Consider the following 115,343-nt stretch of genomic DNA (forward strand, 5'->3'; position numbering starts at 1 on the left):
TCAATCAGGCCGACTCTCCCCTTGATTTGGCGCAAACCCTCATTTTGGTTCCCAATCACCGCGCCATCCTTGGTCTAAAAAATGCTTTCCTGCAAAAAGCTCCTCAGGATAACCTGCTGCTTCCCAAAATTCTTTCCCTCAATGATCTGGGCGATCATAATCCGTTGGGAATTCCACTTATTGATGCCCTGCCCAAAAAGGTGGACAGCTGCAAACGGTTGGGCATCCTCAGTCAACTGATCCTTAAATTTCCTGGCTACACATCAACACCCCAGGCTTTAAAAGCAGCCCGATTGTTGGGAACCGTTTTGGATGAAATGCAGAGGTGGGGATTAGATTCCCGTAAGATTGAGACGATCGTCAGCACCGACTACGCCGAACACTGGCAGCTCAGCCTGGATTTTTTGAAAATTGTCACCCATCAGTGGCCACAGATTCTGCAGGAATTGGGCGCGATCGACGACCAAGCTCGGACCCATCAGGCCTTAAAGGCTGTGGCTACCTTTTGGAAGCATCACCCTCCGGTTCATCGGGTCGTTATTGCCGGGTCAACGGGGGCCACACCGGGCATTGCGTCCTTGATGAAAACAGTATTGACGTTACCAAAGGGCCAGGTTTTTCTGTATGGCCTTGATTCCCCTGAGGTGACTTATCCGCTTCCCCACCCTCAGCATGCCATCCAAAAGCTATTATCCGTTCTGGAGGTGCCTTCGGCGCAAATTTATTTCACCCGACCAACCTACCCTTTGGCCACCGATCGTCATCAGCTTGTGCAAAGGTCGACTTCATCAACACTGACAAAGGCCGATGGTAAGATCAAGCCCCCTCACCTGATTCCCTGCAGTAATCTGCAACAAGAAGCCAAAGTCATTGCGCTGATCATGCGCCAATCCATTGATACCACAACGGGCCCGATAGTTTTGGTGACCCCCAACCAGAATTTGGGCGATTGGGTTGAACAAGAATTGGCCCGTTGGGATTTAACGGCCAATCGATCGGATGCCTTGAAACTGGCCGAAACACCGCCAGCGCGATTCATGATCAGTGTGGCCAATTACCTGCAGAATCCAACTGTGGGCGGATTGCTTTGCATTCTGAAACACCCCTTTTGTGCCAAGGCCAGTGATCGAAAAACACACCTGGAAACCATACGGTCGTTAGAGATCACCATTATACGCCGGCCAAATTTTGAGTTTGAGGATTTGAGATCAGCCTTTGCGCAGTATCTTGACATTCTGTCTCTGCCAGACGCGCTGTCGACTTTAAACGATTTTTTGGATCATCACAGGGCCATCTGTGGAAAATTAACCGGCGACACCACGCCAACCTGCCCGCTTTGGCAACAAAACGATGGAGCCGCCTTAAAGGAATTTCTGGATAACCTTAACAATCAGGCGCCTTACTTTTCCGGGATTTCGAACCAAACTTATGCGGGGGTTTTCAAAACCCTGCTTGATCAAGCACCAGGGCTGCATAATACAAAAGGTATCGGATCGCGACTGCACATTCTAGGGACATTTGAATCACGCCTAAGCGATGCGGAGGTTATGATTCTGGGTGGTTTGAATGAAGACAGCTGGCCCCAGGCCCCCCAAGAAAATCCCTGGTTGAATCGGGCCATGCGCCAACAACTGGGTTTACCCTTACCGGAATGGTACATCGGGTTGTCGGCCCATGATTTTTGGGCTTGCTTTTACGCCCCCCAGCTTTACTTAACCCGAAGCTTGGAAGAGAACGGCGCGCCAACCCTGGCCAGTCGGTGGTGGCAACGTTTAGAGGCGGTTTATTTAAAGAATCAAACTTCTACCCCTCCAGACCCCTGGCAGGAATGGGCCGACCAATTGGTGCCCATTGCCCCCTCGATTGAATTAATGCCACCTGCCCCCTGCCCTCCAATAGAAGCGCGCCCAAAATGCCTGTACGTGACCGAGGTTGAACGCCTGATGCGTGACCCCTATGCCGTGTATGCAAAACATTGTTTGGGTCTGAAACCCCTGCCGTCTTTGACGCAGGATTCCCAGGCTTTAAAAAGAGGGCAGTTGATTCACACCGTTCTAGACCAGTATATACGGGCCAACGGGGGTCTGAGTCCTACCCTGGATCACCTGTTGAACTTTGCTTATCCTTATTTTCAAAAGGACCATACCAGTCGGACGTTTTGGTGGCAGCGCTTTCAAAAAATTGCAGCATGGGTGGTTCAAGAATGGCAGAGTGCTCCGGCCCTGAAACGCCTTAGCGAACATAAGGGGCATGTTTCCTTTGTCGTTGGAAACCATACAGTTGAAATCAAGGCCATCGCCGATCGGCTTGATCTGATGGAAACTCACGTCGCAGTTATTGACTATAAAACGGGTGCTGTGCCCAGTTTAAAAGAGATGAAGCAAGGACTTTCCCCCCAGCTGGGATTGGAGGCTTGGATGCTTTATCGACACGGATTCTCCGTGCCCCATGCCAAACACATTAAAGCAGCGTTGTGGCATTTGACGGGACAAAATCCCGCGGGAAGAGTCATTAATTTAGACATTACGGAAGAGTTTTTGGCAGATACAGAAACAGGTCTATATAACCTGTTCCTTACCTTTTTAAACGACCAAACCTCTTATTTCGCCTGCCCCAACCCTGATCACGCCCCCCATTACAACGACTACAGCCATCTGGAACGCCTTAAAGAGTGGCAGGGGTAGGCGCCGTGGTCTGTCGTCTTTCCTACAAAGTTTTTCTATTGAACATCCGAATCAAATTCAATTAGCATGAATGGTGAAGTTGTAAAATAGAAAGTAAACATGCGTAAAGATTATAAAAGGCTTAGTTTTTGGTTAACAAGTCTTTCAGTCATGTTCCTTTGTGTTCTTAGCATGCATGGCTTAACAAATCGGTCTTATGGGTGTGAAATTGGAAGTGAATCAGACAATTCAACACGTAAAATCAGACAAATTGAAGTTTCTCCTTATGATCCGGAAAATCCTCCTATAAGCATCGAAGAGAAACTTGTAAGAGGGAAGAAATTCAACAGAATACTTTTTTTAAATCAATTTCTCATAACAGCTCTCACGGGGGCAGCTTTTTTGAAACCAGCACTGTTCTATGAAGCCATAACCGGATCGGCTCTTTCTTTATTTTTAACAACCTATATCCCGTCTCAGGAAGAAGATGATGAATTAAGCGCTGAAATTAAAAAAGCCCGACCATGTTTACAGGAAAAGCTTGATAGGCTGAATCGTTCCTATCAACGTGAAAAATATAGATTTTGCCTCATTTATGCTATGGAATTATCCTTGGTCTTTTGTGTTGCAGTTTTCAGACCGGACTAGCGTCGATGTACCAACGCTTTACAAGAAATTGATCACATCAAATACATAAACCTGCTTATTTTAAAATAATCCCCCTAGAATATAGAGAAGATCAAGTCGTCATGCGTAAAAATTTTAACCCCCCCCTCAATCTTTTATTAACAAAAATGACAGCAATATTTTTTTGTATCTTCGTTCAAGATAGCCTAACAAATCAGATTCAATCTGCTGATTTTGAAGGCGACGGACACCATCAAAAATGCAGAATCAGGAATCGTAAAGTATCTGAGGCACCTTCAGAAAGTTCATTCAAACAACTTGAACACGACATTAAGTCTACCTCTAGATTAGCCATGGTTCTTGGCTTCTTCCAACCTTTACTGACATGGCGGGCGGGATGTTACATGTGGAATTATGACCAATTTCCAAAAATTCCGCCTCATTCCATAGCGGCTATGGGACCAATGGCTGTGGTTTTTACCTATGGTGTTCTTAAGTATATTCACGACAAAAATACTGCATTTGATCAACAAATTTCAAAGGTTTCAGCCCATCAGCGCGGCAACATTGATAAGTTGAAGCATCGTTTTTCAATTGAAAAAAATATAATTCTTACCGTAATTGCGTTAGAGTTTTGCTTGCTGACTTATGGAATAATTTTTGAACCTGATATCATGTCAAATATCTTTCCTGGCCCTAAAAAGTAGGCTGACAAAGACAAGATGAATCAACATACAGGAAACTGGTGACCGCATTAACCGCACAAAAACAAGCAGCTGACCCTGGGGCAAGCTGTTGGGTCGCCGCCTCGGCCGGCACGGGGAAAACCAAGGTCTTGATTGATCGCCTGGCGAGATTGCTGTTGCTGGGGTTTCAAGCCGAAAGCATTTTGTGCATTACCTTCACCAAAGCGGCTGCCACCGAAATGCAGCAACGCCTTTTGCAGAAATTGCAAAGCTGGGCCGTGTTCGAGCCTGATGCGTTAAAAGAGGACTTATCTAGTCTTTTGGGCCATCCCCCTGATGCGTCTGTGATTCAGCGCGCCCAACACCTTTTCTTTCAGACTTTGGATGCGCCCGGGGGTTTAAAAATACAAACCATCCACAGTTTTTGCCAGGGGTTGCTGCAGCGTTTTCCGCTGGAGGCTGGCATTGACCCCTGCTTTCAACTGATTGAAGAAACCACCGCCAATGAATTGTTAGGGCGGGCTCAGCAGCACGTTCTTGAAAATCCGTCCCCCAATCTGCAATCGGCCTTGAATTACTTAACAGGGGAACTTTCAGAAAATCGTTTTGAAGAGATGTTGGAAAGTTTGCAGGGTCAACGCGCCCAGTTTCACGAATTTTTAAACCAACACCCAAGCTTAGAAGCCTATCAACAGGTCCTGGAACAGTCTTTCTTAAATGAACCGGCGCCGCCTGCCCCTGTGGATTGGGATTTGTTGTGCGCGACGATGATGGATCATGGGACTGACGCTGATCAGAAGATGGCGGCACGGCTCCATCAACCCCACGACAACACCATCTTCTTGACCCAAGAGGGGCAAGTTCGGCAGAAATTAGCTAGTAAGCAGTTTGAAAGATCCTTCCCCGATCTTTTTGAGACTTTATGTCAGTTTGCAAAGTCGGTTTATCAGGTTGACCAATATGCCAAAACACAACACACCATTGAAATAACCCTGGCGTTTTGCCAAGTTGCCCAAGCCATTTTTGAAGCTTACCAGGCGGATAAACACCGCCAAGGCCTGCTTGATTTCGAGGACCTTATTGCCCTGACGCTTCGCCTTTTACAAAAACCAGGTATCTCTGACTGGGTTTTTTATAAATTAGACGGTGGATTTGATCACATCTTGGTGGACGAGGCTCAAGATACAAGCCCAACCCAATGGCAAATTTTGCAACAGCTGATATTGGCACTGCTGACCCCTGATGTCCTGCAACGAACGTTATTCGTGGTGGGTGATATCAAACAATCGATTTACAGCTTTCAAGGCGCCAAGCCATCCATTTTTAATAAGTTGCGACCGGAATTCAAAGCTTATTTGACCAGCCAGGAAAGGCGCTGGCACGATATATCTTTGGATGTTTCGTTTCGAACCACGCCCGCTGTCTTAGCCATCATTGATGAAATTTTCAAAAAAAATCCCGATGGGGTTCAATTCTTAAAAGAAGAAATCAGGCATGTTAGTCATCGACGGGATGCCCCAGGTCTGGTGGAGCTTTGGCCCCTTATTCAGGTGGATGATGATGTTGAAGAGACGATCTGGCCCCTGCCTCTTGACCAAAGACCTATGATTTCTGGCGGCGCCCAATTGGCCGATCAAATCGCCACTAAAATTGACACCCTGTTGAAAAGCCAGATTATTTTACCCAGCACTCAAAAGCCTGTGCAACCTGAGGATATTCTGATTTTGTCCAGACGGAGGGGACCTTGGATTCCGTTGCTGTTACAGCAGCTTAAAAAACGCCATATACCCGTGGCTGGCGTCGATCGCCTTCGTCTAAAGGATCACATTGCGGTTCTGGATTTATTGGCGTTGGGGCGATTTTTATGCCTTCCTCAGGATGATTACAGCCTGGCCTGCGTTCTAAAAAGTCCGCTAATCAATAACGGCTATGGCCTTTCGGAAGATCAGCTGTTCATCTGGTGCCACACCCGCGATGGTAGCCTGTGGCAGTCTTTATTGAATCATCAAGGGGACGACCCAGCATATCAACAAGCCGTTTCTTTTTTGAAAAAGCACCTCGGGCGCGTTGATTTTGATGACCCGTTCGTTTTATTCCACGACATTCTAAGAGAAACAGAGGGCGCCTTTACAGCCCGCTTAGGCCCCGAATGCCAGGAAATTCTGTCAGAATTTTTGCAACAAGCCCTTGATTACCAACACAGTCACGCCGCGAGTGTGCAAGATTTTATTGATTTTATGGATGCCCAAGAAACCGACATTAAACGCAGCATCTCGTCAGAGGCGAATCAAGTCCGGCTTATGACCATTCATGGGGCCAAAGGATTGCAGGCGCCCGTGGTTATTTTGGCCGACAGCGGAGACCACCCCACCCTTCAAAAAGATCTGTTTATTTGGGACGAAGACGAAGTGCCTTTGTTCCTTGTGAAGCCAACCCAAAAACAGCAATCAGAAATCATCGCGCATCTTAAAAGCAAAAGCCTGGATCAGGCCATGCAGGAACAACGGCGTCTTTTGTATGTGGCCATGACGCGGTCTCAAGATCAGCTGTATATTGCTGGTATGGCAAAGAAGGCAAAGGCTGGTGAATGGTATGACCTGCTCAACGAAGTGTTGGAGGATGTGGGTCAGAAAACGTCTGAAGACGGTTGGATTTTCCAACCGACGCCTTTTCAAAAAGCAATGGCCCTATTTCCTTCACAAGGTAAAATTGAGGCGCCCGCATGGTTTCGCGAACAACCTGATCAAGCTTTATGGTTGAATAAAACCAAAGAATCACCAAAAGAGATGGCCTCTGATCAACAAACCCGGGGCATTTTAATGCATCGTTTGTTAGAGGTCGGAACGCCCACGACCGATATCACGGATTGGTGCCAGCGCCATGATCCGATGGGTCTGATCACACCGCAAGATCAAGAAAACCTTCTGAAAATTTTAACACATCCCGACTATCACCTGTTTTTCGGACCCCAATCAGTGGCCGAGGTTGACGTGAAGTCGGGCAGTTTTATGGGTCGCATCGATCGTCTTGTAGTCACCGACACCACGGTTTTTATTTTGGATTATAAGACAGGGGCGATTTCATCCACCATGCCCCCGGCTTACAAACAACAACTCGGCGACTATGCTAATGCGATGCAGAAACTGTACCCCCATCATGCTGTGCGCACCTTTTTACTGTGGACAGATGGGCCAGAACTTGTGGAGATTCTATAGTTTCAACAGACCACGGAATTTTCTGTTAAATCTTGTCCTTTCTTGAGTTTCTTCTTCACTTGGTTCGTAGATGTCACTACCATACTCTTCATCCTCGTCACTGTTATAGTCATAGCTGAGGTCCGAAAGCCGTTTTAGATGATTTAAATCAGAAAGCTTAATCAAGTGCAAAATAGTGGGACTTAGCCATAGGGCTTCGATTGAAGCAGGGAAACTACCTACCATACCCTTAACAACTGTTGCTGACGTTTTGGTAAAGTGACTGACAGTATATTCTGCGTTGTTCTGGGAACTGCTTGATGACGAATTTAAAATTGGACTGATTTCTTTCAAGTACTGAAGGTCAAGTGTTTGAAGAACCGTAAGATGCGAAAAGCTTACAGGCGGCTGCCCAAGTCTAGCGTTTCGAATTTTTAAATATTTAATTCCCGTTGGCAAATAAGGGACGTATTTGTTCAATTGAAGTGCAGAATTATTATTCGATGGGGAAAAATCTAGTATCTTTAGATTCACAAGGCGTTGTAGATCATTTGGGTCAATATCGTCCCCATCCACTTTTTCCATAGTAATTTCCACAATACTGATGGGGAGATTTTTAAATATGTTTCCTACACCTTTGGTTTGGTCATGAAAACACAATTTTGTAAGCTGTGCGCAGCTGTTAAAAATAATTGAGCAACCACCCATATAGCAATTAAAATCTAGGGTTTTAATTGTAGGGGCGACATAACACAAAATCTCATTAATAATGTGGGTTGGGGTTTTTTCCGGCAGAATAAGCTCTTCACATCCTGGAAATCGTTGGAACACAGAACAGGATAAATCTTCAGGTTGTGCTACTAAGCATAAATTTATATTTCTAATTATACGGAGACTAACCTTTGGATCTACGTGTTTCCAAAAATTATTAAAACAATCTGTATTACCACTTTCAAAAAAATCAAAATATTGAAGTGCTGAGAAGCGTCCCAACAAAGTCCAGTCTTTAAGTACCAATTGAGCAAGAATATTCCCGGGAAAAATAAAAGATGTGAGTTTTTTATCGGGGATGTAAGTCAAGATCGCCTTCGCCACTTCATAATGAATTTGAAATATTCTAAGCGTTTCAATATTCTTAAAACGTGAGAAGAGAACCCCATCTTCTTCCCTAATATTAGCAATTGTTATATTTAAATCGGTAATTGTATCTGGCAGCATCCACAGATTATCCTGTGTTATCGCTACGTCTAAAAGATTCGCTACTTTCAAACGATGAAAAAAAGGTAACGAGATTTCTATAGGAGGTACTATGCTCCCCGAACTGAGAGAACCTATCGAAAGCTTCTCTAAATCCTTGCTCAAATATCTCAGACCCAAGCTTAGCGTTTTCGGATCTAAAACATTAATATCAATCTTTGTAAGATTTGAAAAATTACCCAGCAAGGAAAAATACTCAAGAATATGTAAGGTAAGCGCACATGAAGTGTCTAAATACCATTCTGCATTCCATCTAATACGCTTCACCCCAGTAAGAAAAGGGGATTGGGTTTTCAGGGATTGATTAATCAGATACTGAAAATCTTGTAGAATTGAGTTGTTAATCACAAAATCTAAGTTCTCAAATGATGGACTTTGTAACAAACACCCACGGAATCGCTTGTCAGTGGCCAACCAATTCAAAAAGCTCGTTTTATCTAGAAAGTCTGCTATGTCACAAAGAAAGACATCTCTAAGCCTTGATAAGGGAGACACCGCAGAAGATGATGATGAAGAAGACGAACTCTCGAAACATTGGCGCTTGTCTACATCAGTGACATCAGAGGAATTTGAAGATGGAGATTCTTCGATCAAAGGGCGCTTCTTCCCAGAGATCGAGACAGTCGATTTTGCCTGGGGTTCCTGCTCTATCGCCATATTATTCGATGCAGCCTGCAGATTGCCTGCAAAGAAATAAATTAAAACTGTCCCCAGCACCAAAAATCTTTTACTCATACCCTATAAAATTCTTATTAATCGTTATAAGGTTTTATTCATACAGAGGTTAAATTGTGTGCGCCAGCTTTTTATACAGAATCTAAATCTTTTATAACCAAAGCCACATCCAGCATGCGATTCGAAAAGCCCCATTCATTATCATACCATGACAGAACACGGCAGAACTTATCACCCACCACCTGGGTTTGATCCAGATCAACAATAGAACTATGTGAGTCATGGTTGAAATCGCATGATACCAATGGCACGTCAACCACTGCCAAAATGCCTTTCAAAGGTCCCTGGGCAGCTTGTTTTAAAGCGTCGTTAATCGCCGTGGCAGTGGTTGGTTTAAGACTGTTAAATGTAAAATCAACTACAGATACATTAGCCGTGGGCACGCGAATGGATGTGCCATCCAGTTTCCCTTTTAAGTCAGGCAAAACCAACCCAACGGCTTTGGCAGCCCCTGTTGAGGTGGGGATCATAGACAAACCAGCTGCACGTGCGCGGCGCGGATCACTATGCAGGGTGTCAACGATGCGCTGGTCGCCGGTATAGGAATGAATGGTCGTCATATAGCCGCACTCAATCCCAACAGCCTGATGTAAGACAGACGCCAGCGGAGCCAGACAGTTGGTTGTGCAGGAGGCATTGGATAAAATCAGATGCTCTTTTTGAATCTGTTGGTGATTAACGCCGTAGACAACAGTGATATCGGCGCCTTCAGCCGGGGCTGAGATCAAGACCCGTTTGGCCCCTGCTGTTAAGTGTTTGGCCGCATCGTCGCGTTTTGTGAACCGGCCGGAACATTCAAAGACCAGGTCAATGTTGTGCTGTGCCCAGGGCAGTTTTTCAGGGTTCGGTTCAGCCAACAAGTGTATGGGCCCAAAGCCTATATCCAGGGTCTGATCAGTAAGATGAATGGGTCTTGGAAAACGACCATGGACGGAGTCATATTGCAACAGGTGTGCATTGGCAGCCGCCGACCCCAAATCATTAATCGCAACAATCTGAATATCTTGGCGGTTTGATTCTGCTAACGCCCGTAAAACCATGCGCCCAATGCGCCCAAACCCGTTAATTGCAACTCTTATTGTCATTTTTTTTCCTTTTCTAAAAGCTTCTCGTTAATCTTCTTTATCACTTGATCTACGGTTATGCCGAATTGTTCATACAGAACGCTGGCGGGGGCGGAGGCACCAAAACCATTCATGCCTATAAAAATATCATCGGATCTTAAATAGCTGGACCATCCAAAAGCGCTGGCGGCTTCTATACCGACGCGCAGGCCTTTCCCCAGAACTTGTTGGCGGTATTCCTTTGGCTGTTGGTCAAACAAACGCCAGCACGGCAGGGAAACGACATGACTTTGAATCCCTTGCGCTTCTAATTGTTGGTGAGCGTCAAGGGCGATCCCAAGCTCTGACCCTGTGGCAATTAAAGTCACCTGGGATGCTGACGCATTCCCCCGAACCACGTACCCGCCTTTGGCGCATAAATTTTCAGAAGTATGGCTTAAGCGCGCCGGCGTAATTGCCTGACGACTCAGGGCCAAAACGGACGGGGTTTGCCGCTGTTCCAGGGCCAATTGCCAGCATTCAGCCACTTCTACCCCATCTGCCGGCCTGAAAACATTCACATTTGGAATGGCGCGCAAACTGGCCAGGTGTTCAATGGGTTGATGGGTCGGACCATCTTCACCCAAACCGATCGAATCATGGGTCAACACATAGATAACGCCTTGCTGCATCAATGCCGACAGACGAAGGGCTGGGCGCAGATAATCACTGAACACCAAAAACGTTCCGCCATAGGGAATGAACCCGCAATACAGGGATAACCCGTTCATGGCGGCAGCCATACCATGTTCGCGAATACCGTAATTGACATAATTGCCACTGAAATCTTCGGCTGTAACTGCGTGGTGAGTTTTGGTCTTGGTATTGTTCGACCCGCTTAAATCCGCTGATCCGCCCACCAGGTTGGGAAGCTGTGGCACCAAGGTTTCCAAAACTGTTTGCGACAATTGTCGGGTGGCCTGTTTTGGCTGCTCGTTTGCAAATTTCTCTTTTAGGGCATTAAGGGGTTGGTGCCAATCAGCACTTATCGCCTTCTTAAGCTTAGTTATTTGTTCAGGCGTCACCTGTTGATAACGATCTTGCCATTGCTGATAGGTTTGCTGATGACGCTGACCAATAGCCCGCCACTCAGCCAAAATATCCGCAGGGATTTCAAACGGAGGATTCGGCCAATTTAAAGCTTTTCGTGTAGCCTCGACTTCTGCCGCACCCAACGGACTGCCATGACTGGACGAGGTGCCGGCCTTAGTAGGCGCCCCCTTGGCGATGGTCGTTTTGCACGCAATCAGGGTTGGGCGATCATGGGTTTGAGCTTGGCTGATGGCATCTTGAATTTGTGCCGGATCATGGCCATCAATGCGCATGGCCTTCCACCCACTGGCCTGGAAACGTTGCAGGGCATCGTCTGAGGTTGACAAGCTGGTTCTGCCATCGATGGTAATATCGTTATCGTCAAACAGTACAATCAACTTATGAAGCCGCAAATGCCCTGCCAACGAGATGGCTTCTTGACTGACGCCCTCCATCAAGTCCCCATCACTGGCAATGACATAGGTAAAGTGGTTGATCAAATCGTCCCCAACGCGAGCGTTCATCAATCGTTCACCCACTGCCAACCCCACAGCCGTTGCCAGCCCCTGACCCAGCGGACCGGTCGTGGTTTCAATGCCTGGCATATGGCCATATTCAGGGTGCCCAGCCGTTAAACTGCCCCACTGGCGAAAAGACCTGATCTGATCCAATGTGCATTCAGGATGCCCTGTCAAATAAAGCAAACTGTACAACAGCATTGACCCATGACCCGCTGACAAGACAAATCGATCACGATTCGGCCAGTCCGCATCGGTTGGATTGAATCTCAGAAAGTCCTTAAACAAGACTGTGGCCACATCAGCCATGCCCATGGGCATACCTGGATGGCCCGACGCTGCCTTTTCAACAGCATCAAGGCTCAAGATACGAATGGCATTGGCTAAAGCGTTGTGAGAAATTGTCATGGTGATTAAATCGCCGAATCGATCCACTCAACAAGCTTGTTCTTGGGCATGACGCCTGTTTTTTGGGCAACAACTTGACCATCTTTAAAGATAAGCAGAGTTGGAATACTGCGTACACCAAACGCGGCAGGCGTTGCAGAATTTTGATCAATATTTAATTTCACAATCTTTATTTTATCAACCAACCCCGGAGCAGCGTCTTCCAAAATGGGTAACATCATTTTACAAGGGCCGCACCATTCTGCCCAAAAATCAACCAAAACAGGGATGGATGATTGCAAGACGTCGTTTTGAAAGGTTGCGTCGGTTGTTTGTCCTAAAGCCATAAAAAAAGTCCTTTTTAAATTTCTGTTGTACCTTCCCATTTTTCATTTCAAACGGTCAACGATATTTCTAACGGATTTGAATTGGGTACATACCCCATTCAAACCATTTCCCAGCTTTTTCTATTTGATCTTTTTCCCATAAAAGGCGGCTCAAAAGCCTTAAATAGAATAGCTATTCGCAGCTTTCTCACCTTGTTTCTGGAAAAAACCTCTGCCATAAAATTCCCGAAAAATGATTTGAATTGGGTAGAGCAAAAACCTCTGCTATAAAATTTCAAGAGATTATCTGAAAACGATGCACGTTAAAAACAAAGTATGACGCCCTTACCCCCTTCCAACCCTTCCAAGAAACTTTCCATCGACTGTTTGTTCGTTGCATTCATATGCTTCGTGCTGTTCAGCCTTCAATTAGGCAATCGTCCGTTTGCGACCCCTGACGAAGGACGGTATGTAGAGATTCCCCGTGAAATGGTGGCAACCGGCGACTGGGTTACGCCCCGATTGAATGGCGTGAAATATTTTGAAAAACCCCCTTTTCTTTATTGGTTACAAGCCTGCAGTTTTAAAGTCTTTGGTCTCAACGAATTTGGCATGCGCCTGTGGATTGTATTATTTGCCACCCTGGGATGCGTTGCAACCTACGCCTTTGGCCGATCCATTTTTGACCGCACCACGGGCTTAATGGCCGCAGGTATTTTGGCAACGACAGCTCTTTATTTCAGCCTGGCCCGGTTAATTATTCTTGATATGGTAGTCAGCACTTGGGTCACGCTGGCCCTTTTTTGTTTTTATCAGGCTTTATCGAAACCAGCATCCCAGAACCGTCGCCTTTGGTTTTATGGGTTTAGTGCAGCTTGCGCGTTCGGAGTTTTGACCAAAGGGATTATGGCCCTGGCTGTACCAGGCCCCTTAATTGTTTTGTGGCTGACTTATACACGCCAATGGCGTCTTGTGCTGCCCCTTTACTTCGTTGGGTCCTGTGTCGTGTTCCTAGCTATAACGGCTCCTTGGCACATTCTGGTTAGTTTAAAGAATCCAGAGTTTGCCTATAAGTATTTTATTGTGGAGCACTTCCTGCGGTATACCACCTCCATTCACGCTCGCTACAAGCCTGTCTGGTTTTTCCTTCCCATTACGTTGGTTGGTCTGTTGCCTTGGACAACTTTTTTGTATGACGCCTGGAAAACGTTTTGGGGTCGAAGGACCTCCCCTTTGTACAGCTACTTATGGATGTGGATCGGCTGGGTTTTGTTATTCTTTTCCGTTTCCAATTCCAAACTCATCCCTTATATTTTGCCCATTTTTCCACCCCTGGCCCTTTTGGTAGCTCACAGTCTGCGTGAAGCCTGTCAAAATCGCTCACACATGGTTTTTTATCGGCACAGTTTTGTGATGATCATTCTGGGGATGTTAGGCTTCATAGTGCCTAATGCTTTGCCTGAGGTTCTAGACGAAAAAATAGGCCTGATACCGTATATTTATGGCTTAAGCGGCCTGTTTCTGGCCCATGGCTTTTCGGTTGTTATTTGCTTAAAACGCGACTCAATCACAAGCGCCTTGTCAAGCATTGGTGTAACGGCCGTGATTATGACAGTTATTTTAGGGGCTGCAGCCCCCCATGTGCAAAGGCCGTCTCTTAAAGGGCTTGTAAATATCATTTTAAAAGAACAAAAACCAGGCGAACCGATCGTTAGTTTTCTAACCTATTACCAAGATTTACCTTTATACAGCCAACAACGGGTCATGGTTGTGGGGGCAAAAGGCGAGTTGGATTTTGGAACGACTGTTGAAGACACAACGGAATGGATCGTCACCGAAGAAGCCTTTTTACAAAAATGGCAAGCGGCCCAAAGGGGAGGCCATAAGATTTGGGCGGTAGGTCGCCTGCATGATGTGGAAGTATTTCAACGAAAAAACACCGGCTTTCATTTCGGCATTACTAGCATTGACGGACCAAATGTTTTATTTCATAATTAATACACTGGTCAGAAAGAAATAAGAGTAAAAGTGTGAAGAAAGCCGCGTTAATAATTTCGTTATCGATGATTGCAATAAATACCCCTGTCTTAGGAATGGACGCCGCTGAGATAGATACAAAATCCCCAGAAGAGATATGTTTTGCGGCTATCAACAAAATAAGAAGCTTCATAGAGGCTGATAACACACAAAAGACCCTAGACTCGCTTGATGGGGAAACTGTGGCGCCTATAATTGAAAAAAATCAGGACGCGAAAGAACTTCTACAAGCATTTCCTGAAAAATATTTAGATGACTTACCTAAAATACTTGGCATGCCTCACCACAAAGGCCACTTTACTGAGGATTTCGTACCAAAATACACCAAAATTTGCAAAATCTTAAAAGAAGCAAAACATGCACTAAGTTTAAAAGAAGGCGATCTCAAAGCACTCGCAGAGAAATTTACAGTTAAGGTTAATGAAGACGCCGTTGCTTCAAACGCCCCTAACAGCAGCCTTTCTTCCGCAATAGCCGTACCCACGCTTACCCAAAAAAGACATTGTTGTTTTGCTTGGTAAGGACAATTTTGGGGAAATAGAAGTTAAATTACGCTTGACATTTTTTTGACGCTTTTATAGATATTAGACTATGATCCAAAGTTCTTATTCTTCAAATCTCTGTTTTCTTTACAAACATTAGGGTTTGCATCATGGCGATTGCACTGAAAATTAGTTTAGTATTCTAAAAATTATTTCCTAATTTTTTATTCGGCTTTTCTGCTGTTCTATCCGTTGTTATTATTCTTTTTTCTCAATAAAGAAAAAGGAAACAGGGATGCAGTTATCAGATACTTTCCTCAAACATTTTGAACCTCTTGCCGATCCTCGTATTGATAACCACAACAAGCTTCACAAATTGCACGATATCTTGGTAATAACAATATTGGCCACAATTTGTGGCGCTGATAACTGGGTTGATATTAGTGAATTTGGCAAAGCCAAATACGATTGGTTATCAACATTTCTCGAGCTGCCTAATGGTGTGCCATCTCATGATACTTTTGGCCGTGTGTTTTCCATACTTGACCCAGAGCAATTTGAATCCTGCTTTTATGCATGGATCAAGTCACTCTCTATCGATGTTAATTCTGAGATTATTGCTATTGATGGAAAAACGCTACGGGGTTCTGGCAACAGAAGAAAAGAGAAAAAAGCCCTACACATTGTAAGTGCCTGGGCAAGCAATCAAAGTCTTCTTTTAGGGCAAGTTAAAACGGATGAAAAATCCAATGAAATTACAGCCATTCCAAAATTACTCAAGATGATTGATGTTACTGGTAGTACAGTCACCATTGACGCCATGGGTTGTCAGCAGTCAATTGCTGAAGAGATCTTAATTCAAGGTGCAGACTACGTATTAGCTCTAAAAGATAATCAACCGAAGCTTCATGAAATGGTCAAGGCAATTTTCCATATAGGAGAATCACGTCAGTACAAGAAGATGCTTAATCGACGGAAAGTAGAGAAGATCCATGATCATGGTCGCATAGAAACACGTCGCTATACATTAGTATCAGCACGCGATCCGGCAGTATTTCAACTTCGTTGGCCTGGGTTAAAGGGTGTTGGCATGCTTGAAACAACACGCACAACTAATAATCAGGTTGAGCGTAGTACCCGCTACTTTCTAACAAGTTTAGCCTATGAAAATATTGATCAGTTTATGGTTGCTGTCAGAAAACACTGGAACATAGAAATTAACCTGCACTGGTCTTTGGATGTAGGTTTTAGGGAAGACCATAACCAGGTGCATGTTGGCCACGCGGCCAAGAATTTGGCTGTCATGAGACGTATTGCTTTGAATCTACTCAAGCAAGAAAAAACGAATAAACGAGGGGTGAGCTGTCGACGGAAGGTAGCAGGCTGGGACAACAAATACTTATTGAAAATTCTAACCGCTGACCACAATTTAAAGCGCGTTTGAGCGGATTGACTGATATAAACGGTAAGTCTTTTAAAGGGGAGGATAGTGTCTAAAAATAAAAAAAACAGGAAGTAGATCTCTCAAAACCTACAAAATCAAATCAATCTACAAAAGTTTGAGAAATAGCAGAAACCGTAATTTTAAAAACTAGGCTGAGGAGATGTCAGTGCAATCGCCATGGGGCTTGCATGCCTATTTTTTATTAAATGAAAATTTAGAATATATCCTTAACTTTTTAAGAGTTTAAGGAAGAAAATAAACCTTTATCCAAAGAGAATAAGATGATTATAAAATATGAAGATTTCGAACAAGTTGATTTACGCTCTGGAACGATTATCAAAGCGGAAGAATTTCCAAGAGCAAAAAAACCCGCCTATAAAGTTTGGGCAGATTTTGGCCCTGAAATTGGTATTAAGCAAACATCAGCTCAAATTACTGTTCACTATTCCCTTTCTTCTTTAATAGGCAAGCAAATTATTGGTTGCGTTAATTTAGAGCCAAAAAATATTGCTGGATTTTTATCCGAATTTTTACTGGTTGGTATTTCAGATGAACAACAAGCAGTCTGCCTAGCAACAGTCGACCCTAAAGTTCCCAATGGGAATAAATTATTCTAGAAGTTTTGTGGGCAGGAAAAAACCTTTATCTTTCATTTAAGAAGGGTAATTTCTTTTTTTGCCACCCTCCACCCAAATACAGGGTGGGGGACTTGACCCTCTTTCATCAGGGTGACATAAAAGTTTTGCCAGCCTTCATTTTTCACAAAATAACTTGACAGTTAAGGACGAAAAACGGTACACAGAACAATGTTGTCCTGTGTGTTATACAGGCTTCGGAAGTTATTTATCAATTTTATTTAGGGTCGTGATTCATGTTCGCAATCATTAAAACCGGCGGTAAACAGTACCGAGTTACACAAGATAAGGTTATTCGTGTCGAGAAGCTAGAAGCCTTAGCAGGAGATAGCATTTCTCTAGATCACGTTTTGATGGTTAATGATGGCACGAATACCAAGATTGGCGTTCCTGTTGTTGCAGGGGCCAGAGTAGAAGCCACTGTGGTAGAGCAGATGCGCGACAAGAAAATCATCGTTTTCAAGAAAAAACGTCGCCAGAATTATCGCCGCAAAAAAGGTCACCGTCAGCATCTGACAGTGTTAAAAATTAATAAAATCATTGTGGGCTAAGCAAAGACTAATTAAGGAGTTTTCATCATGGCAACGAAAAAAGGCGGCGGCAGTTCGCGAAACGGTCGGGATTCAGAAAGTAAACGACTGGGTGTAAAAAAGTTTGGGGGCGAACAAGTTTTGTCCGGTAACATTATTATTCGTCAACGGGGAACTAAGTTTCATCCCGGTAAAAATGTTGGTTTAGGCAAAGACCACACAATTTTTGCAACTACCAGTGGCGTTGTACAATTTTCCAAAGGACGTAATGATCGTTCCTTTGTTTCTATTATTCCTGCTTAGTTAAAAATTTAAACTAGAAATTAATAAGCCCTTTTAGTGACATGATCGTTAGGAGGGTTTTTTTATGTGTGATTGAATGGGTATATAGCTAATTCGATATGAAGAGAGTACAAGGCGCCCAAGTGTCGAGGAGCGGAGTGTACTAATTGTACATGAGCACCTAAGATCACGCCGGGCAACGCCGTAATCGTTTTATAAGGGACTGGCTATAGATGGCGGAGGAGGTGGGATTCGAACCCACGGTACGTTCACACGCACAACGGTTTTCGAGACCGCCCCGATCGACCACTCTGGCACCCCTCCGCGAATCTTCATCATAATCATCTGGGTGTAGGTTTCAAGACAAAAACTTGGTATAAGGTATCAAACCTTACAGAAAGAAACTTTATGTCTTTGGATGAAGCCGCCCCGATTGTCCCCACTGTTTACCTTATTGATGGGTCAGGGTTTATTTTCCGGGCATTTCATGCGTTGCCTCCCCTAAGCAATCCGGAAGGCACACCGGTGGGTGCAGTGTATGGGTTTTGTAATATTTTGTTGCGATTTATGGAAAAATTGCAACACAACCACGTCCATGATTTTTTAGGCGTCGTGTTTGATGCGGGCCGCCAAACCTTTCGCCAGAAAATTTATCCTGATTATAAGGCCCATCGGCCAGACGCACCAGCCGAACTGGTTCCTCAATTCGCCTTGATTCGTGAAGCCTGCGACGTTTTGTCTGTGCCCTATATGGAAGCCAGTGGATTTGAGGCTGACGATTTGATTGCAAGCTATGCCCTGGCCGCCAAACAAAAGGGGTACCAGGTGGTGATTGTCTCATCCGATAAGGATTTCATGCAACTGGTTGATGCCTCTGTACAGATGCTTGACCCCATAAAAAATCGGCGTATTGGCACGCCAGAGGTTTTCGAGAAATTTGGCGTGGAGCCTGGCCGCGTGATTGATGTTCAGGCGTTGATGGGGGACAGTTCGGATAACGTGCCCGGTGTGCCTGGCATTGGCCCCAAGACCGCCGCTGAACTAATTCAACAATTTGGTACGTTAGAACAACTTTTGCAGCATGCCCATACCATTAAGCAAACGAAACGACGCGAAAGTTTGCAAACGTATGCCGAACAAGCCCGCATTTCAAAGCTGTTGGTCACATTAGACCAACAGGTGCCATTGCCGTTGGATTTTGAACAATTGCAACCCCGCCAGCCCGATCCTATTCTCTGCCAAAATTTTTTCCAAAAGCATGGCTTTAAAACTTTATTGAATAAGTTTAAATCGCCAAACATGCTTTCTGTTGCTGCCCCCTCTCCTTCATCGAAGAATTATGAAAGGGTCGACACGATGGAGAAATTAGAGGAGTGGATTCAGCTGATTCATCAGTCTTCTGTGCTGGCAATTGACACAGAAACGACAGGGTTGAATATTCAAAAGGCTTCATTGGTTGGCATATCCTTAGCCGTTGAACAGGGTGACGACATTGGTGCCTGTTACATTCCTTTGGCCCATCAAAGCGACGAACCGCAGCTGTCTTTGTTGTCTGTGACCGGAGCATTAAACCCTTTCTTAACCGACCCGGGCCTTTTAAAGGTGGGCCATAATCTAAAATATGACTTGGGAATTTTGGCGAAATATGATCTGACGATTGACCCCATCACCGATACGATGTTGATGTCCTATTGCCTGGATGCTGGCAAGAACGGTCATGGTATGGATGAGCTGGCATCTCGTCACCTCAACCATCAAACCATTCGGTTCGAAGACGTAGCCGGCAGCGGTAAAAATCAGAAAATATTTGACCAAGTGCCACTGGATCAGGCGACGCCTTACGCGGCGGAGGATGCCGAGATCACCCTGCGCCTTTATCAGTTTTTCACCAAACGCTTGCAAGAGGAAGGCAAGAGTCAGCTTTACCAACAAATTGAACGGCCTTTGATCCCCGTGATTGTGCGCATGGAACAAATCGGCATTAAAATTGACCCAAGTGTTCTTAAAAATTTGGGCAAGGAATTTGGCGATCGGTTGGCGATTTTGGAAACAGAAATTTACAAACTGGCTGGGCGCGATTTCAATATTGGGTCACCCAAGCAGTTGGGGGAGATTCTGTTTGATGAATGGTCCCTGCCAGGGGGTAAGAAAACAAAAACCGGCGCCTATGGCACCGATGCTGGGGTTTTGGAAGCCCTGGCACTTCAAGGTCACAACCTGCCAGCACGTATTCTAGATTGGCGCGGGCTCGCCAAGTTGAAGTCCACTTATGTCGATGGATTGCTGGCGGCGATGGCGCCCGAGACGCACCGTATACACACCTCATTTTCCTTGGCGACAACCACGACGGGCCGCCTCGCCTCCTCTGACCCCAACCTGCAAAACATTCCCATTCGAACCGAAGACGGCCGTAAAATTCGCCAGGCTTTTATTCCAGAAAAGGGGATGCACCTTGTGTCGCTGGACTATTCGCAAATTGAACTGCGCCTTTTGGCCCATAAGGCAAAGGTGGAACCCTTGATAGATGCGTTCCAAAAGGGCGAGGACGTCCATAAGGCTACTGCATCGCAGATATTTGGCATACCATTATCCCAGGTAAACCCCGAACAACGTCGTCAGGCCAAAACCATCAATTTTGGTATCATTTATGGGATCAGCGCCTTTGGATTGGGCCAACAACTGGGCATCCCCACATCCCAGGCTGCCGACATCATTAAGGTCTACTTTGCCCGTTACCCCGGCATTCAGACCTATATGGAGGTTTGTAAGGAACAAGCCCGCTCCACAGGCTATGTCGAGACGTTGTTTGGACGGCGCTGCTATGTGCCGGGCATTAACGATAAGAATGGTGCCGTCAGAGGGGGGGCCGAGCGTCAGGCCATCAACGCGCCATTGCAAGGCAGCAATGCTGACATCATCAAAAAGGCCATGATCCGCATCGATAAAATCCTCCAAACCAAAGGATACAGTGCTCGTCTGTTGCTGCAGGTGCATGACGAGCTCTTGTTTGAAATTCCCTTGAATGAAATTGATGCATTGATCCCGGTTTTGAAACAAACCATGGAAGACGTGATTACCTTATCTGTACCCCTGGTGGTCGGTGTAGGCATTGGGGACAATTGGGACCAGGCGCATTAGTTTAGTAAATAGATAAAGGGGCCTGCGCCCCTTTTCTGTCTTTAACCCAGCAATTTCTGCAACGGTTCAAACAGCTCGGGATTGGCTGCCAAAACGCTGCCTGTTTCGAACATGTTTTTGGTGCCGCTGATTTCGCTGACATAACCACCAGCCTCTTTCACCAACAAAATGCCCGCAGCCAGGTCCCAAGGTTGTAAGTGGTTTTCAAAAAACGCGTCAAAACGCCCGGCTGCCACATAGGCCAAATCCAAGGCGGCTGCGCCAAGGCGGCGTGTTCCAGCCGTGATGGGCATGATCTTTTCCAAATGTTTTTGAAACAAAACCCGATCCCCATGATCACCAAATGGGGTACCAATCGCTACCAAGGCCTCATCCAACTGTCGACGACCCGAAACCCTTAGACGGCGCTGATTCATAAAAGCACCCTTCCCTTTTTCAGCCCAATACATCTCATCCTTGATCGGGTCATAGGTAATGCCGGCAATAATCTCAAAGTCTTTTTTTAAGGCCACGGTAATCGCAAAGTGAGGGATGCTGTGTAAGAAATTCGTTGTGCCGTCCAAGGGATCTATCACCCACGTATGATGGGGGTCCGTACCCTTCATGGCCCCTGATTCTTCGGCTAAAAAAGAATAATCAGGCCTGGCTTTGGAAAGCTCCTCAATCAGGATTTTTTCCGACCGTCTGTCGGCGGTGGAAACGAAATCGCCCAGACCTTTTTTTGAAACCTGTAAATGTTCAATTTCACCAAAATCACGAATGATGCCGCGAGCAGCCTTCAAAACCGCCGCCATCATTACGTTCATAGCAGGTGAACAACCAGGGGATCGTGCATGGGTCATGGCAAAGCCTTTCAAAAAATTATTAAGGGATTTAAAACCTTAGGTTATCCTTAAACAAACTTTGGTCAAAAGTCGATATTTTGTTGGGAAATTAAATTCCAATAACCACACTTATAACATGAGTAAGAATCTTCAAGATGGACCATGACTAAATACCTATTGAATTTATCCTGTCGTTCTGTTCTATTTTCTCTACTAATAAGTGATCTGTTTTTAAAGGACGCATAAATGTTAAAAAAAATGATATTTTCAATAGGGCTTTTCTGCGTTACAGCTGATTTAGCCTTCTCGGATTTTGATAATGTTAGCTGGTCCCAAGAAGATTATCAAACCCAACGCGGCCTGGCTGTTTTACTAGATGAGGATCCTGGACTGAATGGTTTTGGGGTTTTACAAAATGGGTTTAAAGCCAAAGATGCTAGGTCATATTTTAGAGATACAAAATGGAACAGTGGGTCGGATAAGTTAGCAGGGTTCCTTGTGCATCTTGTTGCCCAGGGCAAGACTCCTGTACTGCGGGAATTGTTTGATAATCCTGACTGGCAAGTGTGGGCCCAACTTTGTAGCGAAATGGTAATAAAAGCAGATTGCATGACAATAGTCAGTTCATTGGATGCAGCAAAACAACACTTTCAATCATCGCCCTCACAACTGTCAAGACTAGCAGAACAATACATAAACACGGCTTTAACGAAAATTTTTTTCGGGTGTTGGGGAATTTCAGAAGAACCAACTGATTTAAAAACCATTGAAACCCTTAAAACAATAGCTCGTAATGTTGGTGCGAAGAGAAGTTCTTCAGGCCTTCTACTTAATCAGGTTTTAGGCAGCTATGACCAGTATAACAGTCGATTGAACCCTGGTAACGAATCTTTGCAACAGCACTTTTTGATAGCCGCCAAAGAGATGACTTGTACCTATACCCACGATAACTCTGTTGCATATTTTTTAACGCAAGAGTTTATAAATCGGGGTTTTAAAAAGGATCTAATAAACCAAAATTTCAATAATTTGAGTTATTATTCATACTATTATAATTCATATTCCAGCGCCTCCCCTGTCGGAATTATGGAAATTATAATTGCTGACAGCCAATTTAGAAAAAAAATGAAAAATAGAAGTCTTGCTAAAAGCTTTTCAAATTTCCATGCTTTAACTAATCAAGATCTCGTCCATTTATATGAATTAATTGTTCATTCAGGATTTGATCTCCCCCAAGAAACATATCTATTGTCAACACACATTCAACCACAATTTTACTATCCATCCCATTCTGCCTTCATGAAACTTTGGATTCTATTTGACAATAATCTTAACCATCGAGCATCAATTTTATCCCCTGAACAGCTTATTCAAAATGGCGCTCAAGCACCTTACCCTTTTCAGACAATTGCATGGCAAAATCTTGCTGTAAGCTCCAAACATATGCCCACGATTCTGCGTTTAATGCTCTTAAATCAAAAAAAGTCAGGATTGCAGGATGCATCTAAAAAAGCGTTAAGGATTATCAATGATTCCCGCAATGTAAGCAGCCAGTGGAGCACCTATCAGTCACAAACTTTTGAAAATAACTTCTTTCAGGTTATGACACTTTACGACGAGATATGTCAGATTTCAAAGCCTTGTACAGATGCTGATTATGTTATCCATCAACCATTTTTGGCCTTGTGTTTAGAAAAAGCAAAATTTGCTGCATTTAATGTTAAGGAAAGACTTGATGTGTTTGGATGGCTGAGAGGTTTAAGGGCCGGAAAAGATTCACGATTAAGAATACAGAGTTTCCAAAAAGACGTTCTTGCTGCCATTGATTCGTTGGTAAAGTCACCAGGATTAACTCTTCCCCAAAAGAAACAAATTCAAAGTTGGTCAACGACTGTGGGTTTAAAAATAGAATTCGAGGAGCTGAAGAAAAAACCATCTGCTTATAAAAAACCTTCTCTTGCAGAGAGAAATAAAAGGAGACAGCCAATTACCATCACCCTGGAAAACGGTGGCACTTTCGAAGAAATTCTACCGTTGCTGGAAAAATATGAGGAGATGGTAAAACTAAATAAAGAAGATCTGTCGAATCTAAAAAGCGATCTGGCATTACTAGATAGTGAGCAGTCATTTGAGGACACAAACGAACAACAGACCCAACTTATTCAACAGATGAGAAGTCTTAATGACGATATTCAATATCTTGAACTCTCCATTAGAGAAGCGTTAACTAAACATAAACTTATAACATGCAGTGGGATTAAAATAACCGATTATACTGGTTGGAAAAAAATATATCGTAAAATTTCGCTAAAATGGCATCCTGATAAAAACCAGGACAATAAAAAAGAAGCCGAAATAAAATTTGGAAGGGTAGGTCATTTTCATGAGTACATAGAAGGGAAAAATCCGCTTTCCAGACGATGAAAAAGGGCTTTAATGCTCAGGGAGGGCGATTGCAGCCCCCCCCCTCAAATCCGGTCCGCATTATGAATAATCGCCAAAGACCGTAGAACAGTCTTGATATGAATCAAATGTTCTACGTCTTTCACCTCGATATCGACAATCAAATCCCAAAAATCGACCGTTCTGTTGATGATCTTCAGATTCACAATATTACCTTGGTGCTTGGTTATGGCCGTGGACATACCCGCCAAACTTCCAGCCTTATTGATAAAGGTGACCTTTAACCGCCCGACATGGCGCATATTTTGATTGCGATTCGTCGTGTGCCAGGACAGATCAAGCAACCTGTCAGGGTCAATCGTGTGTAGGCTTTCACAGTCAAAGGTGTGAATAGTGACCCCACTGCCTGTCACGACAATGCCGCGTATGGTATCACCCGGCAACGGATGGCAACAGCCCGCAAAATGAACAGCCATACCTGGAATCAGTCCTTCAATGCTAAGGCTTGGATGTTTCCCCCCCTCGGCCTTCGGGGCAATCTTTGGTATTTCACCTTCAGGTTGATCTGTCTTCAATTCCTTTTTTTGGCTATTCGGGTAGGCAATCGTGACAACTTCCCGGGCGCTTTGAATCCCCTCGCCAATCGCTGCCAACAGGTCATCGATCATGTCAAACTGGAAATGCTTAACAGCTAGGCCGATGGCCTTTTCTGAATACGTTACGCCCTCTTTCATGCAGACCTTTTGCAGCAGCGACTTGCCTAATTCTTTAAATTGGTCGCGTTGTTGGCTTCGTATGAATCGGCGGATCCGTGCTCTGGCTTTACCGGTGACTACGAATCGTTCCCACGTGGGCGACGGGCATTGATTCTGATAGGTGGTAATTTCAACCTGATCCCCATTGTTTAGGACAGAACGCAATGGCATCTGCCGGCCATTAATTTTGGCCCCAACGGCCCGGTCACCAACTTCCGAATGAATAGCATAGGCGAAATCAATGGGCGTCGCCCCCTTTGGCAGGGAAATTAGCTCGCCCTGGGGTGTAAAGCAAAAGACTTGATCTTGAAACATCTCCAGTTTGGTGTGTTCCAGGAACTCTTCAGGACTTGATGCTTGTTCCAAAATTTCCAGCAAACTGCGAAGCCATGCATATTGCTTGCCGTCATGGACCGGCCCGCCTTTTTTATACTGCCAATGGGCTGCCACCCCCAGCTCAGAGATCCGGTTCATGTCCTTGGTTCTGATTTGAACCTCAATGCGTTGGTTTAAGGGACCAATCACCCCCGTATGCAAGGACTGATAACCATTAGGCTTGGACGTGCTGATGTAATCCTTGAAACGTCCAGGCACAACCAAATACTGGCTGTGGATAGTGCCCAAGACTTGATAACACTCAGGGTTAGTCTCAACGATAATCCTAAACGCCATAATGTCTGAAAGTTGCTCGAACGTGATACTTTTTCGTTGTATCTTTCGCCATATAGAGTAAGGGGTTTTTAAGCGCCCATTGATGGTACCTTTAATACTCGCCTCGTCCAAAACACGTTTCAGATCCTCTAAAATAAAGCCAATCGCATTCTCAGAAGCTTCCCGCAGGAAATCAAGACGAGTTTTAATGGACTGATGCATTTCAGCATTAAGGGTTGCAAAGGACAAATCTTCCAACTCGTCCTTTAGGGAATGCATCCCCATGCGTTCAGCCAGCGGCGCATAAATTTCCATTGTCTCACGGGCAATACGACGGCGTTTAGAATCATCAATAATATGATTGAGGGTGCGCATATTATGGACACGGTCGGCCAATTTTACCAACAACACGCGTATATCACTAGACATGGCCAAAACAAGCTTTTGAAAATTCTCCGCCTGCTTGGTCTCTTCAGATTGTAACTCTAACCGTGAAAGCTTGGTGACCCCATCAACCAAACGTCCAATTTCGGCCCCAAACTGCTGTTTAATTTCTTCCAAAGTAGCCAGCGTGTCTTCCACGGTATCATGAAGAAGGGCTGTGATGATGGAGAAACAATCTAATTTTAAATCAAGAAGGATACTGGCAACTTCTAAAGGATGCGAGAAATAGGACTCCCCTGAAGCACGTATCTGATCGCCATGGGCGTTTTGAGAAAAATGATAGGCACGGCTAACCAACGCCCCGTCAAACGTAGGATCGTACGATTTCAATCGATGAAGAAGTTCAGATTCTTGTAACAATATAGTCCTATCTTGGTAAGAACCGCCATTTCACAGTAGCAAGAAGATGGGGCTGTATACAACAATGTTCAATTATCATCGGATGGAATGCGGTGAATAAGCTACTTATTCGGCGCGTATTTTGCGGAGAATATTTGTGTTTCAGATCATAAGTGGACATAATAGAGCTTATAAATATGGAGAATACAATGTGGATTCATCAACGACAAGGCTGGCCAAACGTTAGCTGGAACCAAGAAAACCTTTCTATAAAGCTTGCTAGTGTTCGACACCAACAAGGCCGGCTGTTGGGAAGAATGGGGGCACTTGGCTTTCAAGTTTCCATGGAGGCAGCCCTTCAAACCTTAACAGCAGATGTTGTGACCACATCCGATATTGAGGGAGAACGGTTGAATCCTCATGATGTCCGTTCCTCCATCGCACGACGTCTTGGTATACAGACTGCAGGAATGATAGAAACAACAAACGAAAACGTCGAAGGAATTGTTGATGTCATGTTGGATGCCACCCAAAACTACCAGATGCCTCTCACAGAAGAACGTCTTTATGGTTGGCATGCAGCCTTGTTTCCAACAGGGCGAAGTGGGATGAGACCCATCATGGTTGGGGCGTGGCGCCCCCCTTCTGCAGGTCCTATGCAGGTTGTTTCAGGTCCTATAGGGAGAGAAATCATCCACTTTGAAGTACCTGAGGCCACACGTTTGAAAAATGAAATGACTCGGTTTGTTACTTGGTTTGAGGAAAAAGAGTCAATTGATCAAGTCATCAAGGCTGGTATTGCGCATCTTATATTTGTCACCATTCACCCGTTTGAGGATGGGAATGGACGTATTGCCAGGGCCATTGCCGATATGGCTCTGGCACGTTCAGACCAAACAACATCCCGCTTCTATAGCATGTCCTCTCAAATTGCAGCAGAACGAAAGGCTTACTACTTTTACCTTGAACAACAGCAACGAAGCGGACTTGACGTAACGGCTTGGCTGGACTGGTTTTTGGATTGTTTGGGACGTGCGATCCAAAACGCAAACGTACTACTTGATGCTGTATTTTCTAAGGCGGCATATTGGTCACACGCGAATAAAAATTCTTTAAATAAACGTCAAAAATTAATTATCAGCAGAATGCTTGAAGATTTTAAAGGATTCATGCGAACCTCTAAGTACGCAACGATGGCCAAATGTTCACCTGATACGGCTCTCCGCGACATCTACGATCTTATAAGCTGCGGCCTTCTTGTACAAAACCCTGATGGTGGTCGAAATACAAGCTATCGCCTTGCGACGCTCGAAGAACTCTCCAAAACAGAGAGTTTCTCTAATTTATAACAACAGCTTATCTTCCAGTCGCCGGGCCTCATCCACTAGCATGATGGGAATGCCTTGGCGGATAGGATAGGCCAAGCCAGCAACGTCACTAATCAGTTCCTGCGTTTCTTTGTTATAGGCAAGCCTGGTCTTTGTAAGCGGGCAAACCAGCATTTCTAAAAGACGATGATCAACTTTTTCCATAAATTATTCCTTTTTTTTGAAAATTCTTTTGCCCATCCTAACAGACTATGTTAACAATTAAAGCATGTTCCCCGATAGCTCAGCTGGTAGAGCAAGTGGCTGTTAACCACTGGGTCGGCGGTTCGAGTCCGTCTCGGGGAGCCATATCTTTATTTTGCTCGTAAGCACCTACAAGGGTTGCATCGATCAACCTAAAAATTTCTACCAGTCCGCATTGATAGTCTTCCGCAGTGCGCACATCACGCATTTCCATAACACTCATTTTCCTTTCTTAAATCGTTTTTGCGCCACTGAGCACACAACCAAAATAATTTAACTTTTTAAGCCCTGTAAATCGAGTATAATGCTAGAAAATGTCAGTGTTTGTAAAAAGCTTGGCCCTTATCAATCAAAAAAAATTTCAAGACCCTATTCAGTGGCACGATACACCCTGGGTTAGTCACGAAAAGCCGGGATGGTTTGCGTTCGCGCCACCTTTTCAGGAACCGATCGAAAGGCCTGCGCGTTTTGGAATCTTGTCGTCCCGCGACCAGACTGAGGACAGCTTATTTCTGTCTTATCCGCCGAGCAGGCCTGAGCCGCGCCCCAGAAGCACCCATCCTATACGACGTTCCATCGCCAAAGCCAACTCTGGGGAACGGTCCCCTTTATCACTGACGGCTTATAAAAATAATTGGCTAGATAAGGAGCTTTTCTTTGCCATGAATAAATTATCAATTGCGGGTATGGTCGCGGGCCTGATGTTTTTGGGCGCCCTGTTCTTTATTAGTGGGTTTTTGTTGGCCCTTAATTTGTATATCTTACCTAGCCATCAGATTCCTTCACAGATTATGGGCGCCCCTGCCCCTCATCGCGCCAGCCCTAATGCCTTGTCAGCTGCCCATAAACCAACGCCACCCTATTCACCGGCTACTGCCCCCCAGCAGTATGCCAACGTTAATGGCGTGGCCATGGTGAACCCACCTCATATGCCCACGGCAAGGCCTGCTCAGCCACAACCGCAACCCCAGATTCAAAGTCAGAATCAGGGGATTTATCAACAACAGCAACCTGCCTATCAACCTCAGGTTTCTGCCCCACAGCCATATTCAGACCCCCAATATTATGCGCCGCAGCCCAATGCTCCAGCACCAAATCAAGGATACTATGGGGCGCCCGCTCAATATGCACCCCCCGCCTATGGGCCAAATTATCAGCAAGCCCCCCGTCCTTGAAGGGAGGAGTTTTCTGGAAAATGAGAATCGCTGTTGTATTTTTTCTTTTACTGATGCTGGGGGTTATATTGATGGTGGGAAGTAGAAATGTTCCCCCCAATTCTGCACCCACCCTAAAAATAGTAACCAGTTTCAGCATTTTAAAAGATTTTGTTCAAAACATATCAAAAGGTAATGAGAACGTGCAGATCGCTTCCATTGTGCCGTTGGAATCAGACCCTCATACATATCAACCAACGCCCAAAGATTCAGTGGCCCTAGCCAACGCGGACCTTATTTTTATTAACGGCCTGGATTTTGAAAAAGGCATTGAAAAGATGATCACCAGTTCTGGCTTTGCAGGAAAAGTTTGTGACGCCAGCGACGGCATTACCCCCCGCACAGAACCACTAGACCCCCATCTTTGGCATGACGTAAAGAACGCAAAAGTTTATGTGGCAAATATTGTGAGGTTCCTCTGTGAGCATGACCCTGCCCACAAAAAATTGTACGAGGCGAATAAAGGGAAGCTTCTTGAACAATTGGATCTTCTTGATCGCTGGATTCGTGAGCAATTCGCCCGTGTACCTTTTGAACAGCGATTGGTCGTCACGACCCATGATGCATTTTGGTACTTTGGGAAGGCTTATGGCATTCAATTTTTAGCCCCCGTTGGTATCAGTACCGAAACCGAGGCCTCGGCTCAGAAAGTAGCGACCTTAATAGATTTAATCAAAGAAAAGGGTGTTAAGGCTGTTTTTGTAGAAAACTTGGCCAATCCGCGACTGTTACAACAAATTGCTGAAGAAACCGGCGTCATGGTGCAAGGAACCCTTTATGCTGATTCATTATCGGCCTCTGCCGGCCCTGCTGCCACTTACGAGGCGATGATGCGGCACAATGTAAGCACAATTCGCCAAGCTTTAGAAAAGACCGTTCAATGCAAACCCTAATTATTCAAAAGGCATGGGAATTGCTTGAAACCGAAGGTCTGTCAGGCCTTACTCCTGAGCGTTTAGCCGCTTATTGCCAGGCGTCAAACAACGACATTCGCGACCTCTGTCCAACGCCTTTGTCCATTTTGTTGCTTTTATGGGATAACGTTGTGGATCAAGCAGCCCTCTCCACCGTGCCTGACGGCCCTCATGATTATCTGTTTGAAAGCATCATGACCGTCTTGGATGTTTTGCAACCGCACCAACGGGCCGTAAAACGGCTTCTTGATGACTTAATGTTGGCCCCTTGTTGGGTGAAAGATATCATTCCGTATGCCTTAAAATGGTCACGACAAACGTTGCAACACGCTGGTCTTGTGACCAGTGATTTACTGGGCGCTCTTAAAATTCACGCCTTTGCCTTATTTTTCCTATATATCCTAAGAATATGGTCCACGGATGAAAGTTCAGGATTCGACTTTACAATGACGAAATTAAATCATGGTCTGAGTAAAATTTTGGAATATAATTCTTTTCTCTTTTAATACTTTGTTAAGATTTTTCTGATAAGATACAAAAAACTTTTCAGAAGGATTTAGCCATGTATCTTTCCTGTTTTTCTCCAAAATCATACGCCTATTTATACATCAGTATGGGCCTTCTTTCACCCGCCTGTGCCGCTGTTCAACTGGATGGCAATCATAGTTTCGATACCATTCATGATGCCCTTCGTACTGTTCCCCATGGCAAGCATACAGTGACCCTTTCTAACGATATTCAACAGGAAGCTTCTTACGCTAATTTATCAAATTGTTCTTCGTTGACTGTTAAGGGAAAACCCTCCGGCGGAACTACAATCAAACCGTCATTGTCTGCTTCTATGGGGCTGTTTAACCACCCATGTTCTCACGCAATGTCCCTTACCCTTTCTGATGTCACCATAAAAGGTTTTAACACGTGTTCATATATTTTAGGGGGCGCGATTACTGCTGATGCCTTAACCCTTATTGGTAATGGATCTGTTACCTTTAAAAATAATAGGACCACAGCTGGAAATGGTGGTGGCATTCTTGCCTGTTCGTTAGATTTGACCGACGTTCACTTTACAGAAAACAAGTCTACATATTCAGGGGGAGCGATATACGTGTGTGGGCCTTTTACTTACACGACAAATTCGTTGACCAGATTCGATCCCTCAGTATTCCCCCCAAAACTGGGCGATAATGACATAGCCTGTCTTTCGATATTGAGCATGAGGACATACTTTACAAAAAATGGGCAAGGATCTTTGGTGCTGAATACAAATAACAGTGAATGGACAGGAAACGCGTTCATTCAGGAGGGGGCGTTCATTATTGGCGAAACCGAAACGAATACCCACGCTATTTGGGGATCTCTCGTTGGTAACCTTACTGTCCAAAGAGGAGCGACCGTTGGGGGATTTGGTACGATTAAGGCTGATAGTTTAATTTTTGAAGCTGGAAGTATTTGGCGTTTATTTTTTTCGAGTGATAAAGCTGGGAATTTAAATGTTTGGGATACCTTGACTCTTCCGACTGGGGTAGAAGTGAACGAAAATTCCCTGGCTCATATTGTTCCTGCCGACGGTTTTATTATAGCAACCTATCGCCGTTTATCTGGTGATCTGGCTCCCTTGAATGCACAACTGGCTATTTACGGCCTTTTTCTGGAAAACCAAATTACCTCACCGTCAAAAGGTTCCCTTGTTCTTAAAAAACCACCGGTTTACAACATTGCGGTCGTGCAAAAATCTGGTGGCTCACGACGGGAATGAGGCGAAAATGGCCGATTTGCTTGATTGTTGAAAAGGTTAACAAAAGGTTAATTTTTATCCACGGAATCTGTGGATAACGTTGTTGATAAGATGTTCGAAAGGCCCCCTTCTGTAAGGAATACCGGGCTTTAAACGCATGTGCCTAAGGTTTAAGCTTTGAAAATAAGTCATTGATATTAAGGGATTTTGTTTTTTTTGAAGCAACCTTCTTTTCTGCTTTCAGATTCGAATCGAAGGTGATATGGTCTCCCATAACCTCCTAAAAGACTGTGCATAACTTTCCAAAAATTTTAGCTAATTTTTTGATTTATGGGGTGTTTTTATGTCAACAGAAACGACCAGCGTGATTGTCATGGGGGGGGGCTTGGTCGGCAGTGTCCTAGCCCTAGGATTAGCGAACCATCACATAAAAGTATTAGTCTTAGAAAAAACCCCTCCTTTGATGCCGGAGGAGACTGGTGACGGTCGAACTACTGCCATCAGCTATGGATCTCAACAAATTTTAGATAAGTTGGGTTTGTGGTCAGAGTTGGCAAGCCACGCCCAACCTATTGAAGAAATTCGTGTTTTTGAAGACGGGTCAGCCTGGACTGTTGACTATCAACATCAGGAAATTGGTCCCCATCCCATGGGTTATATCGTTGAAAATCGGCTACTACGTTATCATCTACAGCAACACCTTGAAAAAAATCCTTTCGTAACCTGGTTACCCTCTGCCTATATCTCATCGATTCAACGATTGGCTCATAAAGTTGTTGTGAACTTTAATAGTGATCAAACTTTCGAAGCCTTGCTTTTGGTGGGGGCTGAGGGGCGCCTTTCCCCTTCCCGCCAGCAGTCATCCATTAAAACCCGCACCTGGGATTATGGCCAAACGGCCCTTGTGGCCCACCTGCACCATGCTAAGCCCCACAATAATACAGCGTGGGAAGTTTTTATGACAACGGGCCCCTTGGCAATTTTGCCCATGCTGCCTTGCCCAGAAACAGGCCAACACCGTTCAGGGATCGTTTGGGGAAAACCAAGCCTTTGGGATTGGAACAAAGCCAGCGATGCGGACCTGGCCAGCCAGATTCAAAATCATTTTCCTTTTTATGGAGACCTTACCCTTTGCAGTCAGCGTTGGGTTTACCCGCTATCAGCCTTGACTACCAGTTCTTTTGTAGATCATCGTTTAGCGCTGGTGGGGGATTCTGCACACGTTGTTCACCCCATTGCAGGTCAGGGCCTTAACTTAGGGTGGCGCGATGCTGATATTTTCACAAAACAAATCACCCATGCCCATCAACTGGGGTTAGATATTGGTTCGGCCAGTGTTTTAGATGTTTATAACAAAAAGCGTAAAGCTGACCGTCGGTCGGTTCTTTTGGCAACCGATGGCATTAATCGTCTGTTTGGTATTGACCATCCCCTTTTCTATTTTCTTCGTAATTCTGGTTTTGCTATTGCCAACAACCTGCCACCGCTAAAGCGCCTGTTGATGCGCAAAGCGATGGGTGTTTAGACCTTGCCAAGAATATCAGATAAATAAAGTTACCCCCAATACGCCTAAAGTAATTAATTAGCTGTTAACTATTATTTTGTAAAATAGGAGATAGAATTAAATTTTACTAAAGAGTGGAGAATACCATGAAATTTATTGTAAAAATATTAACCTTGGTCAGTATGGCTTTAGGGGGATCAGCTTGGGATCGTGTTGAGGCTATTGAAAATGTTGAAGAGACCTATAAAGAGTATCAAGAAGCCAAGAAGACAGAAGAAAGTGTTAGAGCGACTTCAAACACAAAATCTGAGATAACTAAAGCCGCAAACAACACAAGGATAAAAAGACAAAGTCATTTTCTCACATGTGATCAAGCATGTAGTTATTTTAGCTGCAGGGATAAAGCTGTGAAAGAAGCGTGTATGAAACGATGCCCAAGTAATACAATTGGGCATTGTGTGGGGGGATTATCCACAAAGAAATCAGACGATAAATACAATATTTTCTTGAAAACCCAAAAAATTATGCTTGATGAGAACAAGATACCCATGCCATCTGATGATGATCGAGAGACCTCATTAAGTAGAAGTGCTCGTCCTACAAGCAGTTTAGGAAACAGATCAAAAAGCTCCCTGAAAAGATCAAGTTTAGGAGCTGATGAGGATAATGATGGAGAAGAGGAAGCAGAACAAGAGGTATCACAGACACCAAGAAGAGGTTCAATAAGTTCCAGAATGAGCATTAGCAAAACACCAAGCAAAAGTAGGTTGGTACAATCAAGATCTGCTCAAGAAGATACTGATGAACAAGAGGATGAAAGCCTTGGGGCAGATGGTGAGGATGTGGTTAAGAAAAAGATGATTTCACGGACCAATAGAAGCAGTTCAATGAGTTCACGAAGCCCTAAGACAAATTCAAACAGAAGTGACGCAGATGATGATGCAGACTCTTCTGATGACGATAGGGCAAAAAGAAAAAGCCCACCGAGCCGTCCTAAATCTTCGCCTGCTTCTACAGATGTTGCTGGTACAACAGATGGCAAAGCCTGTGTCTGTTCAATTACAGGGTTGAAAGCTGCACGAGCACCCAGTTCTGCACAGGCAGCAGCACAATCAGTAGACAGCAACAATAGTGCTGCTTCCAACGCAACCACCACGGTTGTTAAAGAGGCCGCCACCACAACAACAGCTCCCGCACCTGCTCCTAAACAAGAAGAGAAAGTAGCTGCACCTCCAGCGGCCACAAAATCCCCCTGTGAAATAGCAGGCGAACAAAATGGTATGACTGCAGATGATGCTGCTGCAAACGGGCTTTGTTAATCAGGAAAACAGAAAATTCCCTCTTAATATAGAGGGAATTTTTTTTTACACATTAAAGCGGAAATGGAAAACATCTCCGTCTTTAACCAGATAATCACGCCCTTCTTGGCGCCATTTCCCCGCGGTTTTAGCGCCTTGCTCTCCGTTACAGGAAACATAATCATCATAACCGATGGTTTCTGCACAAATAAAACCCCGTTCAAAATCTGAATGGATGGCTCCTGCTGCTTGGGGCGCCTTGGCACCTTGATAAACTGTCCAAGCACGAGCTTCTTTTGGCCCAACGGTAAAAAAGGTTAAAAGATCTAACAACTGATACCCTGCTTTAATAACCTGTTTTAGACCCGTTTCCTTTAAGCCCAGACTTTCTAAATACTCTTGTTGTTCCTCTGGCGATTCCAGGCTGGAAACCTCGGCCTCGATAGCCGCCGATATAATCACAGCCTGCGCCCCTTGTTTTTGGGCATAATCAAAAACAAGCTTGGTATAATGATTCCCCGTGGCGGCTTCAGATTCAGCCACATTACACACATACAAAATTGGTTTACTGGTTATAAGCTGCAATTGCCTAAACAAGGGCATTTCATCGGCAGTGAGGTCTATGGATAAGGCGGGCTTGCCGGCCTGTAACGCTGCCAACACCCTTTGGATAATCGGCATAAAGGCCTTGGCCTCGGCATCATTGGATTTCAGCTTTTTTTCCAAACTGTGGGCCCGTCGTTCTAGACTGTCCAAATCGGCCAGCATCAGTTCTGTCTCAATGGTTGTCAGGTCCCGAAGTGGATCCACCGACCCTTCAACGTGGGTAATATCATCGTCTTCAAAACATCTTAACACATGAATAATCGCATCGGTTGCGCGGATATGACCTAAAAATTGGTTACCCAACCCCTCCCCTTTGCTGGCCCCCTTGACCAGACCGGCGATATCAACAAACTCCAACTGCGTTGGAATGATTTTGGCAGATTGCGCAATACGAGCAACGGTTAGCAACCGGGGGTCAGGAACCCCCACCCTGCCAGTGTTGGGCTCGATGGTACAAAATGGGTAATTGGCAGCTTCAGCCGCCGCTGTTGCCGTTAAGGCGTTGAATAAGGTCGATTTACCCACATTTGGTAAACCAACAATCCCACAGTTAAATCCCATACATTTATATCTTTTTTAAAATTCAATTGATCTTCAACACTAATTATTTTGGGCGCCAAAGCAAGAAAAATATTAAAGAACGCGCTGTGCTGGTTTTTAGGCACAGACGCATTTAAAGGATCTTGGGTTGGGATCAAAGCCCACCGTTGGCCTGAAGGCTAAGGGCAATTTCGAAGATAACTTATAGCAATTTTCGGCAGTTAAATAGTCTGGCTTTCAGAGCAAAGGAAGGACCTTTAAACAAGATTTCATGATGCGTTCGATGATATGGTTCGTATCTTGTATTCTCCTGGAACCTGGCACCTCGGAAATAATTGAAAAATTATTTCCTCATAACGCGCACCCGACCGAACTTAGGTATCACCAACCACATAAACCAGGTTACCATAAAAACGGCTAATAAATTTGTTAGCGAGGAGGAATTTTTCACTCCGCGTTAAAAAAGGGAAAATAATGAGTTCATCCATCCTCGTTTTCAATGCCGGATCATCAAGCCTGAAATTCAGTCTTTTTAATAAGTATGATTTTGAGCCGCTTTTGTCGGGAGAGGTTGAAAATTTATGGCAGACGCCTGTTCTTTGGACAAAAAATAAGAAGGGAAAAAAGGAACTCAGCCCCCTTCAATTAGGAAAAAATCTCAAGGAGGTGATGACCTCAGTTCTGGATTTCATTCAGGAAAAGGCCAGCGAAAATCCGATCTCAGCTGTTGGTCACCGGGTCGTTCATGGTGGGTCAAAATATCGGGAACCCGTGATTCTGACGCCCCAAGTCATACATAATTTACGGAATTTGACGCCCCTGGCTCCTCTGCATCAACCCCACAGTTTGGACGTTATAGAAGCTACTATGGAGGTTTATAAAGGAGTTCTCCAAGTTGCCTGTTTTGATACGTCCTTTCACCGTACGCAGCCACGCCTGGCTGAGTTGGTTCCGCTTCCTCGTCAATTTACAGAAGATGGAATTATCCAATACGGCTTTCATGGTCTTTCTTATCAATATATTGCGTCACAACTTAGTCTTTACGCGCCAGAAAAAGCCCATGGGCGTGTTATCATTGCCCACCTTGGAAGTGGTGCCAGTCTTTGTGCTATGAAGAATTTAAAAAGTGTTGCTACTTCTATGGGTTTTTCAGCATTAGGAGGGCTAATGATGGGAACCCGTTCGGGCAGTATTGATCCAGGCATTATTTTACATCTTCTACATGAAAAAGACCTAAGTCTAGATAATGTCACCGACATCCTTTACAACAAATCGGGCATGCTGGGCGTTTCAGGCCTTACCAGTGACGTCAGAGAATTGTTAAAAAGCGACGATGCAAATGCCAAATTGGCCATAGATCTTTTTTGTTATATCACAGCAAAACAAATGGCCAGTCTGTTGCCAACCCTATCAGGGATTGACCTGCTTGTTTTTACAGCCGGCATTGGTGAAAACTGCCCCCCCATACGCAAACAAATAGCCACCTATCTTAATTGGTTGGGGGTTGAGTTGGACAACGAACTGAATGACAAAAACGCGATGAAGATAAGTTCCCCCAAAAGCCTTATTGAAGTCTATGTCATCCCAACAAACGAATCCCTTGTCATCGCCAAAAAAACAGCCGCTACTTTATTTGCAGAACTTCGGGTCAACTGAATCATACGTATTAGAACCTTTTTTCTTGGCGGTAATTATACAAGCACCATGGCGATTGCACTGAAAATTAGTTTAGTATTCTAAAAATTATTTCCTAATTTTTTATTCGGCTTTTCTGCTGTTCTATCCGTTGTTATTATTCTTTTTTCTCAATAAAGAAAAAGGAAACAGGGATGCAGTTATCAGATACTTTCCTCAAACATTTTGAACCTCTTGCCGATCCTCGTATTGATAACCACAACAAGCTTCACAAATTGCACGATATCTTGGTAATAACAATATTGGCCACAATTTGTGGCGCTGATAACTGGGTTGATATTAGTGAATTTGGCAAAGCCAAATACGATTGGTTATCAACATTTCTCGAGCTGCCTAATGGTGTGCCATCTCATGATACTTTTGGCCGTGTGTTTTCCATACTTGACCCAGAGCAATTTGAATCCTGCTTTTATGCATGGATCAAGTCACTCTCTATCGATGTTAATTCTGAGATTATTGCTATTGATGGAAAAACGCTACGGGGTTCTGGCAACAGAAGAAAAGAGAAAAAAGCCCTACACATTGTAAGTGCCTGGGCAAGCAATCAAAGTCTTCTTTTAGGGCAAGTTAAAACGGATGAAAAATCCAATGAAATTACAGCCATTCCAAAATTACTCAAGATGATTGATGTTACTGGTAGTACAGTCACCATTGACGCCATGGGTTGTCAGCAGTCAATTGCTGAAGAGATCTTAATTCAAGGTGCAGACTACGTATTAGCTCTAAAAGATAATCAACCGAAGCTTCATGAAATGGTCAAGGCAATTTTCCATATAGGAGAATCACGTCAGTACAAGAAGATGCTTAATCGACGGAAAGTAGAGAAGATCCATGATCATGGTCGCATAGAAACACGTCGCTATACATTAGTATCAGCACGCGATCCGGCAGTATTTCAACTTCGTTGGCCTGGGTTAAAGGGTGTTGGCATGCTTGAAACAACACGCACAACTAATAATCAGGTTGAGCGTAGTACCCGCTACTTTCTAACAAGTTTAGCCTATGAAAATATTGATCAGTTTATGGTTGCTGTCAGAAAACACTGGAACATAGAAATTAACCTGCACTGGTCTTTGGATGTAGGTTTTAGGGAAGACCATAACCAGGTGCATGTTGGCCACGCGGCCAAGAATTTGGCTGTCATGAGACGTATTGCTTTGAATCTACTCAAGCAAGAAAAAACGAATAAACGAGGGGTGAGCTGTCGACGGAAGGTAGCAGGCTGGGACAACAAATACTTATTGAAAATTCTAACCGCTGACCACAATTTAAAGCGCGTTTGAGCGGATTGACTGATATAAACGGTAAGTCTTTTAAAGGGGAGGATAGTGTCTAAAAATAAAAAAAACAGGAAGTAGATCTCTCAAAACCTACAAAATCAAATCAATCTACAAAAGTTTGGGAAATAGCAGAAACCGTAATTTTAAAAACTAGGCTGAGGAGATGTCAGTGCAATCGCCATGATACAAGCACCCCCTTCATTCTTCTTTAGGTCGGCACCTGCAACGCAATAATCAAAGCTGTTCAGCTCATGATGTCGTTTATGCCCCCCCAACATGCCTTTCTGCACCAAATGGCACTTTCCACCACCTCCTTGAACTTCTGTCTTGTGATGGCATTTTCCATGCTTACCGTCTGCACAATGAACAGGTACTTCACTGTCTGCCTGGACTGCATTCATATTTAGAAAAGCAGCTGTTAATAACCCTAATTTATAAATAAAATTCATTGTCACTATCCTCAATATATAATTACCTATATCAACGACATTAAATAAAATTAATTAACAAATGGTTACTTGTGCGGGAAATTTTTTTACTATTGAAAACTAATGTAAAACTGGCTTCGTGCCTTTTTCCAAATCCGTCCAAAATTGATTAAAGGGTACGGGTTCACTAATTAAAAACCCCTGAATCACATCGCACCGCATACTTTGAACAATCATCAGCTGCTCCAGCGTCTCCACCCCTTCACAAACAACTTCCAGGTCTATCTCTTTAGCCAAATCAATCAGACATTTTAAAACAGCCCGGGCACTGGGCGAATGGGGGGCTTTTTGAATAAAGCTTTGGTCGATCTTGACAGCATCAACCGCCAATTCCACAAGGTAATTCATGGTTGCATAACCACTACCGAAATCGTCTAAAATTACGCGCATACCCATGGCTCTAAGCTGTTGTATGTTGCGATTCAAAACCTCTAAATTGTCTGCTTTTGGAAATTCCGTGATTTCAATTGACAATTGACTAGGGTCAACAGACGTGTGTTTGGTAAAACATTTCTCCAAAAATACGACAAAGTTTTTGTCAATCATTTCAGGAGGCATATTGACGGACAGAGGAACCGAACACCGAACCATGTGGCTTTTTTGTTCAAGCTGTTTAATAACATTCTTGACGATCCACTCGCTAAGGGAATGAATCAACCCTTGATTCAACGCTGTTTGAATCCACTGGTAGATAGGGATGGATGAAAAATTTACACCTTCCATCAAAGAGGCAAACGGCAAATCATTGATGGACGTGGGCATTCTCAACAAAACTTCTCCTCCTACCACCTGACCGGTTGTCATGCTGGTCTGCGGTTGGATAAAAAGCCTTAATTGGTCGTGATCGATAGCCTTTGCCAAGAACTCGGCAAGTTGCGCGTCCTGATTAAGAGGTATAGCCATGCTAGGTTTCGAATTTATTTATAAATTTTAACTTTTTTATCACGATTAACAGCCACAATCAACAAGTAAATTCAAAAACCTCTATTATTACAGAAAGACACCCTCTATTTACGCAATACTAGCCCACACAGAAATTCACTTGATTATTTTCTTTGATTGCCATGCCATCACAGGATGAGGCATATTGTGATGATACATCATGTCAATTCAAAGGATAAAAGGTGAAAGATCAAAGGATTTTATCAGGCGTTAGACCAACAGGTCATATCCACCTAGGCAATTATTTAGGTGCTATCCGCCAATGGGTGCACCTGTCAAGCAGTCTATCACAACACAGCTCAAATGAACAGTTATTTTGCATTGTTGATCAACACGCCCTAACGACCCCAACAGACACCAAAGATTTAGCTTCAAATACGCACACCATCGCAGCCGCCTATATTGCCTGCGGCATAAACCCTGATGAGAATACCATTTTCATTCAAAGTCACGTACCGGCCCACACCGAGCTGGCTTGGTATCTAAGTTGCATCGCTCCTCTTGGGTGGTTGAACCGCATGACCCAGTTTAAGGATAAGGCTGGCAAAGACACAGGTCAGGCACACCTGGGTCTATACGCTTATCCCGTTTTAATGGCAGCCGACATTTTGATATATAGAGCAACGCAGGTGCCTGTTGGCGAAGACCAAAAGCAGCATGTTGAATTGGCACGTGATTTGGCTGGACTTTTTAATCGTCATTGTGGAACCGATTATTTCCCCCTGCCAGAACCCTTTATTAATAAAGCAACAGCCCGAATCATGAGCTTAAGGGATGGTTCTAAAAAGATGAGCAAGTCTGATTTGTCAGATTATTCGCGCCTCCACCTAACCGACGACAATGATTTATTAGCTTTAAAAATCCGAAAGGCCAAAACTGACAGTGATCCAATTCCCGACAATGTTAAGGATTTGGAAAACCGTTTGGAAGCCCTAAATTTGTTAGGAATTTACGCTAACCTTACAGAACAAAGCTTACAGGCCGTGTGTCAACAATTCGCGGGTCAGTTTTTTTCAGCGTTTAAACCGATTTTGACGGATGCCGTTATCGCTACTTTGCAGCCTATCAGAGAGAAAATTTTTCAATTAAAAGATGAAAAAACCTATCTTCAACAAATTTTACACAAAGGTTCTGAAACGGCCAATCGTTTGTCTCAAAGACACTTAAGGGAGATACGTTCTTTATTGGGATTAGTTGAATGTTAACCAAAGATATGCCAAATTGAATCAAATACATTTTGACTGAGATACCATCCCTATGAACAGTTCTTCACCATCCAGCGACCGCACCAAAGCCCTCGATTCAGCCCTTTCCCAAATTGAACGTGCCTTTGGCAAGGGGTCGGTGATGCGGCTTGGCCAGCGGGAAACGGTTGATGCAGAAGTTTATTCAACAGGATCTTTAGGGTTGGATATTGCCTTGGGAATTGGTGGCTTGCCAAAAGGCCGTGTCATTGAAATTTATGGACCAGAATCATCGGGCAAAACCACCATGACGTTGCACGTTGTGGCCGAGGCTCAAAAGGCGGGCGGAACTTGCGCCTTCATCGATGCTGAACATGCCCTTGACCCAAGCTATGCCCGAAAATTGGGCATCAATTTGGATGAGCTGTTAATCTCGCAACCTGACACCGGCGAACAGGCCTTGGAGATTGCTGATACGTTGGTGCGAAGTGGGGCCGTTGATGTCTTGGTTGTCGACAGTGTGGCAGCCTTGGTTCCAAAAGCTGAACTAGAAGGCGACATGGGTGATTCACACATGGGGTTGCAAGCGCGTTTAATGAGCCAGGCTTTACGTAAACTAACGGGCTCTATTTCAAAAAGCGGTTGCATGGTCATTTTCATCAACCAAATTCGTCAAAAAATTGGGGTAATGTTTGGAAATCCAGAAACCACCACCGGCGGCAACGCATTGAAATTTTACGCCTCTGTTCGGTTGGACATCCGTCGTATCGGCGCCTTGAAAGATAAAGACCAGGTCATTGGGAACCAAACCCGCGTGAAGGTGGTCAAAAACAAAATGGCCCCGCCCTTTAAAGTCGTTGACTTTGATATCATGTATGGTGAAGGGGTTTCAAAAACAGGCGAACTGATCGATTTGGGCGTTAAGGCAGGTGTCGTTGATAAAGCAGGATCTTGGTATTCTTACAACACACAACGCATGGGACAAGGCCGTGAAGCCACCCGACAGTTTTTAAAAGATAACCCCGAAGTGGCAGCTCAGATTGAACGGTCAGTCCGGGACAATGCTGGTCTGGTGGCTGATGCAATGATTGGGGGAATGGAAGGGAACAGCTCAAGCAGTGACGGCGAATAAACCACCCACCGGCATAACATCCACGTTAGGACGTGCCGAAATAACGCAAGTGTTCTGCGAAAAGCTGAGCCTTGATAAAAAAACAGCTTCAAACGTCTTAGAAACCTTGGTTGATAGCTTGGTGGATCGTTTTAAACAAGGGAAGTCTTTGAAAATCCAAGGGTTGGGGACTTTTGCCGTTCATGAGAAAAAATCAAGGCCGGGCTTAAACCCAAAAACAAAAGAAAAGGTGACTGTTCCCTCTAGACGGGTGGTTCGGATGCGCCCCTCGCCCACATTGCAAAAAAGGTTAAACGATGACGTATGATAGCGATAATATTTTTGCGCGTATTTTAAGGGGTGAAATAGCCTGTGAAAAAATCAGCGAAGATGAGTACTACCTAGCTTTCCATGACCGTTATCCCAAGGCCCCCGTCCATGTTTTGATTATTCCTAAAGGTCCCTATCTAGATGCCTTTGATTTTCATCATCGGGCCTCATCGCTCGAAATTGTTGGCTTCTATAAGGGGTTAAACGCTGTGATAGAAAAACTTCAAATTTCTGAAGGGTATCGCTTAATTGCCAACAGCGGACACCATGGCGGGCAAGAGGTTCCCCATTATCACGTCCACCTGTTGGCCGGGCGAAAACTAGAAAAATCTATTGTTTGATAAGAAGCTATGAGAACTCTTTACCACTATCCATTGTGTCCCTATTCTCGGAAAATACGCCTTCAATTGGCTGAAAAGAAGCTGGACTTTACGCTTGAGCTGGAAAAATTTTGGGAGAAACGACCCGAATTTTTAAGCCTGAACGCCGCTGGTCAGGTTCCGGTGTTGATTGATTTGAACGGATCCGTTTTGGCCGACAGTGTGGCTATTTGTGAATATCTTGAGGAGACCTATCCCAAAGACGGTTCCTTAATTGGAGAAGGGCTGCCGCAGCGCGCCGAAGTCAGACGCCTTATCGCTTGGTTTGATACACGTTTCGGGCGCGACATCTCTGAGCGTCTTGTGTTTGAAAAAATAATCAAAAGATATTTGCCAACCACAGGATCAAGTGGCCCTGATTCTGCAGTCATTCGTCAGGCCAAAAATGCTATTCATCATCATTTAGATTACATCAGCTGGCTTGTTGATCGGCGCAACTGGCTGGCCGGTGATCATTTCTCGCTGGCGGATATAACCGCTGCCGCGCATCTGTCCGTTATTGATTATTTGGGCGACGTCCCTTGGGAATCCCATCTGTTGGCCAAAGAATGGTACGCGCGCATTAAATCGCGGCCTATGTTCCGCAACCTTTTGCAAGACCGTGCGTCAGGATTGACTCCATCGGCCCATTATGCTGATTTAGATTTTTAAATAAGACATTATTTAGAAAATATTAATTAATTATCCTTTATAATTTTATACATATTACACTTATTATAAGGACTTAATTCGTTATGAAATTAAATATTAACCACATAGCCATGCTTTTGTTTTGTACAACGGTGGCTCAGGCGGCAAGCCAGACGACTATTGATCAAGTAGAATACGATATCATCGACATGGTCCCTGAAAGTGCCAGGAATAGTGCTGTAATGGTCAGCCTGCCTGAGGATTCATCCAGTTCTGGAATATGGATGACGTTGGAGAAATCTGATGGTACACAGTCTGGCTGGCAGCATATAATGCCTGGCGGAAATTACATCTTCCCACGATTGGAATCTTCTAGTTATACACGCGTCATAGCCCCCACCCTACAGAACCAAGGATCACAGGGATCTCAGGTGCAAGCTAGGTCATTACAGGCGGAAGGCTCCTCTTCGACAAAAACAGACATCGTAGTATCCTTCAATGATGATGGCACAATCCCCCATACCAAACCCGATGACGCACAAGATTGGTTCAAGAGGATTCCTGAGAATGTTTGGCAAAAACCGGCTAGCACACATGCCGAAAAAAGCGACTATGTTTGGTTCCAATCAGCTACCCAAAGCGTAACTTTGACCATCCCAAACGACATTGCCCCCCCCTAGCTCAGCAACCTTCCCCACGGCAGGTCAGTGGAAGCAAGAAGGCGGATCATGGAGGTGGTACCAGGGTTCTGCTCAGACCTCTAGTGGGTCCACAACCTCGCTCAGTGGACTTATCGTCGAAGCCCACAGCTAATCGCCCTTAACCGCCCCGCGCCACTGTCAAAACAAAAACCCTTTTGCAGCCCGTCTGCTTAAGGGTTTTGGGGCATTCCTGAAGGGTGACACTGGTAGTCATGACATCGTCTTATTTGGGCGACATACCGTGGGAATCCCATCTTTTAGCCAAAGAATGGTATGCGCGCATTAAATCGCGCCCCATGTTCCGCAATCTTTTGCAAGACCGCGCCTCAGGGTTAACCCCGTCGGCGCATTATGCTGATTTAGATTTCTAGGCTACGTACTTTTATTTAACAGCAGAATAACCGCCGTAGGCATCAGTTAGCAAATCACAAACAAGCAAATATTTATCGGGGTTCTGTCTGTTGTAATAGGCATTTTTGTTAGCCTCGCAATGGGTTAAGGCGGCATTAATGCTTCTTAAAATTGCAGCTTTAGTGGCCGTACCCTCAGCGAACATCTCTTTCATCTTAGCCAAAATCATAGGCACGGTTTCAAGGGCTGTTGTATGGCAGACTGCACTTCCCAGAGCATCGCCGCCTACCCACTTCCATACTTTACCATCCTGCCCAGTTTCATCTTTCTCCAAGTAGATAAAAACATCTGCTCCCTTTGCCAACATTTCTTTAACTTTGACAGGATCCCCCATCGCTTTATGAAAAGCCGTTGATCCCTGGTCATCCATCATGTTGATCTCTGAAACAGAGTCAGGGGAGGAACTGCTTGACGCAACCACAAAAGGTGCAGTAGCCATCAATAGCGTTGTTACGATGGCAACGGAAAATGATTTCATGCTTTAACTCCCATTAAAATACAATTTATAAAAAATTGTAGGAACAAACAAGGAATGATCCAATAAAAAAATTTAAATTTATGATTCTTTCTCACGAATGGGTATGTCTAAACTTCTCCACCGTTAAATTAAGAAGGGCTGTTTCACCTATGGTAAAGTGACCTTGGGCAACCCAGTTATCACCACGTTCTTCTGCAGTTCTTGGATACTTCGGCTTGGCTCTATGTGGGCATTTCCATAATTGCCAGACGTAATGTTGTTGCGCAAGGGAAACTGCCGCGGTCGCTCTCCATGAAGTGATTGGGGGTTGATCTGAATCTCCACCCTCTGAACCTTGCATTTGTTTATGGTTTCTTAAAATTACGCAATCCATATCCCCCCAAGTGCTAGAAAAAAAACTTGCCAGACCCTTGTGCTGCTGGCTTCCCATACCATAGCATAAGGCCTTCTCCTAGTTTTGTGATCCACTGTCCATTGTGAAGTCCTGGCATAACAAAGGTGACCAAAGAATGTGTAAGAGGTAGATTCTGCAACGCACAGGCCAAGGGTAGAACTTCGGCTACTTGGGCGCCACACACATCATTGGACTCAACTGGCGGCTGTATATCCGTCTGTATATCCAATTGCGTAACGACAGAAACCAGAATAGAAGTTGGTGATGGGGGCCTAGAAGAAGAGGCTGCCACAACGCTGTCATTTGAGTTTGCATTGATTTCCACGAACTTGTATAGGGGTGCTAATACTGTTAGAATCTAAAGCTTCGGAGACTGGTTCAACTTCCACGGAATCCAGACTATTATCCCCCTTACCCCCCCCCGCAAATATTCGAATAAGTCTGGGAAGATTTACAACACAAAAGAACATTCAAAAAACAGCTGCGTAAATAATTGAGGCCGTTGTAAATTTAAGAAAAGAGAACCCAGACCGGTTGGAATCGTGCCTGCTCAAAACAGCCGTTAATAAGTTCTTAAAATATGGCTAGCGTTGGAGTTTACACCCAATTCAAACCATCTCCCCTGTTTCATAAAAATCCCGCAAATTGATTTGAATTGGGTATATTAAGCTTTCGTTATTTGCTTTGATCCGGGCTTCATGTTTTTTTTCTTTTTTCTTTATCGTTTCTTATCACTGGCTACCTCGCCTTTTATATGTTTATGGCTTCGCTATCGGCTGCGTCTGGGGTTAGAGGAAAAAAGCCGTCTAACTGAACGGTATGGCATATCTTCTTTGCCAAGGCTAACGGGCCGGTTGATTTGGATCCATGCAGCCAGCGTTGGAGAAACAGTTTCTCTGGTGCCATTATTAAAACTTTACAAAGAGAATTACCCCGATCACACGCTGCTTTTAACGACGACTACCGTAACCGCCTGCAGAATCGCCAAGGAACGCCTGAATGGGGTCTGTGTTCACCAATACATTCCCTTTGATGTCAGCATGTGGGCACATCGATTTTTAAAATTTTGGCAGCCAAGCCTTGCCATTTTTACAGAATCAGAATTATGGCCTAACCTTATTTGGCATACCAAACGACAAGGCATTCCGTTGATTTTATTGAATGCGCGTTTATCTGATCGCAGCTACCGACGCTGGCGCCGGTTCCGATTCCTCTCTAAGGCCTTGCTTGGAAAGTTTGAGATTTGTTTGGCCCCTTCTGAGACAATTGCTCATCGCCTTGGGCAATTGGGCGCGCCCAGAATACAATTGTCCCCACATTTGAAGTTTGCAGCCGAACCATTACCTGTAAACCTTGAAAAACTTGAAAGATTCCAATCCCTTACTGTTGGGCGTTCTGTATGGGTCGCAGCCAGCACCCATCCGGGTGAAGAAAAGATCTTGTTGAATGCCCACCAAGTTTTAAGAAGGAAATTTGAAGACCTATTGCTGATTTTGGTTCCGCGTCACCCCGATCGCGCCCAAGAAGTCCGTCAAGTTTGTGATGACGTTGGTGAGACGGCCTGCCTTTATAGCGGCCAAGAACCTGATGGAAAAACCAGTATTTTAATTGGCGACACCATTGGTGACTTAGGTTTATTTTTTCGGTTATCAAAGATTGTTTTCATTGGTGGCAGTTTGGTGCCAACAGGGGGGCACAACCCTATTGAACCCGCCTTGTTAAAATGCGCGGTTTTATATGGGCCGCATCATTATAACTTTCGGGAGGTTTGCGAGGTATTAAGGGATGTGACTTTCCCCATTGATAATGATCAAGAATTGGTGACGATGGTATCCCACTTACTGGAAGACAAACACGCCGCACCAGAAATTGGCCAAAGGGCATTTGATCGGGTTCAAAGTCAGGCCCAGTCGTTGCAGGGATTGGTAAAACTATTGGGTACGTATGCTAAATCTTAAGAAGTTAAGAGCAGTCGTCCTTTGCCTGTTCCTAACCTTTTCCATCACTTCCATACATGCCCAGAATTCGCCTCCGCAAAACGGTATCGCGACCTTTGGTCAATTGAAATATCCTGCCGATTTTCAACATTTTGATTATGTAAACCCAAACGCGCCCAAAGGTGGAAAAATCACGCTGGGGCAGCTGGGAACGTTCGACAGCCTAAACCCGTATATTATCAAGGGGACAGTTCCAGAGGGCATTTTGCGCTGTCATGCCACCTTATTGGCGCCATCGTACGATGAGGTGGCCAGTTATTATGGGTATGTGGCAACCTTAGTTGAATTGGCTGTGGACGGCAGGGGTGTGACTTTTCATTTAAACCCAAAGGCCTGCTTTAGCGATGGTCAACTTATCACAACAGAGGATGTTGCGTTTAGCTTTGAGATTTTGGGCCAACATGGGAAACCATTCTGGCAAAACATCTATAAAAACGTTTTAAAGGTTGAAAGAATTTCTGCCCATAAAATCAAATTTACTTTCGAGAAAAACAAAGCTCGAGAGCTGATTGCAAATTTAGCCCAATTGCCAATTTTGTGTAAAAAGTTTTACCAAACCCATCCCTTTCACGAAACCAGTTTAACCACTGCTCCATGCAGTGGTCCCTATGTCCTTGAGACCCTAGAGGCGGGTCGCTCAATTACCTATCGACGTGTACAGAATTGGTGGGGAGAAAACGTACCCAGTCAACGGGGATTGTATAATTTTGACGTCATTAAGGTTGATTTTTACCGGGACCCCAACGTGATGCTTCAGGCTTTTAAAAATGGGCAAATTGACATTCGCATGGAAATTTCGTCGAAAAATTGGGCCACAGAATACACCTTTTCAGCTTTTAAACAGGGCAAAGTCAAAAAGAAACCTTTGTATGGTCATAAGGTCAGCTATGGAAGCTATGGTCTTTATTTCAATACGCGCAGATCCATATTCGCCGATCGTCATGTGCGCATGGCTTTAAGTGAAATATTTAATTTCGAATGGGCCAATAACAATTTGTTTTATAACTTAAATCATCGCAACAACAGTTACTTCCCCAATTTCCCTTTTGCAGCTGACGGGGTTCCCCTTGGGCAGGAGCGTAAATTGTTAGAACCATTTAAAGATCAATTGCCGCCACAATTATTTACAAAGCCTTTTGAGCTGCCCATTCATAAAACGCAAAAAGATTGGGAAGAATCACGTATCAAAGCCCTCAGTCTCCTTCGAAAAGCAGGCTGGGTTCTTGAAAATCAAAAGCTGATCCATGCCAAAACCCACAATCCTTTCGCCTTTGAATTCTTGATTCAAACCCCCACTGTTCAAAAAATTGCCATCCATTTTCAAAACTGCCTAAAGGTTATTGGTATTGAGATGCGAATTACACTTGTTGACACATCGATCTATCAAGAACGGTATGACAAGCATGATTATGATACGATCTTACACACCCTTCCCCAACGACAAACCCTGGGCACAGAACAACGCGGCATGTGGTCAAGCGAGGCCGCTGGCAAACCAGGAACACAGAACGTAGTAGGCATTCGAAACCCGGTTGTTGACGATTTGGTTGAGCAATTGGTTGAGTCGCCAGATTATGAGACCATGGTGGCAACAGCTAAGGCATTGGATCGCGTTTTGTTGTGGAATTATTATATGATCCCAGCCTGGCAGATGAATTTCATGCCCTGGGTTGTTTGGGACCGTTTCGGGTTTCCCGAACCCATGTGTCCACCGTATATGCCAACATCCATTGACACTTGGTGGCTTGATCCTGAAAAGAGTCGCTCTTAAATAAGACCAACTCATTACTGCAGAGAGATGCATGACTTGGTTTTTTGAATTTTATAACAGCTTAGGAATAGCGTCCAAGTAACAGACCAAATCATTGTTATGGTAAGACCAAGATACTTGACATGATTCAAAGAGAGGTGGCACAGAATAGTAACCGTAACCACAATTTTATAAATTTCAGGGTCGTATGTCTGTATCTTTTGTTTTTCCGGGTCAAGGTTCTCAATCTGTTGGAATGGGTCGTGAGTTTATAGAGACGTTCCCCATAGCGCGCCATGTTATGCAAGAGGTTGAGGATAGCCTGTCGCAAAAGCTGACGCAGCTTATTCTAGAGGGGCCGATCGATACGTTAACGCTAACGGAAAACGCTCAACCAGCGCTTTTGGCGGTTAGCATGGCTGTTTTAAAAACTATAGAAAAAGAAAGCGGTAAATCTGTTGCCGAACTGGCATCTCATTTGGCTGGCCATTCCTTAGGCGAATACAGCGCCCTATGTGCAGCGGGAGTTTTCAGCGTCTCCCAGGCTGTCAAACTGGTACGATTAAGGGGGTTGGAAATGCAAAAGGCAACTCCCCTAGGCCAAGGAGCCATGGCAGCAATTCTTGGTTTAGAATTGGAAACTGTCGAAAGTTTGTTAAATGACCTTCAAGAGCCGTCGCACCTGTGTGTTATTGCCAACGATAATTCCCCTGGTCAAGTGGTGATAAGTGGTCACTTTGATGCCGTCAACCAGGCCATGGAAAAGGCAACAAAAGCCGGAGCCAAGCGAGCCATTCTACTGCCCGTCAGTGCACCATTCCACAGCCCCCTCATGGAACCAGCCGCCCTCGTAATGCGCCAAGCTTTAGAGGAAACCGACCTAAAGCCCCCTTCCCTTCCCGTTATTGTTAACGTAACAGCGATGCCTGTTGTTGGTAAAACCGTGCTACCGGGCTTGTTAGCCCAACAAATTACGGGTCGTGTCCGGTGGAGGGAAAGTGTTCAAACCCTTTCCCAGCTTGGTTGCCAACATGTGATTGAAATTGGTGCTGGTAAAGTTTTAACCGGTCTTAACAAACGCATTGATCCATCCTTACAAACCAGCAGCATTAATACGCCAAAGGATTTGGAAGAGTTCTTACAAGATATTCAGCTGTAGTATCATATGATATTATCACCAACAACCCCATAGAAAGGTTCTCTATGTTTTCCTTAAATTCCTACACAGCCCTGGTCACAGGTGCCACGGGTGGCATTGGCCAAGCTATTGCCCACGCGTTGGCGGCACAAGGTGCTCGGGTGGCCTTGTCTGGAACACGTCAAAATGTTTTGGAGGAAGTAGCTTCCCAACTTCAAGCCCAGTATGGCACCAAACCCATTGTTCTTCCCTGCTCTTTAACTGATGCTAATTCTCTTGAGGCTCTACTTCCAGAGGCTGAAGAAAAAATGGGCAAGGTTGATATTTTGGTAAACAATGCAGGCATCACACGCGATAGCTTGGCCATACGGTTAAAGGATGAAGATTGGCAACAAGTTTTAGACGTCAACTTAACGGCTTGTTTTCGGTTATGTCGGTCGGCCCTTAAGGCGATGATGAAACGTCGATATGGACGCATTATCAACATAAGTTCGGTTGTTGGCACCACAGGCAATGCAGGTCAGGCGAATTATTGCGCCTCTAAGGCTGGAATGGTTGGGTTATCAAAGGCTCTTGCCTTAGAAGTTGCCACCCGCGGCATTACAATTAACTGTGTCGCACCGGGTTTTATCGAATCTGATATGACCACAGGACTTCCAGATTTAGTTAAAGAAAAAATTATTAGCAATGTCCCAGTAAAACGCATGGGCACCCCACAAGAAATTGCAAGTGCCGTCGTTTACTTAGCTAGTGCCGAAGCCAGCTATATCACAGGTCACACCTTGCATGTTAATGGGGGCATGAACATGATTTGAACTGCATTTTTAGCGTGGCCCGAATTTGTTTTTCGCAATATTACCCTTGCGGAGAGCAGAGAAAAAATCTATAAAAACTAAAGTAGTAAAAAATTAGTTTCTGGGGGCGCGTCATGGCTTGTAAAACATCTGGACTCAGCGGATTTGATGATTTTTCAAACGTTACCGCACAGAATATTTTATCTGTCATAACAAAGGATAAAATCTGCGAGGCTTCTGACCTTATTGGCCGGTCCGTTAACCGCACGCCCCTTTTAGAAACCCCCTGGTTAAGTCAAAAAATTCAAGGCACCGTTCATCTTAAGCTAGAGAACATGCAGGTCGCCGGCTCTTGTAAAGCACGTGGAGTCTATCTGAAACTGCTTAGCCTTACTGCAGAACAAAAAGAGCGCGGCGTCATTACCATATCGACTGGTAATCATGCTTTGGGCGTTGCCCACCAAGCTCAGCTTATGGGCATTAAAACAACCATCGTAATGCCCGAAAATACTCCTTTTTCTAAGGTTGAAAGCCTTCGTCAGTATGGCGTCTCAGTTATTTTGCAGGGCAAACATATGCCTCAATCGCGGGACTTCGCGATGCAACTTATTAAGACACACGGCTATACCATGATCCACCCATTCGATGACCCCTATATCATCACGGGCCAGGGCACAGTGGGCTTGGAAGTCATGCAACAAGCTTCTAACCTGGATACATTGATTGTTCCAGTGGGCGGAGGGGCGTTTGCAGCAGGCATTTGTATTGCCGCTAAAGCCATCAATCCACAAATTCATATTATTGGTGTTCAGTCAGAATTCTGCCCAGCCACGGCTGAAATTTTATTTCCAAACTCGATGCCGACCGAGCGTTGTTTTGCAACAAAAAGCCTGGCTGAAAGCATGAATGTTCAGTTCCCTGGCGAGCTGGCCTTATCTGTTCTGGCAGAACATTTAGACGATTGTATTGTTATACCCGAAAAATATATTGAGCTGGCGGTTGGATCGTTGATTGACCGCAGCAAAATTGTGGCCGAAGGGGCTGGGGCTTTGGGTGTTGCCTGCTTGTTGTATGCTCCCGAATTATTTCATCACAAACGCGTTGGCGCATTTATAAGCGGTGGCAATATTGATGCAAAAGATTTAGCCACAGTTTTGTCCAAAAGTCATAAAGATAAAGGGTGTTTAAAACGGTATCAAATTGAAACCACAGATACACCAGCCATCCTAGGACAGCTTTCTTATATTATTGGAAAGGCGGGTGGACAAATTTTTGAATTAAGCCAAGAAAAAACTTTAAACAACATCTCTGCAAAAAAAACTTCGATTAATGCCGTTATTGAAACACGCAATACACAACATGCCTATGACGTTTTTCAAGCTTTGGTTAATGGTGGGTTTTCAGCGCAAATGCTAGAAGAATAAAAAAAAGGGCTTCACTTGGAAGCCCGCCTTAAATTATGGAGCAAAAGCTATGACCAAAAGTTCTTTCAATCACCCCTTATACCTTAATTTTACAAAAGATATCCTTATGCCATGGCCGCTTTTATAAAGGCTGAAAACAAAGGGTGAGGTTCAAATAAACGAGATTTCAATTCAGGATGGAACTGAACCCCAATAAACCAAGGATGGTCAGCACGTTCAACAATTTCTGGCAATACACCATCCGGTGACAACCCAGAACACTTCAAACCAGCCTCAGCCAAACGCTCAATGTAATGCGTGTTAACCTCATACCGATGACGATGGCGCTCCTGGATCAGGTCAGCATTATAAACTGTATGAACCAAAGAGTGGGGCATTAAACGGCAAGGATAAGATCCTACCCGCATTGTGCCGCCTAAATCACTGCTCTCCGTTCGAGTCTGTATCCCTGCCTCTGATTGCCATTCTCGCATTAAGCCAACGACAGGCTCTGCTGTCGGGCCAAATTCAGTGCTGGAGGCTTGGGCTAATCCCAGCTGATTCCGACAGGCCTCTATCACCGCCAATTGCATCCCGAAACAAATCCCCAAAAATGGAACCTTATTTTCGCGGGCAAATCGTATAGCCTCTAGCTTTCCTTCGATGCCTCGTTCACCAAAACCACCGGGAACCAAAATAGCTTTCACGTCTTTTAGTTTTTGATGCAGCTGATCTAAATCTTGGGAATCAATCCAAACCAAATCAAGCTTTAATCCCAGAGGGATGGCTGCATGGTTTAGGGCCTCGATTAAGGATTTATAGGCATCTAGCAGCTGTGTATACTTTCCAACAATGCCTATCTTAAGGCTTTTGTTGGCAGCACCTAGCTGGGTTTGAATACCTTGCCACTGTGCCAAATCACTAGCTGACTCATCAAGGCAAAAATGATGACAAACTTGGCGATCAAGGCCTTCCGCATGATACTGCAAAGGAACTTCATAAATGTTAGAGGCATCCAACGCGGCGATGACATTATCGCTGGCTAGGTTGCAAAATTGGGCCAGTTTGCGTTTGGCTTCTTGAGGAATAGGGCGATCACTTCGGCACAGTAAAATGTCGGCTTGAATACCCACGCTCAACAACTCCTTGACAGAATGTTGCGTTGGTTTTGTTTTTAATTCTCCGGCCGTGGCTATATAGGGTAAAAGCGTAAGATGCACAAATAACGTGCGTTCTCGCCCCAAATCATTGCGCAATTGACGAATGGCTTCCAGATAAGGCAAACCCTCTATATCACCAACAGTTCCGCCAATTTCACATAAAACAAAATCAGCATTCTCCGTATCCCGCATGATGAAACTTTTAATTTCATCTGTAATGTGGGGAATGACTTGGACCGTGGCGCCTAAATAGTCACCGCGACGCTCTCTGCTTAGGACCGTTGAATAGATTTTACCAGTTGTGACATAATCACTGGATCGGGCTGAAACGCCGGTAAATCGCTCATAATGACCAAGGTCAAGATCAGCCTCTGTCCCGTCATCGGTTACAAAAACTTCGCCGTGCTCGTATGGGCTTAATGTCCCTGGGTCAATGTTCAGGTAGGGGTCAAGTTTGCGCAGCAAGACAGAGTAACCACGTGCCTGCAGTAAAGCCCCCAAAGCTGCAGAGGCCAAGCCCTTCCCCAATGAAGACGTAACACCGCCAGTTATAAAGATATAACGGGTGACCATTAGGTTTTTGGATTTTCAGATTGTTTAGTATCTAGCAAAGATGAAGCTTGACGCAACTGAGAGCTGGTAATGATTGTCATCAAAATACAATTTCCAATAAACAATACAGCCAACACAGCGGTGATCCGCGTCAAAAGGTTTGCAGCTCCACGGGCTGTGAACATACTGTTTCCAGCACCACTTCCACTGCCGCCCAAAAGCCCACCCCCGCCCTCGCTTCGTTGTAGTAAAATTACGCCGATCAGGGAAATTGTTATCAAAATATGAATTGTCAAAAGTAGGTTCATCGTACTCTCTTGCGATTTAAAAGTTTATTTATTAGGGGCCATAATCATAACCATCTGGCGACCTTCTAGTTTTGGTACATTTTCAGTCTTAGCAATTTCTTCAAAGTCTTGCTTTAACTTAAGCAAAATTTCCAACCCGATTTCTTGGTGGCTCAACTCTCGCCCGCGAAAACGCATAAGGATCTTAACCTTGTTCCCTTCTTCCAAGAAACGTTGAATGGCCCGGCACTTGGTAGACAAATCCCCGTCGTCAATCATCGGTCGCATTTGCACTTCTTTAACTTCTATGATTTTCTGTTTCTTTTTGGCTTCGGCTTTTTTCTTTTGCTGTTCGTATTTGAACTTCCCGTAATTGAGAATTTTACATACAGGCGGTTCAGCATTAGGAGAAAGCTCAACCAAGTCTAAACCAATTTCTGAAGCTCTTTGTAAGGCCTCGCTACGCGTAACGACACCCACCATTTCACCATCTTCATCAACAAGCCTAACTTGAGGAACAGTAATTTCTTCATTGATTCTTGGGCCATCATGTTTGGGGGCCTCGCGCGAACTAAAGGAGTCTGTGGGCAAACGGGCTATAAGAATTCTCCATTGTGGTTAACTTTTACAAGTATTGTTTTAGCAAGAATCCACGCAGTCGTCCAGAAATTAGAAATTATTTAAGTAAAACAAAAAATGTTCTCGCAGCGCAATCTTGATTTTGTACATTTTTTGTGCTAGTGAAGTGCTTTAGATATATTAATCATAGCTTTTCACAAGTTTGCCAAAAGGTTAACTTTGATGGGATCTGAATCCGAAAGTCGAGTTACTTTAAGATGACCTACGCCGTAACAGAGGCCTGCATTCGTTGCAAATATATGGATTGCGTTACGGTTTGCCCCGTGGACTGTTTCTATGAGGGCGAAAATATGTTGGTCATTAATCCGGATGAATGCATTGATTGTGGTGTTTGCGAACCCGAGTGTCCAGCCGAAGCCATCATCCCAGACAGCAATCCAGGGGCCGAAAAGTGGGTGGAAATTAATCGTCAATATGCAGGATTGTGGCCCAATATTACGATCAAAGTGGAACCTCCAAGCGATGCAGATCAGTGGCTGAAGGTTGCCGATAAATTTCAAAATGAATTCAGTCCAAAACCCAGTCTAGGCAAAAGTAATTGAACTTCATGAAAATGGCCTTGAATTGACACATAAGAGCTACCACATACCAAATTATAGACGACTCAATAAATCTTAAAAGGTGCACATCATGTCAGATTTTAAATTTACAACCGGTGATTTTGTTGTTTACCCAGCGCATGGTGTGGGTAAATTGGTGGGAAGCGAGACTCATGAAATAAGTGGTCACAAGCTTGAACTATTAGTGATTAACTTTGACAAGGAAAGAATGACGTTACGGTTGCCGTCACATAAAGCAAAGGCCGCAGGACTTAGACCATTGAGCAGTGAAGATGCCATGCAGAGCGCTTTACATACATTAACTGTCAAAACCAAACAAAAAAGAGCTATGTGGAGCCGCCGCGCTCAGGAATACGAAACAAAAATTAATTCAGGTGACCCCAAGTCGATTGCTGAGGTGGTTCGGGAACTCTATAGGGCTCAAAGCGATTCCGATCAATCTTACAGCGAACGTCAAATTTACCAGGCGGCTATGGAACGATTGGCGCGCGAATTGGCGGCTGTCGAGTCCATTGAGGAAACAGCGGCTGTTGTAAAAATGGAGAAAATTCTGGAGGCTGCTTAGACAAGGTGCTCTCTTTTGTTTTTAGGGTTTCCCTAAGCTTTGTGTTCATAATAATAGAAGAGGTTGGTTTCAAAAATTTTTTTAGATCACTTCGAAAATTTATAAGACTCCTATTGGATGGAAACTTTAGGAGTATAAAACAAGCTCCGGCAGACATAGCCGCTCTAGAAGAGTTTTGCAAAAGATGTATACCTCAGTCGACTGATCTTTCTAGCCCTTCTACATCATTACAGAAAAGAGGGGAACATGACGATTAGTGGATGGCTCATCATCGACAAACCTTTGGGGCTAAGCTCAACCCAAGTTGGTGGGAAGATTCCTCGCAGCCTCAAAATTAAAAAACTGGGGCATGTCGGAACCCTTGATCCTTTAGCTACAGGCGTCTTGGTTATTGCATTAGGGGAGGCTACAAAACTGATCCCCTACCTACCAACCACCCTCAAGGTCTATGAATTCGAGGTGCGCTGGGGTGCTTCTACAGATACCGACGATGCCGAAGGACAAATCATTCAACAGTGTCAAGTTTACCCTACCCTTTCAGCTATTAATAATGCCCTGCCCCACTTTTTAGGACAAATCGACCAAGTCCCCCCTATTTACTCAGCCATTAAAATTCAAGGACAACCTGCTTATAAGGCCGCCCGCAAAGGCGAAACTCCGCTCATGAAAACGCGACAGGTTTCTATTCATGACCTGCGTGTTGTAGAAATGGTTGATGAACAGACAACACGTTTTCAGGTTAAATGCGGTGGTGGAACATATGTCCGATCGCTGGCCAGAGACATCGCCCTTCACCTTGGCACCTATGGTCATATTCACAGTTTGCGTCGTCTTCAAGATGGCCTATTTGGGATTCATGACACAATTTCGCTGGAAAAAATTCTAGAAATGGGCCATAAATCGGAAGAACATTCGTTAATAAAACCGATTGAGGCAGTTCTGGACGACATCCCGGCTGTCCTTGTATCGGAAGACGATGCTCAACGAATTCGTCAGGGCATGGACATTCAAAGCGACCTCAAGATAGGCACCAGGAACGAACAACCTGTTGCTCTTTTCTACAAGGACAAATTGCTAGCCATAGCCGTCCTCAAAGAAGGAAGATTGCATCCCCGACGCGTTTTCAATTTAACACCTTAACAGTAAAGGAAATATACGATGTCGATTACAGCAGAACGTAAAACTGACCTTATTAAAGAGTTTGCAACCCACGAGGGTGACACAGGATCACCAGAAGTTCAAATTGCCATTTTAAGCGAACGCATTCGCAATCTGTCAGGTCACATGTCAACCCACGCCAAAGATTTCCATTCTCGTCGCGGATTGTTGATCATGGTTGGTGCCAGAAGGCGCTTGTTAGATTACTTAAAAGGGAAAAGCGTTAGTCGTTACCAAACTGTCATTCAACGTTTAAATATTAGACGTTAATTTAAAATTTGCGCCTGTTCTTGTTATTTATAAAGGGAAAACCTACAAAAGACGGTCCCGGTCTTGAAATTAAGAAAGTTACTTAAAGATATGTCTCATTTTTTTAAAATTCACCGCCAAGAAATTAATTGGGGCGGGCGCACACTTAGCCTTGAAACAGGAAAAATTGCCCGTCAAGCTGACGCGGCTATCATGGTTACTTATGGCGAAACCACGGTTTTATGTACAGTGGTTGGCAATAAACACGCAAATCCAGCAGCAAGCTTTTTCCCCTTATCAGTTCATTATCAAGAAAAATCATTTGCTGTAGGACGCATTCCTGGTGGTTTTTTTAAACGCGAAGGACGCCCATCTGAGAAAGAAGTCTTAACATCGCGCCTTATTGACCGCCCTATTCGCCCTTTATTTCCCGACGGCTTTTATAACGAGGTCCAGGTTGTTTGTACGGTCCTTAGTTACGATTACGAGAATGACGCCGACATTGCAGCCTTAGTAGGCACCTCAGCTGCCTTAAGTTTATCAGGCATTCCTTTTGCTGGCCCTGTGGGTGCAGCCCGTGTGGGATATGTTGATGGTCAACTTGTCTTGAATCCAATTCCTGAACAGATGCAGACCTCTTCCCTTGATTTAGTGGTTGCTGGAACGCGTGAAGGCGTTTTGATGGTTGAATCCGAGGCAAAGGAATTGTCAGAAGACCTCATGCTCCAAGCTGTTGAGTTCGGTCATCAATCATTTCAACCGGTGATCGCAATGATCGAAGCTTTGAAGACCCAAGCTGGTAAAGCAAGTTGGGCGATGCCTTTATTGCCTGACAATATCGAAGTTTTGAAAAAGCACATTACCAAAGTTGCTGAAAATGATTTGAAGCAAGCGTACGAGCTGTCACAAAAACAAGAACGGTATGAGGCCATTCATAGTACGCAGTTAAAAACAAAAGAAGCCTTAGAAGGCGAGATTTTTAATGATCTTATTTTTGATCAACTGTTTGAAGAATTAAAATCAGATATCGTACGCAACAACGTTTTGGACAAAGACAAACGGGTTGATGGTCGCGGTTTAACCAATATTAGGCCGATTGAGTGTGAGGTTGGAATTATCCCTCGCACCCATGGCAGCGCCTTGTTTACCCGCGGTGAAACACAGGCCCTTGTTGTTGCCACCCTTGGTACTGGCCAAGATGAACAAACAATCGACGCCTTGGAAGGCGAATTCAAAGAACGCTTCTTGTTGCATTACAACTTCCCCTCTTATTCTGTTGGTGAGGTTGGTCGCATGTCTTCCCCCGGTCGCCGTGAAATTGGTCATGGTCGCCTGGCATGGCGGGCTTTGCGTCCACTTTTACCCACCCGTGAGGGATTCCCTTATACCATGCGCGCTGTATCAGAGGTGACTGAATCAAACGGATCATCATCGATGGCAACCGTGTGCGGAACATCGTTGGCATTGATGGATGCCGGCGTTCCCTTGATAAGACCGGTTGCTGGTATTGCCATGGGATTGATCAAAGAAGGTGATAAGTTTGCAGTCTTGTCGGACATTTTGGGTGACGAAGATCACTTGGGCGACATGGATTTCAAGGTTGCGGGTACAGAGGTTGGTATCACGGCCTTGCAGATGGATATCAAAATCACCAGCATTACACATGAGATCATGAAAATCGCCCTGGAACAGGCCCATAAGGGACGCCTGCATATTTTGGAGCAGATGGCAAAAGCTTTGGAAGGATCACGCGTTCAGGTCAGCACCTATGCACCACGCATGACAACCATGAAGATTAATCGCGATAAAATTCGCGATATCATCGGTGCTGGTGGCAAAGTCATCCGCGAGATTTGTGAAAAAAGTGGCGCCAAAATTGACATTGACGAAGATGGTCAAATTTCAATTGCCGGTCCAGATTCGGAAAGCCTTGAGCACGCCATAGCCATGATCACGAATATTGTGGGTGAACCAGAGGTCGGCGCGATTTATACCGGTAAAGTTGTCAAGATCATGGAATTTGGTGCTTTCGTAAACTTTATGGGCAGCAAGGATGGTCTTGTGCACATCAGTGAATTGGCACCCAACCGGGTTAACAAAGTCACTGATATTGTACAAGTCGGTGATACGGTTCAGGTTAAGTTTGTTGGCTTTGATGATCGTGGCAAGCTGAAACTGAGCATGAAAGCAGTATCGGGCCCTCAAAACCCAAGTGAAGGTGCATAATACTTCCAGTAGCCTATTCATAGGGAAATTTAGAAGAAAAGTAATTCTATGAATATGGCTTCCCGTTTGTTTTTTGTGAAAGTGTTTTTTACAGGCCTAATTGTCTACTTTCTAGGTAAAAAACTAGACTTTCAATTGGTAAAACAAACGTTAAAACAATTGTCTTATCCCACAGTTTTGGCCGGCATAGGGTGTCTGTGGGTTGGTATTTCTGCGGGCGCCAAGCGATGGCAAGAGATTATTAGTTGTCAGACTAAAACCTTACCTTTGTTAGACCTGTGGCGCCAAACCGTCATTGGGGCTTTCTTAAATCAATGCCTACCCAGTTCGGTGGGCGGCGATGTATACCGTGGGTTTATGGCTAAACAATATGGTCTGACCACAGAATGGGCGATTAACAGCACCCTTATTGACCGTCTTTACGGCCTGATGGGGTTTGTTCTTTTAGGCATTTTGGCCCTTCCTGGACAATTTGACACCCTGAACCAAACAAGCTTGGGTCAAACAATGATCGTTTGTTTACTTTTAGCGGGTGCGGGTTTTACGACCTTGGCATTTTTTCATCGTCTGCCATTACCAAAAGTTTCCGTTTTGACGTTCCTGGAAACTTTTTCAAAGCAATTTTACCTGACGTTAAAGAACCGTGACCATACCGGAAAGATCTTGGCTTGTTCCTGGATCACCACTCTTGGGTGCACTTTTCCTTTGTACCTGATTTCTTTGGACATGAATCTTTCCCTAACCTTTGGGCAAATTGTGATCGCCCTTCCCTTTATTTTTTTAATAGCCGTGGTGCCCATTTCCTTTGCGGGTTGGGGCTTGCGAGAAGGGACAATGGTCGTGGCCCTTGGTCTATTTGGCATCGGTAAAGAGCAGGCATTTTCTTTGTCTGTTGTTTATGGTTTAATTCAGCTGTTGGCGGCCTTGCCTGGCTTAATCGTTTGGTTGGCTTTCCCTCATTCTCCATCAGAAGGAAAATCAGCATGACATCACCTATTCGGTTACTTGACTCTACCTTGATCAACCAAATCGCTGCTGGTGAAGTCATCGAACGCCCCGCTGCCGCCGTAAAGGAATTGGTCGAAAATGCGGTGGATGCGGGTGCGACCCATATTGATATTCTGTTGCGCGAGGGCGGCAGGACCCTGATTCAAATCACGGATAATGGCTGCGGCATGGAACGGGATGATTTATGGTTGGCCGTTGAACGGCACGCGACCTCTAAACTGCCCGAGGGGGATTTATTTAACATCAAAAGCTTTGGCTTTCGGGGCGAGGCTTTACCCTCCATCGGTGCCGTCAGCCGCCTGACCATCACCAGTCGACCAGCCCACCAAGACACGGCCTGGGAATTATTCTTAGAGGGGGGCGTAAAAAATGAGCCCAAGATAGTCGCCTACCCGATAGGGACACGTATCAGTGTTCGGGACTTATTTTATGCCACGCCGGCCCGATTGAAATTCCTAAAAAGCATCAACACCGAATTATCCCATTGTGTCGATTGTATCAACCGGCTGGCTTTGGCCCACCCCCATATCAGATTCCATTTAAAAGAAACCGACCGGGTTTTGATTGATTATCCGTCAAGCCCAAGCTTAGAATACCGAATGACGCAAATTTTGGGGGCTGATTTTGTCAATAATGCCCGCCCGATCCAGGGACAACGCGACAATGTGGGAATTAAAGGCTGGGTCAGTTTGCCAACCTATAACCGCAGTCAGTCAACAGAACAATTCTTGTTTGTGAATAACCGACCCGTGCGCGACAAATTGTTTCATGCGGCCATTCGAGTCGCCTACCAAGATTTACTGGCAGGAAACCGTTACCCCGTTGTGGTGGCGTATCTAACCGTTGATCCTGACGAGGTGGATGTGAACGTTCACCCTGCCAAAACGGAGGTTCGCTTTCGGGATGCGCAGATCGTGCGGGGGCTTGTGATCAATGCCATACGCCAAACGCTGGTAAGCCATGGCCAAACGACCTCTTCCCACTTAGGCGATCAGGCGATAGCTGTTTTGCGGCCCTCAGCGCCACCTTCCAACATTCCTTCTTATGCGGCAGCCTCCTCCCGATTCAATCCATCCTTTGCGCCCCCAAGACCCCCTGCATTTCAGGGATTTATCCCAAGCTCACCAACGGCGGCTGCCTCCGTTGCCCAAAACCTTTATGAAGTTCCCGAGACGCACAACGATTGGCCTTTGGGACAAGCTGTTGGCCAAATCCACAGCACCTTCATTTTGGCTGAAAAGGCTGACAGCCTTGTGATTGTTGACCAGCATGCCGCCCATGAACGCCTGGTGTATGAACAACTAAAACAAAACCTGCATGAAAAAAATGTGGCCAGCCAGGCTGTGTTGTTGCCAGAGGTGTTGACGGTCGCGCAAACGGACTTGGCCCTTTTGGAACCCCACCTTCCAGAGTTACAAGGCCTAGGATTTGACATTGAAGTCTACAGTGGGAATGCCCTGGTTGTGCGCCAAATTCCAGCGTTATTAAGCGGCCTAAAAGCCAGCGATTTCATTCATGACCTGCTGAGTGACCTTAAGGAATTGGACCAAGGGGTTGCCGTTACTGAAAAATTGTACGAAATTTTATCGAGTGTTGCGTGTAGAGGCAGTATTCGCGCCGGCCGCAAATTATCCTTACAAGAAATGAATGCGATGCTGAGACAAATGGAATCCACGCCCCTTTCAGGACAATGCAACCACGGCCGCCCCACTTATGTGGAATTGAAAAAAACCGATATTGAGAAATTGTTTGGACGGCGGTAGGGGGAATTGGAATACATTCAAACAACCAATTCGGCTCAAACACTAAATTTTTCAACGTCATGAACCAAAATTAGCAGAACCTCCAGAAAAAGCCCGCTCCACCTGTTCACAGTAATAATGATAAAATAAGATGTGGGCTTGTTGAATATGGGGGGTGATTGTGCTTGGCATATCAAGCAGAACATCTGTCAAGGGTTCCAGCCGCCCTCCCCCTTTTCCTGTCAAGGCAATCGTCGTCATTGATTGTTTTTTTGCCTGTTCAAACGCCCGGATAACATTGGGCGAATTGCCACTGGTCGACAAGCCCATCAGAACACCACCTTCTTGCCCATAGGCCTCCACCTGGCGGGAAAAAACGGTCTCGTACCCATAATCATTCCCCAAGGCCGTTAGAATAACAGGGTTATCTGACAAACATATAACGTTCAAAGCCTGTCGTTCTTTCAGATATCGGCCCACCAGTTCGCCTGCTATATGTTGCGCATCAGATGCCGATCCGCCATTACCACAAACCAACAAAGGGCGCCCCGTCTTTAAAGCATGAACCGTAACGTCAATGGCTTTATCCAACCGTTGATGCAAAGTGTTTGAATTCAAAACATCCTGATAAACTTGCAGGGATTGACGGGTGTAATCGGCAAAACTCATAATTTAAAATCCTAACAAATACTGATGCTGAATCTATGCCTATCAATGAGCTCATACGCAATCGTTTTGTTAAAGGTATCGCTTAAATGATGCAGATATGAAACCACAATAATGCGGATGTTCGGTGATCTTAAGGCGACAGATCGGCTGCAAATGGCGTCTAAACAGTCAGGGCGCCACTGAACTGTGGAACCGTGACATTCCAGGGAAATTTTGGTGCCTAGAATAATTTTGATGGTACCACCACGAATAAGTGTTTCGCTGGCCACTACAAACAACCCCAAAACCAAAGGCGCCAGACGATCATCGTCAAGACATACCCCCTGCCATTCTAGACGGATAGACTTTAGCTGTGCCATTCGTTCTAGAACCGTCTGAACTTCACTAAGGCTAGCCTTATAGGTAAATAACAGTCGAAAGAACTTTAACTGCAGTTGAGCCGTTTCACAGCTTTTTTGCAATGCCTGGGTGGTGTCGCTATCTGGCGCACCCTCCCCCAACATTTCTAGCCCCAAACCTAAAGAGCCCAACGGCGAGGCCAGATCATGGCAAAACTTGGCAATGAGCATAGGAACCCAGGCGGAGATATCTGTATGCATAAAATTCATCACCATTAAAGAAGATAGTTAATGATAAAAAAATGCCAAAAATTAAGCCAGTCATTTTCATAAATTTTAACGTTTTGTTAACCTTCCTACCCATAAAATTTTGTAGGCCATTAATTTTAATTTTTTAAATAGGAAAAAACATATGAAAATAAGTCAACTTTTAGTGGGTCTGTGCCTTTTATCGACATCCTGCGTGGCCCGCATGTCACAGGAAGATATCCAAAAAGAGGTCGATGGTTTTAAAATCATACAAACACGAGTTCAACAAACCCTGCAACCGATACAAGATGAAATCAATGCTGTTAAAACGAATCTGAGGCCTGCTTTTGAAACAGAAGCCGCTCCTATCAAGGCTCAGATGGGGGCTGTTGATGAAGAAATCAGAGCTTTAGAGAAACAATGTGATGGGTTAGACCAAAAATTACGTGCAGAGTCAGCCGAACTTGAACAGCAGAAACAAGATGAAATACAAAAAACCATCTCTCCTTTACAAGAGGCGTTAGATAAAAGCAGAGAGCCCATTATGGCCAGAGTTCAAGCACTTGAGGCAGAAGAACGAAAAATTTATAATGATTATTATAAACTAAAAGCAGATCCAAAGTGGGGCAAATGGTGTGGTGGCATGGAAAGCTTGGACGTTGCTTGGAAAGCTGCAATCCCAAGAGAAGAGATTAAAAAACTTTATAAATCAGTAGAAAACGATTTACCCCAACGCATAGAAGCAGCCGAAAGAGCGATTGGACTTAAGTATCGAGAAGAATATTTAAAAAGAGAGGAAGCGTGTAATAGGGCAAGAGAAAAGGTTTATGCCGTCATAAGAGAAAAGGAAACGCATCGTGATGAGCTTCGTAAGCAAACTTACGCCATTGATCAACGTCACAGAGCAGCTATTAACGAAGAAGCTATACCTGACCTTGCCATTGTCAGCCGCCTAGCAAGAGAGGTGGAATTTAGAATGGTGTCAGGACTACCCGTTTAGCTGTACAACGAGGGCCCAAATTATAAAAAAAGAGGGACTAAAAAGTCCCTTTTCATTTTTTCTGTTGATCCAGAAACTAGCGAGAGTAGCCGCCACGTGGGCGATCGTAACCGCCACCACCACCGCCGCCACGATATCCGCCGCCGTTACCGCCACCGCCATCACGACGAGGGCCGAAATCACGGCCACCGCCACCGCCGCCACCGAAGTCCCGGTTGTTACTGTATTCACGGGGTTCTTGTGGTTTCGCTTCGGCAACGCTGATCATGCGGCCTTGGCTTTCTTTACCATTCAAGTCTTTAATAGCTAACTTTGCTTCTTCATCCGTTGTCATTTCAACAAATCCGAAACCCTTGCTGCGGCCAGAACGACGATCCGTAATAATTTTAGCTGAGACTACGGACCCTACTTCAGCAAAGACCTTTTCAAGATCACTATCATTCATTGAAAACGATAGATTGCTGACGTATAATTTTTTATTCATGTGAACTCCTTAGATATTTTCTTGCCGCGGACAACTGAAGATTCCTATAAACTTTCAATTACAACGGACGACTGACACCTCTAATTATAAGGCCGGAATCCCTTAAAAAATAGTAAAAAAAAATAAAAATAACAAAAAACTATAAAGATATTTTTAGATAACATTAAGATAATATACACACATGAACCATTCTTCTTCAAAAAGCGAACTGATCGGTCACGAAAAAGCCTTTCAAAGTTTACTAAATCTGTACCAACAACAGACTTTAAGCCCCTGTTGGCTGCTGAATGGGCAACAAGGTATAGGTAAGGCCACCTTTGCTTTAGCCTTTGCACGCCATGTATTGGCGAAGAATACTGTTAACCCTGATGGTTTAAGCCCTGATCTGGTCCAACGTCAAATTCAGGCAGGCTCGTACCCTAACCTTTTAATCATCCAAAAACCTATTACCGACGGCGAAGAAGCTGGGGAAATTCCGCTGTCTGAAGCCAAAAGAGTTCTAAACTTTCTGGCCCATTCGGCCATAATTCCCGGTTGGCGTGTCGTTATTGTGGATGCGGCCAATGAATTGAATCGATCAGCTTCCAATTGTTTGTTGAAAATCGTGGAAGAACCGCCGCCGAAAACGGTTATTTTATTGGTTTGTCACGCGTGGGGGCAGGTTTTGCCCACGTTGCGATCACGCTGCCAGCGTCTCGATTTTTCACCACTAACCACAGATGACGTGAAAGATTTGTCGATTGATAATGATTTGTTCGCCGTTTGCCAGGGCAGCCTTGGGTATTACCAACAGCTGGTAAACGCAGGCGGCGTGGAGTTTTTAAGAACAGTCACCACGATAATCCAAGCCGCGCGACAAGGCCAATGGATTCAGTTGCAAAAATTCTGTCAAGACACAGGCAAACTGCCCAATCGTTTTGAATGCTTATTGTGGCTTTTACCGAATTTAATTTATCAAAAAACCATTGAAACGAAATCCCCCGACTGGCTGACCGTCGCCCAAAAATTAAACGCTTTCCTGGAACAGGCTAAAACAAGCCACTTGGATAAAACCCAGTTTCTGGTAAATTGCTTTTTATTGATTGAGAATCCGAACTGTTGATTTGGGAATGATATATGATTGAAAGCCCTATCCTTTTAGATCTGCCGGTGCCGTTTTATACATCTCGGCTGATGATCCGCCCCATGATGCCAGGCGACGGCCCTGCCGTATGGGCAGCCGTTGAAGAATCAAGACCCCAAATCAGAAAGTGGTTGCCGTGGGTTGATGATGTAAAATGTTGGCAAGATTCTGAAAAATCAGCCCGGCAGTTTTATGCGAATTTTATTTTGAGAAGAGATTTCAATTTTTGCATATTTAAGGGGGACGTGTACGTTGGAGGATGTGGATTGCGCAACGTTAACTGGGACGTTCCTTCGGCCACTGTAGCGTACTGGTGCCGAGAAAGCCTTCAAGGCCAAGGATATGTTACCGAAGCTGTTGGTGCTCTGACCCTATACGCCTTTAAAGAAATGGGATTCAAGCGGTTAGTCATTCGTTGTGAACTAGAAAACACGAAAAGCGCGGCCGTTGCGAATCGTCTGGGATTTGATCTGGAAATGACAGCTAAGGGAATCATGGCGCACCCCCGTACCGAGGAACTTTTGACGATATGCAGTTTCGTGCGATTTGATTCTTCTGGCTTGGAAAATTCCTACTCTTATAAGCTTGGATCTTAATACTGTGTGCAAGTTTTTAAACCAATTTTTCTCCTGGAACTTAGGCCAATCTTTAGACACAATGCGCCCTTGGGGACCCTCCTACGACCCAAGCCAAAGAGCCCTCCCCGCCTCCATGCACAACACGACTCTCCCTGTGCCTCCCTATCTTTCGATCTTGAAGCATGTCTTCTCGCAGGCTTCCAAACCTGTGAGAATTCGGCTAAAGTCTCAAAACCGGTTCCAAGACTCTACCCCAGGCAATTCTCTTACTTTCAAAAAGAAAAAGAAGGATTTTATATATCCCCTCGCGCACCCAGCAGACCCGAGTGTAACTAACCACCACAATCAGAATACGATGGGAATGGTTAACAAGTTATGAGCGAAAAAGAAATTCGCACACTGTGTGTTTTAAACTAGGAAAAAAACTCTATGGCCCAACCTTTCTACATCACCACTCCCATCTATTACGTCAATGACATCCCGCACATTGGCCACGCTTACACAACCCTAGCGTGTGACACATTGGCTCGTTACAAACGTCTGGCAGGCGATGACGTCTATTTCTTGACGGGCACAGACGAGCATGGGCAAAAGGTTGAAAAGGCTGCGGAACAAAAGGGGTTGGCACCTCAGGATTTTGTCGATCAAGTGTCTCAGTCCTTTCGAGATTTAATCCCTGCCATCAATGCGACACCTGACGATTTCATACGCACCACAGAAATCCGCCACAAACAGGCAGTTCAGCATTTGTGGGATGAATTGGTCAAGCAGGGTGCCATCTATTTGGGCGAATATTCGGGTTGGTATGCTGTTCGGGACGAGGCGTTTTATGGTGAAGGTGAATTGGTAAATGGCAAAGCTCCCACGGGCGCTGATGTGGAATGGGTGACCGAGTCCAGCTATTTTTTCCGCCTGTCAGCTTTTCAAGACCGGTTGTTAGAATTGTATCATCAGAACCCCGGTTTTATTGCACCCCAAAGTCGCCGCAATGAAGTGATGCGCTTTGTGGAGGGTGGTTTGCATGATCTGTCCATTTCCCGCACCAGCTTCAAGTGGGGGGTGACCGTGCCCAATGACCCAAAGCACGTCGTCTATGTGTGGTTAGATGCATTGACGAATTATATCACGGCCCTGGAATACCCTGACCAAGGCGGTAATTTTGGGAAGTATTGGCCCCATGCCATTCATGTGGTAGGCAAAGATATCCTGCGATTCCACGCCGTCTACTGGCCAGCATTCTTAATGGCGGCTAACTTGCCTTTGCCGAAGCAGATTTTTGCTCACGGTTGGTGGACGAACGAGGGGGAAAAGATTTCCAAATCCCTTGGCAATACTATTGACCCCATTGAACTGGTCCAAACCTTTGGTGCCGATGCTGTGCGGTATTTTTTGTTGAGGGAAGTATCCTTTGGCCAAGATGGTGATTTTTCCCGCCAACAATTGATCAATCGATATAACAGTGACTTAGCCAATGCCTATGGCAATTTGGTTCAACGCGTGTTGTCGTTTATTCATAAAAGCTGTGATGGGGTCGTTCCCAAGCCTCAGGATTTGCAAGAATCTGATCAAGATTTATTAAACGCCTGCATGATTACCACGCAACTTGAAACTGATATGGAGGCCTTAGCGTTCCATAAGTATGCCGACCATGCTTGGCAAATCATTGCCCACGCGAACCGATATATGGACGAGCAAAAGCCGTGGGGACTTAAGACAACAGACGTTCCCCGCATGCACACCATTTTATATGCTTTGGCCGACACCATTCGCCAGATTGCCCTTTTAACACAACCGTTACTACCTGTGGCCAGTGCAGCGATTTTGGATCAGTTGGCGATCCCCCTTGATCAACGAAAGTTGGTGGGCAATCCCCTTAAACCAGGAACCCCGTTACCAGAACCCAAGGGTGTGTTCCCAAGATATGTGCCCTAGCGATGCTGCATCTGGCCCTTTATCAACCAGAAATCCCGCAAAATGCTGGAACCCTGATCCGTCTTGCAGCATGTGTTGGCATCAAGCTTGATATCATTGAACCCTGCGGCTTTATTTTTGATGATGCGCGCCTGAAACGGGCTGGTATGGATTATGGTGAGATAGAAAACATTAAGCGTCATCAAAATTGGAGCGCCTTCTTCTCCTTTTACACTTCACATCGTCTTATTTTGTTGGATACCAAAGCTGAGACCAATTATTTGGACTTTACATTTCACTCCGATGACATTTTGCTGGTCGGGCGTGAGAGCAATGGTGTGCCACCTGATGTTTTCCAAAACACCCGTCACCAAATCAAAATCGCGATGCAGCCCCATAAACGGTCTTTAAATGTCGCTGTGGCAGCGTCGATGGTGTTAGGGGAAGCATTAAGGCAAACAAAGGGACATTAATATACCCAATTTCAGATCGCTTTCCCGTTTTTTCTGTTTGATTTTTTGGATAATAATATGTATGTATCTTGTATTGCAAAAAAATACACACGGTAAAGATAAAAACGCATGTCATGTTATTATGATCAAAATCATTTGATAAGGTGGGCATTTAGGCCTTCCGTTCAAAAACTAAGAGGCCCTATTGCAAAATTGGGGTTTGTTTTTTTCATAAGAATAATAATAAAGTCTAATAAAAAGAATCACACCTTTTAGCAAAGTATATTTAGAAGGATATAAGGTTTTTTTATTAACCGATCTTTGAACAACTGTGAACGTTAACCAAGTTTTTCAGGACCTAAGGGTTTTGAGAACTTACGAATCGAAAAACAAGGAATTTGTATGTTAAAAGACTCTAAGCCGAGAATTTCCGCACGTCATTCCTCAAGGCTAAAGGGTGTTCAGGCTTTATACCAGCATGAGTTAACATCCGATGATATGAACAGTATTGTTGAACAGGTTGTCAGCGCCATTCAAGAGAAGGCAGCAATCGAAAACTTTAAAGGACTCGTCCCAGATTTAGAATTCTTTAAAGAGATTGTGTTAGGGACCCATAAAAACAGAGAGGCTGTTGACGAGGAAATAACAGCTAATCTTTCCCAGGGCTGGAGACTAGAGCGCTTACCTCTCGTGGTTCTTTGTATTTTAAGACAGGCGGTTTACGAGTTGAGATATCAACCTCTTGTACCAGGACCTGTCATTATTAATGAGTACATCGAGATAACAAAAGATTTTTTTGATGAGGCAGAAACTTCTTTTGTAAATGGCATTTTGGACGCCATTTCCAAAAAATCTCGATAGTGGCGTATCGTTGTTATTAGAAATTATGTTTCAAAAATTTTACGTCTCTTTTTAAGAACAATTCTTTCAAAAAAAAGATTTAATTTCAAAGAATATGCGTTTTATTAAACTATTTTTAACAAATTATCTGTAACTTAGAATTAAGTAACCAAAAATTTAAGGTTGGAATATGAAAGAAGCTTATTTTGAAGCCGTCGTTATGATTGAAAGATTACACCGGCTTTTCCTAGAAGTTATTAAGATTGAACTGGATCGTTTAGCAACGCCAGATATCAATAACGTGCAGGCATTAGTGCTGTACAATATTGGCGAAAATCAATTAACTGTTGGTGAATTAACAAACCGTGGATATTACTTGGGGTCGAACGTCTCGTATAATTTGCGTAAGATGGTTCAAAACGATTATGTCGTCCAAATCCCATCCCCTCACGATCGCCGTTCAAGCCATGTTAAGCTGTCTGCCAAAGGGATGACACTTTTCAGTAAGCTGGACAAGGTCCTTGGTGGGCATGCTCAGACCCTTCAAGAAAAGGTTGCAAGCACGGGCGATATGACAGCATTTGTGAATACATTGCGGAAACTGGAAGGTTTTTGGTCTAGCTTTTTAACTCGCTAGATTATTTAGTCAGGTTTTTTATCCAGGCTTTTAGAAAGTGCATCGACAACACCGCACAAAGTTTTTAAATCTTGTTGGGTAAGGTCCAGGCGCGTAAACAGGTTTTGCAAATTTCGCCACATAATAGGCTTTTTTGTGGAAACACGCCAAAAATTTGTTTGGTCTAGGTTTTTCTCCAACAAGTTTAAAAAACCATTCATTTGGCCTTGTGTTGCCAGGGTTGTCTTGCCCAATTGGATACAGGCTTTTAAAGCTTGTGATGATTGGCTTTGAAACCATTCGTAGGCAATGACAGAGACTGCCTGAGCCAGATTAAGGGATGAAAAATCCGGATTAACAGGAATTGTGATGGCCTTGTGACAACGTGCCATATAATCGTTTGTAAGGCCTGTTCTTTCAGGTCCAAAGACAATCCCGAAACGTTCTTCCTGGAATTCAGGCTTTTTAATGAGGTCGACAAAGGTTTTTGGCGTTTCATAGGCTTTAATCATATCACGTTGATATGCCGTGGTGGCGAAAACATAATTCAAATCGGCCACAGCTTCTTCGAAGTTTTCTGTAATGATCACATCGTCTAATATGTCAAAGGCCCCCACAGACAAGGCTATGGCTTTGGGATCTAGGGGTTGAGCCTGTGGCTTCACAAGCCTAAGCTTGGACAACCCAAAATTCGCCATTACTCGGGCCACAGACCCCAAATTTTCCGGCAGTTGCGTCTCAACAAGAATGATGATGGGTTTCACACCGACCGCCAAAATGTTTGGCCGTCTTTATCTTCCAGCTGAATCCCTTTTTCTAACAACGATTTGCGAATTTCATCGGCCCCAGCGAAATCACGATTCTGACGCGCCTGATGACGTTGATGGATCAAAGACTCAATTTCTTGCGTAGTCAGGCAGGTTGGTTCCTGCTGAAGCCACTGTTGTGGGTTTTGTTGTAACAACCCCAGTAAATCCGCCGATTTTTTAAACCGTTGAGCAAGCTTGATCTTTTCGACGGAAGACTCCGTTTTATAGGCCTCATGCGCCAGCGCGTGTAATTCAACAATCGCCTGGGGTGTATTTAGGTCGTCCTGCAATGCTTTGAAGACATTCTCATCCCCTTGCTCGGCCTCGTTAAGAATCAAATCAACCGAATTCAAAAGCCCATACCACCGATCAAGGGTCTGCTTTGCCTGGGTTAAAAGGTCGGGGCGCCAATCAAGGGGTTGTCGGTAATGGGTCGTCAACAAAGCCAGCCGTATCGTCTCGCCCCTATGATTTTTCAAAAGGTCGTGAACGGTGAAAAAATTACCCAAGGATTTTGACATTTTGCTGCCTGAAACGGTCAAATGTCCATTATGCATCCAGTAGCGCGCCATTTTTTCAGTGCCATGGGCGCAACAGCTTTGAGCCCTTTCATTTTCATGATGGGGGAAAATTAAATCAATGCCACCCCCGTGGATATCAAATGTTTGCCCCAAATATTCGGCACTCATCGCTGAACATTCAATGTGCCAGCCAGGGCGGCCCCTGCCCCACGGGCTTTCCCATCCTGGTTGTTCCGCAGTTGAGGGTTTCCACAAAACAAAATCTTGAGGGTTTCGCTTATAGGGGGCAACCTCGACGCGAGCTCCCGCAAGCAGCTCGTCTTGGTTGCGCCTGGAAAGGTCGCCATAGTCTGAGTATTTTTCAACCAAAAACAGAACGTGCCCCTCGGCCTCATAAGCATACCCTTTGTCAATCAAGGTTAAAATCATCTGGGTCATTTGGGGAATGTGGGCTGTGGCACGGGGTTCATGGTCAGGTGATAACGCCCCCAGAGCATCCATATCTTGGTGATAAGCAGCGGTTGTTTCAGCTGTTAATTGGTGAATCGGAATATCGCGTGCCAAACACGCCGCATTTATTTTGTCATCTACGTCGGTTATGTTACGAGCATATGTAACTTTTGGATAAAGTTGTTTTAAAAGTCTGAACAAAACATCAAACACAACCACAGGACGCGCATTTCCTAAATGGGCACGATCATAAACCGTTGGGCCACAAACATACATGCCAACATGGTTAGTATCGATGGGCTGAAACGGTTCTTTCTGACGAGTAAGGCTGTTATACAAAATAAGAGACATGGATATTTTCTCTTTGGTGACGGATCCGTTCATTATGGCAAGTTTAGATTGATTTTTCTATAACGTTCGGGATAAGCTGTTGATGTATCATTTTTGAAAGGCGAAGTTCTGCTATGGCACGTGTTACCGTTGAAGACTGCATTGAAAAAGTCCCCAACCGTTTTGAGTTGGTTTTGCTTGCCGCAAAAAGGGCACGGGAAATTTCAGCGGGTGCCAGCCTGAAAGTATCCCGTGATAATGATAAAAACCCCGTCGTTGCTCTTCGAGAAATTTCTCAAGAAACTTTATCCCTAGATGCCATTCGTGAAAGTATCATCAAGGGTATGCAAAGAAACCTTTTCATCGAAGAGGACGAGAGCGAACTGGACGAGGAAATTCAAGAAGTGATCAAAGAAGAGGAACATCCCTTCTCGCTTGGCAACGATACAACAGATTTTTTGGTTGAAGATGCACTAGAAGAAGTTGATGAATCAGAAGACGACGACGAAGGTGACGATAACAGCCCAGAGGACGACGAGGCATAACACCCCAGATCTCCAACCATTTGGGACATCGACCGATTGTCCGGCTCGATCGATAATTTGGGCAGGTCATAGATTGCAAACTTGATTCTTGGTGACACAGTTGCGTACCTGGAACTTTCCCAATTATAGAAACCACTTTGTCTTAAAAGAAGAGGCGGAGCCAAAGACGCATCGATCGTAAGCAGCAAGGGTTGCGCCGGTCCGGACGCATTGCTTCCCATGCTGGGTTGGGTGGAATCTATATCCAAAGCCTGAGTTGCGAAAGCATCGTTTAGGGGCAGAAATGTCACCAAATATAAAAACAACAAACAGAACAACATATATTTTTCCTCATAATATTGATTACAACACACAAGAAAATAGAACAAAGACCTTAATAAAAGGTTAAAAAAATATTTTTTTATACATGCTGCCAATTAGGATTGAAAACCAACCGTTTTACTTGTTTTTGAACTTTTAAAAAAGCTTCGTTTTCAATTTGCCTAACACGCTCACGAGAAATTTTTATCTTTTCAGCGATAAATTCCAACGTATACGGCGGCTCGGTAAGACGTCGTTCCACCAAGGTTTGGTGTTCGCGTTTTGTTAAACACTGTAAGGCTTGGCCAAATAACTTTTTACGTTTTTCATATTCATCTTTTTGAGCCAGTTGAATTTCTTGATTATCTCGATCATCAGCAATCCATTCAATCCATTCATTCTCACCATCCCCTGGCATTGTTTGATTAAGAGAATGATCCTTAGAATGCAAGCGTTGATGCATTTGCCATACTTCTTCTTCTTTGACATTTAATTCGGTAGCAATAGCTTTGACCTGCTCTGGCGTTAAATAAGCCTCGACTTCATTTTGACTTTTTAATTTTTGTTGGGTTTTCCTTAGGCTGAAAAACAGTTTTTTTGTGCACGCGTCGTCCCTAATTTCACCAAAGACCAACTTTGCAAAATATAATCTTGCATGCTCGCGCGTATCCACCACATGGCATAGGTTGAGAATCGATAGCCAAGTTCCGGATCGTAATTTTTCATCGCTTGCATAATACCAACATTCCCTTCTGATATCAGATCACTAATGGGAAGGCCGTACCCTTTATAACCACTGGCCACTTTGGCGACCAATCTTAAATGGGAAGAGATAATTTTTTCCACGGCCTTTGGATCTTGTTGATCACGCCACTGTTTAGCCAGCTGATATTCTTGATCTTGCGTCAACAAGGGAAGTTTCTTTATTTTTTGAAAGTAGGACTTTCTTTCTTGATCGCTGGAAGAAATATGTCTCATAAAATATAATTTAAATTAAATTTATTTTAAATACTAGCAAAAATCACCCCTTTTAGCAATGGTTCTTCTTGAATTTAAACATGAAATTATTACTTAATTTTATTCATTATTAAAAGTATTGTAACCATATCTGTGGCATTGTGTATTATCTGAATGTATACAATGGGAAATATTATGAAAAATATTATGAACCAACATAGAAATAACACATCCATTACCAATGAGGGTTATTTAACTGGAAAATTGCTTATCGCTATGCCTTTTATGCAGGAAACTCTATTCAAAAAAACCGTAATTTATATATGCGGCCACGACACTGAAGGAGCCATCGGATTAATTATTAATAAGAATATCCGAAATTTTTTATTTAAAGATCTTATTGCTCAACTACACTTAAATATTGAAGTTTCAGAGTCACTAAATCATCCCAAAGTTTATTACGGTGGCCCCGTTGAAATAACCAGGGGGTTTGTCCTCCATTCACCAGATTATAAAATTGATTCAACGGTTGTTTTAGACAAACACATTTGCATAACTTCCACCTTGGAGATTTTAAGAGCCCTGGCGAAAAAGCAGGGGCCAGAAAATTCTTTGGTTTGCTTGGGATATACAGGCTGGACGGCAGGTCAATTGGAGACAGAAATCCAAGATAATGACTGGATTATTATTGATGCTACTGACGATTTAATTTTTAAGACGTCGCTTGAAGAAAAATGGCATCATTCGATGGCTGCAATTGGGGTTGATCCGGCGACTTTATCTATAGAAATCGGCCATGCTTGACTGTAGAATACAGATAATATTTTTTTAAGGGTTCTTATGAATGAATAATATTATAGGCCATAAGTTATATGGAAAAGGACTTCAAAAAGTAGTTGTTTTACACGATTGGTTTGGAGATACAACCACTAACTATGATCCCATGCTTGAATTCCTAGACCGTGATACTTTTACCTTTGCGTTCGTAGATCTCAGGGGATACGGCCGCTCTAGAAATATATCTGGCGAATGCACCTTAGAAGAAGGGGTTTCAGACATCCTAGCTTTAGTCGACTTTTTAAAGTGGTCCTCTTTTGATATAATTAGCCACTCTATGAGCGCATTGATTGCCCAATACTTAACCATACAAGCCTCTTCTAGATTGAAGCGTATCGTGGCCATAACGCCCGTTCCAGCCTGTGGAACCCCTGCCCCAGATGCCGTGATAAGTTTTCTAGAAGATGCAGCTTTACGCAATGAAATTTCTGCCAGGCAGATTATTCAGTTCATGACAGGATATCAACAAGGCTCTGAATTTGTAGATAAAAAAGTCACCCAATGGTACGAGACATCAAATCCAGAAGCCCGATCTGCTTACCTTAAGATGTTCAGTCAAATTGATTTTTCGGAACAAGCCAACGGTGGATTAACACCTTTCTTGGTTATTGTGGGTGCCAATGACGCCGAGGGATACCGTGAACCTGTTATGCAACAAACGTTCATCAAATGGTATCCGAATGCAGAACTTATCACTTTGCAGGGTTGTGGGCACTACCCTATGCAAGAACAACCCCTGCAGCTTGCTGTCGCCATACAGAGCTATCTAAAACAGGCATAAAAAAAGCCGGCTTAAAACCGGCTCTTTAAAACATTTTAATAAAAAGGCTAGCCCTGGCGTGCTTTATACCGGGGGTTTTCCTTATTAATAACGTATAAACGACCCTTACGACGCACAACTTTACAAGCTTTGTGGCGACTTTTTAAGGTTTTAAGTGAGTTTGCGATTTTCATTGTAAATTTTCCTCTTAATTAATTCAGATACTAGACAAATAGCCCCCCTTTGTCAAGCTTATCCTTAGGTTCCTTGCCTCTTACTACAGGTCTTAGTAACTCACAACGCCATTTCTCTTGACAGGATTGGTTATCCTTCAATAATATTTGGTACTTTTGTTTTACAATTTAAGGATAGCTTATATGACATTAAAGCTTTATGAAATTATGCTTGGCATTTTTCTTCTTACAGGCTTTTTTGCCCCCTCCATCCAGGCTACTACGAATAAGAACAATCAAAAAATTAACGTCGGCCACAAAACATTCAATATACCTTTCGCTCCCGTGCCTCAAACCAAAATCAAAATTCTATATGTCAATTTAAAAGATAACATAGAACTAATACAAGCTCTGGCGGCTGAAATTGCAGCGTACATAAATGCAAACCGAGGTAAAATCGACGTTATTATCACCCCAGAGTCTAACACCATAGCAATTGCCTACGCCGTTTATGAAAAAACGAAAATACCATACATCGTGCTTACAAAAAAACAAAGGCCCGATATGGGACCAAAGGCGATAAGCGTTCCGGTAAAGTCAATCACCACAGCTGGAAACCAAACCTTGTGGATCAGCGAAGATAATATAGAGGCAATCAAAGGTAAAAAGGTTTTAATCCTGGATGACGTTGTCTCCACCGGCAACACACTAGCCGCGATGAAGGAATTAGTTGGAATGGCAGGTGGTAAACTTATCTTGAATCCTTTGGTTTGTTTTTGCGAAGGCGAGAAGCGTTCTGATGTAACGGCAGTCAGTGACACCGTACTGCCAGTTATTCCCGTTTCATAATATACACAAAAAACTTAAGCCTTGACAGGCTTACTAAGTCGTACATAAGGTCGGGGACTTTTACACCACAATTTAGGATAATTTATATGATATTGAACAGTTTCAAAATCGCTTTTAGCGCGCTTTCGTTTATAGGCTTTTTTGCTTCCCCCATCCAGGCTGCTTCAGCTGAGGATATGCATAATATTGAAGTTGGCACCAATTCTTTCAGAGTACCCTTAGTTCCAATTCCTGCCGCTAAGATCAAAATTGCATACTTGAATTTAAAAGATAATAACGAACTAATAGAAGCATTAGCGACTGAAATTGCAACGTACATAAATGCTAACAAAGCTAAAATTGATATAATCATAACCCCTGAGGCTAATACCATAGCTCTTGCCTACGCCGTTTCCAAAATAACAGGCATCCCTTATATCGTGCTTACAAAAAAACAAAGGCCAGATATGGGGCCAGAGGCGATAAGCATTCCGGTAAAATCCATTACTACAGCTGGAAACCAAACTTTGTGGATCAGTGAAAGTAATATTCAGAAAATTAAAGGTAAAAAGATTTTAATTCTGGATGACGTTGTCTCCACCGGTGGCACAATAAATGCAGCCAAAGCCTTAGTTGAAAAAGCAGGGGGTGTACTTGCCTTGAATCCTTTGGTTTGTTTTTATGAAGGTAACAAGCGTGACGATGTAACAGCTGTCAGTCAAACTGTATTGCCAGTTATTCCCCTGTCGTAGAATTTCACCCTAAAATCGATTCTTGAAAGTTTCCAGCGGCACGAAAAGCCTTTGTAAACTTTCAGGAATTAAGAAGGAAAGGCTTCAATTTTGGGATTTCCATCGGATGTTAAACTGATTTGTTCAACCCGCATTTTAGCGTCCTGTAATTTCTGCTCGCACTGCTTTTTTAACTGCGTACCGCGTTCATAAGCCTGAATAGCCTCTTCCAGGGGCAACCGGCCTTCCTCTAATTTTTTCACCAATGATTCCAACTCAACCATGGCTTGTTCGAAGCTTAAGGCTTCAAGATTTGACGTTGTCATTGTTTATTGCTCCTTAATTTTATCAAGTCATCATAGAAGCTTCTGAATTGAATAACAATTCTTCTCGTGCTATTGGTTAGCTGTGAACACAGGGGGTGCCCTTATGGTTAGAAACCAAAGGGCTGAGAGGGAATCAGCCCAACCCTTAGAACCTGATTCGGTTAACACCGACGGAGGGATTGTGAAAGAGCATCATCAAATACGCTATGCGTTTTCAATTGACTGCGTGAGCTATCAAAAAAAAACCGTCTTAGCCCAGCAAAATTTTTCAATTCCCGTAAACAAATGGACGGCCTTGGTTGGGAAAAGTGGCCACGGCAAAACCACATTATTAAAAACGTTGTTAGGACTAGTTCCTGGCCTAAACGCTTCCCCCCCTGGCATTTCCTTAAGTTATATGCCCCAGCGCGACTTGTTGTTGCCCTGGAAAACAGTTATCGAAAATGTTGTATTAGGAGCCACCCTGCGGCGCGAAACCCCGAATATTTCTAAGGCAAAAAGTTTATTAAGGGATGTTGGCTTGGCTGACGAGGCCCAAAATTACCCCCACCACTTATCGGTCGGCATGCGCCAACGTGTAGCGCTGGCACGCACATTAATGGAAGACGCGGACCTTATCCTAATGGACGAACCGTTCAGCGCAGTTGACCATCAAACCCGTGACCAATTGCACACTTTGGCAAAAAGACAGCTGGAGGGGAAGACCGTCTTGATTGTCAGTCATGATCCGGATGAAGTTGTAAAAATGGCCGATCACGTCTTAACCTTAAGCGGGGAGCCTGCGGTATGCTTAAGCGATTCATAACGGCCTTCATCCTACTGAGCCTTTGGCACGCCATCGTCAATTTAGCAAACATCCCGGCTTATATCCTTCCCACTCCTTGGCAAGTCGCAAGTGCCCTGTTCAATCAGCGATCCTTGATTTGTTGGCATGGAGGATTAACACTAGCCCAGATTTTAGCAGGCCTGTTGATTTCCAGCATTCTTGGGATGGGAATGGCCTTCATCCTGGACCGAAACCCACGTTTGCAAGCCCATCTTCACCCTGTGTTGGTCATTCTGCAGGCAACGCCAGCGTTTATTTTGATGCCGTTATTGATGATTTGGTTTGGATTTGGTTTGCTGCCCAAAATGATCGTCGTTTGTTTGTCTGCCTTCTTTCCCATTACCCTTTGTTTCCTTGACGGATTGAAACGCACCCCCGTTGAGTGGCTAGAGTTGGCCCACACAATGAAAGCCCTGCCGTTTCCTTTGCAATACCGTATTCGCTGGCCCGCTGCCTTGCCTGGATTATTGTCGGGGTTACGCCTGGCCGCGATTCACGCCCCCTTAACCGTGCTGGCCGCTGACTGGAACGGTGCCAGCCATGGTCTTGGGTATTTGATGATGCTGTGTCATGGACGGCTTCAAACGGACCTTTTGTTTGCCTGTTTATTCTGCACAGTTTTATTAACCCTTTTCCTAAATGGAGGCATACGGTGGTTGCAAAGTCGTTTCATCTTTTGGCCAGCCTCTTCTTAAATGGTGCAGCCTGCGGAGCAGTCTGCAAGTTTTTAAACCAGTTTTTCTCGTGGAGCACAGGCCAATCTTTAGACACAATGCGCCTTTGGGGGCCCTCCTACGACCCAAGCCAAAGCGCCCTCCCCGCCTCCACGCACAACACGACTCTCCCTGTGCCTCCCTATCTTTCGATCTTGAAGCATGTCTTCTCGCAGGCTTCCAAACCTGTGAGAATTCGGCTAAAGTCTCAAAACCGGTCCCAAGACTCTACCCCAGGCAATTCTCTTACTTTCAAAAAGGAAGAGAAGGATTTTATATATCCCCTCGCGCACCCAGCAGACCCGGGTGTAACTAACCACCATATTCAGAATACGATGGGAATGGTTTACAAATTATTAACCAGAAAAAATTTTCAGATTTTATTAGTCAGTATTTTTTTAAGTTCTTGCGATCAACAACCCCCTTTACGGCTAACATTGGATTGGGTCTTGAACCCCCATCATGCCCCTTTGGTCATTGCCCTTACCCAAGGTTTTTTCAAAGAAGAAGGCCTGCAGGTCGACTTGATCCCAGCGCAAGGGTCTTTGGAAGGGTGCATCCAAGTGGCCGCAAGTGCCGCAGATTTAGCCCTTACCACCGAATCCCAATGGATTATCCAAAAAGACAAGGGCCTTGATCTGGAACCAGTTTTGACCCTAATCAGCCAACCCCTGGAAGTTTTTGTCAGCCGCGTACCGTTACATCAGTTAAAGGGAAAACGCATCGGTCACGCCAGCAGCGGTGTTGGATTCTCAGCCGCTGTTCTAAGAAAAATCTTAAAAAACCAGGGTTTAACGGAAAATGATATTATCGACGTCCATACAAAACATGGGTTGGTGGCGGCCCTGGTCAATCATCAGGTAGATGCCATCGTTAATGCTTATCGAACATATATCGCCGTTGACTTAAAAGGTCATAACGGAAAATTCCACATATACCCCTATGAAGACTTAGGCATACCCGTGTTTGCCGCCCAAGTGATGGTAGCAAACCCAAGAATCTCTTCAAAAACTAAACAGGCTTTGCAACGCGCCTTAAAAAAAGCTTGTCAATTTATTCACCAAAATCCCGATGAAGCGTGGATGATTTTCAAAACTCACAGGCCAGAGCTGGACACCGCTGCCAACCAAGCGCTGTGGCCGTTGATCGGGAAGATGTTTAATGTTGACCCCTTGCCCGTTAGTGAAGAACGCCATCAAACGTTGAAAGTATTTTTAAGAGAGAATGGGTTGATTAAAAAGGGTGAACTTGTACAATTTACAACTTGAATTTTAAAACCGAAGAGATTACTTACAAAATATTAGTGATAACACATCTTAAATGGTTCAATATGTTTAAAATTACAAAAAAATCATTTCTTGCGTTGCTTTGTGTCCTTTCCATCCAATACTGTATGGCAAGCTCGGCGGATGTTGATGCCTCTCCTTCTGAGAAAAAACCTAGATACTTTTACAATCTCTCTCAAAAAGTTCAAACCATCCAAACCAAGCTTACGTCTTTTCACAAGTATGTCACACACCAAATGATAAGATTAAAGGAATTCAAGAAAAGCACAACTTTTGAATCGGCCCCTTTTGTAACAGAATTAATGGATTGCAGGCTGCAAACATCTAAAGAACAAGGACATTCGGGGGAGTTCATGTTAGAAAAAGAAGCTGCCTTTTTCCAGATTCCCCGACACCGCCTCGAAAAACTTGCGGAAATACAATTTTCTATATATTCAAGTATTGAAGGAATTTTTATTTACAGAGAGGTATTAAAAGCACTTGACACACTTATAGTAAAAGAGAGTTTTGCACCGGCTTTTCCGCTTTTGTGTACAAAGCCGCAAAGAGATATAAATGTTGCTCAAATAATTGAAGTAATTAAAAAAATTAAATACCACGCACAAAACGAACTTAAAAAATTCAAACCCGATGTAATGGATAAACCGGTAGAAACATTACCCTTCATTACCTTTAGGGAAGAGGCTAATCCTATCTTAACTCCCAATGCGATTGTTGAAATTTTAGAGAATGAGATAAAGGGAATCCTTGAAGCCATTCTTAATCTTAAAACTTTTGAAGAAGAGGAAAAAGCACAAAAGAATAGAAACAAAAAAAGAAAGCAAAAACAAGCCAGAAAGCTGAAAGAAAGCCAGTCCCAAACAGTATCCTCGGCGGCAGCACCAGCCGGCCAAGTCCCTGCCAGCAGTTCCTCCTCTAATAGTTCTTCATCTAGCAGTTCCTCCTCAGAACCTGCTCCTTTAAGTTCAGAAGAAGATGAAGAAGAGGATGCGCAAGGGGAAGCAGCCGGAGCAGCATCTTCCAGTAGCTCTTCCGCTGCTCAAACTTCCAAAAAAGCGTTTACAAGAATGGAAGAAGAAAAAGCTCAGCAACAAAAACAAATAAAAAGGCAAGAAGACTTAAAAGATCTAATCAGCAAAACATTCAGCCCTTTGTACAACACCATTGACTGGAGTGATTGGGAAAAAGCCTTAAGGCAAAATGGATACAGCGTAGAACAAGGAGGTAACGGAAAAAAAAGTTATATAAATGGGATAACTAGAAAGAAATTTGCCATCGAGAACGCTCACGGGGAGGGATCGAACAAATTCAGTCCAGCAAACATTGGTATTGTACGAACATTTTGCCTGGACCAAGGCCTTGTGCCTAATGGGATTTTGCCAGACCATATGATTCAACCTTGGTTAAAGACTTTACAAACCGCAGAAGCCAAACATTAGTCAAATGGGGAGGCGGCCCCCCGTCAAGGAATCATGGTAAGCGGCTGGCCAGGAGACCCAATAGCTATGGCAGCGCCCCACATACACGTCAAAACACTGGAATCGTTCAGGGCTGGCTGACCACCCAGCTGTACTGTGGGGGCTCCTGGTGCCCAGGGCGCCATAGTCATAGGCAGACAGGGCAATGGTACCAAAATACCCAAAGCAGCTGCTGTGGCAGCAGCCACCAGTGGATTTCCAAGTGTTATGCACATCCCAAAAGGCAAAATGTTTAAAAAGGGAAGATGGTCATTAATGGTAGCAGCTGGCATGACCATGGTTAGGTCAAAACTGATGGGCAAAGCCGTCAAGGTGGCGGGCGCTGTCCCCATGCAACAGCTTATAGGGGCTGTAGAGATAGTTTGTACGCCCATAATTATCCTCCTCTGTTTTTGTTAGCTGGGTCGATTAAGGCTTTTCCATCTTTACCCAAAACAACAGCATAAGCGGTCGCCTTGCCCTTTTGATAGGGGGTGCGTTTCAATAACTCCCCCGTTGAATAGAACATATCTTGGTTCTTCACCAACAATCCATTTTCATACTGGCTAACTTGGCAAACGCCCCCGCCCTGACTTTTGGGAAAATAGGTTGTCGACATACCGTGCTGAAGTCCGTTCTTATAAGCGGTTTTTTGGCAGATATCACCGAATTGATCATAGAAAACAAAATCCCCGTCCAGTTTACCCTTGGCATAATTTCCAACAACCCGTTTAAGACCTGACGGATAATACCCAACCATCGGACCATCCAGAACGTTATTTTTATAAATCATAATCGTCTCGACACTTTCGTCATCAAGATACGTTGTTGCCCTACCTTCAAGTTGATTATCTTGATAGGCCATTTGGTGGGTCATTTTATTTTCTTCATTATAAATAACCAACTCACCATTCTTTTTCCCATCCTTATAGGTGACAACAAGGCGACCACTTCCCTGATGAATTTCATAAACACCCTCTGTCGGGGCGCAGGTTACAGGTTTTCCGTCTTTAAAAACAAAAACATCCCGAGGTGGTGCAACTTTTTTCTGTTCGTCTGCCATCGTTAATTCACCTTAACCAAAGCAGCTTGTATTTTAACAGCGCTTCCGCCTTTTAGTTCTACTGCCATCTTGCCTTCTATTTGAACCATATTTGCCTCATCCTTGATGGCCAGATCTGATTTGCGCGCAATGCCAAGCGCCGCTTGCTGTGTGATTAACATCTCAGCTTTGCTGTCAATGTTCATGGCCGCTTGTTGTTCAATGGACATATCAGACTTCATAACAATGTTCATGGCCGCCTGTTGTTCAATGGACATATCAGACTTCATAGCAATGTTCATGCCGGCAGTAAGGTTAATATTCTTAGCAGATTTAAAAGAAATATCGTCTGTACTGATAATATCAACCTTACCTGTAACGTTGATGGTAATATTTCCATTTTCTAACGTCAGTTCATAATTCCCTTTTGTAATTTTGATAACGTCATCGCCATCGGTAATGTCCAAAAGGTGGGTCGTCCCCTGGCCCTTTTGAATCTCTGATTTATTTCCTTTATGAATGGTTAGGGTATCGTCGCCTTTAAAAATATCTTCGGTACGCGAATGGACGATTTCGTTATTCCAATCTTTTTGGGCATGCATATAAATTTCTTCGCTACCCTTTTCATCCTCAAAACGCAGTTCATTAAAACCACCCCCTTTTTTGGATGAATTGGATTTAAAAGTACTTTTGGTCGGGCTTTCAGTTACGTAATCTGGAGGCATGTGGTCAGCATTATAAACGCACCCAATAACTAGAGGGCGATCGGGATCCCCATCAATAAAGGTGACGACAACCTCCATTCCTATACGCGGTGTTACCAACCCACCCCAATTGGTCCCTGCCCAGTTTTGGGCCACGCGAATCCAACAAGAGCTTTCCTCATTCTTTTTTCCATAGAGATCCCAATGGAACTGAACTTTGATCCGCCCATATTGATCGCAGAAAACTTCCTCGCCCGCTGGGCCGGTGACAATGGCTGTTTGGTTGCTGAAAATACGAGGTTTGGGGGTTTTTGAAGGGGGGCGGAACGATATTTCGCCTGGAAAAGCCTGAAAGTCATTTTTATAGACAACGGATTTAGACTCAGGTGTGTGTCCCTGATTAATGGTGTGCACGACCTTATATAAGACATATTCCTTATTAAAATCAGCCCGTGGATGATCAGACAGTTCAAATTTCTTGCCCGCAGAAAACGCGCCGGCCGTACTACTGCCCTGGCACAACTGACTGGACCATTCCAAGGCTTGCAACCGCATATCGGCCAGGGTCTCGCCCTGATCCAGTTTTTCAAATCTGCCTGGGTATTCATATACGCGACCACTTTTACCAACCCCAGAAACTTTGGGCTGTAAGGCCGTCAGCGGCGTTAGATAATTATAATCAACGGTTTGAAAATCTTTGGTTGTAACTTGATGGTAAAGGTTGAAATGAAGAATCGTATTCAAGGCCGCCTGATCGGTTTGGTTGGCGTTTAAAGAAATAGCCTCCTCCTCCACAGGTTTTGAGGAACTGCTGTCATCCGTCAGCACCATAATGTGACCTTCTTCTGTGTGCTTGAAGAAATAGAAGATCCCTTCTTCCTCCATCAATCGACAGACAAAATCAAAACAACTTTCGCCATATTGAACGCAATAGTCCCGAATTGTTTGACCACACGTTGTTACCAAGTTCTCAACCTCAGTAATACCGTTTTCTTTCAAAACCTTTAAAATGGTATCAATCGCACTTTTGTTTGGAAAAATTCGGTAATCTTTGGTGAATTTCAATAACCAAAACTTAGGGTATATGGATGCTTCATAAAACGTTATGTTTTCGCCCTGCTCTGTGCTAATGGTTTTTTTTTGTTGAACTTTTCCAACAATACCGCAAAAGTGTCGAGGCGATGCCGCCTGCAAAAGACTTGTATAGCTTTCAAAGCTTACGGTGACTTCTGTCCCCAGCAGACTGGCCAGATCTAATGTGGAAGAGGACGAATGAAACCCAAGTTCAAATTCAAAAGGTGAAGATAGTTCCTCATAGCCCGTCAATCGATCGATTTTTAAAGTATCTTCGCCTAAGCTTGTTTTAATTTTTAAAGCAGAGACCAATTTTCATGAATTTTTAATAACTGTTTAGGTAAAATTAAGTTTGGAGTTTTCAGATAAAGATGTCGAGAGAAAATTGAAATGATTAAAAAAGTTTGCGTTTTTTGCAGTTCATCGGACTTGGTAGATATCACTTACCATCAAGCAGCAGCTTTGTTAGGGACCCTTTTGGCAAAACAGGGTTTCGATCTTGTCTTTGGTGGGGGTGCCACAGGCTTAATGGGGGCAACGTCAAAAGCAGCCATAGAAAACGGGGGCAGTGTCTATGGTTTTATGCCTGAATTCCTAAGGGCTCTTGAAGGGACAGAGCTTGATGCGAATCACCTGGAAATTGTTGATACGATGCACACTCGCAAGCAAAAGATGTACGATCATGCCGACGCCTTCATCGTTTTGCCTGGTGGATTTGGAACTTTGGACGAGTTGTTTGAAACTCTGGGTTGGCGGCAACTTGAACTGCATCTTAAACCGATTGTTGTTGTGAATACGTTGTCTTATTGGGACCCCTTGAAAAAACTTTTCGAATGTGTGATTGACAATAACTTTGCCCTGCCCAAACATCGGCAATACCTAACATTTGTTGACACCCCTGAACAGGCTATTGAATCCTTGCAGGATGTAAGCTAACCCAGTTTTTTAAGGTTTAACAAAAAATACCATGCGCTTAATTTTTATGGGAAGTCCCGACTTTTCTGTCCCCGCCTTAAAGGCTTTAAAGCAGGCAGGGCATACAATTGTTGCCGTCTATTGCCAACCGCCTCGGTCAAAGGATCGAGGGCACCATTTGCAAAAAGGCGCCGTTCACCAAGCGGCTGAACAGATGGGCATCCCGGTTTATACCCCAACAACGTTGCGTGACGCGGCAACCCAGCGGGAATTTGCCAGCCACCAGGCTGATGCAGCGATTGTGGCTGCCTATGGTTTGATTCTGCCCCAGGTGATTTTAGATATTCCCCCCTATGGGTGTTTAAATATACACGCTTCATTGTTACCCCGCTGGCGGGGCGCTGCCCCCATTCAACGGGCCATTTTGGCCGGTGACACCGAAACAGGCATTACCATTATGCAAATGGAGGCTGGGCTTGACACGGGGCCAATGTTGGTAAAAAAAAATGTGCCGATTACCCTTGATACAACCACCCCTCTTTTGCATGACACCTTGGCTGAAAAGGGTGCCAATCTTATTGTCGGGACTTTGGCAGATTTAGATGATTATCGACGTCAGGCCATTGTTCAACCTGAGGAAGGGGTAACATATGCGGCCAAGTTGGTAAAGGCCGAGGGACAGCTAGATTTTTCCAAACCAGCCCACCAACTGGATCGTGCCATTCGCGCCCTTAACCCTTGGCCAGGGACATGGCTGGATCATAATGGCACCGTTATCAAAATTTTAAAGGCCCGCCCTCTTGACGGCGATTACGGTCTCCCAGGACAATTCAGCCATACCACCCAGGACCCTTTGATAGTCAGCTGCGCTGAGGGGGGGTTAGCTTTACAAACATTACAAAAGCCCGGCGGTCGCCCCATGGACGTTTTAGACTTTCTCAGGGGACATACTATACTGTCCTCTTATTTGCCAAAAATCATTGAATAAATAGTTTTTTTGAATGACAAACGCGCACAAAAGTTTTAGATTCTAAGCCAATTCAATTCAATAAATTAATAGGATAGAAAATGGCCTTTAAAAATTTGTTACACTCTTTTTTATACCCATCAATTTTCCTTTTTGGTATGTCAAGCGTTCAAGCCAGCAGTAGCCAAAAATCCGAAAAAACGCCCCAAGAGGAAGCTTCTGAAACCTTGCCGTTAAGGATGAGGCGCTTGGAAGCACTCGTTCCCATGAATGCTCCCAATCGGTTGGCTATGTCGGAAAAATTACTGAACCTCCAAGAATCCCTCCCAGGCAACACATCCAAAGGGAATGGTTATACCTTTAGTGCAATAAGGGAATGGCACATTTCCTCCCTAGAGACCATCCTGACGAACAACAAAAACCGTTCTATAGAGGACCCCATTTTTGTCGCTGATTGGGGGTGCGGTCTCGGCACATTTGCCCTGCACGCTATCTTCCGTGGGATGAATGTGTGGGGGCTCGATCACAACGAAACATCCGCGGCCTACGCAAACAAATTGATTTGGGGTTCAAAAAAATTGTTATCGAACCCCAAGGCACTGGCAGATCAGTACAAAATTTTTGTGGGATGCGTCACTAAACCATCTGAAAAATTTTTGAGTCGTCAGAACGACGTGAGCGTTTCCTTTAATCTCATCCCTCATTTATCCCCTGATCAATCAGACGCCTTATTAAGAAACATGGCTCAAACGACCAAACCTGGTTGTCTCGTTCTGATTGTGTCAGATACCCCTCATGGTTTGAATCTCCCAGAGCCTGCAGTGTCCTTCTATGAAAATCAACGGAAAAAAGGCAGCAAATATCCCGGATATGCCTTGTATACACGAGCGTTCCAGGTCGACAGGTCTCGGATCCTCAAGGATGTTTCTGCTGTAACCCCCAAAATCCTGGCTACACAACAATCAGAAAGCGAATTAGAAGCGATGAATTTAAAGAATATTTATAACTTCGTGGATTACCAGGAGCTTTCTGCCCGGGTTCAAGACGTGGGTCTGACGGTTGAGAACGTCTTTTACACAAATGTGAGTGGACAAAATCCCCTCGTTCCCTGTGCAGAGGCTGAGCATAGAAATCTGCTCGCCAGACATAAAGGGAAGGTATTTCTTATCGCCCGAAAACTAACAGATGGGTCAAACACTTCAAGCTTGACGGGCTCAGGTTCCGCAAACAGAGAAAGCGCAACCTCCTCAGATTCTTCGAGCACTTCAAATTAAATATTCTCCAACCATCCCACAGAAAGTCAAAGTTTTTCCGGTCGTTAATCCTTTATGACCGGAAAAAGCCCGACGGGCGCCCCCTGGACGGTTTTAGACTTTCTGAGGGGGTGTACCCTTTCCAATGACTTAAAAAAACATCTAGAAATTTTAAAAAAACGTCTATACAACTAAAAATGCTTTGACAGGTCGCCATTGAAACCTTCAAGCTTAAAAAAACACCTCCCTATATAAAATTAATGTCTTTCTTATCAATAGAAGGTTAAGTAGAAGAATTCTATGATCACAAAAAAAACTCGCCCGTCGCGTCCCTATGGTCGTCCAAAAACCAACAAGGGGATGTCCAACAATGAACAGACGTCTAACTTCGAACCCTCTCGTCACGAGAATTCTAAGCCTCGACCACAGAATAATGGCCCCCGTAATTATCAGCATCTTTTCGATAAATACATGAATCTGGCACGGGAAGCCTTGTCATGCGGAGATCGGGTTGCCGCTGAATATAATTACCAGCACGCCGATCATTATTTGCGTGTGCTGAACGAACGTCAAAGCCAAAGGCCTGCCCCTCAGCAGCCTGACAGAGATGCTAACCGTCAAGAAAACGCTGACGTTGAAACGGCCCCCGAAAGTAAGATAGAGTCAGGGGTGGAACAAGAACCACAATCATAAAGGAGACTCGCCTATGACTCCTGATCGTTATACCCAACGCGCGCAAGCGCATCTTCAAAATGCCCAGCTGTTGGCGTTGCGCGAAAGCCACCAACAGCTTACCCCCTTTCATTTATTAAAAGTTTTTTTGGACGACCCAGAGGGGTTGGCGGCACAAGTGTTGACCAAAGCTGCCGTTAATGTCAAAGAGCTAACGGTTAAAGTCCAACAAGAACTGTCCAAACTGCCCAAAGTGTCGGGCAGCACACAAGTTTATTTAAGCCCTGATATGGCCAAAGTTATGGCTGCGGCCGATGCCCTGTCCACCAAAGAGGGGGACCAGTTCATCAGCCAAGAAATCATCCTGTTGGCGTTGGCCTCCACCCCCCCAACCCAAATTCTGTTTGAGCAAAACGGGGGCAAAGTAGACAATCTGACCCAAGCCATTCAGCAACTGCGGCAGGGCCGAAAAGTCCACTCAGCATCGGCTGAGGAGGGGTATGACGCCCTGAACCGATACGCCCGTGATTTGACCGCCGCCGCACGGGAGGGGAAAGTTGACCCCGTCATTGGCCGGGATGAAGAAATTCGCCGGACATTGCAGGTGTTATCACGGCGTACCAAAAACAACCCTGTCCTGATTGGGGAACCTGGCGTGGGTAAAACCGCGATTGCCGAGGGTTTGGCCCAACGCATTGTGAACGGGGACGTGCCGGAATCGATGCGCAACACCCGTCTGATGTCCCTGGATCTGGGGGCCTTGTTGGCCGGTGCCAAGTTTCGGGGAGAGTTCGAGGAGCGCCTGAAGGCTGTTCTGCACGAGATAACCGAGGCCCAAGGCGAGGTGATTGTTTTCATTGACGAGCTGCACACGCTGGTTGGCGCCGGCAAGGGCGATGGAGCCATGGATGCGTCCAACATGCTAAAACCGGCCTTGGCACGGGGGGAGCTGCATTGCATTGGGGCGACCACGCTGGATGAATATCGCCAGCACATTGAAAAGGACCCTGCCCTTGCCCGCCGCTTTCAGCCGGTGATGGTAGATGAGCCCACGGTAGAGGATTCCATTTCCATTTTGCGGGGCTTAAAGGAAAAATACGAACTGCACCATGGCGTGCGCATCAGTGACGGCGCGATTGTGGCCGCGTGTACGTATTCCCATCGGTATATTACCGACCGGTTTTTGCCCGACAAAGCCATTGATTTGATGGATGAGGCGGCCAGTCGCCTTCGGATGATTGTCGATTCCAAACCCGAAGACATTGACGAGCTGGACCGCCGCAGCCTGCAGTTGCAAATTGAGCGGGAGGCGTTAAAGAAAGAGACCGATTCGGCATCGAAAGAGCGATTGGCGAAGTTGGAACAAGATTTAAAAGTTTTGGAAGAAAAACGAACCGCCCTGACGGCCATATGGCAACAACAAAAAGGCAGCTTGAAGCATGCGCGGGAATTGAAAAGCCAACTGGAGACGTTGCGGTCGGAATTAGAGGTGGCCCAGCGTCAGGGAAATCTGGCCCGGGCTGGGGAAATTTTATATGGCCTGTTACCCAACCTAGAGAAAAAGCTTGAGGATCTGCACAAAGAAAACGACCAGAAATCGTTGAAGGAAGAGGTGACTGAACAGGACATTGCCCTGGTGGTGTCACGCTGGACAGGCATTCCCGTGGAAAAGATGCTGACGGGCGAGGTTGAAAAGTTGTTGTCTATAGAGACCTATCTAGAGAAACGGGTCATTGGGCAAAAGGCAGCCATTCAGGCCATCAGTAATGCCGTCAGGCGCGCTCGAGCCGGCTTGCAAGACCCCAACCGCCCCATGGGATCGTTTTTGTTTTTAGGACCCACGGGTGTGGGAAAAACCGAACTGACAAAGGCTCTGGCTGAATTTTTGTTTGACGATGCAACCAACATGATTCGTTTTGATATGTCAGAATATATGGAAAAACATTCAGTAGCCCGCCTGATTGGGGCCCCGCCCGGATATGTGGGCTTTGAACAAGGGGGCGAGTTGACCGAGGCGGTGCGTCGCAAACCTTATAGTGTTATTTTGTTTGACGAGGTGGAAAAGGCGCACCGGGATGTTTTCAACGTGTTGTTGCAGGTTTTGGATGACGGACGCCTGACGGACAGTCAGGGTCGAACCATTAATTTTAAGAACACGTTGATTGTTTTAACATCGAACCTGGGGGCCGAGGCTTATTTGTCGTGGGACGCCGATGGGCAGCAAGAGGAAATCCCTGGCCGTGTAAGGGATGCCGTCATGCAGGCTGTAAGGCAAGCTTTTCGGCCAGAGTTTCTTAATCGGTTAGATGAAATCATTATCTTTAACCGTCTGAGTCAGAAGGATTTGGTCAAAATTGTGGAGAATCAATTACAACTGTTGGCCAACCGCTTGACTGATCGTCACATAACATTGACATGGAGCGAAGAAGCTTTAAAAGGCCTGGCCACCGCCGGTTATGACCCCGTCTATGGCGCCCGCCCCCTGAAACGTGTCATCCAACATCAAGTCCAAGACCCTTTAGCCTTAAAATTATTAAATGGCCAGGTTAGGGAAGGGCAAATGGTGAAAGTGAGTTGGGGTGATGGTGGAGTTTTGGTGGGGTAAAGCCCTTTGATACAAATAATAGAGGATAGATAGAGGCATAAAAAAACCACCGCATTATATGCGGTGGTTTTGTCTAATTAAGGACTTAAAAGTTATCTATCATTACTTAAGTTATTTATAGTCTGACAGATTCAAACCTTCTGCATCTGCGTATTCTGTTACGCTCATACCTTCAGCGGTCGCTTTAAGTTTAAGGGCAGCCAAACTATTAGCCCCTTGATGACCCTCATCTTCAGACTCTGATTCACTAGAATCATCGTCACTAGTTGTCCTTTTTTTCTTCGAATCATTAGCGGCGGCTGCGGAGGAAGTATCAATCTTTTTTTTCGCATCAAGATTAGGCATTTTGCGATTATCACCACCCTCTTTTTTCTCTTCTTTCTTTTCCTTCTTGTCTTCCTTTTTATCGGGAGCTTTAGAAGCAGCAGCTTCAGCGGCTACAAGCTTTTTCGTCAGGTCTGCAATTACTGCATCCTTGTCACCATTAGACGTACTCAGTTCTATAACTAACGTGCAAAGAGCTTTTAAGTTTCCCGCACCATCATTCGCTTTGTAACCAGGTAGTTCAGACGCGTCAGCAAGTCCTGCTTTCTTAAGAGTTGCCTCAAGTGAAGTCAACGCTTCGTGTGAAGCTTTCTGAGCTGGGTCTTCTTTTGGTGCAGCAGCTAATACATCATGAGCTGCCTTAATTCTAGCATATTCACTTTTATGGTGATCTCTCTCAGCTTCAAGTGCATCGCGATCAGCCTTCTGCTTAGCATGCTCCACAAAATTCTTCAAATTAGCATTTATTTGCGCTAGGGTGTGAGTCCCTATCATCTTGCCTTTGGCAGTTTTGCTGTCACTCGCCAATGATTCAAGAGTCTCTCCGGTTTCAGTTTTGTAACTTTTAATTGTGTTCCAGTCCGCAGATATCGACATGGCTTCTATCGCTGCAACATCTTTATCTTTTAAACCTAATTTAGCAACGATACTTTCTGCGAAAGTTCTAACTGCAGGTTTAAGTGATACTACGTTTTTCAAATTGTTTTTTGCAGTCGAAGCATTTATATTAAGGTTAAGAACTTCGGCAGCAGCATTAGTTTTAACTAAGGCTATAATATCATTATCATTCTTTGTTGAATCAGCCTCTTTCGCAAGTTTAATAATCTCCGCAGAAACACTATCAAGAATCTCACGCGCTGCTTCACTGGATCCAGCGCCAAACTTAGTGCCGTCATTCTTCACAGATGCTTCAAAAAGATCCGCTGTAAAATTAAGCTTGGAAGCCTTTGAACCATTTGCTTCAAGTTCAAAATCAACAGAAGCCATCGCACCAGCTGACAGCATCGTCGAAAGAGCCGCAGCCATTGCTATATTTTTTAAAAATTTCATTATTTCCTCCAATTAAAAATCAAAATGCTTATTACACTTTTATGCTTTACACTTTGATTACATCATAAAATTATTAACACAACGTTAAAAAATCTAAGTCTTTCAGATTTCCTTCGTTGAGTACGATTTAGCATGAAGATGTTTCTCAAAACAACTGTTTTTTTTACAGGAATTTCTTTATTTTTCACCACAGCTTCATGTTTTTCCGCCTTACGCAGGTTCCATCCCCTGTTTTGTTTGACTCCTGGCCTTAAACTTATCTATCATGCAAAAAAAAAAGACACGCCCCCCTTATGAACAAAGCATCCCATATTAAAACCCTTTTGGCGAACCTGGCGAAGCAGTCCCCACCCCCGAAAGTGATTTTTTTTAAAACGGGGCCAGGTGCTTACAGTGAGCATGATGAATTCATGGGGTTAAGCGTCCCAGCTTTGCGAAAAATTGCCCGACACTTTCCAGACTTGCCTTTGATGGAACTTCAAATTCTTCTTGAATCCCCATTTAACGAAGAACGGATGCAGGCTCTGATCATTTTGGTGGCCCAGTATCAAAGATCTGACACCACAAAAAAACAGGCACTTTACAACTTTTATGTGCGCCATATTACGCGTGTGAACAATTGGAATCTGGTCGACGCTTCGGCACACCACATTATGGGGCATTACCTTTATGATAAACCAAGGTATGTGCTGCTGGCATTTGCCCAATCAAACAACCTTTGGGAACGCCGCATTGCCATTGTTGCGACGTGGCATTTTATTCGCCAGGGTCACTATGACTGGACGCTTAAGATTGCGGAAATTTTGTTAGATGATGCCCACGACCTTATTCATAAAAGCGTAGGATGGATGCTGAGGGAGGTTGGCAAGAAAGACGGCGCCACCTTGAAAGCTTTCCTGGATCAGAAGGCCCCCCATATGCCCCGAACCATGCTGCGCTATGCCATTGAGAGACTGCCCATTGATGAAAGAAAAAGTTATTTAGAACAATCACGCGCAATTCGCACTTTTGATTTGCATAAAATCGATGGCTAAAAATGCGGATAATCTGGTAAGAAACTAGCATAAGGCCAGCCGGTCGTGGCAGTGCTTCGCTAAAGGGGTGATTCGGGATGAATATCTTAAAACGCGCGTTGGTTTTTATGTGCCTTTTTTTGGTCACTAAAGTACAAGGCGAAACCCTTCAAATTGTCAGCATTGAAAGACTTCGGACTTACTTAACCTATATAAAAATACACGACCCGATTCGCCTTAAATTCACCAGTTTCCCCCTGGCCTCGTCCTATTCATCCACCTGGGCGTCGCCCGTTTTACCCAAAACGTTTATCGTTAAAATCCCTAATGGCAGAGTCTATTCCCAAAATGGATACGCGATCATCGCAAAAAAATATTTAGCACGTGAGCTGTTGTGGCAGTGGTCACCGTTAAAAAAGAAAAAGAAAATCCTTAAACAACACACCTTACCAGTTGTTAGGCATGTCAAAGGCACCGTGGTGGTTTTAACCCAGGAAGGGCACGACAATTATTATCACTGGATCACAGAAATATTACCAAAATTGGAGCTTTTAAAAAATATTGATTATGACTGGATTTACTTGCCCCGTTTAAATCATGCCTTCCAGCACGAAACACTGAGCCTTCTTGGTGTTGATCGGCGTAAGATCATCGAAGCTGATGATGATACCTTTATAGAGGCCGAACAGCTAATCGTTCCATCGTATGTCTCGAAATCTTGTTATACACCACGGTGGGTTGTTGATTATTTAAAACAAAAATTTATCCATTCCGACCCAGCCGTTCAATCCATGGGTGAGAAGATATTTATTTCGCGTCAAAAAGCCGCTTACCGACGGGTCATTAATGAAGACCAGATTTTTTCCCTATTTGAACCGTTGGGTTTTAAACGCTACAATTTGGAGGATTTGAAATTTTCTGAACAAATTCAGCTGTTTCGAAATGCCAAGGTTATTGTGGCTTTCCATGGGGCTGGTCTGACCAACCTGGTCTTTAGCCAACCCGGTGCAAGGATTGTTGAAATTTTTCAAGAACATGAAGATGATTCTTACTGCTATCTTAGTCAGACACTAGGTCTGAGATATGATTGCATCAAGACAACCAAGTTCAAAAAGGACGGGGGCTACACCAGCACCACCGTCCCCCTTGATATTATTCAGGACTTCATCGACCGGAAATTCAAAGTTGGGTTCTTCACTTAAAGCGCGCCCCAAACGCATCAAAGTTCGCTTGGTCACGGGCATTGGTTACCAAAATGCCAAAAACAACGTTTTCAAACCTATCTTTAAATTCAGGTTCGTTTAAGACTTCGTGATAATGGGTAGCGACGTCTTCTTGAAGTTTATCAAAAATTCCCTTGAACGCCCCACAACCAAAAGCACTTAACACCAAATCGGTATAACCTTTTACAGCAGCTGATCGTAACTGGAAACGAATTTTAGCTTTTGTGATATCCTTGTAATTTGCAGGCATCGTTTTAACCCCATTAAGATCAACCGCCGCCGACGTTATCATTCCAAAGGACTCCAAATCAGACCGGAAACCATAGTGCGGTAATGAAGTGCCTGTGTTATCCACGCTACCCCGAAACAAGGTCACAGCTGGCGTGAAGATGCCACTGTCACAATCCCGGGCCGTATCAATTCGGCGACTGATGCCGAATTTGCCGTCCGCAGACTTATAATCCCCTCGTCCTTTATGATTTTCCAAGACCTTCAGCAAATTACTGCGAAAACAAAGCTGCTCCTCCTGAGCCGCACAACCACTCCACGCGCCACCCCCTGGTGTGAATGAATTAGCCATATTAAGCATAGCAATTTTTCCACCCCCATTAATTTGACCACGCAAGGTTCTTGCGACATCAAGACTATCACCTTGAATCACTTGATATTTGGTCGCATGCTCACAGGACTTGGGAGTTTGTTTGTCAATGCCGTTTGGAAAATACTCACTGTTTGAATCAATACTTAAATCCCTGACAACCGCGTTGGGCAACCTGCTCAAAGCCTGTTGAAAAGGGTTTTTTACGGCCGGCAATACAATCATGCCATCTTCAGCAATATAGCCATCCTCGCTGGCAGCCCAGGTTTGGTGCATAATTGCTGTTCTGTAAGAATTGGCATCTTTCCAGTTGCTGGTAGGCAACCACATGGCTTTTTCCATATCTTTTGGCAAAGCCATTTTATGGGCCAATTCCAGAATATTCCCTATCGCCTCTTGCAGAGGTTTAGGAACAGAAGAAGTCAATGCCAAAAAAGCCCCGAATCGACCTTTTGCATCATCACTGAATCTGGCAAAGGAATGAACCCCTTGCGTCACAAGCTGTCGTTGTTGCTGAGTTGTAGGCATTGTGGTTGCGCCATAGTCAATTTTCAACCCCTTACCATCATCAAAAATGCCCGTTGTGGCCAGTTGCCCGATCATATTGGCAAAAGAAGTAATGTCTGCGTCAAAAGTGTCAAGACCTGGGGTTCTCTGGCACGCCTCGAACCTATCTTTCAGTTTTTGTTTTTGCCCATCGATAAGTATAGCAAGCTGGTCTATGCTCTTTAAAGCATACCCTTTGTGAGTAGCATGCTCATCTAACGCATGGTCTTTACCAGACAGGGCAGATTTAAAAGCATCCGCATGATGCGTGCTGAAAACCGTTGCCAGCATCAGCCCAATAGATAGTTTCTTGAACATTTTGTGTCCTTTAAGAAAAAGTGATCCCCCATAGTAACCAGCTAATTCTTAACGAAATGTTAATGCTCGATTCTACCTTAACTGCAAAACAGCCTCTTGGATTCTCCGACAAGCCTCTTGAAGCAATTCCAAAGACGTGGCGTAGGAAATGCGAAAATAAGGTGATAATCCAAACGCATCCCCACTGACCGCGGTGACTTTTGCCGCATCCAGCAAATAGGCGCAAAATTGATTATCGGTTTCTAAAATTTTACCGCTGGGCGTTTGTCTTCCAAGAACACCTTGGCAGTTCACATACAAATAAAAGGCACCATCTGGCCTTAAACAGTTAAGACCAGGCACTTGGTTCAAAGCCTGCAAAGTTTTATCACGCCTTTCCGCAAAAATTTGACGCCAGTCATTTAGGAATTCTTGGGGTCCGTTCACAGCCATTACAGCCCCACCCTGGGCAATTGAACAAGCATTAGAGGTGCTTTGGGATTGAATCAAATTCATAGCCCTGATAAGAGTTTGAGGCCCTACCCCATAACCAATGCGCCATCCCGTCATAGAATAAGACTTGGACACACCGTTTAAGATGAGCGTTTGGTTTTTAAGGTGTGGCTCAACCTGAACGATATTGTAAAAAACAACGTCCCCATAAATAAGGTGTTCATAAATATCATCGCTTAAAATGTAGATATTGGGGTAATGAGATAAAACATCTGCTAGACTTTTAAGTTCTTCTTTTGAATAAACCGACCCAGTAGGATTAGAGGGCGAATTGAGGATGACCCATTTAGTCCGTTTGGTAATGGCCTGCCTTAACGCCTCCGGCGTCAGTTTAAAACCTGTTTCCTCTGTGCACGGCACAATCACGTCCACCCCACCAAACATACGCACAACGTCTGGATATGAAACCCAATAAGGGGCCGGGATAATCACCTCGTCACCCGTATTCAGACTTGCCATCATGGCGTTAAACAAGATTTGCTTTCCGCCATTGGCAACCGTGATTTCATCAAGGGTGTATTCTAAATCGTTATCACGACGGAATTTCTCTTGAATGGCTTTTTTTAAAGGTTGAATCCCATCCACAGCGGTATACTTAGTCAACCCTTGTTTCATAGCTTGTATGGCGGATTCTTGAATCCAACCGGGGGTTTCAAAGTCAGGCTCGCCAGCGGCCAGGTTAATAACATCTATCCCCTCAGCTTTAAGGGCAGCAGCCCGGGCATTTAAGGCCAAAGTGGGTGAAGGTTGAATGGATCGCAAACGATCTGCCAGAGAGAACATAAAAACTCATTAAGTTGATACCAAGATGCTAAGAAATTCTATACTGCATAAGGCAGAAATTGAAAGCTAGAAAAAAACTAGAATCCATCTTATAAAAGATCAACGCCGTTTAAAACCCTTTGGATTCATTCAATACATGTCAAAAAAAATTCTTATTTTCAGTCACGGTGAGTTGATTGGTGATGGCATGATGAAGTTGCCATTTGTAAGGTTGCTAAGCCATGTATTCCCAGGTGCCCATGTCACATGGCTGGCGGGGCGGCATCCCACGATCTTTAAGACGGCCCTGAATCCATTGGTCAATGCCCATATACACCAAGTTGTTGAGTACCCAGGGTATGGCGATTCATACAAGCATCTTTGGCAAAAGTCGTGGCAATTTTTCTTAAAAGATCAAAAAATTGACTTGATTATTGATACCGAGAAAAAAGTCGTCTCGGCCTTGACGCTAAAAAAAATCCCCCATCATAAATTCGTTTCAGCAGCCTATCGATGGCGCTTTTCCAACCAAAAGCCCCCCAACCCCCACCAAAAGCGAGATTTGCTGTTGGATCGCCTTTTGGATTTATTAGTCGTCAGCAGTGGCAGGCCTTTGGACCCTAAAGTACTAGAGAGCGTTTATGACACTGTGGTTCCCATCGAATGTCAAGAGCATGCCAGGGAACTTTTAAAACCTTATCTGGATCATAAAAAAGTTGTGCTGTTAGCCCCCGGCGCTGGCGGCCGTTTCAAGTGTTGGCCATTGGAGAATTTTATCAATCTTGCAAAAGACCTGGAAAGCCAAGGGTTTCAACCAGTCTTCATCCTGGGCCCTGCCGAACCGGAATGGCAGCAACAAATTCAATCCTTTTTGCCAAACGCCTTTTTTCCGTTGCAGGAAACAAACAAAACCTCGCCCTATTTGACCATTGCCCTTGGCCAGTTGGCGGCCGTAAATGTGGCAAATGATGGGGGGGTTGGGCACATTTTGGCATCGTCTAACCAGCCCACCATTTCCATGTGGGGCCCGACCGAGGCTGCCAAGTCAACCCCCAACGGTCGGCAAGTTGTGGTTGTGAAGGCGCAAGATTTTGGCGGCAACCAGATGGTTGACATTCCAGTAACCGCCATTTATGAAAAGGTTATTTCTCTTGCGAAGAAGAACTGCTGGAACTAGAACTACTGGAACTGCTAGATTGTTTATTTTTCACTTTCTGACAAAAACCAATAAAATTCTCTACAATTTTTTTTGCTAAAGACCCTGGGAATTCAGGTTTTTTCCCAGCCTTATGGAGAAATGAATAAGTAAAAGTATCCTGAACGCCCTCTGAATGAACGGTAACGTCGGAACCTCGCCGATTCGATTCAAGCTGATCTTGTACGTTTAACTTGTTTGCAATCTTCACCATTAAACGTGCCAATTCACGACTTTTTACAGAACCACTTATCGACGGAATAATTCCCGCAAGCTCACCTTGCGGTGCAAGTTGAGTATTATTATTGTTGTTACTGTTGTTTAAAAGCTGCTCATCTTTTCCTTCTTTTCGTTTTCTAAGTGCTTCTTTGGCAGCCTTTTTTTCAGCTTTCTTATCTGCTTTTTTTTCTTCCCTTCTTTCTTTTTTGGTCGTTTTTTTCGGGCTTTCCTCTTTTTGGGTCACAGTAGCCTGCTCATCTTGGATGGCTTTTTGATAGTTCTGAAGTTGTGCCAAAACGAAGTCGACTTTTTCTTTGGCACTTTTTTGTTCATCCGCAATGACCGCAGGATAATAATCAGGGAAAAATGACTTCACCAAGTCTTTAGCAATTGTGAAGGACGGCGCAGCACCCTGATGCTGGAAAACAGATTGAATCTGCATGGAAATTTCGTTGATAATGGAAATGGCCAAGGGTGCATAATCAGCCGCAGGTAATGCCAGCAGGGTTTTTTCAACTTGTGGAAGGCCTTCTTCAAAAGAGAAAAAGCGAGAAGAGGCCCCTTTTAAAGAATCTTTAACCGCACTATATTCTTCGTCGCCGTGCATAAAACTCTGCATGGGTAAAAGTAAGAAAGGACTTTCCCGATCTTCCAAACCGCTGTAGTAACAAGCACTGAATTCAGCCGAATTAGAACTTTGAACCAGAAATCCATTGTTGGCCAAAATGTCTCCACCATTAAGCAGAAAGGAATAAGGAAGTCTTCTTTCACTCAAATAACGTGGCCCGTAATAAAGTGTTCGAGTTTGTAAAGGAGCCGCATACTGTTTTAACGCTGAGAAGGCCAACACGACACCTTGATCTTTTAAAAAAACGATACTATAGAGAGGTTGTTCTTTTGCGCGTGGAATATAATTCGCAATCGCACAAGGAATGTCATTATTCCAAACCAAAGCTTTTCTTTGTTCAAAAAGATTAGCCATGGTCTTGTTGATTTTATCAATCAAAGGGCTAAACCTTTTAAGTTCTTCGTTTAAGCATATGTCATCACAATACCCAAGAACCTGGCTTTTACTTTCCAACCTTTCATTTTCAAAACATGCTGTTGATTCCTGCAGAAGCGTTACGAAACCACTGTAATAGTTATAAATCTCGCTGACCTCATAAATGCTGAAAAGATTTGATTGGTGCATTAATAAAAAATTAGCTGATTGCTTCATAAGAAGTTCAATATTCTTTTTCAGGTGTTCCGATCTGTGCCTGGGGCTTGTTATTGATATATAGTCAAAAAGGTCTTTATAATCTGGGTTCAACATACCCACTTCCACGGATTTTTTAGAAAAATAAATATTTTCATACCCTTCTAAGGGTATACTTCCCGAGTCCAATGCCTCTGATGCCATCACATGACCAGAAAGTTTTATTAGGTAAAGCGCTGAAATTATAAGACGAAAATTCATTAAAATACTTCTATATATGGTTATATTGCATCTTCATTATAAAAAATTTTTGTTTAAAAAACCAGTTTATTTAAAGAAGACTTTTTCATTCAGATGTCCCCTTGCATCATCCATTCCACCCGTATTATTGTCATTTCACAGATTGGCGACTCTTGAATTTTTAGGAGGCACCTCGCAAAACCTTTATCCCAAAGATATTTACGTTATATAATATGTCAGATCGTCCCTCTTCCACCACATTCTATAAAGTTTACGGTCGCCACCAGGCTCGCCCCTTAAAATCTCATCAACGGAATTTATGGCAAGATTCTCTGCCGACGTTTTTGTTTGACCATAGCCTTTGCCATAACCTTGATTTTTGGCATAAAAAAAAGGTGTGTCTGGAAATAGGTTTCGGCAGTGGCGAACATTTACTTGGACAAGCGCTTAGTCATCCGGACAAGCTGCATATCGGGTGCGAACCTTTCATTAATGGGGTTGCTGCCTTTTTACAGCAGGCCAACGAACATGATATTCAGAATATTCTGATCTTTCCTGCAGATGCCCGTCTGCTATTAAAGGATCTGCCCCCGCAATCCCTGGACGAGGTTGTCTTATTGTTCGCCGACCCTTGGCCCAAAAACCGCCACCATAAACGCCGATTTGTTCAGGCGGATCAAATTAAGCAGATTCACCACCTGCTGAAACCCCACGGTACATGGCGAATCGCGACGGATGATGCGGGTTACCAAAGTTGGATTTTGAATCATTTTTCAATCCCAGAGGTGCAAGCCTTGTTTCATCAAAAGCGCCCCGACATTTGGGAACGGCCTGACTTAACCGATTGGCCGCTGACACGATATGAACAAAAGGCCCTTGAAGCGGGGCGAAAACCTTTGTATTTGGTTTACAAAAAAGTATGAGAAACTAACGATCATGAAATCCATCACTGTTGTTCCCTATAACCCCGACTGGCCTCAACTGTTTGAGCGCGAAGCAAAAGAAATAACCCGTGCGCTTGGTGGTAATTGCTTACAGGTTCACCATGTGGGCTCAACGGCGGTTCCAGGGTTGGCGGCAAAGCCAAAGATCGACATTATTGGGGTTGTCAAAGATCCCGATCAGGCCATTGTGAATTTAGAGGCAGCTGGGTTTGATTACAGGGGAGAGTGGAATATCCCCTTTAAGTTTAACTTTACGAAACGCGGAGAACTTGAGGTTAATCTTCATGTTTTCGAAGCTGACCACCCAGAGATTGAATTGAATCTGCTTTTCAGAGATTATTTGCGGGCTCATCCTTTGGCATTGGCTGAATACGCCGCCTTAAAGGCTGTTCTTTTGAATCAAAAGGAATCATTTGAAAAGAATAATCCTTTATTCACAGGATATACGTTAGGCAAGGATGCCTTTATTCGGCAGGTGTTACAAAAAGCGGGGTTTAATCGGCTGCGGCTTTTGAAATGCACCCATCATCTGGAATGGCAGGCCGCCAAAGAATTTCGCCAAAAGTATTTCTTTGATAAGGTTCCGGTGGACGATCCCTATACGTGGACGTTTAATCACAATGACCATGTTCATTTGGTCCTTTGCCAGGGAACACATGTTGTTGGGTATGCGCATCTTCAATTATGGCCCCATCAAAGGGCGGCGATGCGGATTATCGTCATCGACGAGCCGTTCAGAAATCAGGGGTTTGGTCGGCACTTTTTGACGCTTTGCGAAGAATGGTTAAACCGGCAAGGCTATCAAAGTCTGCACGTTGAATCATCCCCCCTCGCCTATGCTTTTTATAAAAAGCACAATTACCAGACAATGCCGTTCGAAGACCCCGATGGGTATGAAAGCGACCCGCAAGATATTGCTATTGGGAAAATTTTATAAGCTTTCAAAGGCGAGAAAGCCGCGAATAGTCATTCGAGTTAAGGCTTTTGAACCGCCGTTTATGGAAAAGAAAATCAAACAGAAAAACCTGGGAAATGATCTGAATGGGGTATAGAATTTAAGCTAAGAAAACTCTTTGGCGTATCATTTTATGAACGATTTTTTATGGCAGGCCTTTGTTACCTTACTGGTTGTAATTGACCCCTTCGCGGTGGTCCCTGTCTATATTGGGCTTACCCATAAAAAAAGTCCGGACAAGCGACGCCGCATTGCGCAAAAATCTTGCTTTATAGGATTGGTGCTTTTGCTGGCATTCGCCTTTTTGGGTGATCAATTGCTGAATGCGTTGAACATCTCAGAGCCGGCCTTTAGAATCGCCGGGGGGTTCTTGTTGTTATTGGCATCTATTGAAATGGTCATGGGCAAGACCGTTGGATTGCGGGCCTCAACAGGAGATGAGGAGGCCGAAAAGCACGAGGATGTATCTGTCTTTCCCCTAGCCATTCCCTTGCTGGCAGGGCCTGGGGCCTTGACCTCCATTGTGATCTTAATGCGCCAGGCTCAAGCCCGTAGTTTTCTGACCAGCCTTGCCGTTTCATTGCTGGCGGTTCTGGTTTTGGGCATCACTTATATCTCGTTTCGGCTGTCCGATAGAATTATGAAAGTGTTGGGTTTGACCGGTACAAATGTTTTGACCCGCGTGTTTGGCATTATCTTGGCGGCCCTTGCCATTCAAAACATGATCACTGGGGTGATTGCGGTTTTGAGAGCTGTGTAGGGAAAGATCGCAACGAACCGGATTCATTCGAGGACATTGCCAAACAACTGGTTGAAATTTTTTAAAAAATTCGTATGTGATAATTTTCCAATCTATGCTTAATGTAATCAACCTTAATGATTTACGATAATTATTGTATTGTGGGATTTTATCTTGGGTATATTCATTGTTTAAACGATAAGGCAAATTCCTAAAGGTAAAATCTTAAAAAGCTCCTAGCCACATTTAAATTTTCCAAATGGGAGGCACTATGGCCATATCGGAAATTCCCAGCAAACTCATCGAAAGAACAGAAAGCTTGGTAGAAACAAAATTGCAAGTAGCCGCCGAGCTTACTAAAATTGTCTATACAAATGATAAGGATCCTATGACCGACGAAAAGGTTTTAAAAAGCTATAAAAAATTCTACGATTCTTTAAAAGATCTGGCTCCAACACCCCTAGATAGCCCTAAAAAGACACATATATATTTGTTAATTGGGGCTATTTTTTTAGCTTTTGTATCTTTCTCGTATGTATTTTTTTATCTATGCGGATTAAATTTGCCGACGTTTGGCGGCTCTTAAGGGATGAACGGGTTTATACACAAATGCAGCAATAGATCTCTCGTGATGAAGCTGCCAGTTAAAATTAGATCGCATCAGCAATCTGAACCGTCATCGCCCGAACTGTATTAGATAACAAACACGCAATCGTCATGGGGCCAACTCCACCAGGTACGGGCGTCACATAACCGGCAACTTTTTGCACTGACTCCCGGTCCACATCGCCCACTACGGATGCTTTCTCTTCTGTGGATCCATCTCGGTTAATGCCAACGTCGATGACAATGGCTCCGGGCTTAATGAAGTCGGCCGTGATAAACCGAGGCTGGCCGATAGCCGTCACCAAAATGTCGGCCTGCTGGCAAAGTTGCTTCAGGTTAACTGTGGATGAATGCGCCAGGGTGACCGTGACATCGTTATTTGTCAGCAGCATCGCCATGGGCTTTCCGACCAAAATAGAACGCCCAACGACCAGAGCATGCTTCCCCCGCAGATCTGGGCAAACCGATTGAATCAGCTCCAAACATCCAAGGGGGGTACAGGGCACCATCAAGGGATCCCCTGATATCAATCTGCCCAGGTTATAGGGGTGCAGGCCGTCCACATCCTTGGCGGGATTGATTTCATTTAAAAGCCGTTGCCTGTTAAAAGCATTGGGCAAGGGCAGTTGCAACAAAATGCCATGAACACCGGGATCCTGGTTCAGCCCCTTAATCAGGTCCAAAACTCCATCCTCTACCATATTTTCAGATAACTTATGCACGCAGGAATCGATACCAACCTCGTGGCACGCCGCCTGCTTGTTTTGCACATACAATTGGCTTGCCGGATGATCGCCCACCAAAATCACATGCAGAGATGGCTTTCGACCAAACGCATGAAAAGTCTGACTCACATGTTGTTTAATATTTTGACGCTTGAGGGCGGCAATTAATTTGCCATCAATGAGTACTGCTTGCGTCATCAAAAACCCTTAGGAAGGAAACTTGTATAAAATTTGCGCAATGACCCCTTGAACGAAGTAAATGATGAAAAACAAAATAAGCGGCGAAACATCGATCCCCCCGAAATTCGGAATAAAACGGCGAATAGGGTTTAAAACAGGTTCCACCAACCGAAAAAGAAACGTGTGGATTGTGTAAACAATTTGATTGTAACGATTTACAATATTTAACGTTTCCAGCCAACCTAAAATAATGTAAACCAATACCAAAAATTGATAGAGGCCGATAACTTTCAACAGTACGCTTAACATGGGGACAAAAATAACATCCATTCCGTATCCTTGAAAACAATCACGATTTTCTAATACCTACCCCAGAGCGCTCTAAGTTTCAAGGCCATACCTAAACGCATGAAGGAATTGGCGATTAATTTCGCTCCCATCCCATCAACGCGTTGTAAAATTGGAAGAACCAGAAGTTTTTATGGTTTTTGTCCTCCCCTCCGTGGCAATAAAGCATCACTTGGGCGCTATAGTTTCCAAGGCGTGCGTGTTGTTCCAAATAGGCAAGGCCTGTTTCTTTATTGAATCCATAGTTTCTGTTGATATAAAGCGTAACTGGTCTGTCACCAGATGAGTGAGCATCATAATATCTAAAATAAAAATGGCTATCGGTGCCAAGTTCATAGCAACCGCGTCCATCTGAAAAATGGGCGATACTCGCGCTGTAACAAACAGCTTCCAGAGCATCCTGGTCCCCACCACGGATTCGTTCCTCTAGATACGCGGGCCCTGTCGTTTCGGTGAATCCAAGAGTACCTACAAGAGCGAGGATATTAAGAGCTTGTTGGGCATGAACATCACCCAGTTTTACCTGTTCATCCAGATAGGTTCGTGCAGACGTTTGATCGAATCCTAATTTGCACCACTGGGCTTTGTAGCTGAGTATCTTTTGTGCATCTTGGTCCCCCAGTTTTGCCTGTGATTTCAAATAGTCAAATCCCGATTCTTGCGTAAATCCTAATTTTCCATTATCTGCTGCTTGGTTAAGTATCTTTTGTGCATCTTGGTCCCCAAGTGTTGCCTGTGATTTCAAATAGCCAAGCCCAGATTCCTGATTGAACCCTAATTTTCCACTCTCAGCTGCGTGGTTAACTACCCTTTGCGCATCTTGATCACCCAATTTTATCCGCGCTTCTAGATAGTTGCGCCCTGTTTTGTCATCAAATCCTAACTCACAATTCCCTGCGGCCTGATTAAGTTGAGATTGCGCATCCTGATCACCCAATTTTATTCGCGCTTCTAGATAGTTGCGCCCTGTTTTGTCCTCAGTCCTTGCCCTAAGGTTAAGCTCGCACTGGGCTTCTTTATCGTTGTGTTCTCCTGCCAATTCTTCAAGCTGAGCAAGACTTCTTTGACCAAGTGATATTGGAGCCCAGTACTTAGACCAGTACTTATGGTATTTTATAAAATAATCTATTTGTTTTTGGACTTTAGAAGAGAATATTTGGCCAACTTTTGCAAACATAGGGAACACCTCCTCTTTCTGTTCCTTTCCAGTTATCATCTGGCAATACCCCCGAAGAACATCAGAAAATTGTTCTGTATAAGCTTCCCTGATACGACTCATTAAATCGTTATCATGAATTAGTTTTTCTGGATTTTTAATCCAGTTTGCAAACTGGTCTTGTCCATGGTGAGCAAGTTGGATAGCTGCTTTGAGGCCTTCAAGGTTTTTTTCGCCATATCCCTTTATGTATTGAGTTCTAAGGCCTGGCAAATAGGCTCTTCTAATATCATCCCAACATGAAAAGATATTGGCGTCAGGCAGGGAAGTTGATGCGAACTTGATGGCTTCCTCCAAACTGTCAAGCTTTTTGATGATGACAGCCCTGGGACCTGGACCATCAAATATTTGGTGAAGTGATGGCCTTGATATCGAGTCACCCTCTTCTGCAGTTGCAGTTGCAGCAGCAGAAGCCTGAAGTACGCTTGTATGGGTTGTATATAAAAGAAGGGTTAAAAGTGCCTTTTTGAGGGTTGGATTACGCATAAAAACCAAGCAGTATGTTGCTACTATTTTAGTGTAATTTTATTAAACTTTTAGTGTCAAGATCCAACACAAAAACCATTTTCTCAACCCCCATATCTTTGCCTGCTTGTTAAAATCCAACTACGCACTTGTCGGCTTTTAAATGACAAACCCCATAAGGAACAGCCAAAAAAGAAGCCTAAGCCACAGAAAAACAACAGAAAAAGATTGACCCATTAATTGAAAACCGATACCTATAATTTCATGTTGCCTGCTTGGTGGAATTGGTAGACACAACAGACTTAAAATCTGTCGCTCTTTGGGCGTGCCGGTTCGACTCCGGCAGCGGGCACCATCTTTGCTTTTTTATCCCTCCTTATTTTCAGGAGAATACTCTTGGTATCAGACTCATCTGACCATACTTTTAATCCCAAAATCCTAAGGGAATACGACATACGCGGCACCGTTGGCCAGACGTTATCAACCAAAGATGCCTATTTATTAGGGCGGCGCTTTGGCCAAATGATGCGAAAGAACCGCCTTAAAACAGTCAGTGTGGGCCGCGATGGCCGCCTCAGTTCTCCCGATTTAACAGCCGCTTTAATGGACGGCCTTATTGAAACCGGCGCACATATCTACGATGTTGGTATTGGCCCCACCCCCATGTTGTACTTTTCGGTCAAGCACTTAAAAACAGATGCGGGTATTATGGTCACTGGATCACACAACCCGCCTGAAGATAACGGATTTAAGATGACTTTGGGTCATCGTCCGTTTTTTGGGCAAGACATTCAAAATTTGGCCGTTCATGAAGCTGATGAGGCATATACCGGTGGTCGTTGTGAAGCTGTGTCAATCGATACAGCTTACACAGAACGTCTCCTTCAAGATTATAAACCAGGCCGCCGATTAAAGGTGGCGTGGGATCCTGGCAACGGGGCGGCCGGTGAAATTGTTCAGTCCTTGATTGACAGCGGTCAGCTGGCCGTTGACTCGGTGGCGATTAACACAACCATTGATGGGACATTCCCAGCCCACCACCCAGACCCCACTGTGCCTGAAAATCTGGCTCAACTACAAAAAGTCGTCCACGATCACGGGTGTGATTTAGGCATTGCCTTTGATGGTGATGGGGATCGGATTGGGGTTATTGATGGCCAGGGCCGCATTTTGTGGGGCGATCAACTGATGATTTTGTGGTCGCGCGATGTTTTATCACGCCACCCCGGGGCCACCATTATCGCCGATGTCAAAGCCAGCCAGGTTCTGTTCGATGATATTCAACAGCATAAAGGCCGGGCCATTATGGCCCGCACAGGCCATTCGCTTATTAAAACAAAGATTGCGGAAACCAAGGCCCTGCTGGCCGGAGAGATGAGCGGGCATATCTTTTTCAACGACGACTACTATGGCTATGACGATGCCATATACGCCGCGATCAGGCTTTTGAACATCTTGCACCACAGTGATAAAAAATTAACCCAGCTGTTTGATGAGTTGCCCAAATGCATTAATACGCCTGAAATTCGCATTGATTGTCCAGATGACAAAAAGTTCCACGTTGTGGCCTCTATTCAAGTGCAACTACACCACGATGGTGTTTCGTTTGATGATGTGGATGGAGTTCGGGTGCAAACGAAAGAGGGATGGTGGCTTTTGCGAGCCTCTAATACTCAGGCTATTTTGGTGGCACGGGCTGAGTCGAAAACCCAAGAAGGACTAGAAACTTTGTTGGAACAGTTACAAAGTTATATGGAACCTTTTGGGTTAAAGTTGCCTTAAAAATAACAAAAAGCACATCAACCATTATTTTCTGCTCTGCGGCATTCACTGATGGACTTTCCGGTTCTCATCATCAAATCCGAAAGCATAGCGCTATAGGGTCTGATAATACTGGCGTACTCGTTTGTGGTCATGATCCAATAAAGCTTGTTATCCACACACTGTGAGGGGTTTCTTAAAACAAGAGTTTGGTCGCTTTCGACTTTTTGACCATCCTTGGGCAAATAAAGAAGAAGCCACCCTATTTTTTAATGATTTCCTTATCAGTAATACCAGTCAGTAAACTTTTTAAAAAATTCCGTGTTGCATCTAGGGCGTGTCATCAATTAAGCCAAATAGCCGCAGCAACCAAATGTATGGCTCCCAGGAAGTTTCGAGCTGTTTTATCATATCGAGTGGCTATGGCTCTGTATTGTTTAAGTTTGTCGAAGAAGTTTTCGATGAGGTGCCGGGCCTTGTAGAGGTCTTTATCATACGAACAAGGGTTGATCCTATTCTTTTTTGGGGGAATGACCGCCTCACATCCTTTCTCTTCAAGTTTTTTTCTCATACGTTCGTCTGCGTCATAAGCCTTGTCAGCTAAGACGGCACCAGCTTGCGTAAGGTTATCTATTAAGGCATCGGCACCTTCTAAATCGTGATCTTGTCCGGCTGTTAAATAAAACCCTGTTGGATTTCCCAACGCATCACAGGTGGCATGAATTTTGGTGCTTAATCCTCCTTTGCTTCGTCCAATCGCTTGGTCAGCTGAGAATTCTTTTTTTTAGCACCAGCACTGTGCTGATGAGCACGCACTATACTTGAATCAATCATAGCGTATTCATTGTCAGCATCTTGGCTTAATAGCTCAAAAATTTTCTTCCACACACCTGATTGGCTCCACCTCGAATGGCGTAGATGAATAACTCTAAAATCCCCAAAACGTTCCGGTAAATCACGCCACGGAATTCCAGCTCGATATCGATATAGAACGGCTTCTATAAATAGGCGATTGTCTTTTGCTGTTGCACCAACATATCCTTCCCTTCCAGGTAGCATACCCTTAATGCGATCCCATTGATCATCCCGTAATGCGTAGCGTCTCACCGAAAAAAACCTCGTAAAATTTTTCTCAATTAAAACAGAAATCTATGACTTATTCAATTGATGACACGCCCTAAGGAACCATTAATAAAACACTTCATCATTGTCTGTTGATCAGCATCAAGATTACTGATAACTATGTTCGTTTCCAAGCTATAATCAGAGCAATTAATCTTGAAAGTTGCATTCCTTAAAATTTCATAAAACCGTGCTTTTTGTTTTGTAGCAAGATCCTGCGTACATACAGCTGTATATTTAAGCTTTTGTTTAATGCTCTCACTGGCTATTACCGAATTAAAACCTAACAGGTAAATTGCAAAGGAAATAAGGGCAATTGCTCTCTTTTTATATCTTATAAAATAACGCATTTTTTAATCTCTACAAAAATTTTTATTGTCCAAAGAAGCACAGAAAAACGGCTCTAATATTAAAAAATATTATTTCCCAGTCAAAACCATTATAGAAAAATATAAATTAACAAAATGTTAAAAATTCTCAATTATTCACTATCGCGAAAGAAGTTCCGAAAAGAATTTTGCATTCACGTCCGTTGATTGGTTCTTTCTTCACAAGGGTCTAAAAATGAAAACTCTAATCTTCCTAAAAAACCTTCCGTTAAGAATTTTTTAATGATTTAATAATTAAGTTATCTTAAATTTTAAATTAGCTTTATAAAAAAAGGACTCCGGAATGAAAAGAATGAAGCGTCTTATTTTAATGGCCCTTATGTCAACCACTTTGTGTTCACCTATTTCTTATGCCTCTAGTTCCGGCTCTGAGGACTTGGCGTCGCCAGCATCCTCCTCCTCCGGCCACTCCTTTAACCCCAAAATTTTAAGGGAATACGACATAAGGGGAACCATGGGCCAAACATTATCAATCAAAGACGCCCTTTTATTGGGACAGCGATTTGGTCAAATGATGCAAAAAAATGGCCTTAAAACTCTCAGCCTTGGATTTGATGGACGTTTAAGTTCACCCGAATTAACAGCGGCCTTGATAGACGGCCTGACCCAAACTGGCATCCAGGTTTATAATATTGGCCTTGGACCAACGCCTATGTTGTATTTCGCGATCAAACATTTGGAAACTAATGCAGGGATCATGGTCAATGGGTCACACAACCCTGCCTTGGATAACGGGTTCAAAATGGCTTTAAAGAATCGTCCATTCTTTGCCAAAGATATTCAACTGTTAGCTAATGGTCCAAGTGAATCCAAGACATATGGCGTTGGAATTTCTCAGGAAGTTTCAGTCAGCAAAATCTATATGGATCGTTTGTTGAAGGACTACAAACCAACGTCTCGTCGTTTAAAAGTGGCATGGGATCCAGGAAACGGGTCTGCGGGAGAAATTATTCAATCGTTGATTGATGGTAAAAAGCTAAACGTCGAATCCTTCCCAATTAACACCAAGATTGACGGCAATTTTCCAAATCATCACCCAGACCCAACCGTGGCAGAAAATTTAAAACAACTGCAAGAAACCGTCCTTCAAAATAAATGTGATTTAGGTATCGTATTTGACGGCGATGGAGACCGCATTGGTGTGGTCGATGGTCAGGGCCGTATTTTGTGGGGGGATCAACTGATGATTTTGTGGTCCCGCGACATTTTATCGCGAAACCCTGGAGCCACCATCGTTGCTGATGTCAAAGCCAGCCAAGTTCTATTCGACGATATTGAAAAAAACAAAGGCAAACCCGTTATGGCACGGACAGGCCATTCGTACATTAAAACAGAAATTGCAAAAACAGGGGCATTGCTAGCTGGGGAGATGAGCGGGCATATCTTTTTCAACGATATTTATTATGGCTATGACGATGCCATTTATGCTGCCCTTCGTCTTTTAAACATTCTGCACCAAAGTGATAAAACGTTAAGTGAGATATTTGATGCACTTCCCAAGAGTATCAATACACCAGAAATGCGTATTGATTGTCCTGATGACAGAAAGTTTAATATCGTTGCCGCCATCAAAAAGGCGCTTAAGGAAGCTGAAGTCGCCTTTAATGACATCGACGGAGTTCGTGTTCAAACAAAAGATGGATGGTGGTTATTAAGAGCGTCCAACACCCAGGCTTTATTGGGTGTGCGGGCTGAGTCACAAACCGAAGAAGGATTAAAAACTCTTTTGGGACAGCTGCAAAGTTATATGGAACCTTTTGGTTTAAAGTTGCCTTAAAAGAAGACTGAGGTTAAGGGCCTTATTAAATACAAGCCCTTAACCTTTCCAAGGCTTCCGGCATATTTTTTCGTCCAAAACCGACATGAGAATGATTGGTTTGGTGGTCGTAAAGCGATGCGGGCATCAAAAGAACCCCGCTTTGTTTAACCAAACGATCGCAAAAATCGGCGACAACCTAAGTGCTTTGATAATTGACGAATCCAACGCATCCGCCCTGAGGTTTTACCCAAGAAAAAAGTTCGCTATATTCAAAAATCTCAACTCCGAACCAGCCTTAAACTCTTTCATTAATATTTTTTCAATGATTCAATGGTAGAATCATATTCATTTTTTATTAATTTTCGAGAGGGTGAAGTGAAAAAAACCAAGAATCTTAGGCTATTGACTATTATCTCAATGACTTTGTTTTTATCCGTTACTTACGCGTCTAGCTCCAGTATGTTCGATGCTATGCCCAAGAGTATCAACACCACCGAAATGCGCATCGTTTGCGCCGACGAAAGAAAATTTAATATTGTCGCTGCCATCCAGCACGAGCTTTATGAGGATGATGTCGAATTTGACGACGTCGATGGGATCCATGTTCAAACAGAGGATGGCTGGTGGCTCTTGCGAGCCTCCAATACCGAGCCTTTATTAAGCGCGCGGGCTGAATCACAAACCGAAGTGGGGTTAAAAATCATTTTGGAACAAATGAAAAGCTATTTGGAACCTTTTGGAATAAAATTACCGTTGTAACATTAAACAGGCACAGATTCATTGACAATACATAGCAAAAAAGCTATATATTGTGCATGCGCTGGAAAATCGTTGTTCATCAAAAAGCTTTAGAAGAAATCGATAACCTACCGGTTGAAATGCGGGCAAAACTAGCACGTCTTCTTGAAATTATTCAAAGTGTGGGTCCTTTGGGTCTTTGCGAGCCATACGCGAAAAGCTTAGGCCAGAAATTATGGGAAATTCGCTTGAGAGGAAAGGATGGCATTGCGCGGGTAATTTATGTGGCTTTGTCTAATCAAACAGTAGGCATTTTGCATGCTTTTATCAAGAAGACCCAGAAGACACCAAAACAGGCCCTTGATTGTGCGAAAAAGAGATTAAAGGAGTTATGACAATGGAAAAATGGCAAGATTTTGACGTCCTTAAAAAAAAATGGTTAGAAGACCAAAATTTCAAAGAAACTTATGATGCGCTGGAGCTTGACTACAAAGTTGTTTTGGAACTTATCAAGGCTCGCTCCAGAGCAGGCTTAACCCAAGAGGCATTAGCTAACAAAATGGGGACAACGCAATCGGTCATTGCGCGATTGGAGTCAGGGAAGACGCTACCCAGCCTTAAAACCCTTCACAAATATGCTGAAGCAACTGGGAGCCATGTTCAAGTTCACATAAGATAAGGATGGTCCTCACCTAAAATCTCTTGGCCCTGCTGGGCAATTCAGGCCTGGCAGCAGCTTTTGGCCAAGGTGCGAACTTTGGCAATGTATCCTGCGCGCTCTTCATACCGGTGTGTTCTTGAATCTTAAAAGTTGTAACCCAACCAAGGGCACAAAAAAACATAAAGCAAACACAAATTCGCCCATCAAAATCATATGAACGATAATGACACCTTCTGCTAAATAAACTGTTCTATGTAATTGTTTCCATTTAGGAAAGGTCAATTTTTTTACGGAACGATTATTACTGCTGATTGCCAACACAAGAAGTATTGGAAAAGCAACCCAGACACCAGGAATAATTGCTGGGTGGAAAAAATACGGAACGGCCTTATAAAAAGAGCCACGCATAATCAGAAAACACACAAAGTGTATCAATGCACAAGAAAAGCTGGCGACTCCTAACTGCCGACGATGGCGATTTAATTTCAGAACCCACACCCATTGAGGTTTCAGCTTTTTAATAGGATTTAAAGACAAGGTCAAGACAAGGAAAGACACTGCAAAATATGCGGAATAGGGCGTAAGCAATTCCCATTGGCTGCCGTTATACGTTAGCATCATCCCCATTACGACTGCCGGCAATTGCGTGAGAATCCATATACGATTTTTAGGGATAAAGTTTCTAACAGCTTCCCTCATTTTAAATTCCTCTTCTATATCAAAGCACAATATCCGCTCGGAATTTTATAAAAATATCTGCATTTAGTGTTCCTGCTGGGTGATCCAGGCTTGACAGCAAGTCTTTGCCAAGGTGCGAACTTTGGCGATGTATCCTGCGCGTTCGGTGACGCTGATCACCCCGCGTGCATCCAGCAGGTTAAATACATGGTTGGCCTTGATGCATTGTTCATAGGCAGGCAGAATCAAATTTTTATCCACCAACGCCTGGCACTCTTGTTCGCAGTCTTGGAAATGGCGCAACAATACATCTGTGTTCGCGACCTCAAAGTTATAGGCTGAAAACTCGCGCTCGGCTTGTAAAAATACATCGCCATAGGTCAGTTTTCCAGGGCCTTCCAGCCCGTTCCAA

General features: G+C 44.2%; 111 protein-coding genes, 3 tRNA genes, 1 pseudogene and 1 riboswitch (2 of these 116 only partly in view). Of the genes and pseudogenes, 76 read left to right on the forward strand and 39 right to left on the reverse strand.

Annotated features, from left to right (window positions below; genetic code table 11):
* From EQU50_RS01120 to addA, 4 genes are all read left to right on the forward strand, one after another.
* A protein-coding gene (locus tag EQU50_RS01120) for a PD-(D/E)XK nuclease family protein (RefSeq protein WP_130153327.1) crosses the window boundary here: on the forward strand, window positions 1-2,684 show its 3' portion. It extends 70 nt beyond the left edge of the window; only the last 2,684 of its 2,754 coding nucleotides appear in the window; its start codon lies beyond the left edge, outside the window; the stop codon is at window positions 2,682-2,684.
* Window positions 2,685-2,783: 99 nt separating this feature from the next.
* Window positions 2,784-3,311 carry a hypothetical protein gene (locus tag EQU50_RS01125; protein WP_130153328.1) on the forward strand — a complete coding sequence of 176 codons (528 nt, stop codon included), beginning with the start codon at window positions 2,784-2,786 and terminating at the stop codon, window positions 3,309-3,311.
* Between the two features lie 101 nt (window positions 3,312-3,412).
* A complete protein-coding gene (locus tag EQU50_RS01130) occupies window positions 3,413-3,997 on the forward strand; it encodes a hypothetical protein (RefSeq protein WP_130153329.1) in 585 nt (194 codons plus the stop codon).
* A 38-nt stretch (window positions 3,998-4,035) separates the two neighbouring features.
* Window positions 4,036-7,191 carry a double-strand break repair helicase AddA gene (addA, locus tag EQU50_RS01135; protein WP_165380281.1) on the forward strand — a complete coding sequence of 1,052 codons (3,156 nt, stop codon included), beginning with the start codon at window positions 4,036-4,038 and terminating at the stop codon, window positions 7,189-7,191.
* On the opposite strand, the gene EQU50_RS01140 is transcribed toward addA, so the two are convergent.
* Complete coding sequence (locus tag EQU50_RS01140; RefSeq protein ID WP_130153331.1) at window positions 7,186-8,811, reverse strand: hypothetical protein; 1,626 nt, start codon at window positions 8,809-8,811, stop codon at window positions 7,186-7,188. The two genes, addA and EQU50_RS01140, sit on opposite strands and share 6 nt — an antisense overlap.
* 22 nt (window positions 8,812-8,833) lie before the next feature.
* On the opposite strand from EQU50_RS01140, the gene EQU50_RS01145 reads away from it, so the two are divergent.
* On the forward strand, window positions 8,834-9,124 hold the full coding sequence (locus EQU50_RS01145) for a hypothetical protein (RefSeq protein ID WP_130153332.1): 291 nt from the start codon (window positions 8,834-8,836) through the stop codon (window positions 9,122-9,124).
* Window positions 9,125-9,233: 109 nt separating this feature from the next.
* Here the strand turns inward: EQU50_RS01145 and gap are convergent, their stop codons facing one another.
* From gap to trxA, 3 genes are read right to left on the reverse strand one after another with little or no spacing between them, the layout of a single operon-like run.
* Entirely contained in the window at window positions 9,234-10,247 is a 1,014-nt protein-coding gene (gene gap, locus EQU50_RS01150) for a type I glyceraldehyde-3-phosphate dehydrogenase (RefSeq protein WP_130153333.1), read from the reverse strand.
* The gene (gene tkt, locus EQU50_RS01155; RefSeq protein WP_207216277.1) at window positions 10,244-12,223 is read right to left on the reverse strand and encodes a transketolase; all 1,980 of its coding nucleotides are present in this window, start codon (window positions 12,221-12,223) and stop codon (window positions 10,244-10,246) included. Before tkt ends, gap begins: the two co-directional genes overlap by 4 nt.
* A 5-nt stretch (window positions 12,224-12,228) precedes the next feature.
* A complete protein-coding gene (gene trxA / locus EQU50_RS01160) occupies window positions 12,229-12,549 on the reverse strand; it encodes a thioredoxin (protein WP_130153334.1) in 321 nt (106 codons plus the stop codon).
* Window positions 12,550-12,864: 315 nt separating this feature from the next.
* On the opposite strand from trxA, the gene EQU50_RS01165 reads away from it, so the two are divergent.
* The 6 genes from EQU50_RS01165 to rpmA all read left to right on the forward strand — a co-directional run bounded on the left by EQU50_RS01165 (window position 12,865) and on the right by rpmA (window position 17,959).
* Window positions 12,865-14,526, forward strand: a complete 1,662-nt coding sequence (locus tag EQU50_RS01165) for a phospholipid carrier-dependent glycosyltransferase (RefSeq protein WP_130153335.1) — start codon at window positions 12,865-12,867, stop codon at window positions 14,524-14,526.
* 32 nt (window positions 14,527-14,558) lie between these two features.
* Window positions 14,559-15,086 carry a hypothetical protein gene (locus EQU50_RS01170; RefSeq protein ID WP_130153336.1) on the forward strand — a complete coding sequence of 176 codons (528 nt, stop codon included), beginning with the start codon at window positions 14,559-14,561 and terminating at the stop codon, window positions 15,084-15,086.
* A gap of 256 nt (window positions 15,087-15,342) precedes the next feature.
* The gene (locus tag EQU50_RS01175) at window positions 15,343-16,491 is read left to right on the forward strand and encodes an ISAs1 family transposase (RefSeq protein ID WP_130153184.1); all 1,149 of its coding nucleotides are present in this window, start codon (window positions 15,343-15,345) and stop codon (window positions 16,489-16,491) included.
* Window positions 16,492-16,772: 281 nt separating this feature from the next.
* Entirely contained in the window at window positions 16,773-17,108 is a 336-nt protein-coding gene (locus tag EQU50_RS01180; RefSeq protein WP_130153337.1) for a tRNA-binding protein, read from the forward strand.
* Window positions 17,109-17,362: 254 nt separating this feature from the next.
* Window positions 17,363-17,677 carry a 50S ribosomal protein L21 gene (gene rplU / locus EQU50_RS01185; protein ID WP_130153338.1) on the forward strand — a complete coding sequence of 105 codons (315 nt, stop codon included), beginning with the start codon at window positions 17,363-17,365 and terminating at the stop codon, window positions 17,675-17,677.
* A gap of 27 nt (window positions 17,678-17,704) precedes the next feature.
* Entirely contained in the window at window positions 17,705-17,959 is a 255-nt protein-coding gene (rpmA, locus tag EQU50_RS01190; protein ID WP_130153339.1) for a 50S ribosomal protein L27, read from the forward strand.
* 213 nt (window positions 17,960-18,172) lie between these two features.
* Here the strand turns inward: rpmA and EQU50_RS01195 are convergent.
* Window positions 18,173-18,262 (reverse strand) — tRNA-Ser (locus EQU50_RS01195).
* Between the two features lie 84 nt (window positions 18,263-18,346).
* Between EQU50_RS01195 and polA the strand changes: the two genes are divergently transcribed.
* A complete protein-coding gene (gene polA, locus EQU50_RS01200; protein WP_130153340.1) occupies window positions 18,347-21,076 on the forward strand; it encodes a DNA polymerase I in 2,730 nt (909 codons plus the stop codon).
* 41 nt (window positions 21,077-21,117) lie between these two features.
* Here the strand turns inward: polA and EQU50_RS01205 are convergent, their stop codons facing one another.
* Complete coding sequence (locus EQU50_RS01205) at window positions 21,118-21,918, reverse strand: inositol monophosphatase family protein (protein ID WP_130153341.1); 801 nt, start codon at window positions 21,916-21,918, stop codon at window positions 21,118-21,120.
* A gap of 228 nt (window positions 21,919-22,146) precedes the next feature.
* Here EQU50_RS01205 and EQU50_RS01210 point away from each other — a divergent pair, with 228 nt between their 5' ends.
* Window positions 22,147-24,324, forward strand: coding sequence for a J domain-containing protein (locus EQU50_RS01210; protein ID WP_130153342.1), 2,178 nt, complete (start codon window positions 22,147-22,149; stop codon window positions 24,322-24,324).
* Between the two features lie 44 nt (window positions 24,325-24,368).
* Here EQU50_RS01210 and EQU50_RS01215 read toward each other — a convergent pair whose 3' ends face one another.
* Entirely contained in the window at window positions 24,369-26,513 is a 2,145-nt protein-coding gene (locus tag EQU50_RS01215; protein WP_130153343.1) for a RelA/SpoT family protein, read from the reverse strand.
* A gap of 188 nt (window positions 26,514-26,701) precedes the next feature.
* On the opposite strand from EQU50_RS01215, the gene EQU50_RS01220 reads away from it, so the two are divergent.
* Complete coding sequence (locus tag EQU50_RS01220; protein ID WP_130153344.1) at window positions 26,702-27,841, forward strand: Fic family protein; 1,140 nt, start codon at window positions 26,702-26,704, stop codon at window positions 27,839-27,841.
* Here EQU50_RS01220 and EQU50_RS01225 read toward each other — a convergent pair.
* Complete coding sequence (locus EQU50_RS01225; RefSeq protein ID WP_130153345.1) at window positions 27,836-28,024, reverse strand: Trm112 family protein; 189 nt, start codon at window positions 28,022-28,024, stop codon at window positions 27,836-27,838. The genes EQU50_RS01220 and EQU50_RS01225 overlap by 6 nt on opposite strands.
* 68 nt (window positions 28,025-28,092) lie before the next feature.
* On the opposite strand from EQU50_RS01225, the gene EQU50_RS01230 reads away from it, so the two are divergent.
* The 7 genes from EQU50_RS01230 to EQU50_RS01260 all read left to right on the forward strand — a co-directional run bounded on the left by EQU50_RS01230 (window position 28,093) and on the right by EQU50_RS01260 (window position 34,749).
* Window positions 28,093-28,168: transfer RNA gene (locus tag EQU50_RS01230), tRNA-Asn, on the forward strand.
* Between the two features lie 209 nt (window positions 28,169-28,377).
* Window positions 28,378-29,238 carry a hypothetical protein gene (locus EQU50_RS01235; RefSeq protein ID WP_130153346.1) on the forward strand — a complete coding sequence of 287 codons (861 nt, stop codon included), beginning with the start codon at window positions 28,378-28,380 and terminating at the stop codon, window positions 29,236-29,238.
* Between the two features lie 20 nt (window positions 29,239-29,258).
* Window positions 29,259-30,170: a metal ABC transporter solute-binding protein, Zn/Mn family gene (locus EQU50_RS01240; RefSeq protein ID WP_130153347.1), complete on the forward strand. Its 912-nt coding sequence runs from the start codon at window positions 29,259-29,261 to the stop codon at window positions 30,168-30,170.
* Entirely contained in the window at window positions 30,158-30,697 is a 540-nt protein-coding gene (locus tag EQU50_RS01245; protein WP_130153348.1) for a hypothetical protein, read from the forward strand. Before EQU50_RS01240 ends, EQU50_RS01245 begins: the two co-directional genes overlap by 13 nt.
* A gap of 56 nt (window positions 30,698-30,753) precedes the next feature.
* Entirely contained in the window at window positions 30,754-31,947 is a 1,194-nt protein-coding gene (locus EQU50_RS01250) for a hypothetical protein (protein ID WP_130153349.1), read from the forward strand.
* A 322-nt stretch (window positions 31,948-32,269) separates the two neighbouring features.
* Window positions 32,270-33,451, forward strand: a complete 1,182-nt coding sequence (locus EQU50_RS01255; RefSeq protein ID WP_130153350.1) for a UbiH/UbiF/VisC/COQ6 family ubiquinone biosynthesis hydroxylase — start codon at window positions 32,270-32,272, stop codon at window positions 33,449-33,451.
* 125 nt (window positions 33,452-33,576) lie between these two features.
* A complete protein-coding gene (locus EQU50_RS01260) occupies window positions 33,577-34,749 on the forward strand; it encodes a hypothetical protein (RefSeq protein WP_130153351.1) in 1,173 nt (390 codons plus the stop codon).
* 45 nt (window positions 34,750-34,794) lie between these two features.
* Here EQU50_RS01260 and ychF read toward each other — a convergent pair whose 3' ends face one another.
* Window positions 34,795-35,895: a redox-regulated ATPase YchF gene (gene ychF, locus EQU50_RS01265; RefSeq protein ID WP_130153352.1), complete on the reverse strand. Its 1,101-nt coding sequence runs from the start codon at window positions 35,893-35,895 to the stop codon at window positions 34,795-34,797.
* Between the two features lie 453 nt (window positions 35,896-36,348).
* On the opposite strand from ychF, the gene EQU50_RS01270 reads away from it, so the two are divergent.
* Together EQU50_RS01270 and EQU50_RS01275 are read left to right on the forward strand one after the other, a co-directional pair.
* The gene (locus EQU50_RS01270; protein ID WP_130153353.1) at window positions 36,349-37,530 is read left to right on the forward strand and encodes an acetate/propionate family kinase; all 1,182 of its coding nucleotides are present in this window, start codon (window positions 36,349-36,351) and stop codon (window positions 37,528-37,530) included.
* A 173-nt stretch (window positions 37,531-37,703) separates the two neighbouring features.
* Entirely contained in the window at window positions 37,704-38,852 is a 1,149-nt protein-coding gene (locus tag EQU50_RS01275; RefSeq protein WP_130153184.1) for an ISAs1 family transposase, read from the forward strand.
* A 140-nt stretch (window positions 38,853-38,992) separates the two neighbouring features.
* Here the strand turns inward: EQU50_RS01275 and EQU50_RS01280 are convergent, their stop codons facing one another.
* Both EQU50_RS01280 and EQU50_RS01285 read right to left on the reverse strand, forming a co-directional pair.
* Complete coding sequence (locus tag EQU50_RS01280; protein ID WP_130153354.1) at window positions 38,993-39,298, reverse strand: hypothetical protein; 306 nt, start codon at window positions 39,296-39,298, stop codon at window positions 38,993-38,995.
* A 99-nt stretch (window positions 39,299-39,397) separates the two neighbouring features.
* Entirely contained in the window at window positions 39,398-40,240 is an 843-nt protein-coding gene (locus EQU50_RS01285) for an EAL domain-containing protein (RefSeq protein WP_130153355.1), read from the reverse strand.
* Window positions 40,241-40,461: 221 nt separating this feature from the next.
* Between EQU50_RS01285 and trpS the strand changes: the two genes are divergently transcribed.
* The 7 genes from trpS (at window position 40,462) to EQU50_RS08320 (ending at window position 44,986) form a co-directional block, all read left to right on the forward strand.
* Window positions 40,462-41,484, forward strand: coding sequence for a tryptophan--tRNA ligase (gene trpS, locus EQU50_RS01290; protein WP_130153356.1), 1,023 nt, complete (start codon window positions 40,462-40,464; stop codon window positions 41,482-41,484).
* A gap of 52 nt (window positions 41,485-41,536) precedes the next feature.
* The gene (gene recA, locus EQU50_RS01295; protein WP_130153357.1) at window positions 41,537-42,595 is read left to right on the forward strand and encodes a recombinase RecA; all 1,059 of its coding nucleotides are present in this window, start codon (window positions 41,537-41,539) and stop codon (window positions 42,593-42,595) included.
* Window positions 42,582-42,902 carry an HU family DNA-binding protein gene (locus tag EQU50_RS01300; RefSeq protein ID WP_165380282.1) on the forward strand — a complete coding sequence of 107 codons (321 nt, stop codon included), beginning with the start codon at window positions 42,582-42,584 and terminating at the stop codon, window positions 42,900-42,902. The genes recA and EQU50_RS01300 overlap by 14 nt, the downstream gene beginning before the upstream one ends.
* A complete protein-coding gene (locus EQU50_RS01305; RefSeq protein ID WP_130153359.1) occupies window positions 42,892-43,245 on the forward strand; it encodes an HIT domain-containing protein in 354 nt (117 codons plus the stop codon). Before EQU50_RS01300 ends, EQU50_RS01305 begins: the two co-directional genes overlap by 11 nt.
* A 9-nt stretch (window positions 43,246-43,254) precedes the next feature.
* Complete coding sequence (locus tag EQU50_RS01310) at window positions 43,255-43,935, forward strand: glutathione S-transferase family protein (RefSeq protein WP_130153360.1); 681 nt, start codon at window positions 43,255-43,257, stop codon at window positions 43,933-43,935.
* Between the two features lie 83 nt (window positions 43,936-44,018).
* Window positions 44,019-44,594, forward strand: a complete 576-nt coding sequence (locus EQU50_RS01315) for a hypothetical protein (protein WP_130153361.1) — start codon at window positions 44,019-44,021, stop codon at window positions 44,592-44,594.
* Window positions 44,595-44,827: 233 nt separating this feature from the next.
* The gene (locus EQU50_RS08320; RefSeq protein WP_165380283.1) at window positions 44,828-44,986 is read left to right on the forward strand and encodes a hypothetical protein; all 159 of its coding nucleotides are present in this window, start codon (window positions 44,828-44,830) and stop codon (window positions 44,984-44,986) included.
* A gap of 11 nt (window positions 44,987-44,997) precedes the next feature.
* Here EQU50_RS08320 and EQU50_RS01325 read toward each other — a convergent pair whose 3' ends face one another.
* From EQU50_RS01325 to EQU50_RS01335, 3 genes are all read right to left on the reverse strand, one after another.
* Complete coding sequence (locus tag EQU50_RS01325) at window positions 44,998-45,504, reverse strand: hypothetical protein (protein WP_130153363.1); 507 nt, start codon at window positions 45,502-45,504, stop codon at window positions 44,998-45,000.
* A 91-nt stretch (window positions 45,505-45,595) separates the two neighbouring features.
* On the reverse strand, window positions 45,596-45,844 hold the full coding sequence (locus tag EQU50_RS01330) for a hypothetical protein (protein ID WP_130153364.1): 249 nt from the start codon (window positions 45,842-45,844) through the stop codon (window positions 45,596-45,598).
* Between the two features lie 46 nt (window positions 45,845-45,890).
* A complete protein-coding gene (locus tag EQU50_RS01335; RefSeq protein ID WP_130153365.1) occupies window positions 45,891-46,223 on the reverse strand; it encodes a hypothetical protein in 333 nt (110 codons plus the stop codon).
* A 373-nt stretch (window positions 46,224-46,596) separates the two neighbouring features.
* On the opposite strand from EQU50_RS01335, the gene EQU50_RS01340 reads away from it, so the two are divergent.
* The 5 genes from EQU50_RS01340 to EQU50_RS01360 all read left to right on the forward strand — a co-directional run bounded on the left by EQU50_RS01340 (window position 46,597) and on the right by EQU50_RS01360 (window position 53,001).
* Window positions 46,597-47,856 (forward strand): 3-deoxy-D-manno-octulosonic acid transferase, encoded by a 1,260-nt coding sequence (locus EQU50_RS01340; protein WP_130153366.1) that lies wholly within the window; start codon window positions 46,597-46,599, stop codon window positions 47,854-47,856.
* The gene (locus tag EQU50_RS01345; protein ID WP_130153367.1) at window positions 47,843-49,666 is read left to right on the forward strand and encodes an extracellular solute-binding protein; all 1,824 of its coding nucleotides are present in this window, start codon (window positions 47,843-47,845) and stop codon (window positions 49,664-49,666) included. The genes EQU50_RS01340 and EQU50_RS01345 overlap by 14 nt, the downstream gene beginning before the upstream one ends.
* A 187-nt stretch (window positions 49,667-49,853) precedes the next feature.
* Entirely contained in the window at window positions 49,854-50,804 is a 951-nt protein-coding gene (fabD, locus tag EQU50_RS01350; RefSeq protein ID WP_130153368.1) for an ACP S-malonyltransferase, read from the forward strand.
* Window positions 50,805-50,848: 44 nt separating this feature from the next.
* Window positions 50,849-51,598, forward strand: coding sequence for a 3-oxoacyl-[acyl-carrier-protein] reductase (gene fabG / locus EQU50_RS01355; RefSeq protein WP_130153369.1), 750 nt, complete (start codon window positions 50,849-50,851; stop codon window positions 51,596-51,598).
* 113 nt (window positions 51,599-51,711) lie between these two features.
* Window positions 51,712-53,001, forward strand: a complete 1,290-nt coding sequence (locus EQU50_RS01360) for a pyridoxal-phosphate dependent enzyme (protein ID WP_130153370.1) — start codon at window positions 51,712-51,714, stop codon at window positions 52,999-53,001.
* 104 nt (window positions 53,002-53,105) lie between these two features.
* On the opposite strand, the gene EQU50_RS01365 is transcribed toward EQU50_RS01360, so the two are convergent.
* The 3 genes from EQU50_RS01365 to infC are packed head-to-tail and all read right to left on the reverse strand — an operon-like array spanning window position 53,106 to window position 55,570.
* Window positions 53,106-54,713, reverse strand: coding sequence for a CTP synthase (locus EQU50_RS01365; protein WP_130153371.1), 1,608 nt, complete (start codon window positions 54,711-54,713; stop codon window positions 53,106-53,108).
* A complete protein-coding gene (gene secG / locus EQU50_RS01370) occupies window positions 54,713-55,000 on the reverse strand; it encodes a preprotein translocase subunit SecG (protein WP_130153372.1) in 288 nt (95 codons plus the stop codon). Before secG ends, EQU50_RS01365 begins: the two co-directional genes overlap by 1 nt.
* Before the next feature lie 24 nt (window positions 55,001-55,024).
* Window positions 55,025-55,570 carry a translation initiation factor IF-3 gene (infC, locus tag EQU50_RS01375; RefSeq protein ID WP_130153373.1) on the reverse strand — a complete coding sequence of 182 codons (546 nt, stop codon included), beginning with the start codon at window positions 55,568-55,570 and terminating at the stop codon, window positions 55,025-55,027.
* A gap of 245 nt (window positions 55,571-55,815) precedes the next feature.
* Here infC and fdxA point away from each other — a divergent pair, with 245 nt between their 5' ends.
* The 7 genes from fdxA to mutL all read left to right on the forward strand — a co-directional run bounded on the left by fdxA (window position 55,816) and on the right by mutL (window position 63,147).
* The gene (gene fdxA, locus EQU50_RS01380) at window positions 55,816-56,160 is read left to right on the forward strand and encodes a ferredoxin FdxA (protein ID WP_130153374.1); all 345 of its coding nucleotides are present in this window, start codon (window positions 55,816-55,818) and stop codon (window positions 56,158-56,160) included.
* 88 nt (window positions 56,161-56,248) lie between these two features.
* On the forward strand, window positions 56,249-56,743 hold the full coding sequence (locus EQU50_RS01385; RefSeq protein ID WP_130153375.1) for a CarD family transcriptional regulator: 495 nt from the start codon (window positions 56,249-56,251) through the stop codon (window positions 56,741-56,743).
* A gap of 246 nt (window positions 56,744-56,989) precedes the next feature.
* Entirely contained in the window at window positions 56,990-57,883 is an 894-nt protein-coding gene (truB, locus tag EQU50_RS01390) for a tRNA pseudouridine(55) synthase TruB (protein ID WP_130153376.1), read from the forward strand.
* Window positions 57,884-57,901: 18 nt separating this feature from the next.
* Entirely contained in the window at window positions 57,902-58,171 is a 270-nt protein-coding gene (rpsO, locus tag EQU50_RS01395; protein ID WP_130153377.1) for a 30S ribosomal protein S15, read from the forward strand.
* 90 nt (window positions 58,172-58,261) lie between these two features.
* The gene (gene pnp, locus EQU50_RS01400) at window positions 58,262-60,376 is read left to right on the forward strand and encodes a polyribonucleotide nucleotidyltransferase (RefSeq protein ID WP_130153378.1); all 2,115 of its coding nucleotides are present in this window, start codon (window positions 58,262-58,264) and stop codon (window positions 60,374-60,376) included.
* Window positions 60,377-60,424: 48 nt separating this feature from the next.
* Window positions 60,425-61,363: a lysylphosphatidylglycerol synthase transmembrane domain-containing protein gene (locus tag EQU50_RS01405; protein ID WP_130153379.1), complete on the forward strand. Its 939-nt coding sequence runs from the start codon at window positions 60,425-60,427 to the stop codon at window positions 61,361-61,363.
* Window positions 61,360-63,147 (forward strand): DNA mismatch repair endonuclease MutL, encoded by a 1,788-nt coding sequence (gene mutL / locus EQU50_RS01410; RefSeq protein ID WP_130153380.1) that lies wholly within the window; start codon window positions 61,360-61,362, stop codon window positions 63,145-63,147. Before EQU50_RS01405 ends, mutL begins: the two co-directional genes overlap by 4 nt.
* Before the next feature lie 57 nt (window positions 63,148-63,204).
* Here the strand turns inward: mutL and EQU50_RS01415 are convergent, their stop codons facing one another.
* Both EQU50_RS01415 and EQU50_RS01420 read right to left on the reverse strand, forming a co-directional pair.
* The gene (locus EQU50_RS01415) at window positions 63,205-63,795 is read right to left on the reverse strand and encodes a D-sedoheptulose-7-phosphate isomerase (protein ID WP_130153381.1); all 591 of its coding nucleotides are present in this window, start codon (window positions 63,793-63,795) and stop codon (window positions 63,205-63,207) included.
* Window positions 63,796-63,806: 11 nt separating this feature from the next.
* Entirely contained in the window at window positions 63,807-64,394 is a 588-nt protein-coding gene (locus EQU50_RS01420) for a hypothetical protein (protein ID WP_165380285.1), read from the reverse strand.
* A gap of 151 nt (window positions 64,395-64,545) precedes the next feature.
* Between EQU50_RS01420 and EQU50_RS01425 the strand changes: the two genes are divergently transcribed.
* Window positions 64,546-65,382, forward strand: coding sequence for a hypothetical protein (locus EQU50_RS01425; protein WP_130153383.1), 837 nt, complete (start codon window positions 64,546-64,548; stop codon window positions 65,380-65,382).
* Between the two features lie 76 nt (window positions 65,383-65,458).
* Here EQU50_RS01425 and EQU50_RS01430 read toward each other — a convergent pair whose 3' ends face one another.
* Window positions 65,459-65,866 carry an RNA recognition motif domain-containing protein gene (locus EQU50_RS01430; protein WP_130153384.1) on the reverse strand — a complete coding sequence of 136 codons (408 nt, stop codon included), beginning with the start codon at window positions 65,864-65,866 and terminating at the stop codon, window positions 65,459-65,461.
* A 181-nt stretch (window positions 65,867-66,047) separates the two neighbouring features.
* Here EQU50_RS01430 and EQU50_RS01435 point away from each other — a divergent pair, with 181 nt between their 5' ends.
* The 6 genes from EQU50_RS01435 (at window position 66,048) to EQU50_RS01460 (ending at window position 71,407) form a co-directional block, all read left to right on the forward strand.
* Entirely contained in the window at window positions 66,048-66,968 is a 921-nt protein-coding gene (locus EQU50_RS01435) for a hypothetical protein (RefSeq protein ID WP_130153385.1), read from the forward strand.
* Between the two features lie 14 nt (window positions 66,969-66,982).
* A complete protein-coding gene (locus tag EQU50_RS01440; RefSeq protein WP_130153386.1) occupies window positions 66,983-67,585 on the forward strand; it encodes a GNAT family N-acetyltransferase in 603 nt (200 codons plus the stop codon).
* A 411-nt stretch (window positions 67,586-67,996) separates the two neighbouring features.
* Window positions 67,997-69,499, forward strand: a complete 1,503-nt coding sequence (metG, locus tag EQU50_RS01445) for a methionine--tRNA ligase (protein WP_130153387.1) — start codon at window positions 67,997-67,999, stop codon at window positions 69,497-69,499.
* Window positions 69,500-69,501: 2 nt separating this feature from the next.
* Window positions 69,502-69,951, forward strand: coding sequence for a tRNA (cytidine(34)-2'-O)-methyltransferase (locus EQU50_RS01450; RefSeq protein WP_130153388.1), 450 nt, complete (start codon window positions 69,502-69,504; stop codon window positions 69,949-69,951).
* Between the two features lie 381 nt (window positions 69,952-70,332).
* Entirely contained in the window at window positions 70,333-70,791 is a 459-nt protein-coding gene (nusB, locus tag EQU50_RS01455) for a transcription antitermination factor NusB (RefSeq protein ID WP_130153389.1), read from the forward strand.
* Between the two features lie 169 nt (window positions 70,792-70,960).
* On the forward strand, window positions 70,961-71,407 hold the full coding sequence (locus EQU50_RS01460; protein WP_130153390.1) for a MarR family winged helix-turn-helix transcriptional regulator: 447 nt from the start codon (window positions 70,961-70,963) through the stop codon (window positions 71,405-71,407).
* A 5-nt stretch (window positions 71,408-71,412) separates the two neighbouring features.
* Here the strand turns inward: EQU50_RS01460 and EQU50_RS01465 are convergent, their stop codons facing one another.
* On the reverse strand, window positions 71,413-72,150 hold the full coding sequence (locus EQU50_RS01465; RefSeq protein WP_165380286.1) for an RNA methyltransferase: 738 nt from the start codon (window positions 72,148-72,150) through the stop codon (window positions 71,413-71,415).
* A complete protein-coding gene (gene cysS / locus EQU50_RS01470) occupies window positions 72,147-73,517 on the reverse strand; it encodes a cysteine--tRNA ligase (RefSeq protein ID WP_130153392.1) in 1,371 nt (456 codons plus the stop codon). Before cysS ends, EQU50_RS01465 begins: the two co-directional genes overlap by 4 nt.
* Before the next feature lie 113 nt (window positions 73,518-73,630).
* On the opposite strand from cysS, the gene rpoZ reads away from it, so the two are divergent.
* Complete coding sequence (rpoZ, locus tag EQU50_RS08595; protein WP_130153393.1) at window positions 73,631-74,041, forward strand: DNA-directed RNA polymerase subunit omega; 411 nt, start codon at window positions 73,631-73,633, stop codon at window positions 74,039-74,041.
* Between the two features lie 400 nt (window positions 74,042-74,441).
* Here rpoZ and EQU50_RS08615 read toward each other — a convergent pair.
* Window positions 74,442-75,319: pseudogene (locus EQU50_RS08615) on the reverse strand (RNA polymerase factor sigma-32).
* Between the two features lie 174 nt (window positions 75,320-75,493).
* Between EQU50_RS08615 and EQU50_RS01485 the strand changes: the two are divergent.
* Together EQU50_RS01485 and EQU50_RS01490 are read left to right on the forward strand one after the other, a co-directional pair.
* The gene (locus EQU50_RS01485) at window positions 75,494-76,102 is read left to right on the forward strand and encodes a YqgE/AlgH family protein (RefSeq protein ID WP_130153394.1); all 609 of its coding nucleotides are present in this window, start codon (window positions 75,494-75,496) and stop codon (window positions 76,100-76,102) included.
* 40 nt (window positions 76,103-76,142) lie between these two features.
* A complete protein-coding gene (locus EQU50_RS01490; RefSeq protein ID WP_130153395.1) occupies window positions 76,143-76,916 on the forward strand; it encodes an alpha/beta fold hydrolase in 774 nt (257 codons plus the stop codon).
* Between the two features lie 47 nt (window positions 76,917-76,963).
* Here the strand turns inward: EQU50_RS01490 and ykgO are convergent, their stop codons facing one another.
* The gene (ykgO, locus tag EQU50_RS01495; RefSeq protein ID WP_130153396.1) at window positions 76,964-77,089 is read right to left on the reverse strand and encodes a type B 50S ribosomal protein L36; all 126 of its coding nucleotides are present in this window, start codon (window positions 77,087-77,089) and stop codon (window positions 76,964-76,966) included.
* A 183-nt stretch (window positions 77,090-77,272) separates the two neighbouring features.
* Here ykgO and EQU50_RS01500 point away from each other — a divergent pair, with 183 nt between their 5' ends.
* Together EQU50_RS01500 and EQU50_RS01505 are read left to right on the forward strand one after the other, a co-directional pair.
* Window positions 77,273-77,917, forward strand: coding sequence for a phosphoribosyltransferase family protein (locus EQU50_RS01500; protein ID WP_130153397.1), 645 nt, complete (start codon window positions 77,273-77,275; stop codon window positions 77,915-77,917).
* Window positions 77,918-78,093: 176 nt separating this feature from the next.
* The gene (locus EQU50_RS01505; RefSeq protein ID WP_165380287.1) at window positions 78,094-78,648 is read left to right on the forward strand and encodes a phosphoribosyltransferase family protein; all 555 of its coding nucleotides are present in this window, start codon (window positions 78,094-78,096) and stop codon (window positions 78,646-78,648) included.
* A 68-nt stretch (window positions 78,649-78,716) separates the two neighbouring features.
* On the opposite strand, the gene EQU50_RS01510 is transcribed toward EQU50_RS01505, so the two are convergent.
* Window positions 78,717-78,953 (reverse strand): exodeoxyribonuclease VII small subunit, encoded by a 237-nt coding sequence (locus tag EQU50_RS01510; RefSeq protein WP_130153399.1) that lies wholly within the window; start codon window positions 78,951-78,953, stop codon window positions 78,717-78,719.
* A gap of 81 nt (window positions 78,954-79,034) precedes the next feature.
* A riboswitch (TPP riboswitch) is annotated at window positions 79,035-79,150 on the forward strand.
* Here EQU50_RS01510 and EQU50_RS01515 point away from each other — a divergent pair.
* The 4 genes from EQU50_RS01515 to EQU50_RS01530 all read left to right on the forward strand — a co-directional run bounded on the left by EQU50_RS01515 (window position 79,135) and on the right by EQU50_RS01530 (window position 83,217).
* Window positions 79,135-79,758, forward strand: a complete 624-nt coding sequence (locus EQU50_RS01515) for an ATP-binding cassette domain-containing protein (RefSeq protein WP_165380288.1) — start codon at window positions 79,135-79,137, stop codon at window positions 79,756-79,758. It overlaps the preceding riboswitch by 16 nt.
* The gene (locus EQU50_RS01520; protein ID WP_130153401.1) at window positions 79,740-80,474 is read left to right on the forward strand and encodes an ABC transporter permease; all 735 of its coding nucleotides are present in this window, start codon (window positions 79,740-79,742) and stop codon (window positions 80,472-80,474) included. The genes EQU50_RS01515 and EQU50_RS01520 overlap by 19 nt, the downstream gene beginning before the upstream one ends.
* Entirely contained in the window at window positions 80,432-81,760 is a 1,329-nt protein-coding gene (locus EQU50_RS01525; protein ID WP_130153402.1) for an ABC transporter substrate-binding protein, read from the forward strand. Before EQU50_RS01520 ends, EQU50_RS01525 begins: the two co-directional genes overlap by 43 nt.
* Window positions 81,757-83,217 carry a hypothetical protein gene (locus tag EQU50_RS01530; protein ID WP_130153403.1) on the forward strand — a complete coding sequence of 487 codons (1,461 nt, stop codon included), beginning with the start codon at window positions 81,757-81,759 and terminating at the stop codon, window positions 83,215-83,217. Before EQU50_RS01525 ends, EQU50_RS01530 begins: the two co-directional genes overlap by 4 nt.
* A gap of 23 nt (window positions 83,218-83,240) precedes the next feature.
* Here the strand turns inward: EQU50_RS01530 and EQU50_RS01535 are convergent, their stop codons facing one another.
* From EQU50_RS01535 to tssI, 3 genes are read right to left on the reverse strand one after another with little or no spacing between them, the layout of a single operon-like run.
* Complete coding sequence (locus EQU50_RS01535; protein ID WP_130153404.1) at window positions 83,241-83,630, reverse strand: DUF4280 domain-containing protein; 390 nt, start codon at window positions 83,628-83,630, stop codon at window positions 83,241-83,243.
* A 2-nt stretch (window positions 83,631-83,632) separates the two neighbouring features.
* Entirely contained in the window at window positions 83,633-84,298 is a 666-nt protein-coding gene (locus tag EQU50_RS01540) for a toxin-antitoxin system YwqK family antitoxin (RefSeq protein WP_130153405.1), read from the reverse strand.
* Window positions 84,299-84,300: 2 nt separating this feature from the next.
* Complete coding sequence (tssI, locus tag EQU50_RS01545) at window positions 84,301-86,367, reverse strand: type VI secretion system tip protein TssI/VgrG (protein ID WP_130153406.1); 2,067 nt, start codon at window positions 86,365-86,367, stop codon at window positions 84,301-84,303.
* Between the two features lie 78 nt (window positions 86,368-86,445).
* On the opposite strand from tssI, the gene EQU50_RS01550 reads away from it, so the two are divergent.
* The 5 genes from EQU50_RS01550 (at window position 86,446) to clpB (ending at window position 92,467) form a co-directional block, all read left to right on the forward strand.
* On the forward strand, window positions 86,446-86,991 hold the full coding sequence (locus tag EQU50_RS01550; protein ID WP_130153407.1) for an LOG family protein: 546 nt from the start codon (window positions 86,446-86,448) through the stop codon (window positions 86,989-86,991).
* Between the two features lie 31 nt (window positions 86,992-87,022).
* Entirely contained in the window at window positions 87,023-87,958 is a 936-nt protein-coding gene (fmt, locus tag EQU50_RS01555; protein ID WP_130153408.1) for a methionyl-tRNA formyltransferase, read from the forward strand.
* 80 nt (window positions 87,959-88,038) lie between these two features.
* Window positions 88,039-89,211 (forward strand): class I SAM-dependent methyltransferase, encoded by a 1,173-nt coding sequence (locus EQU50_RS01560; RefSeq protein WP_130153409.1) that lies wholly within the window; start codon window positions 88,039-88,041, stop codon window positions 89,209-89,211.
* A gap of 279 nt (window positions 89,212-89,490) precedes the next feature.
* The gene (locus EQU50_RS01565) at window positions 89,491-89,883 is read left to right on the forward strand and encodes a DUF4167 domain-containing protein (protein WP_207216278.1); all 393 of its coding nucleotides are present in this window, start codon (window positions 89,491-89,493) and stop codon (window positions 89,881-89,883) included.
* A 13-nt stretch (window positions 89,884-89,896) separates the two neighbouring features.
* The gene (clpB, locus tag EQU50_RS01570) at window positions 89,897-92,467 is read left to right on the forward strand and encodes an ATP-dependent chaperone ClpB (protein WP_130153410.1); all 2,571 of its coding nucleotides are present in this window, start codon (window positions 89,897-89,899) and stop codon (window positions 92,465-92,467) included.
* Window positions 92,468-92,578: 111 nt separating this feature from the next.
* Here clpB and EQU50_RS01575 read toward each other — a convergent pair whose 3' ends face one another.
* Entirely contained in the window at window positions 92,579-93,841 is a 1,263-nt protein-coding gene (locus EQU50_RS01575) for a hypothetical protein (protein ID WP_130153411.1), read from the reverse strand.
* Window positions 93,842-94,134: 293 nt separating this feature from the next.
* On the opposite strand from EQU50_RS01575, the gene EQU50_RS01580 reads away from it, so the two are divergent.
* Window positions 94,135-94,875 carry a DNA alkylation repair protein gene (locus EQU50_RS01580; RefSeq protein ID WP_130153412.1) on the forward strand — a complete coding sequence of 247 codons (741 nt, stop codon included), beginning with the start codon at window positions 94,135-94,137 and terminating at the stop codon, window positions 94,873-94,875.
* A gap of 77 nt (window positions 94,876-94,952) precedes the next feature.
* Window positions 94,953-96,056, forward strand: coding sequence for a glycosyltransferase family 61 protein (locus tag EQU50_RS01585; RefSeq protein WP_130153413.1), 1,104 nt, complete (start codon window positions 94,953-94,955; stop codon window positions 96,054-96,056).
* Here the strand turns inward: EQU50_RS01585 and EQU50_RS01590 are convergent.
* The gene (locus tag EQU50_RS01590; RefSeq protein ID WP_130153414.1) at window positions 96,049-97,539 is read right to left on the reverse strand and encodes a TIGR02452 family protein; all 1,491 of its coding nucleotides are present in this window, start codon (window positions 97,537-97,539) and stop codon (window positions 96,049-96,051) included. The genes EQU50_RS01585 and EQU50_RS01590 overlap by 8 nt on opposite strands.
* Window positions 97,540-97,611: 72 nt before the next feature.
* Window positions 97,612-98,814: a pyridoxal phosphate-dependent aminotransferase gene (locus tag EQU50_RS01595; RefSeq protein ID WP_130153415.1), complete on the reverse strand. Its 1,203-nt coding sequence runs from the start codon at window positions 98,812-98,814 to the stop codon at window positions 97,612-97,614.
* Window positions 98,815-98,950: 136 nt separating this feature from the next.
* On the opposite strand from EQU50_RS01595, the gene EQU50_RS01600 reads away from it, so the two are divergent.
* Window positions 98,951-99,970: a glycosyltransferase family 9 protein gene (locus EQU50_RS01600; RefSeq protein WP_130153416.1), complete on the forward strand. Its 1,020-nt coding sequence runs from the start codon at window positions 98,951-98,953 to the stop codon at window positions 99,968-99,970.
* On the opposite strand, the gene EQU50_RS01605 is transcribed toward EQU50_RS01600, so the two are convergent.
* Window positions 99,936-101,666 (reverse strand): hypothetical protein, encoded by a 1,731-nt coding sequence (locus tag EQU50_RS01605; protein ID WP_130153417.1) that lies wholly within the window; start codon window positions 101,664-101,666, stop codon window positions 99,936-99,938. The two genes, EQU50_RS01600 and EQU50_RS01605, sit on opposite strands and share 35 nt — an antisense overlap.
* A gap of 212 nt (window positions 101,667-101,878) precedes the next feature.
* Between EQU50_RS01605 and trmB the strand changes: the two genes are divergently transcribed.
* The 4 genes from trmB to EQU50_RS01625 all read left to right on the forward strand — a co-directional run bounded on the left by trmB (window position 101,879) and on the right by EQU50_RS01625 (window position 104,869).
* Window positions 101,879-102,568, forward strand: coding sequence for a tRNA (guanosine(46)-N7)-methyltransferase TrmB (gene trmB, locus EQU50_RS01610; protein WP_130153418.1), 690 nt, complete (start codon window positions 101,879-101,881; stop codon window positions 102,566-102,568).
* 13 nt (window positions 102,569-102,581) lie between these two features.
* The gene (locus tag EQU50_RS01615; protein ID WP_130153419.1) at window positions 102,582-103,526 is read left to right on the forward strand and encodes a bifunctional GrpB family protein/GNAT family N-acetyltransferase; all 945 of its coding nucleotides are present in this window, start codon (window positions 102,582-102,584) and stop codon (window positions 103,524-103,526) included.
* A gap of 151 nt (window positions 103,527-103,677) precedes the next feature.
* Entirely contained in the window at window positions 103,678-104,304 is a 627-nt protein-coding gene (locus tag EQU50_RS01620; protein WP_130153420.1) for a MarC family protein, read from the forward strand.
* 250 nt (window positions 104,305-104,554) lie between these two features.
* Window positions 104,555-104,869, forward strand: coding sequence for a hypothetical protein (locus EQU50_RS01625; RefSeq protein WP_130153421.1), 315 nt, complete (start codon window positions 104,555-104,557; stop codon window positions 104,867-104,869).
* 64 nt (window positions 104,870-104,933) lie between these two features.
* Here EQU50_RS01625 and folD read toward each other — a convergent pair whose 3' ends face one another.
* From folD to EQU50_RS01640, 3 genes are all read right to left on the reverse strand, one after another.
* Window positions 104,934-105,812, reverse strand: coding sequence for a bifunctional methylenetetrahydrofolate dehydrogenase/methenyltetrahydrofolate cyclohydrolase FolD (gene folD, locus EQU50_RS01630; RefSeq protein ID WP_130153422.1), 879 nt, complete (start codon window positions 105,810-105,812; stop codon window positions 104,934-104,936).
* 9 nt (window positions 105,813-105,821) lie between these two features.
* The gene (locus EQU50_RS01635; protein WP_130153423.1) at window positions 105,822-106,124 is read right to left on the reverse strand and encodes a YggT family protein; all 303 of its coding nucleotides are present in this window, start codon (window positions 106,122-106,124) and stop codon (window positions 105,822-105,824) included.
* Between the two features lie 94 nt (window positions 106,125-106,218).
* Window positions 106,219-107,844, reverse strand: a complete 1,626-nt coding sequence (locus EQU50_RS01640; protein ID WP_130153424.1) for a hypothetical protein — start codon at window positions 107,842-107,844, stop codon at window positions 106,219-106,221.
* A gap of 248 nt (window positions 107,845-108,092) precedes the next feature.
* On the opposite strand from EQU50_RS01640, the gene EQU50_RS01645 reads away from it, so the two are divergent.
* Together EQU50_RS01645 and pgmG (EQU50_RS01650) are read left to right on the forward strand one after the other, a co-directional pair.
* Window positions 108,093-108,178 (forward strand) — tRNA-Leu (locus tag EQU50_RS01645).
* A gap of 35 nt (window positions 108,179-108,213) precedes the next feature.
* Complete coding sequence (gene pgmG / locus EQU50_RS01650; RefSeq protein WP_420886593.1) at window positions 108,214-109,605, forward strand: phosphoglucomutase/phosphomannomutase PgmG; 1,392 nt, start codon at window positions 108,214-108,216, stop codon at window positions 109,603-109,605.
* Between the two features lie 322 nt (window positions 109,606-109,927).
* Here pgmG (EQU50_RS01650) and EQU50_RS01655 read toward each other — a convergent pair.
* Window positions 109,928-110,691 (reverse strand): IS5 family transposase gene (locus EQU50_RS01655; protein ID WP_130153426.1). Its coding sequence is split into 2 segments (ribosomal slippage): window positions 109,928-110,356 and window positions 110,359-110,691, totalling 762 coding nucleotides; the frame shifts between segments, so codons are not numbered across the junction.
* A gap of 53 nt (window positions 110,692-110,744) precedes the next feature.
* Window positions 110,745-111,056 carry a hypothetical protein gene (locus EQU50_RS01660; protein WP_130153427.1) on the reverse strand — a complete coding sequence of 104 codons (312 nt, stop codon included), beginning with the start codon at window positions 111,054-111,056 and terminating at the stop codon, window positions 110,745-110,747.
* Between the two features lie 322 nt (window positions 111,057-111,378).
* Here EQU50_RS01660 and pgmG (EQU50_RS01665) point away from each other — a divergent pair, with 322 nt between their 5' ends.
* The 4 genes from pgmG (EQU50_RS01665) to EQU50_RS01680 all read left to right on the forward strand — a co-directional run bounded on the left by pgmG (EQU50_RS01665) (window position 111,379) and on the right by EQU50_RS01680 (window position 114,271).
* Window positions 111,379-112,872, forward strand: a complete 1,494-nt coding sequence (pgmG, locus tag EQU50_RS01665) for a phosphoglucomutase/phosphomannomutase PgmG (protein ID WP_242508802.1) — start codon at window positions 111,379-111,381, stop codon at window positions 112,870-112,872.
* Between the two features lie 399 nt (window positions 112,873-113,271).
* On the forward strand, window positions 113,272-113,613 hold the full coding sequence (locus tag EQU50_RS01670) for a phosphohexomutase domain-containing protein (protein WP_165380289.1): 342 nt from the start codon (window positions 113,272-113,274) through the stop codon (window positions 113,611-113,613).
* A 56-nt stretch (window positions 113,614-113,669) separates the two neighbouring features.
* Window positions 113,670-113,987 (forward strand): type II toxin-antitoxin system RelE/ParE family toxin, encoded by a 318-nt coding sequence (locus EQU50_RS01675; protein WP_130153429.1) that lies wholly within the window; start codon window positions 113,670-113,672, stop codon window positions 113,985-113,987.
* Window positions 113,988-113,989: 2 nt separating this feature from the next.
* Window positions 113,990-114,271 carry a helix-turn-helix transcriptional regulator gene (locus tag EQU50_RS01680; RefSeq protein ID WP_207216279.1) on the forward strand — a complete coding sequence of 94 codons (282 nt, stop codon included), beginning with the start codon at window positions 113,990-113,992 and terminating at the stop codon, window positions 114,269-114,271.
* A 102-nt stretch (window positions 114,272-114,373) separates the two neighbouring features.
* Here EQU50_RS01680 and EQU50_RS01685 read toward each other — a convergent pair whose 3' ends face one another.
* Window positions 114,374-114,952, reverse strand: a complete 579-nt coding sequence (locus EQU50_RS01685) for a ferric reductase-like transmembrane domain-containing protein (RefSeq protein WP_130153431.1) — start codon at window positions 114,950-114,952, stop codon at window positions 114,374-114,376.
* A 63-nt stretch (window positions 114,953-115,015) separates the two neighbouring features.
* Window positions 115,016-115,343: the 3' end of a glycine--tRNA ligase subunit alpha gene (locus EQU50_RS01690; RefSeq protein ID WP_207216280.1), read on the reverse strand. The gene runs 536 nt beyond the window's last position; only the last 328 of its 864 coding nucleotides appear in the window; the start codon falls outside the window, past its right edge — the gene reads right to left on this strand; it ends in the stop codon at window positions 115,016-115,018.

Source organism: Candidatus Finniella inopinata (genome assembly GCF_004210305.1).
GTDB lineage: Bacteria > Pseudomonadota > Alphaproteobacteria > Paracaedibacterales > CAIULA01 > Finniella > Finniella inopinata_A.

What these genes read in the sequence shown, in the direction of transcription:
- EQU50_RS01125 (WP_130153328.1), top strand. Translation starts at nt 2,784, where the DNA reads ATGCGTAAAGATTATAAAAGGCTTAGTTTTTGGTTAACAAGTCTTTCA.
- EQU50_RS01130 (WP_130153329.1), top strand. Translation starts at nt 3,413, where the DNA reads ATGCGTAAAAATTTTAACCCCCCCCTCAATCTTTTATTAACAAAAATG.
- gap (WP_130153333.1), bottom strand. Translation starts at nt 10,247, where the DNA reads ATGACAATAAGAGTTGCAATTAACGGGTTTGGGCGCATTGGGCGCATG.
- tkt (WP_207216277.1), bottom strand. Translation starts at nt 12,223, where the DNA reads ATGACAATTTCTCACAACGCTTTAGCCAATGCCATTCGTATCTTGAGC.
- trxA (WP_130153334.1), bottom strand. Translation starts at nt 12,549, where the DNA reads ATGGCTTTAGGACAAACAACCGACGCAACCTTTCAAAACGACGTCTTG.
- EQU50_RS01165 (WP_130153335.1), top strand. Translation starts at nt 12,865, where the DNA reads ATGACGCCCTTACCCCCTTCCAACCCTTCCAAGAAACTTTCCATCGAC.
- EQU50_RS01175 (WP_130153184.1), top strand. Translation starts at nt 15,343, where the DNA reads ATGCAGTTATCAGATACTTTCCTCAAACATTTTGAACCTCTTGCCGAT.
- EQU50_RS01180 (WP_130153337.1), top strand. Translation starts at nt 16,773, where the DNA reads ATGATTATAAAATATGAAGATTTCGAACAAGTTGATTTACGCTCTGGA.
- rplU (WP_130153338.1), top strand. Translation starts at nt 17,363, where the DNA reads ATGTTCGCAATCATTAAAACCGGCGGTAAACAGTACCGAGTTACACAA.
- rpmA (WP_130153339.1), top strand. Translation starts at nt 17,705, where the DNA reads ATGGCAACGAAAAAAGGCGGCGGCAGTTCGCGAAACGGTCGGGATTCA.
- polA (WP_130153340.1), top strand. Translation starts at nt 18,347, where the DNA reads ATGTCTTTGGATGAAGCCGCCCCGATTGTCCCCACTGTTTACCTTATT.
- EQU50_RS01205 (WP_130153341.1), bottom strand. Translation starts at nt 21,918, where the DNA reads ATGACCCATGCACGATCCCCTGGTTGTTCACCTGCTATGAACGTAATG.
- EQU50_RS01210 (WP_130153342.1), top strand. Translation starts at nt 22,147, where the DNA reads ATGTTAAAAAAAATGATATTTTCAATAGGGCTTTTCTGCGTTACAGCT.
- EQU50_RS01220 (WP_130153344.1), top strand. Translation starts at nt 26,702, where the DNA reads ATGTGGATTCATCAACGACAAGGCTGGCCAAACGTTAGCTGGAACCAA.
- EQU50_RS01225 (WP_130153345.1), bottom strand. Translation starts at nt 28,024, where the DNA reads ATGGAAAAAGTTGATCATCGTCTTTTAGAAATGCTGGTTTGCCCGCTT.
- EQU50_RS01235 (WP_130153346.1), top strand. Translation starts at nt 28,378, where the DNA reads ATGTCAGTGTTTGTAAAAAGCTTGGCCCTTATCAATCAAAAAAAATTT.
- EQU50_RS01240 (WP_130153347.1), top strand. Translation starts at nt 29,259, where the DNA reads ATGAGAATCGCTGTTGTATTTTTTCTTTTACTGATGCTGGGGGTTATA.
- EQU50_RS01245 (WP_130153348.1), top strand. Translation starts at nt 30,158, where the DNA reads ATGCAAACCCTAATTATTCAAAAGGCATGGGAATTGCTTGAAACCGAA.
- EQU50_RS01250 (WP_130153349.1), top strand. Translation starts at nt 30,754, where the DNA reads ATGTATCTTTCCTGTTTTTCTCCAAAATCATACGCCTATTTATACATC.
- EQU50_RS01255 (WP_130153350.1), top strand. Translation starts at nt 32,270, where the DNA reads ATGTCAACAGAAACGACCAGCGTGATTGTCATGGGGGGGGGCTTGGTC.
- EQU50_RS01260 (WP_130153351.1), top strand. Translation starts at nt 33,577, where the DNA reads ATGAAATTTATTGTAAAAATATTAACCTTGGTCAGTATGGCTTTAGGG.
- ychF (WP_130153352.1), bottom strand. Translation starts at nt 35,895, where the DNA reads ATGGGATTTAACTGTGGGATTGTTGGTTTACCAAATGTGGGTAAATCG.
- EQU50_RS01270 (WP_130153353.1), top strand. Translation starts at nt 36,349, where the DNA reads ATGAGTTCATCCATCCTCGTTTTCAATGCCGGATCATCAAGCCTGAAA.
- EQU50_RS01275 (WP_130153184.1), top strand. Translation starts at nt 37,704, where the DNA reads ATGCAGTTATCAGATACTTTCCTCAAACATTTTGAACCTCTTGCCGAT.
- EQU50_RS01280 (WP_130153354.1), bottom strand. Translation starts at nt 39,298, where the DNA reads ATGAATTTTATTTATAAATTAGGGTTATTAACAGCTGCTTTTCTAAAT.
- EQU50_RS01285 (WP_130153355.1), bottom strand. Translation starts at nt 40,240, where the DNA reads ATGGCTATACCTCTTAATCAGGACGCGCAACTTGCCGAGTTCTTGGCA.
- recA (WP_130153357.1), top strand. Translation starts at nt 41,537, where the DNA reads ATGAACAGTTCTTCACCATCCAGCGACCGCACCAAAGCCCTCGATTCA.
- EQU50_RS01305 (WP_130153359.1), top strand. Translation starts at nt 42,892, where the DNA reads ATGACGTATGATAGCGATAATATTTTTGCGCGTATTTTAAGGGGTGAA.
- EQU50_RS01310 (WP_130153360.1), top strand. Translation starts at nt 43,255, where the DNA reads ATGAGAACTCTTTACCACTATCCATTGTGTCCCTATTCTCGGAAAATA.
- EQU50_RS01315 (WP_130153361.1), top strand. Translation starts at nt 44,019, where the DNA reads ATGAAATTAAATATTAACCACATAGCCATGCTTTTGTTTTGTACAACG.
- EQU50_RS08320 (WP_165380283.1), top strand. Translation starts at nt 44,828, where the DNA reads ATGACATCGTCTTATTTGGGCGACATACCGTGGGAATCCCATCTTTTA.
- EQU50_RS01325 (WP_130153363.1), bottom strand. Translation starts at nt 45,504, where the DNA reads ATGAAATCATTTTCCGTTGCCATCGTAACAACGCTATTGATGGCTACT.
- EQU50_RS01330 (WP_130153364.1), bottom strand. Translation starts at nt 45,844, where the DNA reads ATGCAAGGTTCAGAGGGTGGAGATTCAGATCAACCCCCAATCACTTCA.
- EQU50_RS01340 (WP_130153366.1), top strand. Translation starts at nt 46,597, where the DNA reads ATGTTTTTTTTCTTTTTTCTTTATCGTTTCTTATCACTGGCTACCTCG.
- EQU50_RS01345 (WP_130153367.1), top strand. Translation starts at nt 47,843, where the DNA reads ATGCTAAATCTTAAGAAGTTAAGAGCAGTCGTCCTTTGCCTGTTCCTA.
- fabD (WP_130153368.1), top strand. Translation starts at nt 49,854, where the DNA reads ATGTCTGTATCTTTTGTTTTTCCGGGTCAAGGTTCTCAATCTGTTGGA.
- fabG (WP_130153369.1), top strand. Translation starts at nt 50,849, where the DNA reads ATGTTTTCCTTAAATTCCTACACAGCCCTGGTCACAGGTGCCACGGGT.
- EQU50_RS01360 (WP_130153370.1), top strand. Translation starts at nt 51,712, where the DNA reads ATGGCTTGTAAAACATCTGGACTCAGCGGATTTGATGATTTTTCAAAC.
- EQU50_RS01365 (WP_130153371.1), bottom strand. Translation starts at nt 54,713, where the DNA reads ATGGTCACCCGTTATATCTTTATAACTGGCGGTGTTACGTCTTCATTG.
- secG (WP_130153372.1), bottom strand. Translation starts at nt 55,000, where the DNA reads ATGAACCTACTTTTGACAATTCATATTTTGATAACAATTTCCCTGATC.
- fdxA (WP_130153374.1), top strand. Translation starts at nt 55,816, where the DNA reads ATGACCTACGCCGTAACAGAGGCCTGCATTCGTTGCAAATATATGGAT.
- EQU50_RS01385 (WP_130153375.1), top strand. Translation starts at nt 56,249, where the DNA reads ATGTCAGATTTTAAATTTACAACCGGTGATTTTGTTGTTTACCCAGCG.
- truB (WP_130153376.1), top strand. Translation starts at nt 56,990, where the DNA reads ATGACGATTAGTGGATGGCTCATCATCGACAAACCTTTGGGGCTAAGC.
- rpsO (WP_130153377.1), top strand. Translation starts at nt 57,902, where the DNA reads ATGTCGATTACAGCAGAACGTAAAACTGACCTTATTAAAGAGTTTGCA.
- pnp (WP_130153378.1), top strand. Translation starts at nt 58,262, where the DNA reads ATGTCTCATTTTTTTAAAATTCACCGCCAAGAAATTAATTGGGGCGGG.
- EQU50_RS01405 (WP_130153379.1), top strand. Translation starts at nt 60,425, where the DNA reads ATGAATATGGCTTCCCGTTTGTTTTTTGTGAAAGTGTTTTTTACAGGC.
- mutL (WP_130153380.1), top strand. Translation starts at nt 61,360, where the DNA reads ATGACATCACCTATTCGGTTACTTGACTCTACCTTGATCAACCAAATC.
- EQU50_RS01415 (WP_130153381.1), bottom strand. Translation starts at nt 63,795, where the DNA reads ATGAGTTTTGCCGATTACACCCGTCAATCCCTGCAAGTTTATCAGGAT.
- EQU50_RS01420 (WP_165380285.1), bottom strand. Translation starts at nt 64,394, where the DNA reads ATGCATACAGATATCTCCGCCTGGGTTCCTATGCTCATTGCCAAGTTT.
- EQU50_RS01425 (WP_130153383.1), top strand. Translation starts at nt 64,546, where the DNA reads ATGAAAATAAGTCAACTTTTAGTGGGTCTGTGCCTTTTATCGACATCC.
- EQU50_RS01430 (WP_130153384.1), bottom strand. Translation starts at nt 65,866, where the DNA reads ATGAATAAAAAATTATACGTCAGCAATCTATCGTTTTCAATGAATGAT.
- EQU50_RS01435 (WP_130153385.1), top strand. Translation starts at nt 66,048, where the DNA reads ATGAACCATTCTTCTTCAAAAAGCGAACTGATCGGTCACGAAAAAGCC.
- EQU50_RS01440 (WP_130153386.1), top strand. Translation starts at nt 66,983, where the DNA reads ATGATTGAAAGCCCTATCCTTTTAGATCTGCCGGTGCCGTTTTATACA.
- metG (WP_130153387.1), top strand. Translation starts at nt 67,997, where the DNA reads ATGGCCCAACCTTTCTACATCACCACTCCCATCTATTACGTCAATGAC.
- EQU50_RS01450 (WP_130153388.1), top strand. Translation starts at nt 69,502, where the DNA reads ATGCTGCATCTGGCCCTTTATCAACCAGAAATCCCGCAAAATGCTGGA.
- nusB (WP_130153389.1), top strand. Translation starts at nt 70,333, where the DNA reads ATGTTAAAAGACTCTAAGCCGAGAATTTCCGCACGTCATTCCTCAAGG.
- EQU50_RS01460 (WP_130153390.1), top strand. Translation starts at nt 70,961, where the DNA reads ATGAAAGAAGCTTATTTTGAAGCCGTCGTTATGATTGAAAGATTACAC.
- cysS (WP_130153392.1), bottom strand. Translation starts at nt 73,517, where the DNA reads ATGTCTCTTATTTTGTATAACAGCCTTACTCGTCAGAAAGAACCGTTT.
- rpoZ (WP_130153393.1), top strand. Translation starts at nt 73,631, where the DNA reads ATGGCACGTGTTACCGTTGAAGACTGCATTGAAAAAGTCCCCAACCGT.
- EQU50_RS01485 (WP_130153394.1), top strand. Translation starts at nt 75,494, where the DNA reads ATGAAAAATATTATGAACCAACATAGAAATAACACATCCATTACCAAT.
- EQU50_RS01490 (WP_130153395.1), top strand. Translation starts at nt 76,143, where the DNA reads ATGAATAATATTATAGGCCATAAGTTATATGGAAAAGGACTTCAAAAA.
- ykgO (WP_130153396.1), bottom strand. Translation starts at nt 77,089, where the DNA reads ATGAAAATCGCAAACTCACTTAAAACCTTAAAAAGTCGCCACAAAGCT.
- EQU50_RS01500 (WP_130153397.1), top strand. Translation starts at nt 77,273, where the DNA reads ATGACATTAAAGCTTTATGAAATTATGCTTGGCATTTTTCTTCTTACA.
- EQU50_RS01505 (WP_165380287.1), top strand. Translation starts at nt 78,094, where the DNA reads ATGCATAATATTGAAGTTGGCACCAATTCTTTCAGAGTACCCTTAGTT.
- EQU50_RS01510 (WP_130153399.1), bottom strand. Translation starts at nt 78,953, where the DNA reads ATGACAACGTCAAATCTTGAAGCCTTAAGCTTCGAACAAGCCATGGTT.
- EQU50_RS01520 (WP_130153401.1), top strand. Translation starts at nt 79,740, where the DNA reads ATGCTTAAGCGATTCATAACGGCCTTCATCCTACTGAGCCTTTGGCAC.
- EQU50_RS01535 (WP_130153404.1), bottom strand. Translation starts at nt 83,630, where the DNA reads ATGGGCGTACAAACTATCTCTACAGCCCCTATAAGCTGTTGCATGGGG.
- EQU50_RS01540 (WP_130153405.1), bottom strand. Translation starts at nt 84,298, where the DNA reads ATGGCAGACGAACAGAAAAAAGTTGCACCACCTCGGGATGTTTTTGTT.
- EQU50_RS01550 (WP_130153407.1), top strand. Translation starts at nt 86,446, where the DNA reads ATGATTAAAAAAGTTTGCGTTTTTTGCAGTTCATCGGACTTGGTAGAT.
- fmt (WP_130153408.1), top strand. Translation starts at nt 87,023, where the DNA reads ATGCGCTTAATTTTTATGGGAAGTCCCGACTTTTCTGTCCCCGCCTTA.
- EQU50_RS01560 (WP_130153409.1), top strand. Translation starts at nt 88,039, where the DNA reads ATGGCCTTTAAAAATTTGTTACACTCTTTTTTATACCCATCAATTTTC.
- EQU50_RS01565 (WP_207216278.1), top strand. Translation starts at nt 89,491, where the DNA reads ATGATCACAAAAAAAACTCGCCCGTCGCGTCCCTATGGTCGTCCAAAA.
- clpB (WP_130153410.1), top strand. Translation starts at nt 89,897, where the DNA reads ATGACTCCTGATCGTTATACCCAACGCGCGCAAGCGCATCTTCAAAAT.
- EQU50_RS01575 (WP_130153411.1), bottom strand. Translation starts at nt 93,841, where the DNA reads ATGAAATTTTTAAAAAATATAGCAATGGCTGCGGCTCTTTCGACGATG.
- EQU50_RS01580 (WP_130153412.1), top strand. Translation starts at nt 94,135, where the DNA reads ATGAACAAAGCATCCCATATTAAAACCCTTTTGGCGAACCTGGCGAAG.
- EQU50_RS01585 (WP_130153413.1), top strand. Translation starts at nt 94,953, where the DNA reads ATGAATATCTTAAAACGCGCGTTGGTTTTTATGTGCCTTTTTTTGGTC.
- EQU50_RS01590 (WP_130153414.1), bottom strand. Translation starts at nt 97,539, where the DNA reads ATGTTCAAGAAACTATCTATTGGGCTGATGCTGGCAACGGTTTTCAGC.
- EQU50_RS01595 (WP_130153415.1), bottom strand. Translation starts at nt 98,814, where the DNA reads ATGTTCTCTCTGGCAGATCGTTTGCGATCCATTCAACCTTCACCCACT.
- EQU50_RS01600 (WP_130153416.1), top strand. Translation starts at nt 98,951, where the DNA reads ATGTCAAAAAAAATTCTTATTTTCAGTCACGGTGAGTTGATTGGTGAT.
- EQU50_RS01605 (WP_130153417.1), bottom strand. Translation starts at nt 101,666, where the DNA reads ATGAATTTTCGTCTTATAATTTCAGCGCTTTACCTAATAAAACTTTCT.
- trmB (WP_130153418.1), top strand. Translation starts at nt 101,879, where the DNA reads ATGTCAGATCGTCCCTCTTCCACCACATTCTATAAAGTTTACGGTCGC.
- EQU50_RS01615 (WP_130153419.1), top strand. Translation starts at nt 102,582, where the DNA reads ATGAAATCCATCACTGTTGTTCCCTATAACCCCGACTGGCCTCAACTG.
- EQU50_RS01620 (WP_130153420.1), top strand. Translation starts at nt 103,678, where the DNA reads ATGAACGATTTTTTATGGCAGGCCTTTGTTACCTTACTGGTTGTAATT.
- EQU50_RS01625 (WP_130153421.1), top strand. Translation starts at nt 104,555, where the DNA reads ATGGCCATATCGGAAATTCCCAGCAAACTCATCGAAAGAACAGAAAGC.
- folD (WP_130153422.1), bottom strand. Translation starts at nt 105,812, where the DNA reads ATGACGCAAGCAGTACTCATTGATGGCAAATTAATTGCCGCCCTCAAG.
- EQU50_RS01635 (WP_130153423.1), bottom strand. Translation starts at nt 106,124, where the DNA reads ATGGATGTTATTTTTGTCCCCATGTTAAGCGTACTGTTGAAAGTTATC.
- EQU50_RS01640 (WP_130153424.1), bottom strand. Translation starts at nt 107,844, where the DNA reads ATGCGTAATCCAACCCTCAAAAAGGCACTTTTAACCCTTCTTTTATAT.
- EQU50_RS01660 (WP_130153427.1), bottom strand. Translation starts at nt 111,056, where the DNA reads ATGCGTTATTTTATAAGATATAAAAAGAGAGCAATTGCCCTTATTTCC.
- pgmG (WP_242508802.1), top strand. Translation starts at nt 111,379, where the DNA reads ATGAAAAGAATGAAGCGTCTTATTTTAATGGCCCTTATGTCAACCACT.
- EQU50_RS01670 (WP_165380289.1), top strand. Translation starts at nt 113,272, where the DNA reads ATGACTTTGTTTTTATCCGTTACTTACGCGTCTAGCTCCAGTATGTTC.
- EQU50_RS01675 (WP_130153429.1), top strand. Translation starts at nt 113,670, where the DNA reads ATGCGCTGGAAAATCGTTGTTCATCAAAAAGCTTTAGAAGAAATCGAT.
- EQU50_RS01680 (WP_207216279.1), top strand. Translation starts at nt 113,990, where the DNA reads ATGGAAAAATGGCAAGATTTTGACGTCCTTAAAAAAAAATGGTTAGAA.
- EQU50_RS01685 (WP_130153431.1), bottom strand. Translation starts at nt 114,952, where the DNA reads ATGAGGGAAGCTGTTAGAAACTTTATCCCTAAAAATCGTATATGGATT.